General features: G+C 73.4%; 90 protein-coding genes. 45 read left to right on the forward strand and 45 right to left on the reverse strand.

Going from position 1 to position 107,964, the window contains the following annotated elements:
- Positions 1-97 precede the first annotated feature (97 nt).
- Positions 98-610, forward strand: a complete 513-nt coding sequence (locus tag ACZ619_RS36820) for a hypothetical protein (protein ID WP_469608615.1) — start codon at positions 98-100, stop codon at positions 608-610.
- 359 nt (positions 611-969) lie between these two features.
- Here ACZ619_RS36820 and ACZ619_RS36825 read toward each other — a convergent pair whose 3' ends face one another.
- The 3 genes from ACZ619_RS36825 to acnA all read right to left on the reverse strand — a co-directional run bounded on the left by ACZ619_RS36825 (position 970) and on the right by acnA (position 6,081).
- Complete coding sequence (locus ACZ619_RS36825) at positions 970-2,481, reverse strand: sensor histidine kinase (RefSeq protein ID WP_469608618.1); 1,512 nt, start codon at positions 2,479-2,481, stop codon at positions 970-972.
- Complete coding sequence (locus ACZ619_RS36830) at positions 2,478-3,203, reverse strand: response regulator transcription factor (protein WP_469608621.1); 726 nt, start codon at positions 3,201-3,203, stop codon at positions 2,478-2,480. Before ACZ619_RS36830 ends, ACZ619_RS36825 begins: the two co-directional genes overlap by 4 nt.
- Before the next feature lie 163 nt (positions 3,204-3,366).
- On the reverse strand, positions 3,367-6,081 hold the full coding sequence (gene acnA / locus ACZ619_RS36835; protein WP_469608623.1) for an aconitate hydratase AcnA: 2,715 nt from the start codon (positions 6,079-6,081) through the stop codon (positions 3,367-3,369).
- A gap of 571 nt (positions 6,082-6,652) precedes the next feature.
- Between acnA and ACZ619_RS36840 the strand changes: the two genes are divergently transcribed.
- Positions 6,653-8,182 carry a helix-turn-helix domain-containing protein gene (locus ACZ619_RS36840; RefSeq protein ID WP_469608625.1) on the forward strand — a complete coding sequence of 510 codons (1,530 nt, stop codon included), beginning with the start codon at positions 6,653-6,655 and terminating at the stop codon, positions 8,180-8,182.
- Between the two features lie 303 nt (positions 8,183-8,485).
- On the opposite strand, the gene ACZ619_RS36845 is transcribed toward ACZ619_RS36840, so the two are convergent.
- Positions 8,486-9,103: a fibronectin type III domain-containing protein gene (locus tag ACZ619_RS36845; RefSeq protein ID WP_469608627.1), complete on the reverse strand. Its 618-nt coding sequence runs from the start codon at positions 9,101-9,103 to the stop codon at positions 8,486-8,488.
- A gap of 574 nt (positions 9,104-9,677) precedes the next feature.
- Between ACZ619_RS36845 and ACZ619_RS36850 the strand changes: the two genes are divergently transcribed.
- The 8 genes from ACZ619_RS36850 (at position 9,678) to ACZ619_RS36885 (ending at position 19,580) form a co-directional block, all read left to right on the forward strand.
- Complete coding sequence (locus tag ACZ619_RS36850) at positions 9,678-10,052, forward strand: roadblock/LC7 domain-containing protein (protein ID WP_469608630.1); 375 nt, start codon at positions 9,678-9,680, stop codon at positions 10,050-10,052.
- 178 nt (positions 10,053-10,230) lie between these two features.
- Complete coding sequence (locus ACZ619_RS36855; protein ID WP_469608632.1) at positions 10,231-10,572, forward strand: ArsR/SmtB family transcription factor; 342 nt, start codon at positions 10,231-10,233, stop codon at positions 10,570-10,572.
- A 67-nt stretch (positions 10,573-10,639) separates the two neighbouring features.
- Complete coding sequence (locus ACZ619_RS36860; RefSeq protein WP_469608635.1) at positions 10,640-11,968, forward strand: S1 family peptidase; 1,329 nt, start codon at positions 10,640-10,642, stop codon at positions 11,966-11,968.
- The gene (locus ACZ619_RS36865; protein ID WP_469608638.1) at positions 11,968-14,301 is read left to right on the forward strand and encodes a tetratricopeptide repeat protein; all 2,334 of its coding nucleotides are present in this window, start codon (positions 11,968-11,970) and stop codon (positions 14,299-14,301) included. Before ACZ619_RS36860 ends, ACZ619_RS36865 begins: the two co-directional genes overlap by 1 nt.
- 109 nt (positions 14,302-14,410) lie before the next feature.
- Positions 14,411-15,805 carry a vWA domain-containing protein gene (locus tag ACZ619_RS36870; RefSeq protein WP_469608641.1) on the forward strand — a complete coding sequence of 465 codons (1,395 nt, stop codon included), beginning with the start codon at positions 14,411-14,413 and terminating at the stop codon, positions 15,803-15,805.
- Positions 15,802-16,989 carry a hypothetical protein gene (locus tag ACZ619_RS36875; RefSeq protein ID WP_469608644.1) on the forward strand — a complete coding sequence of 396 codons (1,188 nt, stop codon included), beginning with the start codon at positions 15,802-15,804 and terminating at the stop codon, positions 16,987-16,989. The genes ACZ619_RS36870 and ACZ619_RS36875 overlap by 4 nt, the downstream gene beginning before the upstream one ends.
- The gene (locus ACZ619_RS36880; protein ID WP_469608646.1) at positions 16,986-18,251 is read left to right on the forward strand and encodes an extracellular solute-binding protein; all 1,266 of its coding nucleotides are present in this window, start codon (positions 16,986-16,988) and stop codon (positions 18,249-18,251) included. The genes ACZ619_RS36875 and ACZ619_RS36880 overlap by 4 nt, the downstream gene beginning before the upstream one ends.
- Positions 18,252-18,575: 324 nt before the next feature.
- Entirely contained in the window at positions 18,576-19,580 is a 1,005-nt protein-coding gene (locus ACZ619_RS36885; protein WP_469608649.1) for a sugar ABC transporter substrate-binding protein, read from the forward strand.
- Between the two features lie 7 nt (positions 19,581-19,587).
- Here ACZ619_RS36885 and ACZ619_RS36890 read toward each other — a convergent pair whose 3' ends face one another.
- Positions 19,588-20,610 carry a LacI family DNA-binding transcriptional regulator gene (locus ACZ619_RS36890; RefSeq protein ID WP_469608830.1) on the reverse strand — a complete coding sequence of 341 codons (1,023 nt, stop codon included), beginning with the start codon at positions 20,608-20,610 and terminating at the stop codon, positions 19,588-19,590.
- Positions 20,611-20,829: 219 nt separating this feature from the next.
- On the opposite strand from ACZ619_RS36890, the gene ACZ619_RS36895 reads away from it, so the two are divergent.
- From ACZ619_RS36895 to ACZ619_RS36910, 4 genes are read left to right on the forward strand one after another with little or no spacing between them, the layout of a single operon-like run.
- A complete protein-coding gene (locus ACZ619_RS36895) occupies positions 20,830-21,780 on the forward strand; it encodes a TIM barrel protein (protein WP_469608652.1) in 951 nt (316 codons plus the stop codon).
- Between the two features lie 10 nt (positions 21,781-21,790).
- Entirely contained in the window at positions 21,791-23,215 is a 1,425-nt protein-coding gene (locus tag ACZ619_RS36900; RefSeq protein ID WP_469608654.1) for a sugar porter family MFS transporter, read from the forward strand.
- Positions 23,216-23,240: 25 nt separating this feature from the next.
- A complete protein-coding gene (locus tag ACZ619_RS36905; protein WP_469608656.1) occupies positions 23,241-24,257 on the forward strand; it encodes a Gfo/Idh/MocA family oxidoreductase in 1,017 nt (338 codons plus the stop codon).
- On the forward strand, positions 24,254-25,120 hold the full coding sequence (locus tag ACZ619_RS36910; RefSeq protein WP_469608659.1) for a sugar phosphate isomerase/epimerase family protein: 867 nt from the start codon (positions 24,254-24,256) through the stop codon (positions 25,118-25,120). The genes ACZ619_RS36905 and ACZ619_RS36910 overlap by 4 nt, the downstream gene beginning before the upstream one ends.
- A gap of 109 nt (positions 25,121-25,229) precedes the next feature.
- On the opposite strand, the gene ACZ619_RS36915 is transcribed toward ACZ619_RS36910, so the two are convergent.
- Together ACZ619_RS36915 and ACZ619_RS36920 are read right to left on the reverse strand one after the other, a co-directional pair.
- On the reverse strand, positions 25,230-27,542 hold the full coding sequence (locus ACZ619_RS36915) for a Dyp-type peroxidase (RefSeq protein WP_469608660.1): 2,313 nt from the start codon (positions 27,540-27,542) through the stop codon (positions 25,230-25,232).
- A 60-nt stretch (positions 27,543-27,602) separates the two neighbouring features.
- A complete protein-coding gene (locus tag ACZ619_RS36920) occupies positions 27,603-29,516 on the reverse strand; it encodes a galactose oxidase-like domain-containing protein (RefSeq protein ID WP_469608662.1) in 1,914 nt (637 codons plus the stop codon).
- A 202-nt stretch (positions 29,517-29,718) separates the two neighbouring features.
- Here ACZ619_RS36920 and ACZ619_RS36925 point away from each other — a divergent pair, with 202 nt between their 5' ends.
- Complete coding sequence (locus tag ACZ619_RS36925) at positions 29,719-30,396, forward strand: hypothetical protein (RefSeq protein ID WP_469608664.1); 678 nt, start codon at positions 29,719-29,721, stop codon at positions 30,394-30,396.
- Between the two features lie 70 nt (positions 30,397-30,466).
- On the opposite strand, the gene ACZ619_RS36930 is transcribed toward ACZ619_RS36925, so the two are convergent.
- On the reverse strand, positions 30,467-30,892 hold the full coding sequence (locus ACZ619_RS36930; RefSeq protein WP_469608666.1) for a DUF6299 family protein: 426 nt from the start codon (positions 30,890-30,892) through the stop codon (positions 30,467-30,469).
- A gap of 273 nt (positions 30,893-31,165) precedes the next feature.
- Between ACZ619_RS36930 and ACZ619_RS36935 the strand changes: the two genes are divergently transcribed.
- The 6 genes from ACZ619_RS36935 (at position 31,166) to ACZ619_RS36960 (ending at position 35,880) form a co-directional block, all read left to right on the forward strand.
- Positions 31,166-31,360: a DUF5999 family protein gene (locus ACZ619_RS36935; RefSeq protein ID WP_469608668.1), complete on the forward strand. Its 195-nt coding sequence runs from the start codon at positions 31,166-31,168 to the stop codon at positions 31,358-31,360.
- 150 nt (positions 31,361-31,510) lie between these two features.
- The gene (locus tag ACZ619_RS36940; RefSeq protein ID WP_469608670.1) at positions 31,511-32,323 is read left to right on the forward strand and encodes a PaaX family transcriptional regulator; all 813 of its coding nucleotides are present in this window, start codon (positions 31,511-31,513) and stop codon (positions 32,321-32,323) included.
- A gap of 168 nt (positions 32,324-32,491) precedes the next feature.
- Entirely contained in the window at positions 32,492-33,043 is a 552-nt protein-coding gene (gene cysC, locus ACZ619_RS36945) for an adenylyl-sulfate kinase (protein ID WP_469608673.1), read from the forward strand.
- Positions 33,040-33,942: a sulfate adenylyltransferase subunit CysD gene (gene cysD / locus ACZ619_RS36950; RefSeq protein ID WP_469608676.1), complete on the forward strand. Its 903-nt coding sequence runs from the start codon at positions 33,040-33,042 to the stop codon at positions 33,940-33,942. The genes cysC and cysD overlap by 4 nt, the downstream gene beginning before the upstream one ends.
- Before the next feature lie 2 nt (positions 33,943-33,944).
- On the forward strand, positions 33,945-35,153 hold the full coding sequence (locus ACZ619_RS36955; protein WP_469608678.1) for a sulfate adenylyltransferase subunit 1: 1,209 nt from the start codon (positions 33,945-33,947) through the stop codon (positions 35,151-35,153).
- Between the two features lie 274 nt (positions 35,154-35,427).
- Positions 35,428-35,880: an ATP-binding protein gene (locus ACZ619_RS36960; RefSeq protein WP_469608681.1), complete on the forward strand. Its 453-nt coding sequence runs from the start codon at positions 35,428-35,430 to the stop codon at positions 35,878-35,880.
- Here ACZ619_RS36960 and ACZ619_RS36965 read toward each other — a convergent pair.
- The 3 genes from ACZ619_RS36965 to ACZ619_RS36975 form a co-directional block, all read right to left on the reverse strand.
- Positions 35,840-37,282 carry an amino acid permease gene (locus ACZ619_RS36965; RefSeq protein WP_469608684.1) on the reverse strand — a complete coding sequence of 481 codons (1,443 nt, stop codon included), beginning with the start codon at positions 37,280-37,282 and terminating at the stop codon, positions 35,840-35,842. The two genes, ACZ619_RS36960 and ACZ619_RS36965, sit on opposite strands and share 41 nt — an antisense overlap.
- A 137-nt stretch (positions 37,283-37,419) precedes the next feature.
- Entirely contained in the window at positions 37,420-38,427 is a 1,008-nt protein-coding gene (argF, locus tag ACZ619_RS36970; protein ID WP_469608687.1) for an ornithine carbamoyltransferase, read from the reverse strand.
- A 94-nt stretch (positions 38,428-38,521) separates the two neighbouring features.
- Complete coding sequence (locus ACZ619_RS36975) at positions 38,522-39,745, reverse strand: arginine deiminase (protein WP_469608689.1); 1,224 nt, start codon at positions 39,743-39,745, stop codon at positions 38,522-38,524.
- Positions 39,746-39,910: 165 nt separating this feature from the next.
- Between ACZ619_RS36975 and ACZ619_RS36980 the strand changes: the two genes are divergently transcribed.
- Both ACZ619_RS36980 and ACZ619_RS36985 read left to right on the forward strand, forming a co-directional pair.
- Entirely contained in the window at positions 39,911-41,047 is a 1,137-nt protein-coding gene (locus ACZ619_RS36980; protein ID WP_469608691.1) for an SPFH domain-containing protein, read from the forward strand.
- Between the two features lie 52 nt (positions 41,048-41,099).
- Positions 41,100-41,999: a hypothetical protein gene (locus tag ACZ619_RS36985; RefSeq protein ID WP_469608693.1), complete on the forward strand. Its 900-nt coding sequence runs from the start codon at positions 41,100-41,102 to the stop codon at positions 41,997-41,999.
- Between the two features lie 85 nt (positions 42,000-42,084).
- Here the strand turns inward: ACZ619_RS36985 and ACZ619_RS36990 are convergent, their stop codons facing one another.
- The 7 genes from ACZ619_RS36990 to ACZ619_RS37020 form a co-directional block, all read right to left on the reverse strand.
- Complete coding sequence (locus tag ACZ619_RS36990) at positions 42,085-44,631, reverse strand: polynucleotide kinase-phosphatase (protein ID WP_469608695.1); 2,547 nt, start codon at positions 44,629-44,631, stop codon at positions 42,085-42,087.
- A complete protein-coding gene (locus ACZ619_RS36995) occupies positions 44,628-46,103 on the reverse strand; it encodes a 3' terminal RNA ribose 2'-O-methyltransferase Hen1 (RefSeq protein ID WP_469608698.1) in 1,476 nt (491 codons plus the stop codon). The genes ACZ619_RS36990 and ACZ619_RS36995 overlap by 4 nt, the downstream gene beginning before the upstream one ends.
- A 115-nt stretch (positions 46,104-46,218) precedes the next feature.
- Entirely contained in the window at positions 46,219-47,142 is a 924-nt protein-coding gene (locus ACZ619_RS37000) for an LLM class F420-dependent oxidoreductase (RefSeq protein WP_469608701.1), read from the reverse strand.
- Between the two features lie 161 nt (positions 47,143-47,303).
- Positions 47,304-47,762 (reverse strand): DUF6099 family protein, encoded by a 459-nt coding sequence (locus ACZ619_RS37005; RefSeq protein ID WP_469608702.1) that lies wholly within the window; start codon positions 47,760-47,762, stop codon positions 47,304-47,306.
- A 196-nt stretch (positions 47,763-47,958) separates the two neighbouring features.
- On the reverse strand, positions 47,959-48,288 hold the full coding sequence (locus ACZ619_RS37010) for a nucleotide pyrophosphohydrolase (RefSeq protein WP_469608705.1): 330 nt from the start codon (positions 48,286-48,288) through the stop codon (positions 47,959-47,961).
- Positions 48,285-49,451 (reverse strand): AAA family ATPase, encoded by a 1,167-nt coding sequence (locus tag ACZ619_RS37015; RefSeq protein WP_469608833.1) that lies wholly within the window; start codon positions 49,449-49,451, stop codon positions 48,285-48,287. The genes ACZ619_RS37010 and ACZ619_RS37015 overlap by 4 nt, the downstream gene beginning before the upstream one ends.
- Before the next feature lie 387 nt (positions 49,452-49,838).
- On the reverse strand, positions 49,839-50,228 hold the full coding sequence (locus ACZ619_RS37020) for a cell division protein SepF (RefSeq protein WP_469608707.1): 390 nt from the start codon (positions 50,226-50,228) through the stop codon (positions 49,839-49,841).
- Positions 50,229-50,469: 241 nt separating this feature from the next.
- Between ACZ619_RS37020 and ACZ619_RS37025 the strand changes: the two genes are divergently transcribed.
- Positions 50,470-52,221 (forward strand): hypothetical protein, encoded by a 1,752-nt coding sequence (locus ACZ619_RS37025; RefSeq protein WP_469608710.1) that lies wholly within the window; start codon positions 50,470-50,472, stop codon positions 52,219-52,221.
- 66 nt (positions 52,222-52,287) lie between these two features.
- Here the strand turns inward: ACZ619_RS37025 and ACZ619_RS37030 are convergent, their stop codons facing one another.
- Positions 52,288-52,803, reverse strand: a complete 516-nt coding sequence (locus ACZ619_RS37030; protein WP_469608713.1) for a YceI family protein — start codon at positions 52,801-52,803, stop codon at positions 52,288-52,290.
- Positions 52,804-52,904: 101 nt separating this feature from the next.
- Here ACZ619_RS37030 and ACZ619_RS37035 point away from each other — a divergent pair, with 101 nt between their 5' ends.
- The 4 genes from ACZ619_RS37035 to meaB all read left to right on the forward strand — a co-directional run bounded on the left by ACZ619_RS37035 (position 52,905) and on the right by meaB (position 58,511).
- Positions 52,905-53,438 (forward strand): MarR family winged helix-turn-helix transcriptional regulator, encoded by a 534-nt coding sequence (locus tag ACZ619_RS37035; RefSeq protein WP_469608714.1) that lies wholly within the window; start codon positions 52,905-52,907, stop codon positions 53,436-53,438.
- A 113-nt stretch (positions 53,439-53,551) separates the two neighbouring features.
- The gene (locus ACZ619_RS37040; RefSeq protein ID WP_469608717.1) at positions 53,552-55,357 is read left to right on the forward strand and encodes a methylmalonyl-CoA mutase family protein; all 1,806 of its coding nucleotides are present in this window, start codon (positions 53,552-53,554) and stop codon (positions 55,355-55,357) included.
- A complete protein-coding gene (gene scpA / locus ACZ619_RS37045) occupies positions 55,357-57,516 on the forward strand; it encodes a methylmalonyl-CoA mutase (RefSeq protein WP_469608719.1) in 2,160 nt (719 codons plus the stop codon). Before ACZ619_RS37040 ends, scpA begins: the two co-directional genes overlap by 1 nt.
- On the forward strand, positions 57,513-58,511 hold the full coding sequence (gene meaB / locus ACZ619_RS37050) for a methylmalonyl Co-A mutase-associated GTPase MeaB (RefSeq protein ID WP_469608722.1): 999 nt from the start codon (positions 57,513-57,515) through the stop codon (positions 58,509-58,511). The genes scpA and meaB overlap by 4 nt, the downstream gene beginning before the upstream one ends.
- On the opposite strand, the gene ACZ619_RS37055 is transcribed toward meaB, so the two are convergent.
- The 3 genes from ACZ619_RS37055 to ACZ619_RS37065 form a co-directional block, all read right to left on the reverse strand.
- Entirely contained in the window at positions 58,499-59,074 is a 576-nt protein-coding gene (locus ACZ619_RS37055) for a sigma-70 family RNA polymerase sigma factor (protein WP_469608724.1), read from the reverse strand. The genes meaB and ACZ619_RS37055 overlap by 13 nt on opposite strands.
- 131 nt (positions 59,075-59,205) lie before the next feature.
- Complete coding sequence (locus tag ACZ619_RS37060) at positions 59,206-59,913, reverse strand: hypothetical protein (RefSeq protein WP_469608727.1); 708 nt, start codon at positions 59,911-59,913, stop codon at positions 59,206-59,208.
- Positions 59,914-60,039: 126 nt separating this feature from the next.
- Positions 60,040-60,798: a hypothetical protein gene (locus tag ACZ619_RS37065; RefSeq protein WP_469608729.1), complete on the reverse strand. Its 759-nt coding sequence runs from the start codon at positions 60,796-60,798 to the stop codon at positions 60,040-60,042.
- Positions 60,799-61,132: 334 nt separating this feature from the next.
- Here ACZ619_RS37065 and ACZ619_RS37070 point away from each other — a divergent pair, with 334 nt between their 5' ends.
- The 4 genes from ACZ619_RS37070 to ACZ619_RS37085 all read left to right on the forward strand — a co-directional run bounded on the left by ACZ619_RS37070 (position 61,133) and on the right by ACZ619_RS37085 (position 68,063).
- Entirely contained in the window at positions 61,133-62,287 is a 1,155-nt protein-coding gene (locus tag ACZ619_RS37070) for an MFS transporter (protein ID WP_469608836.1), read from the forward strand.
- Between the two features lie 54 nt (positions 62,288-62,341).
- Entirely contained in the window at positions 62,342-63,214 is an 873-nt protein-coding gene (locus ACZ619_RS37075) for a LysR family transcriptional regulator (protein WP_469608732.1), read from the forward strand.
- A 152-nt stretch (positions 63,215-63,366) separates the two neighbouring features.
- Positions 63,367-65,739 carry a SpoIIE family protein phosphatase gene (locus tag ACZ619_RS37080; protein WP_469608735.1) on the forward strand — a complete coding sequence of 791 codons (2,373 nt, stop codon included), beginning with the start codon at positions 63,367-63,369 and terminating at the stop codon, positions 65,737-65,739.
- Positions 65,740-65,873: 134 nt separating this feature from the next.
- The gene (locus tag ACZ619_RS37085) at positions 65,874-68,063 is read left to right on the forward strand and encodes a SpoIIE family protein phosphatase (RefSeq protein ID WP_469608737.1); all 2,190 of its coding nucleotides are present in this window, start codon (positions 65,874-65,876) and stop codon (positions 68,061-68,063) included.
- Positions 68,064-68,073: 10 nt separating this feature from the next.
- Here ACZ619_RS37085 and ACZ619_RS37090 read toward each other — a convergent pair whose 3' ends face one another.
- The 3 genes from ACZ619_RS37090 to ACZ619_RS37100 form a co-directional block, all read right to left on the reverse strand.
- Positions 68,074-69,258 carry a beta-ketoacyl-[acyl-carrier-protein] synthase family protein gene (locus tag ACZ619_RS37090; protein WP_469608739.1) on the reverse strand — a complete coding sequence of 395 codons (1,185 nt, stop codon included), beginning with the start codon at positions 69,256-69,258 and terminating at the stop codon, positions 68,074-68,076.
- Positions 69,259-69,364: 106 nt separating this feature from the next.
- Positions 69,365-71,008, reverse strand: coding sequence for a hypothetical protein (locus ACZ619_RS37095; protein ID WP_469608741.1), 1,644 nt, complete (start codon positions 71,006-71,008; stop codon positions 69,365-69,367).
- 31 nt (positions 71,009-71,039) lie between these two features.
- The gene (locus ACZ619_RS37100) at positions 71,040-71,465 is read right to left on the reverse strand and encodes a hypothetical protein (protein ID WP_469608744.1); all 426 of its coding nucleotides are present in this window, start codon (positions 71,463-71,465) and stop codon (positions 71,040-71,042) included.
- Positions 71,466-71,580: 115 nt separating this feature from the next.
- Between ACZ619_RS37100 and ACZ619_RS37105 the strand changes: the two genes are divergently transcribed.
- The 6 genes from ACZ619_RS37105 to ACZ619_RS37130 all read left to right on the forward strand — a co-directional run bounded on the left by ACZ619_RS37105 (position 71,581) and on the right by ACZ619_RS37130 (position 81,115).
- Positions 71,581-73,014 (forward strand): hypothetical protein, encoded by a 1,434-nt coding sequence (locus ACZ619_RS37105; protein ID WP_469608747.1) that lies wholly within the window; start codon positions 71,581-71,583, stop codon positions 73,012-73,014.
- A gap of 143 nt (positions 73,015-73,157) precedes the next feature.
- Positions 73,158-74,360, forward strand: coding sequence for a hypothetical protein (locus ACZ619_RS37110; protein ID WP_469608749.1), 1,203 nt, complete (start codon positions 73,158-73,160; stop codon positions 74,358-74,360).
- 366 nt (positions 74,361-74,726) lie between these two features.
- Complete coding sequence (locus ACZ619_RS37115) at positions 74,727-77,642, forward strand: CHAT domain-containing protein (RefSeq protein WP_469608752.1); 2,916 nt, start codon at positions 74,727-74,729, stop codon at positions 77,640-77,642.
- Positions 77,612-78,094, forward strand: a complete 483-nt coding sequence (locus ACZ619_RS37120; protein ID WP_469608755.1) for a hypothetical protein — start codon at positions 77,612-77,614, stop codon at positions 78,092-78,094. The genes ACZ619_RS37115 and ACZ619_RS37120 overlap by 31 nt, the downstream gene beginning before the upstream one ends.
- 145 nt (positions 78,095-78,239) lie before the next feature.
- Positions 78,240-79,613, forward strand: coding sequence for a cryptochrome/photolyase family protein (locus ACZ619_RS37125; RefSeq protein WP_469608758.1), 1,374 nt, complete (start codon positions 78,240-78,242; stop codon positions 79,611-79,613).
- A complete protein-coding gene (locus ACZ619_RS37130; protein WP_469608760.1) occupies positions 79,610-81,115 on the forward strand; it encodes a cryptochrome/photolyase family protein in 1,506 nt (501 codons plus the stop codon). The genes ACZ619_RS37125 and ACZ619_RS37130 overlap by 4 nt, the downstream gene beginning before the upstream one ends.
- 7 nt (positions 81,116-81,122) lie before the next feature.
- Here the strand turns inward: ACZ619_RS37130 and ACZ619_RS37135 are convergent, their stop codons facing one another.
- Together ACZ619_RS37135 and ACZ619_RS37140 are read right to left on the reverse strand one after the other, a co-directional pair.
- Positions 81,123-82,037, reverse strand: a complete 915-nt coding sequence (locus ACZ619_RS37135) for a B12-binding domain-containing protein (RefSeq protein ID WP_469608839.1) — start codon at positions 82,035-82,037, stop codon at positions 81,123-81,125.
- Positions 82,038-82,484: 447 nt separating this feature from the next.
- Complete coding sequence (locus tag ACZ619_RS37140; protein ID WP_469608762.1) at positions 82,485-83,078, reverse strand: RNA polymerase sigma factor; 594 nt, start codon at positions 83,076-83,078, stop codon at positions 82,485-82,487.
- A gap of 190 nt (positions 83,079-83,268) precedes the next feature.
- Between ACZ619_RS37140 and ACZ619_RS37145 the strand changes: the two genes are divergently transcribed.
- The gene (locus ACZ619_RS37145) at positions 83,269-84,828 is read left to right on the forward strand and encodes an SDR family oxidoreductase (RefSeq protein WP_469608764.1); all 1,560 of its coding nucleotides are present in this window, start codon (positions 83,269-83,271) and stop codon (positions 84,826-84,828) included.
- A 234-nt stretch (positions 84,829-85,062) separates the two neighbouring features.
- Here the strand turns inward: ACZ619_RS37145 and ACZ619_RS37150 are convergent, their stop codons facing one another.
- The gene (locus ACZ619_RS37150) at positions 85,063-85,233 is read right to left on the reverse strand and encodes a hydrophobic protein (protein ID WP_469608767.1); all 171 of its coding nucleotides are present in this window, start codon (positions 85,231-85,233) and stop codon (positions 85,063-85,065) included.
- Between the two features lie 133 nt (positions 85,234-85,366).
- Here ACZ619_RS37150 and ACZ619_RS37155 point away from each other — a divergent pair, with 133 nt between their 5' ends.
- On the forward strand, positions 85,367-85,831 hold the full coding sequence (locus ACZ619_RS37155) for a MarR family winged helix-turn-helix transcriptional regulator (RefSeq protein WP_469608770.1): 465 nt from the start codon (positions 85,367-85,369) through the stop codon (positions 85,829-85,831).
- A gap of 11 nt (positions 85,832-85,842) precedes the next feature.
- Here the strand turns inward: ACZ619_RS37155 and ACZ619_RS37160 are convergent, their stop codons facing one another.
- The 6 genes from ACZ619_RS37160 to ACZ619_RS37185 form a co-directional block, all read right to left on the reverse strand.
- Positions 85,843-87,573, reverse strand: a complete 1,731-nt coding sequence (locus ACZ619_RS37160) for a PP2C family protein-serine/threonine phosphatase (protein ID WP_469608772.1) — start codon at positions 87,571-87,573, stop codon at positions 85,843-85,845.
- Positions 87,570-88,616 (reverse strand): SpoIIE family protein phosphatase, encoded by a 1,047-nt coding sequence (locus ACZ619_RS37165; protein WP_469608775.1) that lies wholly within the window; start codon positions 88,614-88,616, stop codon positions 87,570-87,572. Before ACZ619_RS37165 ends, ACZ619_RS37160 begins: the two co-directional genes overlap by 4 nt.
- Positions 88,613-89,062, reverse strand: a complete 450-nt coding sequence (locus ACZ619_RS37170) for an ATP-binding protein (protein ID WP_469608778.1) — start codon at positions 89,060-89,062, stop codon at positions 88,613-88,615. The genes ACZ619_RS37165 and ACZ619_RS37170 overlap by 4 nt, the downstream gene beginning before the upstream one ends.
- Positions 89,059-89,472 (reverse strand): STAS domain-containing protein, encoded by a 414-nt coding sequence (locus ACZ619_RS37175; protein ID WP_469608781.1) that lies wholly within the window; start codon positions 89,470-89,472, stop codon positions 89,059-89,061. The genes ACZ619_RS37170 and ACZ619_RS37175 overlap by 4 nt, the downstream gene beginning before the upstream one ends.
- On the reverse strand, positions 89,469-90,359 hold the full coding sequence (locus ACZ619_RS37180) for an STAS domain-containing protein (protein ID WP_469608842.1): 891 nt from the start codon (positions 90,357-90,359) through the stop codon (positions 89,469-89,471). Before ACZ619_RS37180 ends, ACZ619_RS37175 begins: the two co-directional genes overlap by 4 nt.
- A 137-nt stretch (positions 90,360-90,496) precedes the next feature.
- Positions 90,497-91,660, reverse strand: a complete 1,164-nt coding sequence (locus ACZ619_RS37185) for a PP2C family protein-serine/threonine phosphatase (protein ID WP_469608782.1) — start codon at positions 91,658-91,660, stop codon at positions 90,497-90,499.
- A 164-nt stretch (positions 91,661-91,824) separates the two neighbouring features.
- Between ACZ619_RS37185 and ACZ619_RS37190 the strand changes: the two genes are divergently transcribed.
- The gene (locus ACZ619_RS37190; RefSeq protein ID WP_469608785.1) at positions 91,825-92,310 is read left to right on the forward strand and encodes a MarR family winged helix-turn-helix transcriptional regulator; all 486 of its coding nucleotides are present in this window, start codon (positions 91,825-91,827) and stop codon (positions 92,308-92,310) included.
- Between the two features lie 137 nt (positions 92,311-92,447).
- Here ACZ619_RS37190 and ACZ619_RS37195 read toward each other — a convergent pair whose 3' ends face one another.
- The 3 genes from ACZ619_RS37195 to ACZ619_RS37205 all read right to left on the reverse strand — a co-directional run bounded on the left by ACZ619_RS37195 (position 92,448) and on the right by ACZ619_RS37205 (position 96,606).
- The gene (locus ACZ619_RS37195; RefSeq protein WP_469608788.1) at positions 92,448-93,293 is read right to left on the reverse strand and encodes an RNA polymerase sigma factor SigF; all 846 of its coding nucleotides are present in this window, start codon (positions 93,291-93,293) and stop codon (positions 92,448-92,450) included.
- 127 nt (positions 93,294-93,420) lie between these two features.
- Positions 93,421-95,067 (reverse strand): amidohydrolase, encoded by a 1,647-nt coding sequence (locus ACZ619_RS37200; protein WP_469608791.1) that lies wholly within the window; start codon positions 95,065-95,067, stop codon positions 93,421-93,423.
- A 54-nt stretch (positions 95,068-95,121) separates the two neighbouring features.
- Positions 95,122-96,606: an APC family permease gene (locus ACZ619_RS37205; protein ID WP_469608794.1), complete on the reverse strand. Its 1,485-nt coding sequence runs from the start codon at positions 96,604-96,606 to the stop codon at positions 95,122-95,124.
- Positions 96,607-96,810: 204 nt separating this feature from the next.
- Here ACZ619_RS37205 and ACZ619_RS37210 point away from each other — a divergent pair, with 204 nt between their 5' ends.
- The 3 genes from ACZ619_RS37210 (at position 96,811) to ACZ619_RS37220 (ending at position 100,333) form a co-directional block, all read left to right on the forward strand.
- Positions 96,811-97,542: a TetR/AcrR family transcriptional regulator gene (locus ACZ619_RS37210; RefSeq protein ID WP_469608796.1), complete on the forward strand. Its 732-nt coding sequence runs from the start codon at positions 96,811-96,813 to the stop codon at positions 97,540-97,542.
- A 65-nt stretch (positions 97,543-97,607) separates the two neighbouring features.
- Entirely contained in the window at positions 97,608-98,771 is a 1,164-nt protein-coding gene (locus ACZ619_RS37215; protein WP_469608799.1) for a serine hydrolase domain-containing protein, read from the forward strand.
- Between the two features lie 68 nt (positions 98,772-98,839).
- Entirely contained in the window at positions 98,840-100,333 is a 1,494-nt protein-coding gene (locus tag ACZ619_RS37220; protein ID WP_469608801.1) for a long-chain-fatty-acid--CoA ligase, read from the forward strand.
- Positions 100,334-100,384: 51 nt separating this feature from the next.
- Here ACZ619_RS37220 and ACZ619_RS37225 read toward each other — a convergent pair whose 3' ends face one another.
- The 5 genes from ACZ619_RS37225 to ACZ619_RS37245 all read right to left on the reverse strand — a co-directional run bounded on the left by ACZ619_RS37225 (position 100,385) and on the right by ACZ619_RS37245 (position 104,939).
- Complete coding sequence (locus ACZ619_RS37225; RefSeq protein ID WP_469608804.1) at positions 100,385-101,407, reverse strand: aldo/keto reductase; 1,023 nt, start codon at positions 101,405-101,407, stop codon at positions 100,385-100,387.
- A gap of 37 nt (positions 101,408-101,444) precedes the next feature.
- The gene (locus tag ACZ619_RS37230; protein WP_469608807.1) at positions 101,445-102,338 is read right to left on the reverse strand and encodes a helix-turn-helix transcriptional regulator; all 894 of its coding nucleotides are present in this window, start codon (positions 102,336-102,338) and stop codon (positions 101,445-101,447) included.
- A 271-nt stretch (positions 102,339-102,609) separates the two neighbouring features.
- Entirely contained in the window at positions 102,610-104,088 is a 1,479-nt protein-coding gene (locus ACZ619_RS37235) for a sialidase family protein (protein ID WP_469608810.1), read from the reverse strand.
- 253 nt (positions 104,089-104,341) lie between these two features.
- Positions 104,342-104,494 carry a hypothetical protein gene (locus ACZ619_RS37240; protein WP_469608814.1) on the reverse strand — a complete coding sequence of 51 codons (153 nt, stop codon included), beginning with the start codon at positions 104,492-104,494 and terminating at the stop codon, positions 104,342-104,344.
- 169 nt (positions 104,495-104,663) lie between these two features.
- Positions 104,664-104,939, reverse strand: a complete 276-nt coding sequence (locus ACZ619_RS37245; protein ID WP_469608817.1) for a hypothetical protein — start codon at positions 104,937-104,939, stop codon at positions 104,664-104,666.
- Between the two features lie 578 nt (positions 104,940-105,517).
- Between ACZ619_RS37245 and ACZ619_RS37250 the strand changes: the two genes are divergently transcribed.
- Entirely contained in the window at positions 105,518-105,931 is a 414-nt protein-coding gene (locus tag ACZ619_RS37250; protein WP_469608820.1) for a hypothetical protein, read from the forward strand.
- Positions 105,932-105,951: 20 nt separating this feature from the next.
- Here the strand turns inward: ACZ619_RS37250 and ACZ619_RS37255 are convergent, their stop codons facing one another.
- The 3 genes from ACZ619_RS37255 to ACZ619_RS37265 form a co-directional block, all read right to left on the reverse strand.
- A complete protein-coding gene (locus ACZ619_RS37255; RefSeq protein ID WP_469608823.1) occupies positions 105,952-106,851 on the reverse strand; it encodes an IS3 family transposase in 900 nt (299 codons plus the stop codon).
- Positions 106,848-107,060, reverse strand: a complete 213-nt coding sequence (locus ACZ619_RS37260) for a transposase (protein WP_469608826.1) — start codon at positions 107,058-107,060, stop codon at positions 106,848-106,850. The genes ACZ619_RS37255 and ACZ619_RS37260 overlap by 4 nt, the downstream gene beginning before the upstream one ends.
- Positions 107,061-107,125: 65 nt before the next feature.
- Positions 107,126-107,695: a VOC family protein gene (locus tag ACZ619_RS37265; RefSeq protein WP_469608827.1), complete on the reverse strand. Its 570-nt coding sequence runs from the start codon at positions 107,693-107,695 to the stop codon at positions 107,126-107,128.
- Between the last annotated feature and the right edge of the window lie 269 nt (positions 107,696-107,964).

The following is a 107,964-nucleotide window of genomic DNA, read 5'->3' on the forward strand; positions in this document are numbered from 1 at the left end:
CCCCAGGTCATCCGTTCGACAGGGGGACACAGTCATGCCGGGCCCGGAGGCCAGCGGCCCCATTGCGGAGCCGCGAAGAACATAACGGGGACAGCCAGTGAGCGAGTACCGCAGGACACCCGTGTGGCCCTTCGTGCTGATGGGGCTGCTGGTGGTGGCGGCCGTCGGGATCTTCGAGTACGGCATATACCGGATGTCGGACCCGGTGCCGTTGACGGTCGGTGCGCGGGTGGAGGGCACGTCGGTCGTGGTGAAGTTCCCGGTCTGTCCCGGCGACGTGATCCGCCGGGTGGACGTCTACGACGTCGCCGACACCGCCACCGACGCCGACTCGCCCCCGGTGTGGTGGGCCGCGGATCCCACGACGGCGGCGGCCGGGAAGGGCGTCGTCACGCTCTGGACCGGCGCCGGGTTCGCGCGCCACGCGCCGGCTCCGGCCCGGTCCGCCGTGCCCCGGACCGTCGACGTGGAGAGCGACGGCATCGGCGGCGTCTTCGACCTGCGCGCGGTGTCCGCCGCGAAGCTCACGGCCGGGCAGTACTGGACCGATGACGGCCCCCGGACGACGGCCTGGATCGACGCCCAGCTCTCCTGCGCCGACGCCTCCTAGAACGCGTGCGCGCGGTGCCGGAGCGCGCCGGCGGTCTTCTCCCGCTCGCCGGTCCGGGCCCCGCTGCGGGGGAGCCACGAACGCGGCTCAGCGACCCGGCCGAGGAGGCCCGCAGCTGGACCGGCCCGAACGGAGCCGCCGTCCGTGAGCGCTGCCCGGCGGCCTTCGCCCGCGCGCTGCCCGGCCTCGCCCCGCAGGAGCTGTGGTTCCGGATGCGGAGCGAGGCCGGGCAGCGCGTCGAGGCCTACGAGCAGCCCACGGCGGCGGCAGGCGAGGCCCGGCGCTGGGCGATCACGTTCCCGGCGGCGGCGATGGGCGCCCCGGCGGCCGAGGCCGCGCGACAGCCGGCGTCAATACGCCTAGACCGAGGCGGGGCGGGCTCGGAACGCCGGGTCCGCGGGCGGGAGTTCGGTGGTCGGCAGCTCGATCGTGAACTCGGTGCGGCCCGGGGCGCTCTGTACGGCGATGTGGCCGCCGTGCGCCGTGGTGATGGCCGAGGCGATGGCGAGGCCGAGCCCCGAGCCGCCCTCCAGGACACCCGCCCGGGTGCGGGAGCTGTCGGCCCGGGTGAAGCGTTCGAAGACCGCGGGCAGGAGGTCGGCCGGGATACCCGGCCCGTCGTCGCGGACGCGGATCACACAGGTCGTAGCGTCGGCCTCGACGGTGGCCGTCACCGTGGTGCCCGGCGGTGTGTGGACGCGCGCGTTGGCCAGCAGGTTGGCCACCACCTGGTGCAGCCGGGCCTCGTCGCCGAGGACCAGCGCCGGTGCCTCCAGGCCGAGTTCGAGCTGCCAGCTGTGCCCGGCGCCGGCCGCCCGCGCGTCCCACACCGCCTCCGCGACCAGCGCCGCCATGTCGACCTCGGCGGACTGCAACGGGCGCCCCTCGTCGAGGCGGGCCAGCAGCAGGAGGTCCTCGACCAGGCTGCGCATCCGCGCCGACTCCGCGTCGACCCGGCGCCAGGCCAGGTCGGGCTCGATGCGGTCCGTGCCGCGGTTCATCAGCTCGGCGTACCCGGAGATGGAGGCGAGCGGGGTGCGCAGTTCGTGGCTGGCGTCGGCCAGGAAGCGGCGCATGCGTTCCTCGCTGCGGCGCATCTGCTCCTCGCTGCGCTGGCGTTCGGCGAGCGAGGCCTCGACGTGGTCGATCATGCGGTTGAGGGCGGCGCCGACCTGCCCGGCCTCGCTGCCGGGGTCGGTGTCCCGGTCGGGGACCCTGGTCAGGCCGGTGACCTGGCCCCGGCCGAGGGGCACGTGGGAGACCTCGACGGCGGTGGCGGCGACCCGGCCGAGGGGCCGCAGCTGACGCCGTATCACCACCGCGCAGACGCAGCCCGCGGCCGTGAGGCCGACCAGCGCGACCGCCGCCTCGACCGCCACCAGGCCGCTGATGGTGTCGAGCACGTCGTCCATCGGCAGGCCGGTCAGCACCCGGACGCCGCGGGAGTCGAGGGCGGTGACCCGGTAGGTGCCCAGGCCGGGGACCTGGCGGGTGTGGGTGGAGCCGTCCTGCGCGAGGCCTTCGAGGGCGTCGGTCTGGGCGCTGGTGAGGGAGCGCGGGGGCGCGTCCTGGCTGACGACGGCCGCGGTGATGATGTCGCCGTCGGTGTCGAGGCGGGCGGCGAGCATGCCGGCCGGGTGGCCGCTCTCGTTGAGGAAGGTCAGGTCGCGGGTGAGTTCGGGGTGCAGGGCGGCACCGCCGACGCTGCGCTGGGCCGCGTCGCCGACCCGGTCGTCCAGGTTGCCCAGCAGATAGGCGCGTTGGGCGAAGACGGTGGTCACGGCCATCGCGGCGCAGACGCAGACGAGGATGACCGTGATGAAGACCAGCAGTCGGGTGCGCAGCGAGCGGCTGCGCGGCCGGCGGGTCATCTCCCGTCCTCCACCGGCCGTACGACGTACCCCATGCCGCGCACGGTGTGGATCATCGGGGCGCGGCCGCGGTCGATCTTGCGGCGCAGGCTGGAGATGTAGACCTCGACGAGGTTGCCGCCGCCGTCGAAGGAGGTGCTCCACACGTGGTCGAGGATCTGTGCCTTGCTGAGCACCTGGCGCGGATGGTCCAGCAACAGGCTGAGCAGGTCGAACTCCTTGGCGGTGAGCCTGATCGCGGTGCCGGCCCGCTGCACCTCGCGGGACTCGCCGGTCATCACCAGGTCGCCGAGGACGCGTACGGAGTCGTCGACGGGGGCCTGTTCGGTGCCGGCCCGGCGCAGCAGTCCGCGCACCCGCAGCACGACCTCCTCCACGGAGAAGGGCTTGGTGACGTAGTCGTCGGCACCGGCCTCCAGGCCGTCGATACGGTGTTCGACGGCGTCCCGGGCGGTGAGCATCAGCACGGGCAGCCTCGGCATCTCGTAGCGCAGCCTGCGCAGCACCTGGAGGCCGTCGAGGTCGGGGAGCATGCCGTCGAGCACCACCGCGTGCGGGGCGCAGCCGCGGGCGAGCCGCAGGGCGGTCTGTCCGTCGAGCGCCGGGTAGGGGCGCCAGCCCGCGTCCGCGACGGCGGCGGAGAGCAGCTCGGTGAGAGCGGGCTCGTCGTCGACGATCAGGACACGGACTCGGCCGGTTCGGGACCCTGCGGTGGCAGACATGTATCAAGTCTGTGCCGGTTGGCTGGGGGAACCCTGTGTTCCGACTGAGCTTTGGCGATGTCACGTGTAGGCAACACGGACAGGGGACGGCGGGCGCGGGCGGCAAAGGCGAAGGGCCGCGCCCCCGTTGACCGGGGACGCGGCCCTCACAGGCCCCTGACGGCTACTTGCGGATCAGGTTGCGCAGCACGTACTGCATGATGCCGCCGTTGCGGTAGTAGTCGGCCTCACCGGGGGTGTCGATCCGGACGACCGCGTCGAACTCGACGCCCGTGTCGGTGGTGACCTTGACGGTGCGCGGGGTGGTGCCGTTGTTGAGCTCCTCGACACCGGTGATGGAGAAGGTCTCCTCGCCGGTCAGGCCGAGGGAGTCGGCGTTCTGGCCGGCCGGGAACTGGAGCGGCAGGACGCCCATGCCGATGAGGTTCGAGCGGTGGATGCGCTCGTACGACTCGGTGATGACGGCCTTGACGCCGAGGAGCGCGGTGCCCTTGGCGGCCCAGTCGCGGGACGAGCCGGAGCCGTACTCCTTGCCGCCCAGGATGACCAGGGGGGTCCCGGCGGCCTGGTAGTTCTGCGAGGCGTCGTAGATGAACGCCACCGGCGCGTCGGCCTGGGTGAAGTCGCGGGTGTAGCCGCCCTCGGTGCCCGGCGCGATCTGGTTGCGCAGGCGGATGTTGGCGAACGTGCCGCGGATCATGACCTCGTGGTTGCCTCGGCGGGAGCCGTAGGAGTTGAAGTCACGACGCTCCACACCGTGCTCGGTGAGGTACTTGCCGGCCGGGGTGTCGGCCTTGATGGCACCGGCGGGCGAGATGTGGTCGGTGGTGACCGAGTCGCCCAGCTTGGCCAGGACGCGGGCGCCGGCGATGTCGGAGACCGGCTCCGGCTCCATGCCCATGCCCTCGAAGTACGGGGGCTTGCGGACGTAGGTGGACTCGGTGTCCCACTCGAAGGTGTTGCCGGTGGGGACCGGGAGCGACTGCCACTGGGCGTCGCCCGCGAAGACGTCCGCGTACGACTTCGCGAACATGTCCTCGCCGATGGCGCTGGCGACGACGTCGTTGACCTCGGCCTCGGTGGGCCAGATGTCCGACAGGTAGACCGGCTTGCCGTCCTGGTCGGTGCCGAGGGCGTCCTTGGTGATGTCCACCTTCATGGAGCCCGCGAGCGCGTAGGCGACGACCAGCGGCGGGGAGGCCAGGTAGTTCATCTTGACGTCGGGGTTGATACGGCCCTCGAAGTTCCGGTTGCCGGAGAGGACCGAGGTGACCGCGAGGTCGTGGTCGTTGACGGCCTTGGAGACCTCCTCCGGCAGCGGGCCGGAGTTGCCGATGCAGGTGGTGCAGCCGTAACCGACCAGGTTGAAGCCGACCTTGTCGAGGTAGGGGGTCAGGCCCGCCTTCTCGAAGTAGTCGGTGACGACCTTGGAGCCCGGGGCGAGGGTGGTCTTGACCCACGGCTTGCGGGTCAGGCCCTTCTCGACCGCCTTCTTGGCCACCAGGGCGGCGGCGACCATGACGTACGGGTTCGAGGTGTTGGTGCAGGAGGTGATGGCCGCGACGGTGACCGCGCCGTGGTCGATCTCGTAGGTGGTGCCGTCGGCGGCCGTCACGGTGACCGGGTTGGTCGGGACGCCGTTGGTGGTGGCCGGGGCGTCGGAGGCCGGGAAGGACTCCTTGCCCGCCTCGTCGGCGGTGTCCACGTAGTTGCGGACGTCGACCTTGAACTGCTCGGCGGCATTGGCGAGGACGATACGGTCCTGCGGGCGCTTCGGGCCGGCGATCGACGGGACGACCGTGGCGAGGTCCAGCTCCAGCTTCTCGGAGAAGTCGGGCTCGGCCTTCGGGTCCAGCCAGAGGCCCTGCTCCTTGGCGTACGCCTCGACGAGCGCGACCTGCTGGTCGCTGCGGCCGGTCAGGCGCAGGTAGTTCAGGGTCTCGCCGTCGATCGGGAAGATCGCGGCGGTGGAGCCGAACTCCGGCGACATGTTGCCGATGGTGGCGCGGTTGGCGAGGGAGGTGGCGGCCACGCCCTCGCCGTAGAACTCGACGAACTTGCCGACGACGCCGTGCTTGCGCAGCATCTCGGTGATCGTGAGGACGAGGTCGGTGGCGGTGGTGCCCGGCTTGAGCTCACCGGTCAGCTTGAAGCCGACGACGCGCGGGATGAGCATGGAGACCGGCTGGCCGAGCATGGCGGCCTCGGCCTCGATGCCGCCGACGCCCCAGCCGAGGACGCCGAGGCCGTTGACCATGGTGGTGTGCGAGTCGGTGCCGACCAGGGTGTCGGGGTAGGCCTGACCGCCCCGGACCATCACCGTGCGGGCCAGGTGCTCGATGTTCACCTGGTGGACGATGCCGGTGCCCGGGGGGACGACCTTGAAGTCGTCGAAGGCGGTCTGGCCCCAGCGCAGGAACTGGTAGCGCTCGCGGTTGCGGCCGTACTCCAGCTCGACGTTCTGCTTGAAGGCGTCGTGGGTGCCGAACTTGTCGGCGATGACGGAGTGGTCGATGACCATCTCGGCCGGGGAGAGCGGGTTGATCTTCGCCGGGTCGCCGCCGAGCGCCTCGACGGCCTCACGCATGGTGGCGAGGTCGACGACGCAGGGGACGCCGGTGAAGTCCTGCATGATCACGCGGGCCGGCGTGAACTGGATCTCCTGGCTGGGCTGGGCCTGGGAGTCCCAGCTGCCGAGGGCACGGATGTGGTCGGCGGTGATGTTCGCGCCGTCCTCCGTGCGGAGCAGGTTCTCCAGCAGCACCTTCAGGCTGTACGGAAGGCGAGCCGAGCCTTCCACCTTGTCCAGCCGGAAGATCTCGTACGACTCGTCGCCCACCTGCAGCGTGCTGCGGGCGTCGAAGCTGTTCGCCGACACGACAGTCTCCTTCATTGATGTGCGCGTACCACCACGATCCTGCCGCCACGCCGACTTGGCCGATCCGCTAAGGTAAGGCTAAGTTAGGTAACCCTTACTGGCGCGGCGGTCACGGTGCGCCTGGCAGATATCTCGATGTCGAGATAACTCTAGTACACGGGCACCGGATGGTCATGCCCGGATCCGTTCCCGCCGCGCCCCCGGGAGACGGCGGGGGGCGGCGGGGGACGGTCGGCGCACGGACCTCGACCACGCACCGACCGGCCACCGGCACACTCACCCCGCCGGCGCGCGCGGGACACCGGCCCGGCCCGGCCCGGCGGCCGTAAACGCGATGCACCCGGAAGGCGGATCGTCGGCGTGTCGGAAAAAACGCCGGAAAACATGTCGGGTCGCGCCAATTCGGGCCCACGTCGGGACGAAGTCGCGGCGAGGTCGCGGCGAAGTCGGGACGAGGTCGCGGCGAAGTCGGGGCGCCCATGTCACAGGAGGCCGCCCTGACGCTGACGGGGCATCACCCGAACGGACCCCCCAACGGGCGCCATCTCATATCTGAGATAACCTCGGCCCCATGGCAGACGATTACCTCGTACGCATCGGCAAGCTCATCCGTGACGCCCGGCAACACCGCGGCTGGACACAGGCACAGCTCGCGGAGGCGCTCGGCACAAGTCAGAGCGCTGTCAACCGCATCGAGCGCGGCAACCAAAACATCAGCCTTGAGATGATCGCTCGAATCGGTGAAGCACTGGACAGCGAGATCGTCTCTCTGGGCTACGCGGGTCCGATGCACCTGCGGGTGGTCGGCGGCCGCCGGCTGTCCGGCGCCATCGACGTGAAGACGAGCAAGAACGCGTGCGTGGCCCTGCTGTGCGCCTCGCTGCTCAACAAGGGGCGCACGGTGCTGCGCCGGGTGGCCCGGATCGAGGAGGTGTACCGCCTGCTGGAGGTGCTCAACTCCATCGGCGTGCGCACCCGCTGGATCAACGACGGGGTCGACCTGGAGCTGGTGCCGCCGGCCGACCTCGACATGGCCGCGATCGACGCGGACGCCGCCGTGCGCACCCGGTCGATCATCATGTTCTTCGGTCCGCTGCTGCACCGGATGGACCGCTTCAAGCTGCCCTACGCCGGCGGCTGCGACCTGGGCACCCGGACCATCGAGCCGCACATGATCGCGCTGCGCCGGTTCGGGCTGGACATCGCGGCGACCGAGGGGCAGTACCACGCGCAGGTCGACCGCTCGATCCGCCCCGACCGCCCGATCGTGCTGACCGAGCGCGGGGACACGGTCACGGAGAACGCGCTGCTGGCCGCCGCCCGCCACGACGGCGTCACCGTCATCCGCAACGCCTCCTCCAACTACATGGTCCAGGACCTCTGCTTCTTCCTGGAGGCGCTCGGCGTCGAGGTCGAGGGCATCGGCACCACGACCCTGACCGTGCACGGCGTCCCGAACATCGACGTCGACGTCGACTACTCCCCCTCCGAGGACCCGGTGGAGGCGATGAGCCTGCTGGCCGCGGCGGTGGTGACGGAGTCCGAGCTGACGGTCCGCCGGGTGCCGATCGAGTTCCTGGAGATCGAGCTCGCCGTCCTGGAGGAGATGGGCCTCGACCACGACCGCAGCCCCGAGTACTCCGCCGACAACGGCCGTACCCGCCTGATCGACCTCACGGTCCGCCCCTCCAAGCTGGAGGCGCCGATCGACAAGATCCACCCGATGCCGTTCCCGGGCCTGAACATCGACAACGTCCCGTTCTTCGCGGCCATCGCGGCGGTCGCGCAGGGCAAGACGCTGATCCACGACTGGGTCTACGACAACCGGGCGATCTACCTCACCGACCTCAACCGCCTCGGCGGCCGCCTCCAGCTCCTCGACCCGCACCGGGTCCTGGTGGAGGGTCCGACCCGCTGGCGCGCCGCCGAGATGATGTGCCCGCCGGCCCTGCGCCCCGCCGTGGTCGTCCTGCTCGCGATGATGGCGGCCGAGGGCACGTCGGTGCTCCGCAACGTCTACGTCATCAACCGCGGCTACGAGGACCTCGCCGAACGCCTCAACACGATCGGCGCCCAGATCGAGATCTTCCGGGACATCTGACGGGCGGGGTGCCGTGCCCCTTGGAGGCGAGGGGCACGGCACCTCAGCACGCACGCGGACCTCACCGACAGCTCGGGCCATCGTGTCAGCCCCTGTTGGCCTGGCTGCTCTCTCCCGCGACCTGGGGCTCGTACCGACGCCGGATGTCCTCGTCGGCAGGCCCGTGACGGCGGAGTCGTCTCTGCGCGTGGCGGCCGCGGACGGCAGTCGCCGTGTGCTCCTGCTCGTGAACCCGCGGAGCCGGTCCCGTCATCGGTCGCGGCCGACAGTCACAACGGCCGGAAGGAACGGGCCCTTTGGTCGTCACCAGCTGCGGGTCGATCCCGCTTCCCGCTCGATGGTCAGGTGGTCGAACGCGGAACCGGCGCCGGTGAGCGCCGTGATCTTCAAGCGGGCTGTGCGTCCGGGCGCCGCGGGGTCGAAGCCGTCGTGACCCACGCCGTACCAGTATGTGGTGCCGGGCCGGAGGTGGTTGAGCGAGACGTGCAGGTGGTACTGGTCCACGGCCGCGGAGGCGCCGGTGAGGACGGGAGTGTGCAGATCGCGCACCTCGGCCTCGATCCGGTGGCCCAGGTCGGTGGGGGTCGTGCCGAAACGGAGGTAGGGCCTGCGTACCGGGGTGGGTATCTGCCACGAAACCCGCATCTGGGTACGGGAGTCGGCGCCGAACTGGAGGTGGCGGCCGAACGGGGCCACCTTGGACCCGTCCACCGCTGTCCGTGAGGTGAGACGGGTGGACGCCGTGGCCGGCGCGGCTGTCAGCCCTGCGTTGCCGAGCGCTCCGGCGGTTGCCGCACCGGCCAGCAGGATGCCGCGGCGGGAGTGAGGCCGTCTCAGTTTCGCTCTGAGGTAGTCGTGTTGCTCCGGCATGCTCATCGTCGCGGCAAGCTTCGCCGGGATGCCCATGTGGGGAACGTGCATGGAACCTCCATGGCCAGAGGGGAGCTGAGAGGAAGTCGCGCGAGGGTGGAGCTTCGATCACCGGCAGTGAAGCTATCGGGCCGGAACCGTTACCGGAATGGTTCCGGTAACGGTTCCGGTAGTGAGCGCGGACCTTGAGTCCGCCAGGAGAAGACATGCCGGAGGCGTCACCCTCTCGACGGTGACTGCCGGGCTCTCGGGTTTCTGGTCGGCGAGTCGCTCCCCGCCGGTACGTGACGGTGTCCGGGAGAACTCCACGGCCGAGATGCTCGACTCGTGCGCTGGATCTTGCCACCCGCGGAGTGCCGCCTCGGATCGGCCGGCAACGGGCGCACAGGCGCACGCGCGGGAGCTTTCCGGCGGTCACGCGTGGGATGCCTCGGCCCCGTCGGGCCGGGCGCCTGGTCGATCAGAACCAGCCTCGGGAACGGACAAAGGTCGCCCGGGTTCGGTCATCATTCGTCAGCCCCGGAGAGCTCGTCCCGGTGTCGCTTCTCCCGGCCTACGGTCCGGTCATCGGACGGACGGTGAAGTGCCGGGCCGTCGTGGACCACACCGATGGGGAGGCGCCGTCATGGCGAGCGTGGAAGTGTCGCTGAAGGAAATGATGACCGCGGTGGAGGGAGCGCTGGGTGCCGCCGTCGTCGACTACACCAGCGGTATGGCCCTGGGGACGCTGGGCGGGGGCAAGGATCTCGACCTGACGATCGCCGCGGCCGGGAACACCGACGTCATCCGGGCCAAGGTGCGCACGATGGAGCAGCTGGGCCTCAAGAGCCGGATCGAGGACATCCTGATCACGCTGGAGCGGCAGTACCACCTCATCCGGCTGCTCACCGGCCGCAGCGGGAACGGGCTGTTCCTCTACCTGGTGCTCGACAAGGAGCGCTCGAACCTCGCGATGGCCCGCCACCAGCTCAAGCGGGTCGAGGAACAGCTGGAGGTCTAGCGACACACCGGACCCGGGATCTCGTACGCCCATGATGTGAAGACTTCTTCAAGTCACCACATCAGCATGATCCCAATTCATGCCTGCGCACGGCCCGGGAGGGCAAGGATCGGTTGTGAAGGACCGAGGCGGCGGTGCCGCGAGGCGCCGCCGCACCCCGGCAGAGAGCGAGCGCTCCATGCAAGTCCCCCTCTACCAGGCCAAGGCGGATTTCTTCCGCATGCTCGGGCACCCCGTGCGGATCAGGGTCCTGGAACTGCTCCAGCACGGGCCGGTACCGGTGCGGGACCTGCTCGCCGACATCGAGATCGAGCCGTCGAGCCTCTCCCAGCAACTGGCCGTGCTGCGCAGGTCCGGGATCGTGGTGTCCGTCCGGGAGGGTTCCACCGTCACCTACGCGCTCGCCGGCGGTGACGTCGCCGACCTCCTGCGCGCGGCCCGCCGCATCCTCACCGAACTGCTCGACGGGCAGAACGTGCTCCTCGCCGAACTCCGCCAGGTCGACGCCGGCCTGCGCTGACATCGGCCGGTGCAACCTGGTCACGGGTCTGGGGACGCGCCGTGCCCCGCGCGTAGTGTGAGGTGACATGGGGGAACTGCGTGCGGACTGGAGACTCAGGCTGCGACGCGAGGACGCGCACGGTCCCGTCTGCGGGGCCGGGGTACTCGTCGACCAGCACACTGCGCTGACCTGCGCACACGTGGTCCGGGACCAAGACGCCGTCATGTGGCTGGAGTTCGCCGAGAACAGCGCGCTGGAGCCGGTCGCGGCCCGGGTCGCGCCGGGCGGCTGGCTGCCGGACCACGGCGACGGCGACGGCGAGGACGTCGCCGTACTGCGTCTGGAGAGCCCGCGCCCCCGGGCGCGCCCCGCCCCGCTGGACACCGGTCTGCGCAGCGGTACGGAGGTGTACGCCACCGGCTACGCGGAGGGCTTCGACGACGGCCTGAACCTGTGGGGCCGGGTCGGCGGGGTCAGCGGTGAGCTGGTCCAACTCGACGCCGTCACCCGGGCGGAGGTGGTGCGCGAGGGCTTCAGCGGCGCCGCCGTGTGCACCCCGCCGCGGGACGGCCGCCCCACCCGCGTGGTCGGTCTCGTCGTCAGCTGGCGCGGTGACCTGGGCGAACTGCTGCCCGAGGACAACCGGATCGCGTTCTCGTATCTGATCCCGGTCGACCGCGTCGCCGAACTCTCGCCCCATGTAAGAGAACTGAGTGGACCTCAGGCCTGGGACCGCGGCTTCGAGGAACGGCTGGGCCGGTGGTTCGACGACCCCGACGAGGACCCGGTGAAGATCACCGTGGTGCCCCCGGGCAGCGGCAAGGACCGCTCGCTGCGCCATCTGCTGCACCGCGCCGGCGTCGTCCACCACGGCGGCGGCAGCAGGCCGCACCTGATCGACCACGCCCTGACCCGGATCACCGTCCCGACCGGCGAGTACCTGGAGTACTGGGACTGGCTGCGCGGCGCCGGCCGGCCGCCCGCGCACCTGGCCGCCCGCGCCCCCGTACGCCCCGTCACCGTCGTCGTCGACGGCCTCGACGAGGAGGCCCGGCCGGGCCCGCTGATCGAAGTCCTGCTCCGATTAAGGGAGTTGGGCTTCCGGCTGCTGCTGGTCTTCCGCCACGAGGGCGGCACCGGCTGGAGCGCGGCCCGCGACACACTCCTGCGGCCCGCGCTCCTCGGCCACGCGGACACCCTGATCGCCCGGCTGGAGCTCACGGAGTTCGACGCCGCGATCCGCCGGGACGTCGTCGACAGCGCCTCCCTCGGCTCCGCGACCGAGACGGCCGACCTGCGCCGGATCGAGCGCCGGCTGCTCGACGGGGTGCGCGACCCGCAGGAGCAGCTCGGCCGGCTGCGCACGCTGCTCCGGACCCTGCGCACCGACCTCGGCCGCCGAGGGGGCCGGTGATGCGGCGCCCCGCCCGGACCGGCGACGGGCCGACGGACACCTGTCCGCACCGCCGCTTCGACGGAGCCCCCTGCGGCGGCCCCGTCCTGCCCACCGGCTGGTGCGCCGTGTGCGGGCGGGCCCGGGACCGCGCCGGCCTCCCCGAACTGCCCGCCGACCCGCGCGCCCTCGGACCCGCCGAACTCCTCGCCCTGCCCGAACGCACGTCCCGGCCCGCCGCGGCCCGTCTGATCCGCCCCGAGGCACCGCTGCGCACCCGCATGGCCTGTTCGGCCGCCGACTGCGGCATCACCTTCGCCCCGCCGTACACGGTGGGCCCGGTGCCCGTCAGAGGCCACTGCCCGGCCTGCGGCGAGCGCTACTCGTACGAGCCTGAACTGACCGAGGGCGAACTGCTGCGCGACCAGTACCGGATCATGGGCCCCATCGCGCACGGCGGCCAGGGCTGGGTCTACCTCGCCGAGGACACCCACCTCGGTGACGTGGTCGCCGTCAAGGGACTCCTCAACCGGTACGAGCACGACGGCGCCCGGCTCGCCGACGTGGAGCGCCGCAACCTGGTCGCGATCCGCCACCCGCGCATCGTCCAGATCCGCGACTTCGTCGCCCGGCGCGACGGCAGCGGCGAGACCACCGGCGGCTACATCGTCATGGACGACGTCGGCGACGGGACCCTCGCCAAGGTCGTCGAGGAGACCCGGCGGGGAACGTCGGTCCTCGACATCGAGCACGTCGCGGCGTACGGCTGCCGGATCCTGGAGGCCCTCGCCCATCTGCACGCGGGCGGCGAACGGGTCTTCGTCTACGGCGACATGAAGCCCTCGAACGTCGTGCACCACGGGGACGGCGTCAAGGTGATCGACCTCGGCGGCATGCGCGAGGAGGGACAGGACCAGCCGCCCGCCCATGTCACCACCGACTACATGGCGCCCGAGACCGCGTTCTCCGGCCTGCCCACCGTCGCCCACGACCTGCACACCGTCGGCGTCACCCTGCGGGAGCTGGCCGGCTGGGCCGTCGCCGAGGTGCCCGGCCTCGGCACCGACTCCTTCCGCCGGGTCGTCGAGCGCGCCGTCCGGGACGACCCCGGGCGGCGCTTCGCCGACGCCCGCGAGATGGCCGGCCAACTGCGCGGCGCGCTCAGGGAGATCCGCGCGCTGCGCGGCAAGAGCGACCCGCCCGAGCCCTCCGACTACTTCCGGCCGTCCCCGCAGCTGCTCGGCGCCCGGCTCGGTACGGTGCCGGGCATCGAGCACTGGCTGGAGCGGCCCCGCCGCGACCGGTACGCGCCGCCCGTGGCCCCGGCCCTCGACCTGGGCACCCCCACCCCGACCGAGATCGCCGCCTGCCTTCCGGTGCCGAGGCGGTACCCGGGCGACCCGCAGACCGCGCGGTTCGAGGTGAGCAGCGGCTACGACCCCGGGCAACTCCTCGGTCAGGAGCACGAGAAGCCGCGCTCGGTGGAGATCTGCCTGCACAACGTGCGCGTCCTGCTGGGCCGCAACACCCGCGCCGACCTGGAACGGGCCCAGGACGAACTGGACACCGCCGACTCCGTTCCCGGGCCGTCGGCGGTGCGCCGGTGGCGGCTGGAGTGGCACCGCGCCCTGCTCGCGCTGCGCGGCGCCGGCCTCGACGGCGACCGCCGGCGGGTCGCCGGTGCCAGGACCCACTTCATGCGGGTCCACCTCGAACTCCCCGGCGAGTACGCGCCGAAGCTGGCCCTCGCCTACTGCGGCGAACTGCTCGGCGACGAGGCGGCCGGGCCCACCGCCGAGCAGCGCTACGAGGCGGTGCTCGCCCGCAACCCCGCGCACGGCGGCGCCGCCCTCGGTCTGGCCAGGCTGGCGCTGCGCGCGGGCGACCGGCGGGCCGCCGTCGCCGTACTGGGCCGGGTCGGGCCCGGCACCCTGGACCACACCGTCGCCCGGATCGCCGCCCTGCGCATCCGCGCGGCCCGGCTGCCCGGGGACGATCCGCTGCCCGCGCCGGCCGAGGTCGACGCGGCGCTGGCCGAACTGCCCACGCTCGTCGGGCGCAGACCGGGCGCCGGCGAGCCGAGCCTGTCCGAGGAGGAGGCGCTGCGCCTGCGCACCGAGCTGCACGAGTGGAAGCTGGACGCCCTGCACAGCCTCGACGACCGTCCCGGCACCGCGAGCGCGGGCCGCCTCGACGCCCGCCGGCTCAGACACCTGACCGCGCCGGAACGGGACCTGCGCACCCGGCTGGAGTCCCTCTACCGGCAACTGGCCGCCCGCCACCGCGAGTCGGCCCCCACCCACGACCACCTCGTGGACCTCCTCCACGCGGTACGCCCGCAGACCCGGTTCTGACCGCGCCGCGGACCCCGGCCGGCCCGGGACGGCGGCGCAGCACGTCAGCCCCGGCACGACCCGCCGCGCGAGCCGCGCGCGACGGAGGGAAGGAGCGGTGACCGAGGACATGAGCAGCAGCCACACCCGGCCCTCGCCGCCGGGCATCCGGCTGCGGGTCGATCTCGACGGCGATCTGCGCCCGCACCGCAGCGCGAAGATCGAGGCCCGGCTGCGGGTGGACGTCGCCGCCGACGGCGCGCCCGCCGACCTGCCCGCGGTCGAACTCGCCGTGATCGTCGCGGTGGACGTCGCCGAGGGCAACCGGGCGGCCGTCCGCCACGCCCTGCCGGCCGCGCTGCGCGCGCTGCCCGACCGGATCTCCTTCGCCGTGCTGGGCGGCGGCCCCGAGCCGGTCCGCTGCTATCCGCGGGGCGGCGCCGAGTGGGCCGTGGCCGACCGGCGCGAGCGGCACCGGGCCGCTTTCGTCACCGGCGCGCTCCCCCTGTACCGGGAGGGACCGCGGCCCGCGGGGTACGCCGCCTGGGCGGCCGGGGCGCGGGCCCTGCTCGCCGGCCGGCCGCTGTCCGTACGGCACCTGGTGCTGATCACGGACGGCAGCAGCGCCCCGGGCGAGACCCGGCTGGAGGAGGAACTGGACGCCTGCGCAGGGCTGTTCACCTGCGACGTGTTCGCGGTGGGCGCCGACTGGCGGCCCGACCCGCTGCTGGCCCTGGCCGAACGGCTGCACGGCACCGCCCAGTTCGTGGACGAGGGGCTGGGCCGGGCGGTGACCGACGCGATCGCGCGGCTGCGCCGGGTGCACACGCCCCAGCTGCCCATCGAGGTGACCGTGCGGCCCTCCGTGCGCCAGGTCTCGCTCAGCGAGAAGGCGCCCCGGCCGCACCGTCTCGGCGGGCTGCCCGGGCCGGGCAGCCCGGCCCGCTGGAGCTTCCCGACCCACCAGTGGGAGCAGGGCGGCCGGGACTACCTGCTCACCCTGGTCGCCGACGCCGACGCCGACCCGCTGGAGACGGAGCTGCAGTTCGCCATGGTCTCCGTCGGCGACGTCCACGCGCCCGTCGTCGCCCGCTGGCACCTGCCCGAGCAGGCCCCGGAGCGGACCACGGCGGGCGCCGACAGCGTGCGCGACCTCAACCTCACCGGCCGGATGCGCGGTGCCCTGCGCGAGGGGCTCACCGCGCTCCAGGAGCAGCGGCGGGACACCGCCGTGGACCGTCTGGGGCAGGCCGCCCGGCTGGCGGTGCGGTTCGGCAGCGGCTGGGTGCTGGACGAGATCCGTACGGTCGCCGACATCGAGGACCCGGCCGCGGGGCGGATCCGGCTGCGGGCCGTGGACGCCGGCGCCCTCGGCCCGCTGATCCTGCGCGCCGGGTCCCGTCCGGGCGACGCTCCCCCGTCCGACGGCGCGGACGCACCGCCGGGGCCGCGGTGCGGGCACTGCGGCCGCCCGGCCGGGAGCGAGGCCCGTTACTGCATCGACTGCGGGAAGAGGCTGCTGTGACGAACCGACGCATTGCCCTACGACAACTCCGCCTCCCGGCGGCCTACCGACAGCGCCGCTCCCCGGCCGTCTTCCGACAGCGCCCTTCCAAGACCGCCTCACGGCAACTCCGCCTCCCGGCCGCCCTCCGACAGCACCGCCTCAGGATCGCCTCACGACAACTCCGCTCCCCCGCCGCCCTCCGTCAACTCCGCTCCCCCGCCGCCTTCTGGCGTGCGCGGCTGAGCGCTTGGCCGACCCGTCGGCTGCTGGAGACGCATCTGCTGGTGCTGCTGCTGTGCGCGGCGGTGGCGTCGGGCGCGCTGTTCCTGTCCTGCCGGCAGACCCGGCAGGGTGCCGAGGCCCTCGCGTCCCGTGAGGCGCCGGCGGTGCAGGGGCTCGCCGCCACCCGGCTCGCGGCGCTCCGGGCCGACCAGGAGGCCCACGTCCTGGTGGGGACGCACCTCGTGGACGTCGCGGGCTCGGGCGAGACCTACCGGTCCCAGCTCTCCGCCGCCGACCAGGGCCTGTCCAGGATCGCGGACCGCACCGACCAGGACCTCGGCACCGTCAACGGCCTGCTCGCCACCTACGGCAACTCGCTCGGCCTCGGCACGTCCATGTACCGCGACCAGCCCCTCATGCGGCAGCAGAAGCTGGTGGAGGCGGACTCGCTGCTCACCCGCGAGGGCACCGGGCTCATGGCGCGGCTGAAGGCGTTGCAGAGGGCCCAGATGAGGCACGCCACGGCCACGGTCGCCGTGGGGCGGTGGCAGCGGAGCGGCTGGTGGCTCGCCGAACTCGCCCTGGCCGCGACGGCGCTGACCCTGCTGTCGGCGCTGTTCGTGCTGCGCGACCGCTGCGGCCGGGACTGGAACCCGTACCTGCTGGGGGCCTTCGTCCTCGCCGCGCTGCTCGCGGTGGTCCCGCCCGCGACGGCGACCGCCACCCAGCACGGCCTCGACGGGGCGCTCGCCGGCCTGTGCCGGATCACCGAGAAGTCCGGGACCGGGACCGGGCCGCGGCTGGCCGGCGCGCAGCAGATCGTCGCGCGGGACTCGGAGGAGGTCCGGCGGGAACTGGCCGACGACCCCTGGGCCGACCGGGTCTACCTGGGCACGGGCGTGGGCGGGCTGCTGCTGCTCGTCCTGCCCGCGCTCGGGCTCGGGCTGCGGCTCGACAGCGACTACTGGAGGCGGCGGTGACCCGGCGGTTCAAGGTGCTCGTCGTCACGGTGGTCATGATGCTGATCGCCGCCGGCGGGCTGGTGGTGGTCTGGGCCCGGCACGACGACGAGGAGCCGGTGACCATCCTCGGCACGTGGACCGGCGAGCAGGCGGCACAGTTCGAGACCCTGCTGCGGGGCTTCGGCATCCCCTTCCGCTACCAGGGCACCGCCGCCCAGCGCGAGGTGCTGCTCTCCAAGGTGCAGTCGGGCGAGCCCCCGGACATCGTGATCATGCCGGGCATCGGTGAACTCGCCGAGTACGCCGACCAGCAGCGCCTGGAACCGCTCGACGGGCTCTACGACCCCCGGCAGTACGGCGCGCCCTGGGCGGCGGCCGGCACCTCCGCCGACCCGGTGTACTGGGTGCCGGTCAAGGCGGACCTGAAGAGCATCGTCTGGTACCGCACGGGCGAGGAACCCACCGACTCCCCTGCCCCGCTCGGGAGTTGGTGCATCGGCATGGGCGACGACGGCGCCTCCGGCTGGCCCGGCACCGACTGGATCGAGGACCTCGTGCTGCAACGCGCGGGGCCGGACGTCTACCAGAAGTGGGCGCTGGGCACCGGCCGGACCCGGTGGTGGCGCAGTGAGCCGGTGCGCTCCGCCTGGGAGGCGTGGGCCGGGCTGCTCCGGCAGGACCGGACCGCGGCCAGGCACGCCCTGCTCACCGACCACCGGGGCACGACGAACGGCGACGGGCTGCTGTTCGACGCCTGGGGCGGGTGCGGCCTGGAGCACCAGGGCTCCTTCGCCCGGTCCTTCTACAGGTCCGACGCGGGGAACGCGAGCCTGACGGACTCGGCCCCGCTGCTGCCGGGCGGCGGCCGGGTCCGGGGGCACGAGGTCACCGGCGACTTCGCGGCGCTCTTCTCCGACCGGTCCCGGGCCAGGGAGCTGATCCGGCGGCTGGCGTCCGAGGCGGGCCAGCGGGAGTGGGCCCGGCTGGCGGGCGTCTTCTCGGCGAACCGCCGGGTGACACCGGGCGGCGGCACGGTCGAGCGCGAGGTCTCCGAGCGGCTCCGCGAGGGCCCGCGCTGCCTGGACGCCTCCGATGTCATGGCACCGGCCCTGCGGGACGCGTTCTACGAGGCCGCCCTGCAGACCATCGCCCGGGTCGCCGAGGGCCGGGACCCCGGGATCGCGGGTCTCCTCGCGGACCTGCAACGGGTGCAGAACGCCCGGACCGCGCAGGCCGGCGGCAGCAGGGCGGCGCCGATGAAGGTGTGCAGTACACGCTGACGGCGGGGCCTTCCGGGGCCCCTCACGCCCGCCCCGGCTCCTTGTCGGAACGTCCTGACAAAGTCATTGACAACCCCTGGGGGCGCGCTCATAGTACGTGTCACTAGAGCGCGCTAATAAAGCGCTCTAGTGCGGAACCGGCGCCGACGGTCGCACCCCTTGACCGTCGGCGCGGAGCTCCGTATCCGCCCGTGCGCGGCACCCGGTCGGCCGCCGGTGCCGCAGCCCCCACCGCCGGCGGACCGCATTCCTCCCCTCACCGTCACACCCAGCCAGCTCCGCTCCCCAGAGCCGACCCAGACCGCACAGCGAGGTGCAAGGGACATGCACAGAAACCACCGAGCCGCCGCCATGGCCGCCACCGCCCTGGCGGGCGTCCTGCTCGCCACCGGCTGCTCCAGCAGTTCAGGCGGCAAGCAGTCCGAGGACGGCGGCTCGGCCGCGTCCGCCGGCAAGGCGTCCACGCCCCGTATGACGGTGGCCATGATCACCCACGCCGAGCCCGGCGACACCTTCTGGGACCTGATCCGCAAGGGCGCGAGCGCAGCCGCCGCCAAGGACAACATCAAGCTGGTCTACTCCAGCGACCCGAGCGCCGCGGCCCAGGCCAACCTGGTGCAGAACGCGATCGACCAGAAGGTCGACGGCATCGCGCTGACCGCCGCCAAGCCGGACGCCATGAAGGACGTCGTGGCCAAGGCCGAGGCCGCCGGCATCACGGTCGTCGGCTTCAACTCCGGTCTGGACGACTGGAAGAAGCTCGGCATGCTGGAGTACTTCGGCCAGGACGAGAACATCGCGGGCCAGGCCTTCGGCGAGCGCCTCAACCAGCTCGGCGCCAAGCACGCCCTGTGCGTGGTGCAGTCACAGGGCCAGGTCGCCCTGGAGTCCCGCTGCGCGGGTCTGGCCAAGGGCTTCAAGGGCAAGACCGACAAGATCTACGTCACCGGCACCGACATGCCCTCGGTCAGGTCCACCATCACCGCCAAGCTCCAGCAGGACTCCTCCATCGACCAGGTCGTCACCCTGGGCGCGCCCTTCGCCCTGACCGCCGTCCAGTCCGTCGAGGACGCCGGGAGCAAGGCGAAGGTCGCCACCTTCGACCTCAACAAGGACCTGGTCTCGGCGATCCAGGACGGCTCGGTCGAGTTCGCCGTCGACCAGCAGCCCTACCTCCAGGGCTACCTGGCCGTGGACTCCCTGTGGCTCTACAAGAACAACGGCAACTACAGCGGCGGCGGCACCGCGCCGGTGCTGACCGGCCCGGCCTTCGTCACCAAGGAGAACGCCGACCGCGTCGCCGAGTTCGCGGCCAACGGCACCCGCTGACAGCGGGTCAGTTCGCGGCCGGTGCGGCCGGGCCGTCTCCCTCGGGGGGCGGCCCGGTCGTGCCGCGTACCACCAGCTTGGGGTCCAGCACCGCCTCGCGCGGCTCCAGTCCGGGGGCCTCCAGCCGCTCCACGGCGAACCGCACCGCGTACTCGGCCATCAGCCCCGCGTCCTGGCGCACGGTGGTCAGGCCGACCGGCATGAGGTGGGAGAGATGACTGTCGTCGAAACCGACCACGGAGATGTCCCGCGGCACCTCGACACCGCCGCGCGTCATGGCCATCAGCACGCCCATCGCGCAGCGGTCGTTGCCCGCCAGCACCGCCGTCGGCAGCGGCAGGCCGCGGTCCCGTTCCGCGAGCAGCAGGCGCCCGGTCTCGATGCCGGAGCGCTCGGTGTGCTCGCCGGGGATCACCCGGACCTCGGACTCCAGTCCGTGCCGGCGCATCGCGGCCCGGTAGGAGCGGCGCCGCTCGGCCGACCCGGGGCCCCGGCCGCCGTCGATGTGCACGATCGCGCGGTGCCCGAGCTCGACCAGGTAGTCCGTGGCCTGCCGGACGCCCTTGCTCTCGGCGCTGTGCACGAAGTCCACCCGGGCCCGCGGCACCCGCCGGCTGACCGAGACGGTGACGGCGCGCCGGCCGAGCGCGTCCAGGTAGGCGGGCTCCGCGTCGGGGCCGAGCAGGATCAGTGCCTCGCAGCGGTGACCGAGCAGCGCCTCGACCGCCTTCTCCTCGCTGCGGCCCTGGGCCGCGGCGGAGAGCAGCACGTCGTAGCCGAGCCGCTCGGCCTCCGGGTATATGCCCTCGATCAGGTCGGTGTGGAAGGTCTGGTGGACGGTGAACATCACGCCGAGGGTGCGGCTGCGGCCGCGGGCCAGCAGCCGCGCGGCGCTGTCGGGCCGGTAGCCGATCTCGTCGGCGACCCGCAGCACCCGCTCGCGTGTCTCCTGGCTCGCGCCGGGCTGATTGCGGAACACGATCGACACCAGCGCCCGGGAGACCCCCGCCCTGGCGGCGACGTCGGCCATCGTCGGCCGCTGCCTGCCCGCTGCATCCACCTGCGCACCCACCCTTCGACGGTGCCCACCCTAAGCCAGCGACGGAATCACCCGGCGAAATCTCCCGGCAACAAGCTATTGACATGACATTCGGACAGGGGTCATCGTACTCGCACTAGAGCGCGCTAGTAGAGCGCAGCAGCCAGCTGGAGACAGCCCTTCCCGTCCCCTCCCCCCGAAGGACACGCCATGGCAACGGCGCCATCTTCACTCCGTACGACCGTGGGCAACCTCTGCCTCGGCTCCGCTCCCGACTCCTGGGGCATCTGGTTCCCGGAGGACGAGCACCAGGTCCCGTACACCCGATTCCTCGACGAGCTGAAGCAGGCCGGCTACGAGTGGTTCGAGCTCGGGCCCTACGGCTACCTGCCCACCGACCCGCTGCGGCTCAAGGAGGAACTCGACGCCCGCGGGCTGAAGGTCTCCGGCGGCACCGCGTTCGGCGCGCTGCACCGCCCCGAGGCCTGGGACGAGATGCTCGCCCACGTCCGCCAGGTCGCCACGCTGACCCAGGCCGCGGGCGCCCACCACCTGGTCCTCATCCCGCCCATGTACCGGGACGAGAAGTCCGGCGCGTTCACCGAGTCGCCCGTGCTGACCGCCGAGCAGTGGGCGGGCTTCGGCAAGGCCGCCGACCGGCTGGGCCGCCTGCTCCTCGACGAGTACGACGTGCGGCTCGTCATCCACCCGCACGCCGACAGCCACATCCAGACCCAGCCGGAGATCGAGCGGCTGCTGGGCGAGTCGGACGGCCGCTACACCAACCTGTGTCTGGACACCGGGCACGTGGCCTACGGCGGCGGCGACAACGTCGACCTGATCCGCCGCTTCGGCGAGCGCGTCGGCTATGTCCACATCAAGCAGATGGACCCGGAGGTCCTCGCCCAGGTTGCGGCCGAGGAGCTCGGGTTCGGCGAGGCCGTCAAGCGGGGCGTGTGCGTCTCGCCGCCGGCCGGGGTGCCGGACCCGGCCGACGTGGTGGCCGAGCTGGCGAAGCTGGACGCCGAGCTGTTCGTGATCGTCGAGCAGGACCTGTATCCGTGCGCCCCCGAGGTGCCGCTGCCCATCGCCACCAGCACGCGCGAGTACCTGAACGGCCACGGCCTGTCCGGTACCCGGCGCCCCGCCCTCGGCCGGTAAGGAGGCGCCCGTGAACGTCAGGGACGACACGGTCCAGGCCCCCGCCACGGTCACCGACCGGCCCTCGCCGGCGGCCTCCCGGCGGCTCCGGCTCATCACGATCATCGCCACCTTCGGCGGACTGCTCTTCGGCTACGACACCGGTGTCATCAACGGCGCGCTGCCGTACATGAGCAAGGACCTCGGGCTGAACGCGGTCACCGAGGGCATGGTCACCAGCTCGCTGCTGCTGGGTGCCGCGCTCGGCGCGGTGGCCGGCGGCCGGCTGTCGGACGCGCGCGGCCGCCGCCGCACGATCCTCACCCTCGCGGTGCTGTTCTTCGTCGGCGCCCTCGGTGCCACCCTCGCCCCGACCACCGCGTTCATGATCGTGGCCCGCTTCGTGCTGGGCCTCGCGGTCGGCGGCGCCTCGGTGACCGTGCCGGTCTACCTCGCGGAGATCTCGCCCGCCGAGCGGCGCGGCGCCCTGGTCACCCGCAACGAGCTGATGATCGTCAGCGGGCAGCTGCTGGCCTTCACCTCCAACGCGGTCATCGCGAACGCGGGCAGCGAGTCCGGCGGCATCTGGCGCTGGATGCTGGTGATCGCCACCGTCCCGGCCGTGGTGCTGTGGTTCGGCATGCTGGTGATGCCGGAGAGCCCGCGCTGGCTGGCCTCGCAGACCCGCTTCGCCGAGGCGCTGGAGGTGCTGAAGCAGGTGCGCTCGCAGCAGCGCGCCGAGGCCGAACTGGCCGAGGTCTCCGCGCTCGCCGTGAAGGAGGAGCAGGAGAAGCTCGGCGGCTGGCAGGACATGCGGTCCACACCGTGGCTGCGCAAGCTGATGCTCGTGGGCTTCGGCATCGCGATCGTGCAGCAGATCACCGGCGTCAACACGATCATGTACTACGGCACCCAGATCCTCTCGGACGCCGGTTTCGCCTCGGACACCGCGCTCACCGCGAACATCGCCAACGGCGTGATCTCGGTGCTGGCCACCTTCGCCGGCATCTGGCTGCTCGGCCGCGTGCCGCGCCGCCCGATGCTGATGACCGGCCAGGTCGGCACCACCCTCGCCCTGCTGTTCATCGGCGTCTTCTCCCTGGTGCTGCCCGCCGGGGACGGCCGGGCCTACGCCGTGCTCGCCATGACGGTCACCTTCCTCGCCTTCCAGCAGGGCGCGATCTCCCCGGTGACCTGGCTGATGCTCTCGGAGATCTTCCCGATGCGGATGCGCGGCTTCGGCATGGGCATCGCGGCCGTGGTGCTGTGGCTGACCAACTTCGTGATCGGCCTGGTCTTCCCGTCGCTGGTGTCCGGCATCGGGATCTCCAACACCTTCTTCCTGTTCGTCGCGGCGGGGATCCTCTCGCTCACCTTCGTGAAGCTCTACGTCCCCGAGACCAAGGGCCGCACCCTCGAAACCCTCGAAGCCGAACTCCGGGCCCGCTTCTCCTGACCCCCCACCTTCCTAGGGAATCACCATGACTGTCCGAGTAGGCGTGATCGGCGCCGGCTGGATCGGCAAAGAGCACATCCAGCGCCTCACCCACACCGTCACCGGCGCCCGGGTCACCGCGGTCACCGACATCGACCCGGCCCGCGCCGCCGAGGCCGCGGAACCGGCCGGCGCCCGGGTGCTGCCCGACGGCGCGGCCGTGGTCGCCGCGCAGGACGTGGACGCCGTCCTCGTCACCTCCTGGGGCCCCACCCACGCCGAGCACGTCCTGAACGCCGTCGCCGCCGGCAAGCCGGTCTTCTGCGAGAAGCCGCTGGCCACCACCGCCGAGGACTGCCTGCGCATCGTCGAGGCCGAGCAGGCCCACGGCCGCCGCCTGGTCCAGGTCGGCTTCATGCGCCGCTACGACACCGGCTACCGGCAGCTCAAGCAGGTCATCGACGCGGGGACCATCGGCGAACCCCTCATCGTGCACTGCGCCCACCGCAACCCCACCGTCCCGGAGTCCTACACCTCCCAGATGGCCGCGCTGGACACGGCCGTGCACGAGGTGGACGTGCTGCGCTGGCTGCTGGACGACGAGATCGTCTCCACCCAGGTGATCACCCCGCGCGCCACGAGCAGGCGGTCCGAGCACCTCAAGGACCCGCAGATCATGCTCTTCGAGACCGCCAAGGGCGTCCGCATCGACCTGGAGGTCTTCGTCAACTGCCAGTACGGCTACGACATCCAGTGCGAGGCCGTCGGCGAGCTGGGCCTGGTCCGCCTCCCCGACCCGGCCGCCGTCGGCGTCCGCACCGCCGGCCGGCACAGCACCGAGGTCCTCACCGACTGGGTCGGCCGCTTCCGCGACGCCTTCGACACCGAGTTCCGCGAGTGGATCGCGAACATCGCCGCCGGGGACGAACCGACCGGCCCCTCCGCCTGGGACGGCTACGCCGCCACCGTCATCACCGCCGCGACCGTCGAGGCCCTGGAGTCGGGCACCGTCGTCGCCACCGACCTCAAGCCGCGCCCGGCCTTCTACGGAGGCACCGCATGAAGATCTCCATCGACCCGTACATGTTCCGTGCCCTGCCGATCGACGACATGGTGCGCACGGTGGCCGAACTCGGCTACGAGTACATCGAGTTGTCGCCGCGCGACGACTTCATGCCGTTCTTCCTGCACCCGCGCGCGGACGACGCGCGCGTCGCGGAGCTGAAGAACTCCCTGCGCACACACGGTGTACGGCTGTCCTCGGTGCTCCCGCTGTACAAGTGGTCGTCCCCGGACGAGACCGAGCGCCAGGCCGCCGTCCGCTACTGGAAGCGGATGATCGAGATCACGGCGGAACTCGAATGTCCGCTGATGAACAGCGAGTTCAACGGACGTCCGGATCGTGCCGCCGAGAGCGAGGCCGCGTTCTGGCGCTCGCTGGAGGAGCTGCTGCCGGTGTTCGAGCGCGAGGGCATCGCGCTGAACCTGGAGGCGCACCCGGACGACTTCTGCGAGGAGAACGGCCCGGCGGTGGACCTGGTCCGCGCGATCAACAAGCCGTGGGTGAACTACCTGTACTGCGCCCCGCACTCCTTCCACCTCTCGGGCGCCGACCCCACGGCGGACGTCGCGGCGATGATGCGCTACGCCGGTGACAAGCTCCGTCATGTGCACATCGCGGACTCCTTCAACCACAAGGGCTCCAGCGGACTGCGCTACATCCTGAACCCGCCGGGCACCAAGGCCCGCATCCACCAGCACCTGGACATCGGCCAGGGCGAGGTCGACTGGGACGCGTTCTTCGGCACCCTGCGCGAGCTGGACTTCGACGGCGTCGCCACCGCCTGCGTCTTCGGCTGGGAGGAGCGGGCGCACGAGTCCTCGGCGTTCATGCTGGACCGCATCAAGAAGGAACTGGCCGCCTAGCGGAGCACCTCCGCCACGGCCCCCGACCGGCCGCCGGCCGATCCGCCGCCCGCACGCACGGATCGGCCGGCGGCCTTCCACCGCGGCCACGCCACAGCGGCCGGCCGGGTCAGCCCCGGCGGAACCAGGGGGTGTTGGGGCGGGGGTCGCGGACCTGCTCGTCCTGGTGGCCGAAGCCGTCGGCGACGGAGATCAGCCGGTACCGGCCGCCGTCGTGCTGGACCCAGCACAGGGTCCGGCCGCCGACCCGGTACCCGCCGGGCACGAACTGGAAGGCGTCCACCCTGCCGACGCCGTCCAGCGACCGCCAGCGGCCGAGGTCGCGGTCGTCCCGGTCCAGGACGTCCCGGTGGCCGGCGTCCTCGGTGACCGACACCAGCCGGTAGCGCTGGCCCTGTGCGGTGGTGTGGAAGAGCCAGTACTGCGACTTGCCTGCCACGTGCTGCATGTCGGGGACCGGCAGCACCGCGTCGACACGGGTGACCCGGGTGCCGCCACCGAAGGAGCCCCAGTTGGAGAGCGGCCGGTCCTCGTCGGCCTTCCGGTTGCTGTGGCGGGCGTTGTGGGCGATGTTGACGCGCCGGTAGACCTGGGTGCCGCCCACGGTGTGGAAGAGCCAGTAGCTGCTCTCGCCGTTGAGGTCCTGTTCGTCCGGGACGGGCCAGAAGGCGTCGACCCGTTCCACCCCGGCCAGCGCCGGCCAGGTGGCGAGGTCGGCACCGGCGCCGAGGACGATCCCGGTGGTGTCGTCCGAGCCGGTGGTCAGCTGCTCCACCTCCTGCGGGCCGGTCTCGACGACCCGGACCGTGCGGCCGGAGAAGACCCAGAACCGGCCCGCCACGTCCGGCCAGGGCAGGATCTCGTCGATCGGGCCGGGCTGGACCGCGGGCTGCTGCGGGCCGCCGCCCGGGGTGGTCTGGTCGGCGGGCGTGGTCTGCCCGCCGGGGACGACGGCGCCGTCCAGGCGGCCCTCGCCGAGCTTGCGCAGGGCGGACAGCGAGGGGGCGAAGGCGTAGAGGGAGCCCTCGGTGGTCACGAACGGGTTGAAGTGCAGCCTGGTGACCTGGGGCCGGTCGCCGCCGTTCGCGGTCTCGAAGGCGACGTCGCCGTCGCCGATCTGGCTCAGCGCGCCGCTGATCATCGGGTCCGGGCCGGGCATCGGGTCGCGGCCGGGCGGGAAGTTGGGGGTGTTGACCCAGTTGCGCTGCATGAACTCGAACTGCCGGACCAGGTCGCCCTGGTAGCAGACGAAGACCAGTCCGCGGGGTTCGTCGGGGCCGCCCTTCGGCGCGGCGGGGTCGAACGGGGCGCCGTAGGGGATGCCGCGGCGGATGATGCGGCGCCGGTCCAGGAACTCCTTCTCGTCCACCTTCTCGCCGTTGGCGATCAGGCCGTCGCGGGGGTTGGTCTTGCGCAGGTGGGAGAAGAGCGGGGTGGTGGTGCCGTCGGGGTCGTCCGCGTAGCTGATGTCGTTGTCCGGTTCGGTGTCCGGGTCCTGCCGCAGGTCCGGGTGGTTGGCGACGGAGGCGCCGCACCGCCAGCGGCCCACCAGCCGGGAGGCGAGCCACTCGCTGCTCGTGTCGGCCGCCACCACCTTGGCGTTCTTCAGCTTCCGCAGCTCGGCGGAGACCTGCGCCCACCAGCCCGGCACGTCCTGGCCGAGGCGCCGGACCACCTGGAAGGAGCCGTTGCGCATCCACTCGGGCACGCCCTCGGGCAGGGCCGCGCCGGTCGCGCCGAGGACGAAGAGGTCGGCGTCGACCGAATGGCCGCCGGCCGGCGGCTCGTCGAAGCCCTCGACGTGCGGTTCGCTGACGCCGTCCTTGAAGCCGAAGTGCTCCCGGCCGCGCCGGGAACCGGGCAGGGTGGCGCCGGACTGGACGTGCGAGCAGCTGATCCCGGCCCGGGACATGGCGTCCTGCTGGCGGCGCAGTTCGTCGTTCAGGCCGCTCTCGGAGTCGGAGGCGACGGTGAGGACGGCGTGCGTGACCTGGTTGTGGCCGGCGCCGAACAGCCAGCGGTCGGGCGCGTTGTCGTCGACGTCGCCGAGGACGTCCGAGCGGAAGGCGGCACCCTGGACGAAGGCGCCGATCGTGCCGCGCCCCTTGTTCTCGGCCAGCAGGTCCTTCTTGCCGGTGAGGGCGGTCAGGCCCGGGTAGGTGAGGCCGAGGCCGAGCCAGGTGGCGCTGAGGCCCGCCGGGTCGTCGCCCATCGAGTTGCGGCGGGCCTCGCTGAACCGCGCGTTGAAGACGGCGACCTGCTGGGTGGTGGCCAGTCTGGGGACCAGGTCGGTCAGCCAGCCCCGGGCGGCGGCGGGGTCGCCGAACCGGAGGAACAGCAGGGTCATGTGGTCCTTCTTGAACCCGGCGAGGATGTCGCCCTGGATCTCGGTGCTGTCGCGCAGCGACGCTGGGGTGGCCATGGGTCTCCCTGAGGGTGTGGGGGGTGGTGTGCGTGTGTGCGTGGGGGGAGTGAGAAAGGGTCAGGAACCGGGGCGCAGCTGCACCCACTTGGCCTTGCTGGGCACCCCGCGGTCGTCCAGGAGGAAGAGCAGGTAGAAGCCGGGCGGGGCGTCCTTGGCGGACTGCGGGGCGCGCAGTCTGAGCGTGTTGCCGGCCCGCCGGGTGATCTCCAGTTCGATCCGGCGCTGGCTGGTGTCCACCGAGTGGGTGGAGGTGATGGGCGCCATCAGCACGGCCTTGTCGATCAGGTCGGGGGTGCCGGAGTCGACGTCGAAGGTGCTGTCGTAGCGCACCGGCCCGCGCGGGACCTCGACGAGGTCGGGCCGCTGACCGCCCTGGTGCAGGTAGGGCGGCTCGTAGATCTCGATGGTGCCGTTCATCCCGGACTTGATGTCCGGGTTGTTGGCGATCTCCTGGAGCTCGTCACCGGTGACCATGACGCGGCCGTCGGGCAGCAGCACGGCGTTGGAGTGGTAGCCGCGCGGCAGCCGCTGCTGCGGGCCGGTCCGCCAGGTGCCGTCGGCGCCCCGGATCTCGGTCTGCCGCCACATGTCGTCGGCGTTGGGGTTGTACTGGCCGTTGCCGTAGTCGCGGATGTCGAAGCCGCCGTTGACGGTGAACAGCCGGCCGTCGGGGAAGATCAGGGTGTCGTCCTGGGTACGGCCGAAGGCGCGCGAGGTGTCCTGGCTCCAGGTGCCGTTCGAGAACTTGTAGGTCCTCGGGTTGTTGCGGTCGCCGCCGAGGACCAGCACCGAGTCGGGGCCGTTGCCCTCGGCCGGGTTGGGCAGGGCCACCGCGGAGCCGTAGTTGCGCATGCCGCCGTCGGGGCGGTCGGCGAGCTTCTGGGCGCTCTCGCGAGCCGGGTCGAAGGCGTACTGCTCGTCGAAGTTGCGCCCGAAGCCGTAGATCCTGCCGTCCCGCAGCGAGAAGAGGTGCGGGTAGTCGGTCGAGTAGTCGGCCTTGATCCCCCACTTCTCCAGGCCCTTGCCCACCGGCACGTCCGTGCGGTTGTACGCCACCTCGGCCCGGTCGAGCGGGAAGCTCTCGATCGACTTGGAGAGCTTGCCCCAGCCGATGTCCCCGTGGCCCGAGGTGATGAACTGCCGGCCGTCGGCGCCGGTGACGACGGAGGGGTACCAGCGGCCCTCCGCCATGTCCTTCTGCTGGTGCCAGGTCTCGGTCCACGGGTCGAAGACGAGGGCGAGATGGGCGCCGGTGCCATGGTTGCCGCCGAGGTTGCCGCCGAAGACACCGATCATGCCGTTGGGCAGATAGGCGTGCCCCGCGCAGAAGATGGGCGCGGGGCGGTCCTCGTCCAGGCCGTCGTCGATGGCGACCGTGGGCGGCCGTACGTCCTTGAAGGCGTCCTTGCCGTAGCCCCTGGCCGGGTCCCAGAGCCAGGCGCGGCCGGCGTTGTCGGCACCGATGACCTCGGTGGGCGCGGTCTCCTTGTTGGGGCTGGTCTCGACGGGCGCGAAGGAGAACAGCAGCACCTTGCCGGTGGGCAGCAGGGCCACGTGGTCGCCGTAGTCGGGGCTGGCGAAGTACTGGTTGAAGGTGCCCGACTCGCCCGGCGCGAAGGCCTTGTTGGCCTCGGCCTGGGAGGTGGTGTGCTCCTTCAGGCTGCGGTTGCGCAGCGGCTGCGGGTATCCGTTGTCGACCGCGCGCAGCCCGATGCGGTCCCGGGCCAGTTCCTCGGCGCGGGCCCGGCCGAGGGCCTTGACCTCCGCCGGGCGGACCTCCTCGGCGATCTGTTCGCGGGTGACGCGCACACCGCCCGGGCCGGGGGCGGCGGTCCGCGCCGCGGCCGGGGCGGGGCCGAGCACGACGGGGGCGGTGACGGACAGGGCGACCGCGGCGCAGCCTGCCGCGAACGTCCGCCGACGGCCGTGGGGCAGCCGGGATCCGCGGGACAGGGGGGTCACGGAGAACATGGAACTCCTCACGGAGAGTGACGAAACGCGTGCAGTAAATCACGCAGCGTAGCGATTTGTGTTCGGCCTGATGTTCGTCAGCTCGAAAGATTGACCGCCTTGCCCCGATGGGGTGCAACGCTGCGTGTCCGCCGAATCGTCACTGCCCGTGACGGCTGCAATGGTCGCGAACCCGTCCCCCGCCCCTCCTGGGAGCCACCGCATGCCTGGAAAGACCCCCCGAAAGACCACCGGCAGGACCTCCGCGACCCGCGCCGCCGCCCTTGCCTTCCTGCTGTCCTGCGCCGCCACCGCGCCGGCCGCCGCCGCGGCCGACCCGTCGCAGCCGCCCCAGCACGTCATGGGCGAGCTGATCCGCGGCGGCGCCGACGGCAGCCCCCACGAGGTGTTCTGCCCGGCGATGCAGCACGTGTTCGGCGGCGGCTACGAGATCAGCGCCGCGCCCGGCACCCGGCTCGGCCCGGAGCCGGCCGACCTCCTCGTCAGCCGCCCCAACGACAACGCGACGGGCTGGATCATCGCCGTGCACAAGGACCAGTACCGGAACGAGGGGCAGGAGCAGGGCCAGGACCAGGGACAAGGGCAGCAGCAGGGACAGGCGCAAGGACAGCACCAGGACCAGCAGCACGGGCAGCAGCCGGGCCTGCCGCAGCACGCCCAGCAGCCGGGCGGCGGTCACATGAAGAACCACGCGAAGCCCGGAACCTTCGCGAAGCCCGCCCAGCCCGTGAACCACGCCGGGCCCGCCGGGCCCGGCCGGCACGCGCACCCGGGCGGGCGCGCGGCGCACCGTGTGCGGCCCGGGCGGCACGACGCCGGGCCCGCCGACCTGACCGTCCACCTGGTGTGCTCGGACGACACGATGTCGCACGGCGCCTGAGCCCCCTCCCCCGCCCCGCACGCCGAGCGGCCCGGCACCTCGGGGGTGCCGGGCCGCTCGATGGCGAGGGTCAGCCCTGGGCGAGGGTGACGTCCTGCTGCCGGGTGGCGTGGAAGTACGGCATCGGCAGACCGCCCGCGGACCGCAGCTCCATGATCGTGGCCTCGACGTGCGCCGCGCCCGGCGCCAGCTTCTCCGAGGTGACCTTGCCGGTGTTCTGCCAGCTGTGCACGGCGCCGTCGCACAGGGCCCGGGTGCCGCCGATGCCGTGGCGGCGGTTCGGCGACTCCTGGCTGACCGAGGAGCTGATGAGCACCGGACCGGTGGCGCCGGTGCAGGTGTAGGTGCCGGAGAGCGTGACCGTACCGTCGGAGGCGATACGGCCGCTCACCCCGACGGTGACGGACTCGGTGGGACCGGCGGCGGCGGGGGCGACGGCGGCGCACAGCAGCGCGGCGGAGCCGAGGGCCGCGGCGAGGGCGGGGCGTACGGGCATGGCGTCCTTTCCCTGAACGGGGGTTCGATGGCAAGCACTGCATACCGGGCGGCCGTGCCCCGCCGGGTGACCGTCACCCCTTCGGTGGCGCGTCCCGCGGCAGCCGAGCCGGCCGGCTTGTCGCGGGCGTGCGGTGGGCGTCGTGGGAGGGTCCGGGAGTTGTCCGTGTGTTGTCACAGGTCGCGGCGGGCGGTTCCGCGGCGTTCACGGGAGGAGCATGGTCTGGTCATGCCGGTCGGCGACCGCGCCGGAGGCAGACCGTGGAGGTGCGCCATGTGTTCCCACCAGTTCCCCCGCGCGACGGCCGGCCGCGGCCTGACGCACGTCGTCGCCGCCCACCCCGAGCAGGGCTGGACCCTGTGGTGCGACGGGGCGATCGTCTTCGACGACACCGGTGAGCTGCACGCCGACGGCAGCGTGGTCCCGCCCCGCCGCGGCCCGGTGGAACGGCTGACCGCAGCGGCCTGACGGGACGGCGCGGAACCGCCTCGCGAACCCGCCGGACCGCCCGGGGGCGCCCCGCGTCCGGCGTCGCCGCGGTCCCGGGCCGGGGCCGTGCGGCTGACTCTCATTCAGCCGCGCACCGGAGGTGACCAGCAGTGATGCCGGGGACCTAAAATGATCAACGTGCCCGAGCAACACGCCCCGAGGTCCCTCATCGTCACGCTCTACGGCGCGTACGGCCGCTTCCTGCCCGGCCCGGTGCCCGTCGCCGAGCTGATCCGGCTGCTGGCCGCCGTCGGCGTGGACGCCCCCTCCGTCCGCTCCTCGGTGTCGCGGCTCAAACGCCGCGGCCTGCTGACGCCGGCCCGCACCGCGCGGGGCGCCGCCGGGTACGGGCTCTCCGCCGAGGCACGGCAACTGCTCGACGACGGCGACCGCAGGGTCTACGCGGCCGCGGCGCCGGAGGACGAGGGCTGGGTGCTCGCGGTGTTCTCGGTGCCCGAGTCGGAGCGGCAGAAGCGGCACGTGCTGCGCTCCCGGCTGGCCGGACTCGGCTTCGGCACGGCCGCGCCCGGCGTGTGGATCGCCCCGGCCCGGCTGTTCGAGGAGACCCGGCACACCCTGCGCCGCCTCGGCCTCGACCCGTACGTGGACTTCTTCCGCGGCGACCACCTCGGCTTCGCACCCACCGTCGAGGCGGTCGCCCGCTGGTGGGACCTGACGGCGCTCGCCAAGGCGCACGAGCAGTTCCTCGACGCCCACGAGCCGGTGCTGCGGGCCTGGGAGCACCGCGCGGACACCCCGGCCGAGGACGCCTACCGCGACTACCTCCTCGCCCTCGACTCCTGGCGCCACCTGCCGTACACCGACCCGGGGCTGCCGACGGACCTGCTGCCCGCCGACTGGCCCGGCATCCGGTCGGCCGCCGTCTTCCTGGCGCTGCACGAACGGCTGCGGGACGCGGGGGGCGCCTTCGCCGGTCTGTGAACGCGCCGGTAATTGTGAAATGTTCATTGCAGGGCAGCGTGACCTCTTGCGCACCAGGAGTCACTCAGCCAAACCTCAGCTTCCTTAACCACTCCTCTCAGATTTCTTACTTACTCTTCGACGGGTCGTACGCGAGTTTGACGAAGGTAAGGAAGAGGTCTGTTGCGCATGACCACCACGCCAAGGGCTCAGGGAGCCACGGTCTGGCTGACGGGGCTGCCGAGCGCGGGCAAGACGACGATCGCCCGCCTCCTCGGCGACCGGCTCAAGGCCGAGGGACACCGCGTGGAGGTCCTCGACGGCGACGAGATCCGGCGCTTCCTCTCCGCCGGCCTCGGGTTCAGCCGTGCGGACCGCAACACCAATGTCCAGCGCATCGGCCTGGTCTCCGAGGTGCTCGCCCGCAACGGCGTCCTCTCCGTGGTCCCGGTGATCGCCCCCTACGCGGACAGCCGTGAGGCGGTGCGCGTCCGGCACGAGAAGAGCGGGACGCCGTACCTGGAGATCCATGTGGCGACCCCCGTCGAGGTGTGCAGCGAGCGTGACGTGAAGGGCCTGTACGCCAAGCAGGCCGCGGGCGAGCTGAGCGGGCTGACCGGTGTCGACGACCCGTACGAGCCGCCCACCGACCCGTCGCTGGTGCTGCCCACCCAGGAGCAGAGCCCGCAGGAGTCGGCGGACGCGGTGCACGCCCTGCTGGTCGAGCGGGGGCTGGCATGAGCGCCTTCACCCTGTCCCACCTGGACTCGCTGGAGTCCGAGGCGGTCCACATCTTCCGTGAGGTGGCGGGCGAGTTCGAGCGGCCGGTGATCCTGTTCTCCGGCGGCAAGGACTCCATCGTCATGCTGCACCTGGCGCTCAAGGCGTTCACGCCCGCGCCGGTGCCGTTCTCCCTGCTGCACGTGGACACCGGGCACAACTTCCCCGAGGTCCTGGAGTACCGGGACCGCACGGCCGAGCGGCACGGGCTGCGGCTGCACGTGGCCTCGGTGCAGGACTACATCGACCGGGGCGTGCTGCGCGAGCGGCCCGACGGGACCCGCAACCCGCTCCAGACCGTGCCGCTGACGGAGCGGATCCAGAGCGAGCGGTTCGACGCGGTCTTCGGCGGCGGCCGCCGCGACGAGGAGAAGGCCCGCGCCAAGGAGCGGGTGTTCTCCCTGCGCGACGAGTTCTCCCAGTGGGACCCGCGCCGCCAGCGCCCCGAGCTGTGGAACCTCTACAACGGCCGGCACGCCCCCGGCGAGCACGTCCGGGTCTTCCCGCTCTCCAACTGGACCGAGCTGGACGTCTGGCAGTACATCGCCCGCGAGGAGATCGAGCTCCCGCAGATCTACTACGCCCACCACCGCGAGGTCTTCCAGCGCAACGGGATGTGGCTGACCGCCGGCGAGTGGGGCGGGCCCCGTGAGAACGAGACGGTCGAGAAGCGCCAGGTGCGCTACCGCACCGTCGGCGACATGTCCTGCACCGGCGCCGTCGACTCCGACGCCGACAGCATCGAGAAGGTGATCGCCGAGATCGCCGCCTCCCGGCTCACCGAGCGCGGCGCCACCCGCGCCGACGACAAGCTCTCCGAGGCCGCGATGGAAGACCGCAAGCGCGAGGGGTACTTCTAACCATGAGCACCACCATCGACACCCTGCGGTTCGCGACCGCCGGTTCGGTCGACGACGGCAAGTCCACGCTGGTCGGGCGGCTGCTGCACGACTCCAAGTCGGTCCTCGCCGACCAGCTGGAGGCCGTCGAGCAGGCCTCCGCGAGCCGCGGCAAGGACGCCCCCGACCTGGCGCTGCTCACCGACGGACTGCGCGCCGAGCGCGAGCAGGGCATCACCATCGACGTGGCCTACCGCTACTTCGCCACGGCCCGGCGCCGGTTCATCCTCGCCGACACCCCGGGGCACGTGCAGTACACCCGGAACATGGTCACCGGCGCCTCCACGGCCGAACTGGCGATCATCCTGATCGACGCCCGCAACGGGGTCGTCGAGCAGACCCGCCGGCACGCCGCCGTGGCCGCCCTGCTGCGCGTCCCGCACGTCGTCCTCGCCGTCAACAAGATGGACCTGGTCGGCTACGAGCGGGCCGAGTTCGACCGGATCGTCGCCGACTTCGCCGCGCAGACGGCCGAGCTGGGACTCCCCGAGGTCACCCCGATCCCGGTCTCCGCGCTCGTCGGCGACAACGTCGTCGACCGTTCCGCGCACATGGACTGGTACGACGGCCCGGCCCTCCTGGAGTTCCTGGAGAACGTGCCGGTCGCCGGGGCCTCGGCCGACGCCCCGGCCCGCTTCCCGGTCCAGTACGTCATCCGGCACGGCGACGTCCGCCACTACGCGGGCCAGCTGGTCTCCGGCTCGCTGCGGGTCGGCGACCGGGTCACCGTCCACCCGTCCGGCGAGACCTCCGAGATCACCGCGATCGACGTGCTCGGCACCGGGGTCGAGGCGGCCCACGCCCCGCAGTCCATCGGGGTGCGCCTCGCCGACCAGCGGGACGTCTCGCGCGGCGACATGATCACCGCGGGTCCGGACGTGCCCGTCCTCACCCAGGACGTCACGGCGGCCGTGTGCCACCTGGCCGACCGGCCGCTGCGGGTCGGCGACCGGGTGCTGCTCAAGCACACCACCCGGACCGTCAAGGCGATCGTCCGGGACCTGGGCGGCGCGGCCGAGCTGACCGCCAACGACCTGGGCCGGATCACCCTGCGCTGCGCCGAGCCGCTGCCGCTGGACGCCTACGCGGTCTCCCGCCGCACCGGCGCGTTCCTCGTGATCGACCCGGCGGACGGCTCGACGCTGACCGCGGGAATGGTCGACTTCGCCTGACCCGTCCCCGTCTCCGTCTCCGTGGAGGAGCCCCCGGCAGCCGCCGGGGGCTCCTTCGCGTTCTCCCTGGTCACGGGGGCGGGCCCGGTCACAAGGTCACGGCACGTCAATAACGCGGTAACAGTGGCGGCGGTTGTGCGAGAGGGGCCGTCCCCCGGGGTAAGCCCCCCGTTGCCGGGCCGGACGTCCCGCCCGGGGCCCGCCGACAGCCTCCGGGACGGGACCCGTACCATTCCTACAGTTGAAAGCAGGACAAGCAGTGATCGCCTGCTCCATGAACGGACCAGCCGTGTACGAACCACCTTCCGCCCCCGCCTCCTGGCGCATCGCGCTGCCGCACACCGTCGCGGCCGTGCCGGTCGCGCGTGCCCTGGTGCGCTCGGCGATGGAGGAGACGGACCACGCGGCCGACGCCGACACCGCCGAACTGCTCACCGCCGAGCTCGTCGCCAACGCCGTGGAGCACACCGCCGGCAAGGGGCCGATAGAGCTGGTCGTCGAGCTGATGCCGGGCGGCTGCAGGGTGGAGGTGCACGACCCGGACCCGGCGCCGCCCGGCCACCTCACCCGTCCGGTGATCGAGGAGCCCGACCCCTGGCAGGAGGGCGGCCGCGGCCTCCTGCTGATCCGCGCCCTCAGCTCGTCCTGCGGCCACCGCCCCACCGCGTCCGGCAAGGCGGTGTGGTTCAGACTCCCCGTGGTACCGCGCCAGTGGCGTCCGGCGTGAGCGTGCCGCTCTTCGGGGCGGCCAGCGTGGAGTGCCGGCGCCCGTAGCCGGCGTACACCAGCAGGCCGACCGCGAGGAAGACGGCGAACTGGAGCCAGGTCGCCCACCCGGTCTCGTACATCAGGTACAGGCAGAATCCGACGCCCAGCAGCGGCAGGACCGGGAACAGCGGTACCCGGAAGGTGCGGTCGAGGCCCGGTTCACGGCGGCGCAGGGCGATCACCGCGATGTTCACCACGGCCATGATCGCGAGGGTGCCGACGGTGCAGAGGTTCATCACCGCGTCCAGGGAGGCGAAGGCCGCCGGGAGCGCGAAGACGGCCGCGACGATCAGGGTGCCGGCCACCGGGGTGGCGGTCCGCGGCGAGACCCGTTCGAAGACCCGCGGGATCAGCCCGTCCCGGGACATGGACATCAGGATGCGGGTCTGGCCGTACATCACGGCGAGGACCACCGAGGCGATGGCGACCACCGCGCCGAAGGCGATCACGCCGCCGCCGATCGCGGACCCGGTGACCTCGTCGACGACGTAGGACAGCGCGGCGGGGCGGCCTGCCACCCGGTCGCCGCCGACGGCGCCGGTCGCGGCCAGCGCGACCGCGCAGTACAGCAGCGTGACCACGCCCATGCAGACGAGGATCGCGACCGGTACGTCCCGGCGCGGGTTCTTCGCCTCCTCACCGGCGGTGGTGATCGCGTCGAAGCCGATGTACGAGAAGAACGCGGCCGTGGTGCCCGCGCCGATGCCGCCGAGACCGGCCGGGGAGAAGGGCAGCAGGTTGCCGTCCCTGAACGCGCTGAAGCCGATCGCGCAGAAGGCGAGCAGGACGGTCAGCTTCACGGCCGCCATCGCGGCGGTCGCCCGGGCGCTCTCCCGTACCCCGCGCACCAGCAGCAGCGCGGCCATGGCGATGACGACCACCGCGGGGAGGTTCACGGCCCCGCCGTCGCCGGGGCCCGCGGTCAGCGGGTGCGGGAGCTGGAGGCCGGTGAGGCTGTGCAGCAGTTCGTCGACGTACTGGCTCCAGCCGACCGCCACGGCCGAGATCGAGATCCCGTACTCCAGGAGCAGGCACCAGCCGACCAGGAAGGCGGTTGACTCGCCGAGACCGGCGTAGGCGAAGGAGTACGACGACCCGGAGACCGGGATCGCGCCGCCCAGCTCGGCGAAGGAGAGGGCGGTGAAGACGCAGGTGACCGCGGCGAGGACGAAGGAGACGACGACGGCGGGACCGGCCTGCGCGACCGAGCCGGAGAGGCCGACGAAGATGCCGGTGCCGACGATCGCGCCGATGCCGAAGCAGATCAGCTGGAAGAGGCCCATGGTGCGGCGGAGGCCGTGGCCCTCCCGGTCGGCGCCGGATTCGGCCACCAGGAGGTGCGGGGACTTGATGCGGGACATGCGGGTGGTGCTCGTTTCCGGTGGTGCGGGCGTCCCGGATGGGGACGGTGCGACGGCCGCGGCAGGGGTGGCGCCGGGCCGCCGGGGAGAACGGGGCCTACGGGGGTACGGGCCCGGTGCGGGCTCCGGTACGGGGGTCAGGCGAGGGTGGCCACCAGGACCGCCTTGATGGTGTGCATCCGGTTCTCGGCCTCGTCGAAGACGACCGAGTGCTCGGACTCGAACACCTCGTCGGTGACCTCCAGCTCGGTCAGCCCGTGCCGCTCGTGGATCTCCCGGCCGACGTCGGTGCCGAGGTCGTGGAAGGCCGGCAGGCAGTGCAGGAAGCGGACGTCGGGGTTGCCGGTGGCGCGCAGCACGTCCATGGTCACGGCGTAGGGGCCGAGCAGCGCGATGCGCTCGTCCCAGACCTGCTTGGGCTCGCCCATCGACACCCATACGTCGGTGGCGATGAAGTCGGCGCCGCGCACGCCGTCCTTCAGGTCCTCGGTGAGGGTGATCCGGGCGCCGGAGACCCCGGCGAGCCGCTGGGCCAGCTCCACGATGGTCTCGTCCGGCCACAGCAGCCGCGGGGCGACGATCCGGACGTCCATGCCGAGCAGGGCGCCGGTGACGAGGTAGGAGTTGCCCATGTTGTAGCGGGCGTCACCGAGGTAGGCGAAGGCGATCCGGTCGAGCGGCTTGTCGCTGTGCTCGGTCATGGTGAGCACGTCGGCGAGCATCTGGGTGGGGTGCCACTCGTCGGTGAGGCCGTTGTAGACGGGCACCCCGGCGAACGCGGCCAGCTCCTCCACCACGCCCTGGCCGTGGCCGCGGTACTCGATGGCGTCGAACATCCGGCCGAGGACCCGGGCCGTGTCCTTCACCGACTCCTTGTGCCCGATCTGTGAACCGGCCGGGTCCAGGTAGGTCGTGTGGGCGCCCTGGTCGGCGGCGGCGACCTCGAAGGCGCAGCGGGTACGGGTGGAGGTCTTCTCGAAGACCAGCGCGATGTTCTTCCCCCGCAGGTACCGCGTCTCGGTCCCGGCCTTCTTGGCCGCCTTCAGCTCGGCGGCCAGCTCGACCAGCCCGCGGAACTCCTCCTGGGTGAAGTCCAGCTCCTTGAGGAAGTGGCGGCCGGCGAGGGCGGTCGGGACTGTCGCCATGGGGGCGCTCCAGCAGTAGGGGTCGATTCAGGGACTTTGGAAGTCTATACGACGCTCCACATTTATATACAGCCTGATGAATCACATCCGACGATCACACCGCGTCCCGCTCCACCGGGCAGCTCATGCAGCGCGGCCCGCCCCGGCCCCGGCCCAGCTCGCTGCCCGGGATCTCGATCACCTCGATGCCCTGCTTGCGCAGGTGGGTGTTGGTGGTGGAGTTGCGTTCGTAGGCGACGACGACGCCCGGCTCGACGGCGAGCACGTTGCAGCCGTCGTCCCACTGCTCGCGCTCGGCCGCGTGCACGTCCTGGGTGGCGGTGAGGACCCGGATCGCGTCGAGGCCGAGGGCGGCGGCGATCGCGCGGTGCATGTGCTCCGGCGGGTGGTCGGTGACCTTGAGCTCCTTGTCGCCGACGCCCGGCTCGATGGTGTAGGAGCGGAGCATGCCGAGCCCGGCGTACTGGGTGAAGGTGTCGCCGTCGACCATGGTCATCACGGTGTCGAGGTGCATGAAGGCGCGCCGCTTGGGCATGTCGAGCGCCACGATGGTCCGCGCGGAGCCGGCCGCGAACAGCTTGTGCGCGAGCATCTCCACGGCCTGCGGGGTGGTGCGCTCGCTCATGCCGATCAGGACCGCCCCGTTGCCGATCACCAGGACGTCGCCGCCCTCGATGGTGGACGGGTAGTCGGCCTGCCCCTCCGACCAGACGCGGAACGTCTCGTCGCGGAAGAGCGGGTGGTGCCGGTAGATCGCCTCGAAGTGGACGGTCTCGCGGCGCCGGGCGGGCAGCCGCATCGCATTGACGGCGACGCCGTCGTAGACCCAGGCGGAGGTGTCCCGGGTGAAGAGGTGGTTCGGGAGCGGCTCCAGCAGGAAGTCGTCGAGGTCCATCACATGGAAGCGGACGGAGGTGGGCTCCTCGTGCGCCTCCAGGAACTCGCGCTTGGTCATGCCGCCGACGAGCGCCTCGGCCAGTTCGCGCGCGGGCAGCGTCTCGAAGGCGGCGCGCAGGTGGCCGGTGGCGAGGGGACCGTACTCCTTCTCGTCGAAGACCCGGTCCAGGACGAGGGTGCGGGCGGCCGGGATCTCCAGCGTTCCGGTGAACAGGTCGCCGAAGAGGTGGACGGCGACGCCGCGGTCGCGCAGCACGTCGGCGAACCCGTCGTGCTCGGCCCGGGCCCGGCGGACCCAGAGGACGTCGTCGAAGAGGAGGGCGTCCTTGTTGCTCGGGGTGAGCCTTTTGAGCTCCAGATCCGGCCGGTGCAGGATGACGCGGCGCAGCCGCCCGGCCTCGGAGTCGACGTGGAATCCCATGTCTCCATCCTGACCACCGGGAACCGCGTTCACCCTCCTCTCGGCCGATTCCCGCCCCTGCCGCCCTCCCGTGCCGCCGCGCCGATTCCGTTTCTCGTCCCCTTGACGACAAACGCGCCCCAGGATTATGGTCATCATGACTCTAAAGACGAGGGGGCGGACACCATGGCCGACATCAACCGCCGTCTGGGCTGGCGCCATCTGCGCGGGGCTCCGACGGCGCACGTCAGACACCACCGGGACGGCCGGCTGGTGCACGACGGACCGGGGCTCAGCTTCTGGTTCCGCGCGCTCACCGCGGCGATCTCCGAGGTGCCGGTCGACGACCGCGAGCTGGCGATGACCTTCCACGCCCGTACGGCCGACTTCCAGGACGTGGTGGTGCAGGCGACGGTCACCTACCGGATCGGCGACCCGGCGGTGGCGGCCGCCCGCCTCGACTTCTCGATCGACCCCGACACCGGCGTCTGGCGCGGCACCCCCCTCGAACAGCTGGGCACGCTGCTCACCGAGACCGCCCAGCAGCACGCGCTGGACGTGCTGGCCCGGACCCCGCTGGCGGAGGCCCTGGTCGACGGGGTGACGGCGGTACGGGAACGGGTCGCGGCGGGGCTGGACGCCGAACCGCGGCTGCCGGCCACCGGGATCGAGGTGGTGGCCGTCCGCGTGATGGCGCTGCGGCCCGAGCCGGAGGTGGAGCGGGCGCTGCGCACCCCGGCCCGCGAGCAGATCCAGCAGGAGGCCGACCGCGCGACCTACGAGCGGCGGGCGGTCGCCGTCGAGCGGGAGCGCGCCATCGCCGAGAACGAACTGGCCAGCCAGATCGAACTGGCCCGCCGCGAGGAGCAGTTGGTCGACCAGCGCGGCACCAATGCCCGGCGCGAGGCGGAGGAGCACGCGGCGGCGGACGCGGTACGGGCCGAGGCGGAGGCCGCCCGCACGGTGAAGCTGGCGGAGGCGGAGGCCAAGCGGTCGGTGCGGCTCGCGGAGGCCGAGGCGACCAGGTCGGTGAAGCTCGCCGAGGCGGAGGCCAGGCGGTCGGTGCAGCTGGGCGAGGCCGAGGCGGCCCGCTCGGTCACGCTGGCGCGGGCCGAGGCCGAGGGCGCGCGGGAGGTCGGCGAGGCCCGGGCCGCGGCACAGGCGGCCTGGCTGCGGGTGCACGGCGAGGTGGACGTGGCCACGCTGCACGCCCTCACCGGCACCCGGCTCGCCGAGAACCTGCCGCGCATCGACAGCGTGACGGTGTCGCCGGACGTGCTGACGGGCCTGCTCGCCAGGCTGGGTGCCGGGGAGCCGGAGTGAGCGCGGCCCGCGGGCTCCCGGCCGGGGGCCGCCGCGTCCCGGGGGCGGCGCCGTGAGTCTCGCGCCGCGTGCCGTGCTCGTCCATCGGACCACGGAGTACGAGGAGTTGGTGGCCCGGCACGGCACGCACGGACAGGCCGCCTTCTTCCTCTCCTCGCGGGGCCGGGACATGGCCGAGGTCGCCGAACGGCACCACCGCACCCGGCGGGCGCTCACCGAGGTGGCCTCGGCGGTACCGCTGGCCTGGCGTCAGGCCCGGGTGGAACGGGCCGACCTGGACCGTTTCCTGTTCGCGCCGGAGGACGTGGTCGTGGTGGTCGGCCAGGACGGGCTGGTGGCGAACGTCGCCAAGTACCTGGACGGACAGCCGGTGGTGGGCGTCGACACCGACCCGGGCCGCAATCCGGGTGTCCTGGTACGGCACCGGCCGGAGCGGGCGGCGGCGCTGCTCGCGTCGGTGACCGCGCCGGGGACGGGGGTCGACGAGCTGACGATGGTCGAGGCGGTCGCCGACGACACGCAGCGGCTCGTGGCGCTCAACGAGATCTACCTGGGTACCGCCGGTCACCAGACCGCCCGTTACCGCCTGGGCCTCGAGGACGACGGGGGTGTCGTCGAGGCCCAGGCCTCCTCCGGGGTGCTGGTGGGCACCGGCACCGGGGCCACCGGCTGGCTGCGTTCGCTGTGGCAGGAGCGGGGCGCCCGGGTGCCGCTGCCCGCGCCCACCGAGGACCGCCTGCTCTGGTTCGTGCGGGAGGCCTGGCCGTCGCCGGCGACCGGGACGGCCCTGGTCGCCGGCGAGCTGTCGGCCTCGGCGGCCCTCACCCTGACCGTCGAGTCGGACCGCCTGATCGCCTTCGGCGACGGCATCGAGACCGACGCCCTGGAACTGACCTGGGGCCAGACGGTCCGGGTGGGGGCGTGCGCACGCAGGCTGCGGCTGGTCGGCTGACCGGGTCACCGGGTCACCGGGTCACCGGCAAGCGGCTCACCGGCGGAAGCCCGCCGCTCACCGCCGGTCGGTCACCGCCGGTCGGTCACAGCCGGGGGTCGACCGGTTCCGACTCCAGGGCCAGTACGCCGAACACCGCCTCGTGGACCCGCCACAGCGGCCCGCCGTCCGCGAGGCGGTCCAGGGCCTCCAGGCCGAGGGCGTACTCGCGGATCGCCAGGGACCGCTTGTGGTTGAGGAAGCGGTTGCGGAGCCGGGCGAGGTGGTCGGGGCGGGTGTACTCGGGGCCGTAGATGATCCGCAGGTACTCCCGGCCCCGGCACTTGATGCCGGGCTGGACCAGCCGGCCCTCCGCGTCGCGGACCACGGCGCCGAGCGGCTTGACGACCATGCCCTCGCCGCCCCGGCCGGTCATCTCCAGCCACCAGTCGACACCGGCCCGCACCGACTCCGGGTCGCCGGTGTCGACGTGGAGGCGGCGGGTGGTCTGCAGGAGCCCGGTCGGGTCGTGCTCCACCATCCGGTCCAGGAGGGCGAGTTGCTCGTCGTGCGGGAGCGCGGCGAGGCTGCGGCCCTGGACCGCGAGGATCTGGAAGGGCGCGAGGCGCACCCCGTCCAGGCCCTCGGTGGTCCAGCAGTAGCGGCGGTAGGCGTCGGTGAACGCGGCCGCGTCGGCGGCGCGTTCACGCTGCCGGTCGCGCAGCTCCGCCACGTCGACCCCGCGTGCCGCCGCGCTCTCCAGGGCGGCCAGCGCGCCCGGGAAGACCGCGCCGGAGGCGGCGCCCACGGCCGCGTACTGGGTGCGCAGCAGCCCGGAGGCCTTGAGCGACCAGGGCATCAGCTCGGCGTCCAGCAGCAGCCAGTCGGTGTCGAGTTCGTCCCAGAGGCCGGCGCCGTCGACCGCCGCCCTGATCCGGCCGAGGAGTTCCTCGGTGGCCGCCCCGTCGGCGAGGAAGGGGCGCCCGGTACGGGTGTAGAGCGAGCCGGTCGGGCCGGGCGGGACGCCGAAGCGCTGGTGCGCCACGTCCGCGTCCCGGCACACCAGCGCCACGGCCCGCGAGCCCATGTGCTTCTCCTCGCACACGACCTGGGCGACGCCGTCCCGCGCGTACTGGGCGAAGGCCTCGGCGGGGTGCTCCAGGTAGCCGTCCTGCCGGCTCGTGGCGGTGGGCGCCATGGTCGGCGGGAGGTAGGGCAGCAGGCGCGGGTCGATCGCGAAGCGGCTCATGACCTCCAGGGCCGCCGCCGCGTTCTCCTCGCGGACCGCCACCCGGCCGCCGTGCCGGGTCTCGACCGCCCGCCGGCCCTGGACGTCCGCGAGGTCCAGCGGCCGTCCGTCCCGGCCGCCGGGCGCCTCGGCGCGCAGCGGGCGGGCCGGCTCGTACCAGACCCGTTCGGCCGGTACGTCGACCAGCTCCCGCTCCGGCCAGCGCAGCGCGGTCAGCTTGCCGCCGAAGACGGCGCCGGTGTCCAGGCAGATGGTGTTGTTCAGCCAGCTCGCCTCGGGCACCGGGGTGTGGCCGTAGACGACGGCCGCGCGGCCCCGGTAGTCCTCCGCCCACGGGTAGCGCACGGGCAGCCCGAACTCGTCGGTCTCGCCGGTGGTCTCGCCGTAGAGGGCGTGCGAGCGGACCCGGCCGGAGGTGCGGCCGTGGTACTTCTCGGGCAGCCCGGCGTGGCAGACGACCAGGCGTCCGCCGTCGAGGACGTAGTGGCTGACGAGTCCGTCGATGAACTCCCGTACCCGGCGGGTGAACTCCTCGCTCTCGCCCGCCATCTGCTCGATGGTCTCGGCGAGTCCGTGGGTGTGCTGGACCTTGCGGCCCTTGAGGTGGCGGCCGTACTTGTTCTCGTGGTTGCCGGGCACGCACAGCGCGTTGCCCGACGCGACCATCGACATCACCCGGCGCAGCACGCCCGGGCTGTCCGGGCCGCGGTCGACGAGGTCGCCGACGAACACGGCCGTACGGCCCTCGGGGTGCACGCCGTCGGTGTAGCCCAACTTGGTCAGCAGGGACTCCAGTTCGCGGGCGCAGCCGTGGATGTCGCCGACGATGTCGAACGGGCCGGTGAGGTGGGTCAGGTCGTTGAAGCGCTTCTCGGTGGCGACCGTGGCGGACTCGACCTCCTCGACACCGCGCAGGACGTGCACCTTGCGGAAGCCCTCGCGCTCCAGGTGCCTGACGGAGCGCCGGAGTTCGCGGATGTGCCGCTGGATGACCCGGCGGGGCATGTCGGCCCGGTCGGTGCGGGCCGCGTTGCGTTCGGCGCACACGTTCTCGGGCACGTCGAGGACGATCGCGATGGGCAGCACGTCGTGCTTCCGGGCCAGCTCGATCAGCTGCCTTCTCGACTCCTGCTGCACGCTGGTCGCGTCGACGACCGTGCGGCGGCCGGCGGCCAGCCGCTTGCCCGCGATGTAGTGCAGGACGTCGAAGGCGTCCCGGGTGGCGCTCTGGTCGTTCTCGTCGTCGGAGACCAGGCCGCGGCAGAAGTCGGAGGAGATCACCTCGGTCGGCGTGAAGTTGCGGCGGGCGAAGGTGGACTTGCCGGAGCCGGAGGCGCCGACGAGGACGACCAGGGAGAGGTCGGTGACGGGGAGGACCCGTCCGGTGTGCTGTGTCTCGGTCATGCCGCCTTCGCCTCCTTCGCGGCGGACGTGGTGGTGCTGATCTCGAAGACGGCCATCTGGGTGGGTGGGCCCACCTCGGGGTCGTCCGGTCCGACCGGGACGAACGCGACCTCGTAGCCGTGGAGTTCGGCGATCCGGTGCGCCCAGGCGCGGAACTGCTCGCGGGTCCACTCGAAGCGGTGGTCGCCGTGCCGGACGTGTCCGGCGGGCAGGGTCTCCCAGCGGACGTTGTACTCGACGTTCGGCGTGGTCACCAGGACCGTGCGCGGGCGGGCGGCGCCGAACACGGCGTACTCCAGGGCGGGCAGCCGGGGCAGGTCGAGGTGCTCGATCACCTCGCTGAGCACGGCGGCGTCGTACCCCTTGAGCCGGTTGTCGGTGTAGGCGAGCGAGCCCTGGAGGAGCTTGACCCGGGCGGCCTGCCGTTCGCCCATGCGGTCGATCCTGAGGCGGCGCGAGGCGATGGTGAGGGCCCGCATCGACACGTCGACGCCGACGATCTCGGTGAAGGACGGGTCCTTGAGCAGGGCCTGCACCAACTGGCCCTGGCCGCAGCCGAGGTCGAGGACGCGGGCGGCGCCGGAGCGCTTCAGTACGCCGAGGATCGCCTCGCGCCGCTGCACGGCGAGCGGGGTCGGCCGTTCCTCCGTCCCGGTCTGGTCCTCGACGGCGTTGTCGATCTCCTCGACGTCGCTGTCGTCGGCCTCGGCGAGCCGCACCAGTTCCAGCCGCTCCATCGCCTGCCGGGTCAGCGACCAGCGGCGGGACAGGTAGCGGCTGGTGATGAGCTTGTGCTCGGGGTGGCCGGGCAGCCAGCCCTCGCCCGCGCGCAGCAGCTTGTCGACCTCCTCGGAGGTCACCCAGTAGTGCTTGGCGTCGTCGAGGACGGGGAGCAGCACGTAGAGGTGGCGCAGGGCCTCGGCCAGGGTCAGGGACTCCGACTCCAGGACGAGAGCGACGTACCGCGAGTCGCCCCACTGCGGGAACTCGCTGTCCAGGGCGATCGGTTCGGCGGTCACCGTCCAGCCGAGCGGCTCGAAGAGACTCCGTACCAGAGCTGGGCCGCCGCGGGCGGGCAGCACGGGCACCTCGATGCGCAATGGCCGTGGCAGGGACGGCACTTCGGGGCGGGCCCGGCACACGCCCCGTATGGCGCTGGAGAACACGCTGCTCAGCGCGACGGCGAGGAGCGAGGAGGCGGCGTAGGGGCGGTCGTTGACGTACTGCGCGAGTGCCGCGTCGGGGGCCCCGCCGCGTCCCTTGCCCTTGCCGCGCCGGACCAGCGCCACCGCGTCCACCTCCAGCAGCAGTGCCGCCGTGCAGCGATCCGCGTCCGCCCGGGGGTAGAAGACGTGCGCGATGCCGTAGGAGGTGGAGAAGGTCTGCGCGTTGTCGGGGTGCTTGTGCAGCAGGTACCCGAGGTCGGTGGCCGGGGAGGCGGCGGTGCCGCTCGTGGAGATCGTCAGGAACACATGTCCGAGTTTCGCGGCTCTGCCGCCGTCGTGACCACTTGTTTTACCCGCCGCCTCCCGGCCGGGCGGCCGGAAGGCGGGAACCAGGGGCGGGAACCGGGGCGGGAACCGGTGGTTACGACAGCTGGGACTGGACCTGGGCGGAGATCAGCTCCAGGTGGTCGAGGTCGGAGAGGTCGAGGATCTGGAGGTAGATGCGCCGGGAGCCGACCTCGGCGTAGCGGCCGATCTTCTCGACGACCTCGGCGGGGGTGCCGGCCAGGCCGTTCTCCTTCAGCTCGTCGACCTCACGGCCGATGACCGCGGCACGGCGGGCGACCTCCTGGTCGTCCTTGCCGACGCAGACCACGAGGGCGTTGGAGTAGGTCAGGTCGTCGCCCTTGCGGCCGGCGGTCTCGACGGCGGTGCGCACCCGGCCGAACTGGGCCTTGCTGTCGTCGACCGACGAGAAGGGCATGTTGAACTCGTCGGCGTAGCGGGCGGTCAGCCGGGGGGTGCGGGTGGCGCCGTGGCCGCCGATCAGCACCGGGATCCGGGCCTGGGCGGGCTTGGGCAGCGCGGGCGAGCCGGTCAGGTCGTAGTACGTGCCGTGGAAGTCGAAGGTCTCGCCGAGCTTGGTCTCCCAGAGCCCGGTGACAATCGCCAGCTGCTCCTCCAGACGGCCGAACTTCTCCTTCGGGAAGGGGATGCCGTACGCCTTGTGCTCCTCCTCGAACCAGCCGGCGCCGAGGCCGAGTTCGATACGGCCGCCGGACATCTGGTCGACCTGCGCGACCTGGATGGCGAGCACGCCGGGGAGGCGGAAGGTTGCGGCGGTCATGAGGGTGCCGAGGCGGATCCGCTTGGTCTCCCGGGCGAGCCCGGCGAGGGTGATCCAGGCGTCGGTGGGACCGGGCAGACCGTCGACGTCGCCCATCTTGAGGTAGTGGTCCGAGCGGAAGAAGGCGTCGAACCCGAGGTCCTCGGTGGCCTTGGCGACGGTGAGGAGGGTGTCGTAGCTCGCGCCCTGCTGGGGCTCGGTGAAGATGCGAAGGTCCATGCCCCCATCCTGCCTCCCCCTCGCCCCTCGGACCCCATCGGGACCAGCCACGATCGCCGCGCCGCGCCCGGCCGGCCACGGTCGGGTGAATGTCGTCACCCCCGGGGTCCGGGGGGCCGTGCGGGCCAGTGGCCGGGGTGTTCGGTGATCGTTGGTCCGGGTCAGCCGTCGTGGACTTCCTCGCGGGCCGCCAGCTTGCGCAGCATCTCCAGTACCCGGTCCCGGGACTCGTCGGCCGCGTCGATGGCCTCCATGCACTGCCAGTACGTCGCCTCGTCGACCGCGGCGCTGGCCATGCCGACCAGTGCGATGCCCGCCTCGGCGAGCAGGCCGCCGAGGCCGAGAAGCGTCTGGCGGGCGTCGTCCAGTTCGGTGAGCTGGGCGGCGCGCAGGGTGCCGGGGTCCAGGTCCGGGGTGCCCAGCACTCCGCAGCCCCGGCCCGCCAGCTCGGTCAGGCCCAGGGCCTCGCCGCGGAGCTCGGGCGGGCCGGAGACGGCCAGCCGGCTGCCGATCGCCTGGGCCAGGGCCTGGGCCTGCCACACCTCGGTCATCAGTTCCGGTACGCCCGCGCCCCGCGCCAGCGCCCGTCTGCTCGTCATGATGAGCCGCATCGCGTCCATCCGCCGCCCCGTCCCCGTCGATCCGAACCGCCGTGCCGCACTCAGTAGTTCACTACCCAGAGTGAAGGTTTGCGAGACGTAAAGCCAGAGGAAGGCGGAAATCTGCGGACAACAATTCGGACGCGAGCGGGGATTTGGCTACGGAGCGTTAATCAGGAGTGCACCGATCCTCCGGTCGACAGAATCTGATGAACTGTCAGACGGGCGGGAACCGCTTCTCGTTGCGGTCGATCTTCGCGTCCAGCGCGGCCAGCGGGTCGACACCGAGGACCTCGCAGAGCTGGAGCAGATAGGACAGGACGTCGGCGACCTCGTCCGTGACCCGGTGCGCGGTGCCGGGGTCGGCCATCACCCGGGACGACTCCTCCGGGGTCAGCCACTGGAAGATCTCGACCAGTTCGGAGGCCTCCACGCTGAGCGCGGACACCAGGTTCTTGGGGTTGTGGTACTGCTGCCAGTCACGGGCGGCGGCGAACTCGGCCAGTCTGCGCTGGAGTTTCGCCACGTCGAGGGGTTCTTCGGTCACGTGTCCAGGTGTACCACTGTGATCGCCCCGGTTCCCTCGGCCACCGCGGGATCGCTCACCGCGCCGACCAGGCGGATATGGCCGCGCTCACCCATCAGCACGGCGGTGCGCAGGAGTTCGGCGCGCTGGCGGGGGTCGAGGCAGCGGTCGAAGCCGTCGGCGAGCACGGTGAGACCGCGCATCGCGTCGGGGACCTCGCCGGGCGCGTCGACCTCCAGGACACCGGGCCCGGTGAACAGGACCAGGGCGAGGGCCAGGTAGCGCAGCTCGCCCTCGCCGAGCCGGGCCAGCTCCGTACGGCGGCCGTCGCCGCGGTCGAGCACCGCCCGTACCGTGCCGTCGCGAAGCGGCTCGGCGAACAGGTCGGCGACCGGGCCGGCACAGCCGGTGCGCACCGATTCCACGAGCTGGGCGTGGCGCCGGCCGCACTCGGAGCGGGTGCGCCACAGGACGTCGGCGAGGTTGTCGCAGCCGCGCAGCAGGCGCCCGGAGCCGGTGAGGACGGGGGTGCGCATGCCCTCGGGCCGCGGATCGCAGGGGAACACCGAACGCAGGGCGACGACCATCTGCTCGGCCGCGGCGAGGACCCGCCGCTGTCCGTCCGTCTTCCCGGCGACGCGCAGCGGCAGCAGCGCGGTGCCGAGCCGGTCGTCGGGGAGCGGGGCCCGGGTGACCGGGGCGGAACCGGCGGTGTGCCAGGCGGCCTGCACGGCCCGCCGGCCGGGATCCCGCAGCGCGGTCTCCAGCAGCACCACACCGGCGGCGGTCAGCCGCTCCCCCACGATGCGCAGCTCGGGCTCGGCCTGTACGGCGACGTCGAGCCGTACCGGTCCTTCGGGGCCGTCGGCGGTGCAGCCGATGCGGAAGCCGCGCCGCCGCTGCGCGTCGGGCCGGGCCCGTTCCGGCACCAGCGCGACCGGGTCCGGGAACACCTCGGCGAGGTCGGCGCCGCCGGCGAGCCGGGCCAGCGCCTCGTACGCCGCGAACACGGCCGACTTCCCGCTCCCGCTGGGCCCGGTGAAGAGCGTGACCCGCCCCAGCGGGAAGCTCGCGCCGCGGTGCCGGGCGAACGCGGACAGCCGCAGCTCGGTGACCCGGGGCCGGGGGTCCCGGCGGGGCGTGGGAGCGGCGACGGCGGGGGGCGCGGCTTCGCCGTCGGGCAGGGGCGAGCGCGCACGCGGCACCCGCTCCGAGGACCGGTGGGTTCCTGCGGACCGGTCCGATCCCGAAGACCAGCCGGAGCGTGCGGACCGGTCAGATCCGGAAGACGGGCCGGAGCCCGAAGACCGGTCGGAGCCTGCGGACCGGTCGGATTCCGAAGACCGGTCGGAACCTGCGGACCGGTCGGAACCTGCGGACCGGTCGGAGCCTGCGGGCGGGACGGGTGAGGAAGCGGTGGGGGCGGGCATGTCCGGACGGTAGGACTCCGCCCGCAGCCGAACCGTTCCGCCCTCCGGACCTTCCTACGATCGAGGGACCCGCCCGTCGGCCACGCGAGCCGTTCACCCTCGCGGAACGGCTCCCGGAGGCACCGCTCGCCCGCCGCGGGCTCAGCCTCCCGAGGCCCCCGCGCCCTGCATCAGGCCGCTGACCTCCGTGCCCGGCGGGGTGAGGAGGAAGACGTTGCGGTCGACCCGGTGCATCCCGCTGGCGAGCCCGAAGACGACGCCGGTGCTGAAGTCGAGGACGCGCTTGGCGGTCTCCGACTCGGCGCCGGTGAGGTCGAGAAGGACCGGTATCCCCGCCATCAGGGTCTCGGCGACCTCGCGGGCGTCGGCGAAGACGTTGACCCGCAGCACCACGAAACGGCGCCGCGCCGCGGTCTCCGCGTCCGGCAGCGCGCGATGGCCCACGGCCGAGGGCCAGGCGTCGCGACCCCTCAGCGGCACGACCTGGGCGAGCCCCTCCCACTGTTCATCGGTGACGTCGTAACGGCTCACCGGCTCCCCCCGACCTGACTCGCACTTGATGCCTGCACCACCCAATTCTTACGCCAAGTCACCCGTTCGGCCCAACAACGACACGAAGCGCGAACGCATCCGCGCGCCAGATCGGCACAGAGGCGGATTTATTCTCACCATTCCGCCGATTGCCACGCATTGGCGGCTTCTTACTGCCCTCACACCGGACTCTTCACCTCCTGCGACACCCCGCTCACCGCCCGCGATTACCGTCCGGTGCGTGCACTTGGCAGAAACACAGCAGGTGACACCCGGCCGGCGGACACAGTCGGCGGTGTCCGCCGCACCGGGGGACCCCGGGGCCCCGGCGCAATGGCACCGCGTCCTGACCGTCCTCGCCGATGTCAGCCTCTTCATCGGAACCCGGTCGGTGTGGACGCAGGCGGCGACCCACCATCTGGTGCTGGCGGCCGTGATCTCGGTCTGCTACGCCTCGATCCTGGTGACCGGCGTACTGGCCCTGACGGTCCGCCGCACCCGCTCCCTGGCCCGTCTGGACCTGCTGGTGCTGGTGACCGCCGTGGCACTCGTCGTGTGCGGCTGGGCACTGAACCACGGCGGCGGCGACGAGGGCGCCCTGACCACCCAGGCCGCCCGGGAACTGGTGGCCGGCCACGCCGTATACGGGCAGCCCTGGCCCTGGCTGTTCCACGACACGGGCATCGCGCTCACGCCGACCACGGGCGGCGGCTACGACTACACGTACGGCTATCCCCCGCTGGCCCCGCTGCTGACCGCCCCGCTGCTGTGGCTCGGCCACCACAGCGCCCCGGCGACGGCGGTGTGCACGGGTGCGCTGATCGCCGGCACGGTCGCGCTGTGGCGGATGCTGCCGGCGCCGTGGCGGTCGGCGGCGACGATGGCCTGCCTGGGGTTCGGGTTCCTGCCGACGTACGCCCGGGTCGGCTATCCGGCGGTCGTCGGGCTGGCGCTGCTGATCCCGGTGGCGGTGCGCTGGCCGCGGATCGGGCGGGGCGGCCGGCTGGGCACGGCCGGGATCGCGCGGGCCGCCTGCCTGGGGGCCGCGTGCGCCGCGCAGCAACTGCCGTGGTTCATCACGCCGTTCCTGCTCGCCGGGATCTACGCGGTGCGGCGCGGGGAGCTGGGCGGCCGGGCCGCCGGCCGGGTGACCCTGCGGGTCGCGGGCGTGGCCGTGACCGTCTGGCTGCTGATCAACACGTACTTCATCGTGTCCGAGCCCCGGCACTGGCTGGGCGGGATCGCGCTGCCGCTGACCCAGGGGGCCGTGGTGCACGGCCAGGGCCTGGTGGGCATCACCCTGTACTTCACCGACGGCAGCGACCGCATCGACTGGTACTCGCACGCGAGCATGCTGCTCGCGGCGGCGCTGCTCGCCCTGTTCGTGCTGTTCGTACGGCGCCTCGGCCCGGCCGCGACCGTGCTGCCCTGGCTGGCCTTCTTCCTGGCGACCCGGTCCCAGGACGGCTACTACCTGATGATGACCCCGCTGTGGCTGGCGGCGGCCGTCACCGCGCCGCTGTCGGAGTTCGAGCGTGCCTGGCAGCCCCGGCCGGCCTTCCTGACCGGGCCCCGGCGCCGTCCCGCGCTGGTCGCGGCGGTCGCGCTGCTGCTCGCTCCGGCGCTGGTGAGCGCGGCGCTCGCGGTGTCCGGGCGGCCGCCGCTGCGGATGGAGATCACCGCGCTGCGCCGGGCGGGGCACTCGGCGGGCACGGTCCGGGCGATGACGCTGCGCGTGGCCAACACCGAGGGCGTGCCCCTCACCCCGCACTACACGCTCACCACCGGCCAGGGCATGAACATGTACTGGCTGCTCGCGCACGGTCCGGCGACGATCCCCGCGCACAGCACCGCGACCGTCGAACTCGTCCCGCCGAAGGGCCGCTTCTCCGTCCCCGCGAAACCCGGCACCCGAATCCGCCTGCGCGCCTTCACGGCCACCCCCCAGACCCTCTCCAGCAAGTACGTCCGGCTGACCAGGACGACGGGCTAGCCGAACCGCCCCCACGCGGGGCCGCGCAGCGCCACGAGGGCCGGAGGGGAGGCGCCGGGCGCCCGCTCAGGCCGTCGTCCGGGTGAAGCGGAGGGTGGTGGTGATCGTGGTGGGGCCGCCCATCATGCGGAGTTGGTTGAAGGTGAGGCCGAACTCCTCGCGTGCGACGGTGAACTCGGCCTCCAGGGTGAGCGCGTCGGCGTCGGCGGAGACCAGTTTCGCGGTGACCTGCTGCGGCCGGCTGATCCCCCGCACGGTGAGCTGACCGTCGACCCGCACCACGTCGCCCTCGCGCCGCTCGGCACCGCGCACCGCGAAGGTGATCTCCGGGTGGTGGTCGGTGTCGAAGAAGTCGGCCGAGCGCAGGTGGTCGTCGCGCTTCCTGTTCCCGGTGTCCAGGGTGGCGGCGTCGACGGACAGGGTGCCGGTGGCCGTGCCGTCCGCGGCGACCTCGCCCCGGCCACCGACGCCCGCGAAGGCGCCCTTGACGGTGACCAGGCCCCAGAAGGACTTGTGCCGCACGGCGACGGCGGAGGCGGTCGGGTCGAGCCGCCAGAGGCCGGTCTCCACGGTGACGGTCATGGCCGTACTCCGATCACTTGACGATCACTTGATGGTTCAAATTTGGATGACTGGCACGCTAGCCCAATATTCAAATTTGGACAACAGGTAGACTTGACGCCATGGCCGCCTCCCAGGAACACCCCGCCGAGCTGCCCGAATGCCCGTCCCGCACGGGCGGCGGACTGCTCCCGGCCGAGCTGCGCGCCTGGATGCTGCTGCTGGCGGCGACGGGGGCGGTGGAGCAGCGGCTGCGGTCGGCCGTCAAGGAGACGCTGGACGTCTCGCACGACGAGTTCCTGATCCTGTGCCTGCTCGCCGAGTCACCGCGCGAGGGCCTGCGGATGACCAGGACGGCCGAACTGCTGGGCCGCCCCAAGACCCGTCTGACCTACCAGATCGCCTGCCTCCAGCACGCCGGCCTGGTCACCCGCAAATCCGTCTGCGGCGACAAGCGCGGCGTCGAGGTCGCCCTCACCGACAAGGCCCGCCGGCTCCTCCAGGCGGCCTCCGCCCCGCTCGCCGAGACGGTCAAGGAGGCCCTCGCCCACGTCGTCGGCCCCGAGCAGCGCGAAGCCCTGTGCGCCCTCGCCCCGGAACTCGCCCAGGAACGCGCACCGGAGCCCTCCCGCGAACTCGCCCCGGACGAGCGCTGACCGCCCGAATCCGGCCACTTCAGCCACGGGAGGCACAGGTCACAACCACGGAGAGGGCAAGCTCACAGCCCCGTCACCCGTGCGGCTTCAGCGGTCTGCCCTAGCATCCGACCATGACGGTCCTGCCTGACGACGGGCTCCCCCTGGCCGCCGAGTTCCCTGACGCGACACACGAGCAGTGGCAACGCCTCGTCGAGGGCGTGCTGCGCAAGTCGGGCAGGGAAGTCTCGGGCGAGGCCGCGGAGGACGCCCTGTCCACGACGCTGGAGGACGGGCTGCGTACCCGCCCCCTCTACACCGCGCATGACACCGCGCCCGACCCCGGCCTGCCCGGCTTCGCGCCGTTCGTGCGGGGCGGCCGCCCCGAGGGCGGCACCGACGGCGGCTGGGACATAAGGCAGCGGCACGCGGCGGCCCCCGACGGCGCCGTCCTGGCCGACCTGGAGAACGGCGTCACCTCGCTCTGGCTGGTGCTGGGCGAGGGCGGCATCCCCGTCGACGGGCTGGCCCGCGCACTGGAGGGCGTCTACCTCGACCTGGCACCGGTCGTGCTGGACGCGGGCCGGGACGTCGAGGCGGCCGCCGCCGGGCTGTTCCGGGTCCACGAGGCGAAGGGCGTCGCCCCCGAGGCCGTCCGGGGCAACCTGGGGGCCGACCCGCTCGGCCACGAGGCGCGCACCGGGACCGCCCTGCCCTTCGCCCCCGTCGCCGGGCTGGCGAAGCGGTGCGCCGAGGGGTACCCCGGGCTGCGGGCGCTGACCGTGGACGCGCTGCCCTACCACGAGGCGGGCGGCTCGGCCGCGCAGGAGCTGGCCGCCTCGCTGGCCACCGGGGTGGCCTACCTGCGGGAGCTGACCGAGGCCGGACTCGGCGTCGAACAGGCCCTGGCGCAGCTGGAGTTCCGGTACGCGGCGACCGCCGACCAGTTCCTGACGATCGCCAAGCTGCGCGCGGCCCGCCGGCTGTGGGCGCGGGTCGCCGAGGTGAGCGGGGCGGCCGGCGCGGGCGCCCAGACGCAGCACGCGGTCACCTCGCCGGTGATGATGAGCCGCCGCGACCCGTGGGTGAACATGCTGCGCACGACGGTCGCGACGCTGGCCGCGGGGGTCGGCGGCGCCGACTCCGTGACCGTGCTGCCGTTCGACCACGCGCTGGGGCTGCCGGACGCGTTCGCGCGCCGGATCGCCCGCAACACCTCGACGATCCTGGTCGAGGAGTCGCATCTGGCCCGGGTGATCGACCCGGCGGGCGGCTCCTGGTACGTGGAGCGGCTGACCGACGAACTCGCCCACGCGGGCTGGGAGTTCTTCCGGACGATCGAGCGCGACGGCGGCCAGGCGGCCGTCCTTCGCTCGGGCCGCCTGCGCACCGACCTCGCGACCACCTGGGCGGAGCGCTCCAAGAGGATCGCCAAGCGCCGCGAACCCGTCACCGGCGTCAGCGAGTTCCCGCTGCTGACCGAGAAGCCGGTGGAGCGCGAGCCCGCCCCCGAGCCGCCGTCCGGCGGTCTGCCCCGGGTCCGCCGCGACGAGGCGTACGAGGAGCTGCGCGCCCGCTCGGACGCCCACCTCGCGGCGACCGGCGCCCGCCCCCGGATCTACCTGGCGACGCTCGGCTCCGCCGCCGAGTACACCGGCCGCGCCACCTTCGCCGCCAATCTCTTCCAGGCGGGCGGCATCGAGCCGGTCACCGGGGGAAGCTTCGAGGAGAGCGGTGCCACCGAGGCCGTGCTCTGCTCCAGCGACGCGCGCTACGCCGAACAGGCCGCGGGGCACGCCGAGTCGCTGAAGGCGGCCGGTGCCCGGCACGTCGTCCTGGCCGGCCGGGGCGACCACCCGGGCGTCGACTCCTGCGTCTTCGCGGGCTGCGACGCCGTGGCCGTGCTGTCCGAGACCCTCGACCGCATGGGAGTGTCCTGATGGGAATCCCCGACTTCTCCGGCATCGAGCTGGGGACCCCCGTCACCGAGGGGAGCCCCGAGGAATGGCGGGCGGCCGGCGGTGACCTGCCGCTGTGGGAGACCCCGGAGGGCATCGGGGTCAGACCGCTCTACACCGGCCGCGACCTGGAGGGCCTGGACTTCCTGGGCACCTACCCGGGCATCGCGCCGTACCTGCGCGGCCCCTACCCGACGATGTACGTCAACCAGCCCTGGACCATCCGCCAGTACGCGGGCTTCTCCACCGCCGAGGAGTCCAACGCGTTCTACCGACGCAACCTGGCGGCCGGCCAGAAGGGCCTGTCGGTCGCCTTCGACCTGCCCACGCACCGGGGGTACGACAGCGACCACCCGCGGGTGACCGGTGACGTCGGCATGGCGGGCGTGGCCATCGACTCGATCCTCGACATGCGGCAGCTGTTCGACGGGATCCCCCTCGACCGGATGACCGTGTCGATGACGATGAACGGCGCCGTGCTGCCGGTGCTGGCGCTCTACATCGTGGCGGCGGAGGAGCAGGGCGTACCGCCCGAGAAGCTGGCCGGGACCATCCAGAACGACATCCTCAAGGAGTTCATGGTCCGCAACACCTACATCTATCCGCCGAAGCCGTCGATGCGGATCATCTCCGACATCTTCGCGTACACCTCGCAGCGGATGCCGCGCTACAACTCGATCTCCATCTCGGGCTACCACATCCAGGAGGCCGGTGCCACGGCCGACCTGGAGCTGGCGTACACGCTCGCGGACGGCGTCGAGTACATCCGGGCGGGCCGGGAGGCGGGCCTGGACGTGGACGCGTTCGCGCCCCGGCTCTCCTTCTTCTGGGCGATCGGCATGAACTTCTTCATGGAGATCGCCAAGTTGCGCGCGGCCAGGCTGCTGTGGGCAAGGCTGGTCGACCAGTTCGAGCCGAAGAACTCCAAGTCCCTCTCCCTGCGCACCCATTCGCAGACCTCGGGCTGGTCGCTGACCGCGCAGGACGTGTTCAACAACGTCACGCGTACGGCCGTGGAGGCGATGGCGGCGACCCAGGGCCACACCCAGTCGCTGCACACCAACGCCCTCGACGAGGCGCTCGCGCTGCCCACCGACTTCTCGGCGCGGATCGCCCGCAACACCCAGCTGCTCATCCAGCAGGAGTCGGGCACGACCCGGGTCATCGACCCGTGGGGCGGCAGCGCCTACGTGGAGCGGCTGACGTACGACCTCGCCCGCAGGGCATGGGCGCACATCCAGGAGGTCGAGCGGGCCGGCGGCATGGCCAGGGCGATCGACGCCGGCATCCCGAAGCTGCGCATCGAGGAGGCGGCGGCCCGCACCCAGGCCCGCATCGACTCCGGGCGGCAGCCGGTGATCGGCGTCAACAAGTACCGGGTGGACAGCGACGAGGCGATCGAGGTCCTCAAGGTCGACAACTCGTCCGTGCGCGCCCAGCAGTTGGAGAAGCTGCGCAGGTTGCGCGCGGAGCGCGACGAGACGGCGTGCCGGGACGCGCTGGACGCGCTGACCCGGGCGGCGGACGGCGACGGCAACCTGCTGGAGCTGGCCGTGGACGCGGCCCGCGCCAAGGCGACCGTCGGCGAGATCTCGGACGCCCTGGAGAAGGTGTACGGCCGGCACGCGAGCCAGATCCGTACGATCTCCGGTGTGTACCGCAACGAAGCAGGCGAGTCCCCGAACGTGGACCGCACCCGGGCCCTGGTCGACGCGTTCGACGAGGCCGAGGGGCGCCGCCCGCGCATCCTGGTCGCCAAGATGGGCCAGGACGGCCACGACCGGGGCCAGAAGGTGATCGCCACCGCCTTCGCCGACCTCGGCTTCGACGTCGACGTCGGCCCGCTGTTCCAGACCCCGCAGGAGGTCGCCCGGCAGGCGGTGGAGGCGGACGTCCACGTGGTGGGCGTGTCCTCACTGGCGGCCGGTCACCTCACCCTCGTACCGGCGCTGCGCGAGCAGCTCGCCGAGGAGGGGCGGGCGGACATCATGATCGTGGTCGGCGGGGTCATCCCGCCCCAGGACGTGCCGACCCTGCTGGAGATGGGCGCCACGGCCGTGTTCCCGCCCGGGACGGTGATTCCGGACGCGGCGCACGACCTGGTGAAGAGGCTGGCGGCGGAACTCGGGCACGACCTGTGATCGATGTCGACGCCTATGTGAAGGGTGTGCTCGACGGGAAGCGTGCGGTCATCGCCCGCGCGATCACCCTCGTCGAGTCCACCCGGCCACAACACCGGGTGCTGGCACAGGAGTTGCTGACCGAGCTGCTTCCGCACAGCGGCCGGGCGCGGCGGATCGGCGTCAGCGGGGTGCCGGGCGTCGGCAAGTCCACGTTCATCGACGCGTTCGGCACCCTGCTGACCGGTCTCGGGCACCGGGTGGCGGTGCTGGCGGTGGACCCCTCGTCCACCCGGACCGGTGGCTCGATCCTGGGCGACAAGACGCGGATGGAACGGCTGGCGGTCGACCCGAACGCCTTCGTCCGCCCCTCCCCCAGCGCGGGCACCCTGGGCGGGGTCGCCAAGGCCACCCGCGAGTCGATGGTGGTCATGGAGGCGGCCGGGTACGACGTGATCCTGGTCGAGACGGTCGGCGTCGGCCAGTCGGAGACGGCGGTCGCCGACATGGTCGACTCCTTCCTGCTGCTCAGCCTGGCCCGCACCGGCGACCAGCTCCAGGGCATCAAGAAGGGCGTCCTGGAACTCGCCGACGTCATCGCCGTCAACAAGGCGGACGGCCCGCACGAGCGCGACGCACGGTCCGCCGCCCGGGAACTGGCCGGCGCGCTGCGCCTGATGCACGGCAAGGACGCCTTCTGGGCTCCTCCAGTGCTCAGTTGCAGCGCCCGCGAGTCGACCGGCCTGGAGGTGGTCTGGGAACGGCTGGAGCAGCACCGGGCGTTGCTCGACTCGACGGGCCGGCTCGCCGGCAAGCGCCGTGAGCAGCAGGTCGGCTGGACCTGGTCGATGGTCCGGGACGAGCTGCTCGGCAGGCTGCACTCCCACCCGGCGGTGCGTTCGGCCGCCCCCGGCCTCGAACAGCAGGTCAGGGACGGCACGTTGACGGCGACGCTGGCCGCCGAGCGCATCCTGAAGGCGTTCGGCGAGCCCCTGGACGGCCCTCAGGCCAGCTGATCCTGGAGCGCCTCGCGGGCCCGCGCCACCCGGGAGCGGACCGTGCCCACGGGACAGTCGCTGACCTCGGCGGCCTCCGCGTACGGCAGCCCGAGGAGCTGCGTGAGCACGAACGCCTCGCGCCGCTCCTCGGGCAGGGCCTCCAGCAGGTCGAGCAGTGCCACCCCGTCGTCGAAGCCGGGCAGCCCGTACGGCTGGGCCCGCTCCACGGCGAGCTGCCAGTCGGGGACGTCCGCCGGGCGGGGCCGGGCGGCCGCGTACCGGTGGCTGTCCACGACCGCCCGGCGGGCGATCGACAGCAGCCAGGACCGGGCCGAGCTGCGGCCCTCGAAGCGGTGCAGGCTGCCCAGGGCGCGCAGGAAGGTGTCCTGCGCGAGGTCGTCGACCGCCTGCGGGTCGGCGCAGAGATGGGCGACGTAGCGCAGGACGTCGCGGTGCAGGGCGCGTACGAAGGCGTCCACGGCGGCGGTGTCGCCGGACCGGGCCGCGAGGGCCCAGGCCGTGATCGACTCGTCGCGTTTCTCGGCCGCCCCGGGGCGTGCGGGCAGGACAGAAGTGATCACTCGGTGTCCCTTGGGGTCCTTGAGAAAGGTGAGAGGGGGAGACGGCCGTACGGCGCTCGTGGTGCCGGCGCGGGCGGACGGCCGCGTGTTCGTCCGGGGCCGCGCGGGCGGTCCCGGATCACCAGCTGTCGTCAGGCGACAGCGGTCCCCCCGGGCGGACCCCGGGACGTGATGGTGTGGCCGAGGAGCAGGAGCCGCGGTGCCCGCTGCGAGCGGCGGCGGCGCGGCCGGGGGCGCGGCCGTTCGGGGGTGGCGGGCAGGGCGAGCAGCAGCCGCAGCGGGGCGAAGAGCAGGCCTTCCGCGGCCCGCAGGACGCGGAAGGCGGCGCGCTCGCCGTGGCCGAGCCAGAGTCCGCACAGCAGCGCGGCGAGGAGGTGGGCGGCGAGCATGCCGGTGGAGGCGGTGCCGCCGGTGCCGAAGCCGAGGTACTCGACGGGGTCGGGGCGGGCGGGGCCCATGTGCAGGGCGGCCATCGAGCCGGACATGTCCGCACCCGTGCTCATGGCCGCGGTCATGCCCGTGCTCATGCCTGGGCTCATGGCCGTGCTCATGTGCATGGTGCCCATGGATGTCGTCCCGGCGGTCCACGCCTGGGCGGCGGAGAAGCCGGAGTGCAGGGCCGTCTGGGCGCCGACGGCGGCGCAGACGACCAGCGGCAGCCCGCGTTCACGGCCCGCCAGGGCCCAGCCGAGCGCGCCGGTGACCACCGCGCCGGCCGCCAGCGTCCAGCCGGGCACGGTGCTCCCGGACATCAGGACGTGGCCGAGGGCGGCGAGCAGCACGCAGACGGCCGCGAACACCGCGGCCCGTACCGTGCGCGCACACCACCCTGCCGTCATGGCGCATCATCCTCGCATCAGGCGCCGACCCGTCGGGGAGTGGTACGGCGATCCACAGCCACCGTGCTCAACTCACAGCCGGCGTGGTCGGGTTCACAGCGAACGGGGCTGCCGGCGCGGTCGGGCTCAGCGCGCCCACGGACCGTCCGGCACGCCCGGCCGGACCCGCGTCCCCGTCACGTCCACCACGATCGAGCGGTCGTCGTCCAGGTCGGCCCGGACCCGGCGCAGCCGGCCCCCGGCGTCGATCCAGTACGTCAGCGGGGTCTCCCCCACGACCGGGCGGCCGCTCGCGTCCGGGCGCGGGGCGGGGCCGGAGAGGACGTCGTAGCGGCGGCCGTCGATGCGGTCCTCGCGCAGATGGCGGGGGCCGGACCGGGCGAGGAGCCGGGGATCGTCGGGGTGCTCGGCCGCGAGGGCCAGGGTCAGCCGCAGCGCCGCGTCCAGCGAGGCGGGCCCGTAGCGGCGGTGGATCCACCGGTCCGGCCCCAGCCGCCCGGCCTCCGCCACCGCCCGGCCCAGCGAGGCCGGTCTCGCCAGCGGCCCCGCGCCGGTGCCGGTCTTGGGCCGGGCCACCGCCAGGCCCCCGGTGTCCCACGCCAGCAGCCAGCGCTCCGCCGCGTCCCCCGTGTCGAACCAGCCCACCGCCCGGTGCCGGTGCTGGTCGACGACCGCCCGGATCACGGCCGTACCGCCGGGCAGCGGCGCGTGCACCGTCACCGCGGCCGGACTGTCGCGGTAGGCGTCGAACCGGGTGAGGGCCAGGCGCCGGGCCTCCGCCGCCGACAGCGGGCGGGGCTCGTCCCCGGAACCGCCGGCGAACGGCAGCGCCCCGCACACCGCCGTCACCGCGGCGAGGGCCGCCCAGGTCCAGGGGGATCGCATCCGTGCTCGTACGCTCGCCGGTGTCCGCATGGCACGTACCTACACGCGGGCGGGTCCCGCTGCGGTGCCGACGGCCGCGCGGCCCGCCCGGCATCACCCGTGCGGGGCCGGCCGACCGCTCCCGCGGGGGCCCGCTGTCATCTCCGAGCGAGATGACTGCCATCCGGAACCATCGCCGCTCCCGGGGAAGCAGCGGGGCCGTCCGGTGCTTGAGGACGGTGAGAGGCTCGCCGTCCAGGTGGGTTCGTCCCCTCTTGCGAAGAAGGTCCCCGTGTCCCAGCCGTCCGAAGTCCGTCCCCCACGCGGGAAGACCGCCGCAGAACCCGCCCACGGTGTGCCGGGCTGGCTGATCGCGCTGTTCGCCGTCGCCACCGGGATGACGGTCGCCAACCTCTACTACGCGCAGCCCCTGCTGTCCGAGCTGCGCGGTGTCTTCGGCATCAGCACCGCCACCGCGGGCACGCTGATCACCCTCACCCAGGTCGGCTACGTGATCGGCATGGTCTTCCTGGTGCCGCTCGGCGACCGGCTGGAGAAGCGCCGTCTGATCACCGTCCTGCTGATGGTCACCACGCTCGCGCTGCTCGCGGCGGGCCTCGCGACCGGCTTCCCCATGCTGCTGGCCGCGTCCCTGGTCAGCGGCGCCACCTCGGTGGTGGCGCAGATCCTGGTCCCGTTCGCCGCGAGCCTCGCCCCCGACCACGCCCGGGGCCGGATCGTGGGCCGGGTGATGAGCGGCCTGCTCACCGGCATCCTGCTCTCCCGCACCCTCAGCAGCCTGGTCTCCGGCGTCGCCGGCTGGCGGGTGGTCTACCTCGGCTCCGCCGCGCTGATGGCGCTGCTGGCCGTGGCCCTGCGCTTCGCGCTGCCCCCGCACGCGCCGACGACCTCGGTGCCCTACCCCCATGTGCTGCGCTCCACCGCGGCGCTGGTGCGCACCCATCCCGCGCTGCTGCGCCGCGGCCTCTACCAGGCGGCGATGTTCGGCGCGTTCAGCGCCTTCTGGACCACGGTCTCGTACGTCCTGACCGGGCCCCGTTTCCACTACTCCGCGGTCGGCGTCGGGGTGTTCGCGCTCGTCGGGGCCGCCGGTGCGGCCGTCGCGCCGCTCGTCGGGCGGTGGGCCGACCAGGGGCTGACCCGGCCGATGACCGGTGCCGCGCTGGGTCTCGCCGCGCTGGCCTTCGCCGTGGCCGGTCTCGGCCAGCGCAGCGTGCTGCTGATAGCGCTGGCCGCCGTCCTGCTCGACATGGGCGTGCAGACCACCCTGATCCTCGGTCAGCACACCGTCTACCAGCTCGACCCGACCGCCCGCGCCCGCCTCAACAGCGCCTACATCTCGGTCTTCTTCATCGGCGGCGCCCTCGGCTCGCAGTTCGGCTCGATCGCCTACCGGGCCGGCGGCTGGAGCGCGGTCAGCGCGTTCGGCGCGGCCCTGCCGGTGCTGGCGCTGCTGTACTGGCTCACCGAGCGGCGCCGGACCGTGTGATCGCCGCGGCCTACGATGCAGCGGAGACCACCGCCTGGTCGACGGGAGCGGACGATGGACCTGCGGCAGATGGAAGTGGTCGTCGCGGTGGCGGACACCGGCGGGTTCACGGCGGCGGCTCGGCGGCTGCACGTCGTCCAGTCCGCCGTCTCCGGCACGGTCCGGGCCCTGGAGCGCGAGCTGGGCACCGCGCTGTTCACCCGGACCACGCACCGGGTGGCGCTGACCCCGGCCGGTGAGGCGTTCGTCCCCGCGGCGCGGGCCGCGCTGCGCGCCGCGAAGCTGGCCCGGGAGTCGGTCGACGCGGCCAGGGGTGAGCTGCGGGGCCGGGTGACGGTCGGCACGATGCAGGGGGTCTGGGCCAACCTGCACCACGCGCTGGCCGGACTGCGGGCGGAGCACCCGGGGGTGACGGTGCGGCTGCGGCAGGCCGCGGTCACCGACATCCGGCAGGCGCTGCGCGAGGGCACGGTGGACCTGGCGGTGGTGGCGCTGGACCGGCAGCAGCAGCGGGGGCTGGTGACCCGGCTGCTCTCCCGCGAGGAGATGGTCCTGGTGGCCTCGCCCGGCCGGGACCTCGCCGCGAGCGGCCCCGACGGCACGGTCGACCTGGCCGACATCGCCGAACTGCCGCAGGTGGACTTCACGCCCGGCTGGGCGATCCGGGACGCGGCCGACCGGTCGTTCCGCGCGGCCGGCGTGGAGCGCGGTACGACCTTCGAGGTCAACGACATCGTGGCCGCGTCCGAACTGGTGCGGGCCGGCCTCGGGGTGTGCATCATGCCGCCGTCGATCGCGGGCCGCTTCCCGGACCTGGCGACCTACCGCTTCGCCCGGCACGCGCCGAGCTGGAAGGTGATGGTGGTACGGCCGCCCGGTGAGCCGCCGGCGGCGGTCACGGCGCTGCTGCGCCACATCGTCACCTGACCCCGGCCGGGTTCGGTCGTCGTACGCCCTCGGTCCTCGGCTGGAGTCGGGGAACGGGGTGCGGGTGGTCGGGGGCCGGGGGTGGTGGGATGTGCGGTTGTCGTCCGTCGTGGGGCACGGGATGCTGAGGGGGCACGGAGGGAAGCGGTGCCATGGATCGTTTTCCGAATGCTCCCCATGTCGACTTCCACAGCCCGCTGGACCTCTCCAAGGCCGCCGCCGCGGTGCTGGACGCGGAGGGCCGGGTCTCCGGGTGGGGTGTCTCCGCCCAGCGCCTCCTCGGCCACGCGCCCGAGGACGTGCTCGGCAAGCCCGCCGTCCGGCTGCTCGCGGCGGCCCCCGAGGAGCGGCCGGCCACACTGTGCGCGGCGCGCCGGCCCCGCTCCGCGGTGCTGGACCTGAGCTGCCGGGACGGCCGGACCCTGCGCGCGGCCGTGACGTTCAGCCCGCTCTCCGACCTGGGCGCCGCCGCGACCGTCGTGGTCGCGGCCGACCTGGCGGCGCTGCGCGGCTGGGAGGCCCAGCTGGCGATGTTGCAGGGGCTGGCGACCGAGTCCTCCGTGGGCCTGACGATCTTCGACACCGACATGCGGGTGGTCTGGGGGAACGTCTCCACCGATCTGGAGCTCGCGGGAATCGCCCAGTACGTCGGCCGACCCGCCGGGGACCTCTTCCCCGAGGGCGAGTTCGTCTCCCGGCACCACCCCCCGGACGAGGACCAGGTCATGGAGCACGTGCTGACCACGGGCGAGCCGGTCGTGGGCATGCACTACCGCGGGCGCGCCCCCGCCGACCCGGGGCGCGAGCACGTCTGGTCCTGCTCCTACCACCGGCTGGTGGACGCCCGCGGCGAACCGCTGGGACTGTTCGAGGAGTCCCTGAACATCACCGAGCGCTACCGCGCCCAGGAACGGCTGTCGCTGCTGGTGCGGGCCGGGAAGCGGATCGGTGCCTCGCTGGACGTGCGCCGTACCGCCGCCGAGCTCGCCGACGTGGCGGTGCCGCAGCTCGCCGACGAGGTGCTGGTGGACCTGCCGCCGGCGGTCTTCGAGGGGCGGCAGCCGCAGACCGGCTCGGCGCCGGGCCACAGCCTGCTGCGGATGCACGGCCGGACCCCGGAGGAGTTCCGGACCAGCCCCGTCTCCTACCCGCCGCCCTCCCCGCAGGCGCTGAGCCTGGCCACCAGCCGGCCCGTCGTCGACGACGCCCCGCCCGGGGCTGCCGACGAGGCGGGAGGGGCCGCCGTGCACTCCTCGCTCTACGTGCCGCTGCTCGCCCGTGACGCGGTCCTCGGCCTGGCCACCTTCCGTCGCGGCGGCAACCCCGACCCGTTCGGGCCCGAGGAGCAGACCCTCGCCGTGGAGCTGGCCGAGCGGGCCGCCGTCGGCATCGACAACGCCCGCCGCTACACCAGCCAGCACGCGGCGGCCCTGGTGCTCCAGCGCAGCCTGCTGCCCCAGCACCTGCCCGAGCAGAGCGCGGTCGAGGTGGCGTACCGCTATCTGCCCGCCGACAGCCGGGTGGGCGTGGGCGGCGACTGGTTCGACCTGATCCCGCTGTCCGGCGCGCGGGTCGGCCTGACCGTCGGGGACGTGGTCGGCCACGGGGTGCACGCGGCGGCGGCCATGGGGCGGCTGCGGGCCACCGTGCGGACCCTGGCCCTGCTGGACCTGGACCCGGCCGAGCTGCTGACCCGGCTGGACGGTCTGGTGGCGCAGGACTCGGCGCCGGACGCGGACGACGGGCTCGGCGACGAGGCGCTCGGGGTGACCTGCCTGTACGCCATCTACGACCCGGTGAGCGGGCGCTGCGTCTGGTCGAGCGCCGGTCATCCCCCGCCGGTCCTGGCCGACGCGACCGGCTCGGTGGCGCTGTCCGCGCTGGCGCCCGGGCCGCCGCTCGGGCTGGGCAGCCTGCCGTACGAGAACGTCGAGCTGAACCTGTCGGACGGCAGTGTGGTGGCGCTCTTCACGGACGGTGTCGTGGAGGACCGGCGCACCGACATCGACAGCGGGATCGACCGCCTCGCCCAGGTGCTGACCTGGCAGCGCTGCCCGCTGGAGGAGCTGTGCGACCGGGCGCTGTCGACCCTGCCGCCGGGGCCGCAGGCGGACGACGCCACGCTGCTGCTGGTCCGTACCCGGCGGCTGGACGCCGACCGGGTGGCCGACCTGGAGCTGCCGCCGGACCCGGCCGTGGTGGCGCGGGCCCGGACGGACACCGAGCGCCGGCTGGAGAGCTGGGGGCTGTCCGACCTGTCGTTCACGGCCGCGCTGGTGGTGAGCGAGCTGGTCACGAACAGCATCCGGTACGCCACCGGCCCCGTCACGCTGCGGCTGATCCGGGACCGCAGTCTGCTCTGCGAGGTCTCCGACAACGCCCACACGGCCCCTCACCTGCGCCGGGCGCGCCGGGACGACGAGGGCGGCCGCGGTCTGTTCCTCGTCGCCCAGATGTCCCAGCGCTGGGGCACCCGCTACACCGCCACCGGCAAGACCATCTGGGCCGAACTGGCCATCCCCTAGCCCGGCGCCATGAGCAGGGTATGTGTGTTACTCATGAGATGTTGAGATGTGCGGTGCGGGTTCTCGGGACCTGACCGCGTGGACTCGGGAACGTCTCCCGGCGTGCGCCGGAGTCAGCGAGTTGTGTGAGCCGCATGGACCCCACCTCCTCCCCCTCCGCCTCACCGTTCGACACGGTCAGCGGCGCCCTGGCGAACTACATCCCCAGGGCCGTCCAGGGTGAGCCGGAGGACCAGGACGAGCGGGAGGAGCACGAGGAGCGGGGCGGGCGGTTCGTGCGCCGGCCCTCGGGCCCCGCCGGGGAGGCCGACGACCGGGAGCAGATCCTCGGGGCGGTCACGCTCGACCGGGACCTGCGCATCACCAGCTGCAACCTGGCCGCCGCGCCCTTCGCCGGGGTGAGCACCGCGCCGGGGGCCGCCTTCACCGACCTGCTGCCGGCCGGGGACGTACCGACGGTCACCCAGCGGCTGCGCAGGGTCCTCGACACGCGGGAGGCGCATGTCGCCCGGGTCCAGCGGCTGCGCCAGGACGACGGTACGGACCTGGTGGTCTCGATGAGCATCCTGCCGGCCGCGCCGCCGCAGGACGGCCTGACGGTCTCCCTGATCGCCATGGCGAAGCGGCTGCACCTGTACGCCTCCGCCGCCGCGATCGGCACCTCGCTGGACATCGGGGAGACCGCGCAGTCGCTGGCCCAGTCCCTGCTGGAGTGGGGGGACGTGGCCGCCGTGGACCTCGACTACGCCGTGTGGACGGGCGAGGCGGTGACCGAGCAGACGCACGAGCGCATCCGGCTGCGGCGGGCGGCCCTGGCACCGGACCGGGCCTGGCCCGAGGGGTATCCCACGCCCGGGGACAACCTGCCCCGCGAGGCGAGCCTCCTGCTGGCCGGCGCGGTCATGCGGGACGACGTACCGCAGGCCGTCGTCATCTCCGACCGGGCGGCGATCGAGCGGGCGCTCGACGATCCCGCGCTGGTACGCGCCCTGGTGCCGGGCGACCGGCCGGTGAGCGTCGCCTGCATACCGCTGGTCGTCGAGGGACCGGAGGGCGCGCCGGGGCCCATCGTGCTGGGCGTCACGGAGGTCTGGCGGCGGCCGGAGAACGCGTTCCGCGACAGTGAGCTGCTCGACCTCCAGGAACTCGTGGCGAAGACCGCCCGGCACGTGGACCTGGCCCGCCAGCACCAGCGCGAGCACGCCCAGGTCCTCGCGCTGCAACGCCGGCTGCTGCCGCGGGCGGGCAGCGACACCATCGAGGTCGCCAGCGTCTACCAGCCCACCACCCCCGACAGCGCGGGCGTCGGCGGTGACTGGGTGAACAGCTTTCCGCTGCCGGGCGACCGCACCGCGCTGGTGGTCGGCGACGTGGTGGGGCACGGCCTGGGGGCCGCGGCGGCCATGGGCCAGCTGAGCATGGAGGCCCGCGCGCTGCTGTCGGCGGGCCTGGGCCCCGGGGAGGTGCTGGAGCGCCTGGACGAGACGGTCACGCTGCTGGACGACATGGACGCGGGTCTGGCGGCCGGGTACAGCGCGCTGGGCTCGACCTGCTGCATCGCGGTCTACGATCCGGTCGACCACCGGGTGCAGATCTCCAACGCCGGCCACCTGCCCCCGGTCCTCGTCCATCCCGACGGGTCCGCCAAGACCATCGCGGCCCAGCCGCACCCGGCTCTGGGGGCCGAGTTCGTCGTACGGGAGCCGTTCGACGTGCACGAGTTCGCCGCGCCGCCCGGCTCGCTGCTCGTCCTCTACACCGACGGCCTGGTGGAGGACCCGGCCGCCTCGATCGACCACGGCATCGGCAGGCTGACCGACCTGGTGCGCGACGTGCACCCCTGGGACGAACTCCAGCAGGCCGCGCGCCGGGTGGTCGCCGAGCTGGCCCCGCGGGGGCGGCTGCGCGACGACGTCACCCTGCTGCTCGCCCGGATGGCCGGGCGCCGCGGCCGCGACACCGCCGGCTGGCGCCTGCCCGCCCGCGCGGACAGCGCCGCCCGCGCCCGCGCCCTGGCCGCGCCCCTGCTGCGGGAGTGGGACATCGGCGGCCAGGCCCGGGACGGCGTGCTGCTGGTGCTCAGCGAACTGGTCGCCAACGCCGTCCGGTTCGGCACCGGGCCGGTCACGGTGCGGCTGGTGCGGGCCGGCGGCCGGCTGTCCTGCGAGGTCGGCGACACCGGCAACGGCCGGCCCCGGCTGCGCCGCGCCGAGCTGCTCGACGACGGCGGGCGGGGGCTGCACGTCGTCCACAAGCTCACCACCCGCTGGGGGGTGCGGTGGACCGACACCGGCAAGGCCGTCTGGGCGGAGCTGGAGGTCTGACGGACGCCGGCTACAGCCACTCCCCTTCCAGCGCCGTGGCCGTCAGCCCGGGCGCGGCCGCGTACAGCACCGTACGGCTGCCCGACTTCTGGCCCGCGTCGTACGCGCGCCGCAGGATGTCGAGCACGGCGGCACCGCCGCGGTTGCCCGTGGTGTAGCTGTCCCGGCTGTGGGCGAGCAGCCCCGCCGGCCACCCGTCGGGCATGGTCTGTTCCATGTACTCCAGCACCCGGGTCCCGCCGGGATGCGCGAGCAGCAGATCGGGGTGCCAGGGCCGCCGGTCGTGCCGGTGGCGCTCGTGCAGCCACTCCCACATCGCGGCGACCGTCCGCTGCACGGCCCGCGGACCGCGCCGGTCCATGACGAAGTGCGTGCCGTCGGCGCGGGTCTCCAGCCGGTGCAGGTCCGTGGTGCCGGGCAGGGTGTGGTGCCAGGCCGCGTCCAGGCGCAGGACCGACTCCGTCCGGGGGCGCCCGGTGACCACCACGGCGACGGCGGTGTCCGCGAACAGCAGCCGCACGATCAGCGATTCGAGCGTGTCGTCGGCGGGCTGGTAGGTGGTGCTCAGCGCCTCCGAGATCACCACCAGCACCACCCGGTCGGGGTCCGCGGCGACCAGGTCGGCCGCGAGCGCCAGCGACCGGGTGCCGGCGATGCAGGCCCACTGGGTGGCCGGCAGCAGCAGTACGTCGTCGCGCAGCGGAAGTCGGTTGAGCAGCGCGAGGTCCAGCCCCGGCAGGGCCGGGGTGGTGGAGTGACTGGTGATCAGACAGTCGACGTCGGCGGCGCCGACCCCGGCGTCGCGCAGCGCCCGCCGCGCGGCCCGCTCCCCGTACTCCTGTACGGCCGCCCAGGCCGGCTCGGTGCGCTCCTGGACGGTCTGCGGCGCCGGGACCGCCTCCAGCGCGGCGAGCACGCGGTCCACCTCCTCGTCGGTGAACCCGCCGTGGGCCAGCGCCGCACGGGCCTGGCCCGCGCCGGGAGTTCGCAGTCCGCTCCCGGCGCCGGGCGCGACGGCCGTCTCCAGCGGCAGCATCCACCCGCGCGAGACGATCCCGGTGCTCGCGGCGATGCCGTCGATCCGCGACAGCCACGGTGCCTCCGGGTGCCGGGCGCGCACCTCCGCCAGGATCCGGCCGGTCTCCACGACGTGTTCGCCGTGCAGCACCACCGGAGGGGTCAGGTAGGCGCTCATGGCACGCATCCTTCTCGGGAGACCCATGGATGACGTCAACTGTCCGAAACCTGCCCGATTCAGGTGACCCCGGTCAAGAGCCTTCCATCACAATCCACTTCGCAATCTACTGCGCATACACGCCCTCCTGCCCCAAATCGCCGGTTCCCCGCTCCCGCAGTACGCGCAGCACCGCGGCCGCGACCGGAGCGGTGCGGGGGCCGCGCAGGTCGAGGACGGGGCCGGGGCTGGAGAGGCCGTGGGAGGCCAGCAGGTTCATCAGGGGCCAGAGGGCGGCGGAGCGCCGCGGCAGCCGGAACTCCCGGCCGTCGGGGGCGACGACCGTGGCCGCGGTGACACCCGCGAGCAGGTTGGTGCGGGTCCAGTCGACGTCGTACGAGCGGCCGTTCGGACCGACGGTGAGGACGACGTCCCGGGTGTGGTGCAGGACCGCCAGGTAGTTCATGGGTACGGTGAGCCGCCGGGCGGCGTCGAACGGCGGGGAGCCGTCGGCCGGCCGGACCCGCAGCACCGTGTCCAGGACCGGGCCGTGGTCCTGGAACGTGGTCCTGCCGCGCATCTCCAGGAACCGCGCCCGCACCAGACGCCCACCGCGCCGCGACCACCACCGCCCGACATGCCCGAATCCTCCACTTTCGCCGGGTAGTTCGTCCACCAGCAGCCGGTCCTCCTCGCCCGGCTCGGTGACCGGCGCCCGCTCCTCGGGGCAGGCGCGGGCCAGGTCGGCCAGGGCGCCGTAGCGTGCCGCCGTCCGCGCGTCCAGACGCCGGAGGTCGATCGTGTCCCCCGCCATCACGACACCACCGGCCTCGCGCGAGATCCGCATCTGCGCGAGCTGGCGGCGCGGGAACCGGGTCACCTCGGTCACCCGCCCGTCGAGCTCGGTCACCCGGCAGGTACGGGTCCCCGCGAGCAACACACTGCGCGGCCAGTCCACCCGAACCCTGCCGGGGCCGACGGGGCCAACGAGGTCGACTGGGCCGACGGGGCGGTCGGGACAGACGGGATCGACCGAGCCGACCGGGTCGGTGGGGTCGGTGGGGTCGGCCGGGTCGGCCGGGTCGGTGGGGTCGGTGGGGTCGGCCCGGTTGGCGGGAGCAGCCGGGTCGGCGGGAGCGGCCGGGTCGGCGGGAGCGGCCGGGTTGGCGGGAGCGGCCGGGTTGGTGGGAGCGGCCCGGTCGGCGGGAGTGGCGAGGACTGCCAGGCGGCCTGCTGATATCGCGGACAGGCACAGGGGCGGCACCCGCCACTCCCCCACGACCTCGGCTCCGCCGCCGGCGCCCCCCGCGGGCCCGTCGTCCGTCTCCCTCCGTACCCGCAGCCTCATCCTGACCACCGGTGTGAACTCGTCCGGCGCGTAGTTGCCGAAGTACGTCGTGAACGTCGACTCCCCGTCGGGGCTGTAGCGCACGAGCGACGCCTCCAGGACGTCCGCCCGTACCAGCCGGGCGGCCGCGGGGCCCGGCGCAAAGGCCGGGGCCCACATGACGAAGGTGCCGTCGGGGTACGCGCCGGCGCCGTGCCGCCCGCTGTCCGCGCGGGTGACGCGGGGGAAGACCTGCCGGGTGGCGACGGCGGCCGACACCGGGATCATCGCGGTCACGGCCGCACCGGCCGCGCAGGCCACGGGGCCCCAGGGAGCGCCGTCGTGCCGGGCGGCGTACCCGAGGACGAGGAAGACCGGCCCTGCCGAGAGACAGACCGCGGCGAACAGGAACTGGCCCAGGAACACGGCCGTACGACTGCGCATCGGCTCTCCTCACCCGCCGGAGCGGACGTGGTCACGGGTTCACGCCGTCCCCGGCGTAGAGGTAGCTCCCCGGCCGGGCGGGGTCGGCGATCAGGAGGACCTGATCGCTGGGGCGGGGCACGCGCAGCTTGGAGACGATGGTCCGCAGGGTGACCGGTTCGGCCGTTCCGGACGGGTGGAGCACCAGGTCGACGACCGGGTCGAAGTTGACGAGCCGGCCGGTGTCGGCGATCGACACGAGGACGGCCGGCACGGTCGGCACCCCCGCGGCCAGCAACCGCTGCACCTCGTGGCCCGACCGGTGGGCCCCGATCGACTCCTGGACCTTGGCGAAGTCCTCCTGGCCGAGGAACGCGCGTGTGACACGGCCGTAGAACCCCTTCCCGCTCGCGACCTTGCCGGCGATGTCGGCGGCCCGCTCCTCGCGGTTCCCGCCGCGCTTCCCGAAGATTCCCATGACCGCTTCTCCTTCTGGTGAGCCGGTGCGGTGCACGGTGGGGACGCTAGGCGGGCCGGGACCCCTACCGATCCCAGGTTCGCCCGTCTGTTCGGGGACGACGTACGCTCCCCGCATGCCGCCGCCGCGTCAGCCGACCGAGGAGCCCCGGTCCCGTGCCCTGGTCGTCGACCGTGCCTGGCGGAGTCTGGGGCCGGGCCTCGAACCGCTGAGCGGCCCCGGCGGGGCGCCGTTGACCCGGACCGTGAAGCTGCTCGTGCTGCCGCTGGTCGTCCGGCCCGCGCTGCGTCCCGAACTCGCCGTGGACTTCCTGGGACCGGACCAGGCCGCCCGTCTCCACGCGCTGGTCACGGAGTCCGGTCCGCGTCTCGTGGCGACGGCGCAGTGGTTCACGCTGCTCAAGAAGGCCCGCCGGACGCTGGGCGTGGTGGCGGGAAACCCCCAGGACCTGTACTTCCAGCGCTGCTTCGAGCTGGCCACCGAGCACGGGCCGCCCGCGGCCGGCGCGGAGGCGGTGGCCAGGGCGGTGGTCGGGGAGATGGCGGACGCGGGCGGCGGACGCACGGTCGAGGCGCTGAAGGCGCACCTCGCGAACACCGGCCGCCGCGCCCGGCTCGACGCGGAACTGGCCGCCGCGTGGGAGAGCCGCCCGACGCTCCCGGCCTCCGGTACGGCAGCCGCGCACGCGCTGGCCGCCGCACTCACGCTGGCCGCCGAGGTCCTGGACGCCTGCGGTGCGCCGGAGGGCTCACCGGCGTACGCCGCGATGGTCGAGGCGGGGCACGGCGGGCTGTTCGGCCGGGCGCTGTGGGCGCGGGCGGGCGGGGTCTGGGGCGCTGACGGCCCTCCTGCGCCGCTGGGGCTGACCGCGCGCCAGGTGCCGCCGCGACCGGAGGTGGGGCACGGCGCGTCCACCGCCACGCTGCCGCCGCCGCTGGACCGCACCGTCTTCGAGCGGCTCTTCGTGGTGCTCCAGTCGTCGGCCCGGCGCGAGGAACTCCCGCCGGTGCCGGAGCTGGTCGCCCGCGAGGCCGGCCGCGGCTGCGCCCCGCTCGGCCTGTACGACGAGAGCCTGCGGGTCGCCGTCGTCCTCGGCGGACGGCTCGCGGTCGGCCTCGACCCGCTGGGCACCGGCGCCGCGGGGGCGGGACGCACCGCCGCGCACCGGGCCGTCAACGGCCGCTGGCGGCGCGAGGCCTCGGTGCTGCGGGCCCGCAGGATGACCGTCTCACCGCACCCCGACCCGGACGGCGGCACCCTGGAGAGCCTCGCGCGGGACCTCAGGGCGCCGTGGGCGGCGTACATGCGGCGGCTGTGGGTACGACTGCACGGCCGGGACGTGCGCGACGCGCCGCTGACGGACCCGGCGTCGGCCTGGACGGTGCTCGACGGGGTCGCCCGCTCGGTGATGATGGACCACCGTGCCCGGGTCCGGTCCGCACTCCGCGCTCTGTCGACGCCGTCGGCACCGCCTGCACCGCCTGCACCGCTCGCGGCACCAGCGGCGTCGGCTGCACCGGCGGCATCGGTCGACCCGAGGAGCGCGTGATGGCCGGGAGCGGGGCGGACGTCCGCGTCACGCGCGGCGCGGACGGGACGCTGACGGTCACCGCCGAGCCGGGCCCCGGGCAACGCGGATCTGATGACGGAATCGGTCAAGTGGGCTTTCTGGGAACGGACTTCACGCGATCCGTGCTCGATGTCGCGGGGGCGGTGCTGGTCTGGCCCGTGCTTCCCGGGCCGGGCGACGCGGGGCTGCCGACGGCCGAGGTCCACGACGCGGGGCGGGCCCAGCAGTGGCTGTGGGCGGTGTACGGCGAGCGCGTCGCCGCCGCGGTACGGGACGCCGCTTCGGGGGAAGCGACGGGCGCGCGCGTCCGGGCCGAGCCGTCCGGCCTCACGGCCGCCGCCGCCCGGCTCGGCTTCGCGTACTGGGCGGCACGGTGGTGGCCGGCGTCGTACCCGGACGGCATCGCGGCGCTGGAGCCGGACGTGCTCGGCCTGGAGACGGCCGCGCTCACCCACCGGTGCCAGCAGTTGTTCGACGACCTCGGCGACCAGCCCGACGACTGCGCGGCCGAGCTGGTCGAGGAGCATCGGGCGGCCCTCGCACCGCTCCTCCGCTGGTGGCACTCGCCGGGTCAACAGGCTTGCACAGCAGGGCACTTGGACCGGGTGCTGCGACTGGTCGACGACGCGGCGGACTGCGCGGGGCTGGACGGGGCGGAGCTGCGGCTGCTCCGCTCGGCCCTGGACGAGGGGCCGGAGCACGGCCGTTCCGGCGCCGCTACGACCGACCCCGCCGCGCTGTTCACCCGGCGGGGCGGCTACGCCCTCGCGGCGGGCGGCTCGCACGGCGTCGGCACCGGCACCGCCAGCGGCGGCCGGGTGATCGCCCGGGGCTCGGGGACCAACGACTGGCGCCGCTATCCGCCGGGCCTGGTCGACGCCGCCGAGGACGCGGTGTCCTGGACCGCCCGCGCGATCGGGGCCCGGCGGCGGATCGAGGTGGAGGTCGTCGCCCACGTCTCGGCTCCCGCGGCCGGTGTACCTCTCGTCGCGGAGGTCCGGGCCGACGGCGGCCGGCCCGGCCGGGTGCGCCTGGCCCGGCGGGACGACGTGTGGACCGGCCGGACGGACATGGACCTCACCGGGGACCTGTCGGCCCTCCCGTCGGCGGCGCCGCCCCGCTTCGAAGTCGGTGTCCTGCTCCCCGGGTTCGACCCGGGCGCCGGTCCCGAGGCGAGCGCCGACCGGGCCGCGGTCCGCTCCCTGGCCCGGCGGCGGCTGACCGCAGCGGCGCAGGCCGTCGTGGACGACACCTACGACGACGTGTCCGGACCGTTCCTCGCCGAGACGCTCGCCGCCGCCACCGCCGCCCGTGAGGACTACTGACCGATGACGACGGACACGACAGGCGAGACGGACGGACCGCACGGACCGGACGGACCGCACGGACCGGACGGACCGCACGGACCGGACGGACCGCAGGGGCCGGACGGGCCACACGGACCGGACGGACCACACGGACCGGACGGACCACACGGGCCGGACCAGCCGGACCATGCGCACCCGACGGACCAGCCAGACCCGATGGACCCGATGGACCCGATGGACCAGGCGGACCAGGCGGACCAGGCGGACCAGGCGGACCAGGCGAACGCAACGCCCAAGCCGAACGCACCGGATTCGCCGGATTCAGCGGGCTCAGCGGACTCGCCAGACACGCCGGACTCGCTCAGCTCGCCAGACACGCCGGACGTGCCCGACTCGCCGCAGTCACCGAGCTCGTCGGTGTGGCTCTACGGGGAGCCGTTCGACAGCGGCTTCGCCGAGGCGCATGAGCGTCACATGGCCGCCGACTTCGCGGCCGCGTGCGCCGCCTACGGCGAACTGCTCACCCTGGCGGAGTCGTTGGAGGACTCCCCCGATGTGCGGTTCCTGCGGGCGCATCTGCTGGCCGACCTCACCAGCGTCCTCCTCTCCGCCTCGGACCTGCCCCGGGCCGAGGACGCCAACGAGCGGTCCCGTGCGCTGCTGGACAGCGTCGCGTCGGCGCCGATGGGACCGCGGGGCCGTCAGTTGTGGCTGGAGATCCTGCTGCGGACGCTGATCGCCGGCTCGGCCGTACTGGGCGGCGCCGGGCGTCTCGACGAGGCGCTGGCCCGTCTCGACGAGGCGGCTGCGGCGCTGCCCGGGTTCGACGACCCGGACGGGCTGCGCGCCGCCGAACTCGGCCTGAGCCGGGTGCACCTGCTGATGGCGCGGGGCGAGTGGGGAGCCGCCGAGGAGCAGGCCGCGCTGCTGCTGGCGGCCACTCCGGCGAGCGCGGCGGAGACCGTCCCACGCCTGCTGACCGCGCTCGGCGCGATCTGTTCCGCGACCGGCCGGTACGACCCGGCCGAGGACTGCTTCGCCCGTGCCGAGGACGGCTTCCGGGCACTGGGCGACACCGGCGAGCTGGGTACGCTGCTCGGGCACCGCGCGTTCCTCGCCCTGCAAAGAAGCGAACTCGACCTGGCGGAGGGGCTGTTCGCCGAGGCGTCCGCCGTCTTCGAACGAGAGCGGCGGTTCGGGGATCTGGCGGCCTGCGAGCAGGCCCGCAGCCATCTCGCCGGTCTGCGCGGCGACTTCACGGGCGCGCAGGGCCTCATGACGGCGAGCCTGGAGCGTTTCGCGCGGCTCGGCGCCTCGGTCGCCGCCGCGGACACCATGCTGCTGGGCGCCCAACACGCTTACGAGCGGGGCGACATCGAGGAGATGAAGCGCCTCGCCCAGCAGGCCCGTGACGTGTACCAGGCCCGGGAGATCCACGAGCGGTGCGCGCAGGTCGACCTGATGCTCGCGCGAACCCTTGAGGACAACCTGGACCGGACGGACCACGGCGACCGCGAGCGGGAGTCCGTCGACACCGCGCTCTCGCTCGCGCTCCCCGCCGCGCTGGCGCTGGCCGCGGCCCGCCACGACTTCGTCACCGCCCACGCGCGCAGCCAGTGGCTCGAACTGGCCGACGAGGCGATGCGGTTGGTCTTCCGTCTCGCCGTGCGCCGCCAGGACCAGGGGCTGCTCTTCGAGTTGGTGGAACACCGGTGTGCGGGCGCCTCGTTGGCGCTCGGCGGTGCGGCGGGGTCCGCCGTGTCCGACGCGTCCGGCGCGTCCGACGCGCAGGACAGGGCGCCGGTCTTCCCGGACCCCGCCATGAAGATGTACGGCGAGGTCGGCGGCGGGACCGTGACGCTCGGGGGTGTCGCGGCGGAGGCCGCCGTCTCCGTGGGGCTGCGGGTCGCTCCGCCGCCGAAGGTGCGGATGTCGGCGGAGTCCGGCCGGGTCGCGCTCCAGGAGTACATCGCGGCGGCCGAGTTCCGCTACGGGCGGCGGATCGTGGACGAGGACGAGGTGCCGTTCTGGAACACCGACGAGCCGACCGCCCGGCCGGTGGTCCAGGTCAGGCTGGCGGACGCGGGCGACCTGTTCATGACGTGGACCTGGGCCGGGGGTGTGCGGGGGTTCGGCACCGGACGCGGTCCGGCCGCCGAAGTCGACGGCGCGGTGCGGGAGTTGGCCGCCGCGCTGCCGGGGGCGGGTGAGGGGGCGGAGGGGATGCGGCGCGCCTTCGCATCGGGCGCGCTGACCGACGTGCGGGCCGAGCGACGGCTGGCGCGGACGCTGGGCGAGGCGTTGTGGCCGGAGGGGCTGACGGCGCAGATCCGCCAGGTGGCGGCGCGTGCGGGCCGCCCGCTGGTCCGTGTCCAGCCGTCGCCCCGGGTCGCCCAGGTGGCCTGGGAACTGCTGGCGGTCGACGACGGGGACACCCGGCTGATCGAGCTGGCGGACGTGGTGACGACCGCGCCGACGTCGTTGCGGCGCAGGCGGACGGCCGGACGTGCGGGGCCCGGCCCCGGCCCGGTCGTCCTGGTGCTCGACCCGCGGGTGCCCGGCTTCCGGGCCGACTCGGCGCTCGGCTCGGTCCTGGGACCGCCCGGCTCGGATCCGGAGCTGCTCGCGCTGGTCCGGCGCCACCTCGGCACGGGCACCGTGGTGCCGGCCCCCGCCGCCCCGGCGGAGGCGTTCCGCCGTACCGACCTGGACCGGGACTGGCTGGGCACGGTGCTCCGGGCGGGGGCGCGCAGGCTGCTGTACGTCGGCCATGTCAGCGGCGCGCCGGTCGAGGGCGGGCAGAGCGAGGACGGCGCCCTCCATCTGTGCTGCGGCCCGGGGACCGCCGGTCTCACCGAGCCGGTCCGCGCCCACCGGCCGCTGTCGGCCAAGGACCTGCTGCTGGGCACGCTGCCGTTGCGGGGCGACGGCGAGCCGGGGGCGCTGATCTGGCCCGCGCCGCCCCGGGTGGCCCTGATCGGCTGCGACAGCGGGGGTGACCTGCGGTTCGCGGAGTCGTTCGGGCTGGCCACGGCGATGCTCCACAACGGGGCCGAACTGGTCACCGCCACCCGCTGGGCGCTCCCGACCAGCCTCGCGTTCCACCGGCTGGCCGGTGTCCCCGAGTCCGTCCGCCCCCTCTCCGAGGCGGTCCTCGCGGTCGACACCGCCCACGACAGCGCCGATCCCGTCCGCCACCTCGCCCAGTGGCAGCGCGACCGCCTGGCCCGGTGGCGGTCCGCCGGCCGCGTCGAACACTCCCCGCTGCTGTGGGCGGCCCTGACCTCCCTCGTGATCTGACCGGCGGCGCACCGGAGTTCCCGGCGGTGGGCGGGGCGCCGCGTCACGCGTGGGCGGCGGCGGTCAGCGACCACCACCCCACCGCCCGCGTCCTGCTGCTCGACGCGGGCCCGCGGCCGACCGATCGGCCCGGCACTCACGTCAAGACCATCCCCGGCCCCGCCGGACGCGCCCGGACGCGGCGCGCCTCCGAAGGCCCAGGACCGGCGGGCCGCCCCGGCACCCGCCTGCTCGGCGCCCCCGAGCTGCCCGCCGCCGTCTCCACCAACGTGGGCGGCATGGGCGTCCACTGGACCGGCGCCCGTCCCCGCCACGGGCTGTGGGGCGCCGGCAACAACGTGATCCCCATCGCGACCGCCCGCAACCCCGCGCTGACCTCCGTCGTCCTCGCCGTACGGGGCGCCCGCGCCCTCCTGGACCGCCTGGACCGCCCGGAGCGGGAGGGCACCTGAGGGGAAAGCGTGGTGAGCCGGGAACGGACGACACCGGTCCGCCGGCGGACGCGCCTCTCCCGCTGCCGTCGGCGAGCCGCATCCGGTGACGGTCGCCGGGGCGAACCAAGGGGAGAACACCCCCTTCGGAAGCGGAAGTGGCCCCATGCAAACCTCGGTCGTCGTGTTCACCTGCGATCTGCGCCTGTCGGACCACCCGCCGCTGCGCGCGGCCCTGCACGGCGGACGCCGGGTGGTGCCGCTGTTCGTGCGGGACCGGTCGGTGGACGGAGCCGGTTTCGCCGCGCCGAACCGGCTCGCCTTCCTCGCCGACTGCCTGCGGGACCTGGACGCCCGGCTGCGCGAGCGCGGCGGCCGGCTGGTGCTGCGCGAGGGCGACACGGTCGCCGAGGTGTGCCGGGTGGCCGCCGAGGCGGACGCCGACGAGGTGCACATGGCGGGTGACGTGAGCGCCTTCGCGTCCGCGCGCGAGCGGCGGCTGCGGCAGGCGCTGGAGGCCGACGGGCGGCGCCTGTACGTGCACGACACGGTGAGCACCGCCGTGGCGCCGGGCGCGGTGACGCCGGCCTCCTCCGACCACTTCGCGGTGTTCACGCCGTACTACCGGCACTGGTCGTCCGAGGGCCTGCGGGACGTGATGGACGCGCCGCGCTCGGTCACCGTGCCGGAGGAGGTGGGCTCCGCCGCGCTGCCGGAGCGCGGCGCGGTGGGCGGGGTGTCGCCGGGGCTGTGCGCGGGCGGCGAGACGGAGGGCCGGCGCCGGCTCGCCGCGTGGCTGCGCTCCGGTGTGGAGTCCTACGAGGAACGGCACGACGACCTGGCGGGCGACGCCACCTCCCGGCTCTCCCCGCATCTGCACTTCGGCACGCTGTCGCCGGTCGAGGTGGTGCACCGGGCCCGCCACTCGGGCGGCTCGGGCGCGGAGGCGTTCGTACGGCAGGTCGCCTGGCGCGACTTCCACCGCCAGGTGCTCGCCGCGCGCCCCGACGCCGCCGACCGCGACTACCGGACCCACCGCGACCGGTGGCGCACCGGGCGGAACGCGGAGGCGGACGCCGAGGCCTGGCGGGAGGGCCGTACCGGCTACCCGATCGTGGACGCGGCGATGCGGCAGCTGCGCCACGAGGGCTGGATGCACAACCGGGGCCGGCTGCTGGCCGCCAGCTTCCTCACCAAGACGCTGTACGTCGACTGGCGCACGGGCGCCCGGCACTTCCTGGACCTGCTGGTCGACGGCGACGTGGCGAACAACCAGCTCAACTGGCAGTGGATGGCCGGCACCGGCACCGACACCCGCCCCAACCGGGTGCTCAACCCCGTCCTCCAGGGCAAGCGGTACGACCCGGACGGGGTGTACGTACGGCGCTGGGTGCCGGAGCTGGCGGACGTGAAGGGCTCCGAGGTGCACGAGCCGTGGAAGCTGCCGGGGCTGGAGCAGGCGAGCACCGACTACCCCGATCCGGTGGTGTCCCTGCCGGAGGGCCTGGACCGCTTCAAGCGGGCCCGGGGACGCGTGTGACCACCCCGCACTGGCTCTTCGGCGACCAGCTCGGCCCGCACTTCCTCACCCCGGACGGCGCGGCCGGGCCCGGTCGCGGGGCGCCCGTGGTGATGATCGAGGCCAGGTCGGTCTTCCGGCGGCGCCGCTTCCACCGGGCCAAGGCGCACCTGGTGCTCTCCGCGATGCGGCACCGCGCGGCGGAACTGGGCGACCGGGTCACCTACGTCCGGGCCGGGACCTACCGCGAGGGGCTGCGCCGGGCGGTGGACGGCGGGCCGGTGACGGTGTGCCACCCCACCTCGTACGCGGCGCTGCGGCTGGTGCGGTCGCTGCCCGGGGTGCGGGTGCTGCCGGCCCGGGGCTTCCTGGTGGCGCACGAGGAGTTCGCCGGCTGGGCGGACGGGCGCACCGGGCGGCTGCTCCAGGAGGACTTCTACCGCTGGGTGCGCCGGGAGCACGACCTGCTGATGGACGGCGGCCAGCCGGCCGGCGGCCGGTTCAACCACGACCACGACAACCGCGAACCCCCGCCGCGCGGCGCCCGGGAGCTCGACGTGCCGGAGCCGTACCGGCCGCGGGAGGACGACATCGACGCCGAGGTCCGCGACGACCTCGACCGGTGGGAACGCGAGGACGGGGTGCGGTTCGTCGGCCGGGACGGACCGCGCCGCTTCCCCGCCACGCGTCGGGAGGCGCTGTCGGCCCTGCGCCGCTTCGTCGAGCACCGGCTGGCGTCCTTCGGGCCGTACGAGGACGCGATGCTCGCCGCCTCGCCGGAGATGAGCCACAGTCTGCTGTCGTCCTCGCTGAACCTGGGGCTGCTGGACCCGGCGGAGTGCGTGGAGCGGGCCGAGCGGGCCTGGCGGGACGGGGCCGTCCCGGTGAACAGCGCGGAGGGCTTCGTCCGGCAGGTCGCGGGCTGGCGGGAGTACGTCTGGCAGCTGTACTGGCACTTCGGCGAGGAGTACCGGCACCGCAACGCGCTCGGGCACACCGGGGAGCTGCCGGAGTACTTCGCCGAGCTGGACGCGGACGCGGTCACCGCGCGCTGTCTGTCGGGCGTGCTGGCGCAGGTGCGCGACACCGGCTGGACGCATCACATCCCCCGGCTGATGGTGCTGGGCAGCCACGCCCTGCAACGCGGCTGGGACCCGGTCGCGGTGACCGACTGGTTCCACCGCTGCTTCGTCGACGGCTACGACTGGGTGATGGTGCCGAACGTGGTGGGCATGTCCCAGTACGCGGACGGCGGCCGGATGACCACCAAGCCGTACACCTCGGGCGGGGCCTACCTCCACCGCATGAGCGACCTGTGCGGCGGCTGCGCGTACCGGCCGACCGAGCGCACGGGTCCGCGCGCGTGCCCGTACACCGCCGGGTACTGGGCCTTCCTGCACCGGCACCGGCGGTCGCTGTCCGGCAACGCCCGTATGCGGCGCGCGGTGCAGGGCCTGGACCGGCTCCGCGACCTCGACGAGCTGCTCCGGCAGGAGCGGGAACGACGCGGGCAGACGCCCTGAGGGGCGGTCAGGCCGGGCCGCCGCACAGCGCGCGCAGGGTGTCCAGGGCCTGGGGCAGGCCGGTCGGCCTGAGCATGTCGGCGGGGCGGGTCCGGTTCCAGCCGGGGCCGCCCAGCAGCAGCGCGGGACCGCGCCGCGCCCCCTTCATGCCCCAGCGCAGCCCGGCGACGTGCCGGGCCAGGGCCGGAGCCGCCCGGTGGCTCTCCTGGGCCCACAGCACGACCGCGACCGGGCCGAGCCGGCGCACCGCGGCGTCCAGCGCCTCGACGGGTACGGCGGCTCCCAGCATGCGCACCGGCAGCTCCTCGTGGGCGAGCGCCGCGTGCAGCGCCTCCAGGGCCAGTGTGTGCTGCTCGCCGGGGACGCAGGCGAGCAGGACGCAGCCGCCCGCCGGGGCGGCCACCGGGACGGCGGGCGGCGCGCTGCGGCGCAGCACGGTGGAGACGTGCCAGGAGAGCAGGTGCTCCACCTCCACGTACTGGTCCTCGGAGGAGGCCCAGCGGCGGCCCACGGCGTGCAGGGTGGGGACCATCACCTCCTGCCAGGCGACCACCACGCCGTACCGGTCGACGGCGGCGGTGAGCTGTTTCTCCAGGGCCGGGGCGTCCAGCCGTACGGCGGCGCGGGCCAGTCCCCGGCACTCCAGGCGCACATCGCCGAGGGGCAGGGCGCCGGGGGCCCGCGACCGTCCGCCGGGCGGCGGGGGTTCCGGGGACGGCGACGCGGCGGCCGACTCCGCCGCAGGCCGCGGGGTGGTGGTGCGGGCGGTGCGGGCCGCGTCGGCCGGGGGGATGCCGGTCGCGGTGAGCCGGCACATCTCCTCGACCGTCGCCACGTCCGCCGCCGTCCAGCGCCGGTGCCCGCCCTCGGTGCGGGCGGTCGGTCCGATGCCGTAGCGGCGGTCCCAGGAGCGCAGGGTCATGGGCGACACGCCGAGGCGGCGGGCGAGCACACCCGTGGTGAGACCGGCCCCGGCCGGCACGGGCGGCGACTCGGCCGGCGTCTCGCCCTCGGGCGTCCGACGCGCGGACTTCCGACGCACGGACGGCGGCTCGGCCGACTTCTCGCCCTCGGACTTCCGACCCACGTTCTTCCGACCCACGGACGCCGGACCCTCGGAGCTCCGACCCGCAGGGTTCCGGCCCGAGGAGTTCCGGCCCTCGGAGTCCCAGCCCGCAGGGTTCCGGCCCGCAGGGTTCCGGTCTCCGGAGTTCCGGCCCGCGGAGTCCTGGTCCCCGGCGTTCCGGTCCCCGGCGTTCCGGCGCGCGGAGTTCTCGTCTCCGGCGTCCCGGTCTCCGGCGTTCTCGTCGGTCACGGTTTCCCCTCCCCCGTCCGGTCACCGGCACCCCGGAGCGGGGTGCGCCTCACGTCATCCCGCTCCGTGGTCGGTGTCCAGGTTCCGGCCCAGGCGCAGCAGGCCGCGGCGGGCGTGGCTCTTGACCGTACCGAGCGGCCAGCCGGTGACGCGGGCGATCTGCGTCTGCGTGAGGTCACCGTAGAAGGTCAGGCACAGCACCCGCCGCTGGGCCTCGGGAAGCCGGCGCAGCTCGCGGGTGACGTCCACCCGGTCCAGGACCGTGTCCTGCGCGCACGACGGGTCGGGCGTGCGGACCGACTCGCGCGCCGCGGCCGCGGCGACGACGTCCGTGCGCCGGGTACGGGCGGAGAGCGCGTCGGCGATCTTGCGCCGGGCGATGCCCACCAGCCAGGCGGGCAGCGGCCCGCGGCCCGGACGGTAGCCGAGCCGGCCGCGCCACGCGGCGAGGAAGACCGTCTGGGTGACGTCCTCGGCCTCGACGCCGTCCCCCAGCGACTGCCGGGCGAGGGACTGCACGAGCGGGGACCAGCGGCGGTAGACCGCTTCCAACGCGCCCTCGTCCCCGGTCGCGAAACGCAGCGCCAGCTCGCGCTCCGGGTCCATGATGGCCACAGGCGGAGCTTCGGTCACGGCGGTTGCGGTCATGCGGCTGCTCCTAGTGCGGGAGGGCTTCTGCCTCATCACCACCGTCCGCCCGGCACTCCGGGTGCGGCAACTCGCATCGAGTCTGCATCGACTCACCGGTCGGGCCGTACGGGGTACTCGCGGGTTCACGGCCGCGCGACCGCATCCGAACAGGGGTCGCGGGCCGAAGTCCCTGGAGCGAGGAGGAGCCATGGAGACGACGGCGGACCGGCCCCTGTGCCTGGTGACCGGGGCCAGCGGCTACATCGGCGGACGGCTCGTGCCCGAGCTGCTGGCGGCCGGATACCGGGTGCGCTGTCTGGCCCGCTCCCCCGGGAAACTGCGCGACCACCCCTGGGCCGGCGAGGTGGAGGTGGTCCGCGGGGACGTCACCGACCCCTCCTCGGTCGGTACCGCGATGCGGGACGTCGCCGTGGCCTACTACCTGGTGCACGCGCTCGGCACCGGACGCGGCTTCGAGGACACCGACCGCCGGGGCGCCCGCGTCTTCGGCGAGCAGGCCGGACGCGCCGGTGTGCGCCGGATCGTCTACCTCGGCGGGCTGACCCCGGCCGGGGTGCCCGGGCCGGAGCTGTCGCCCCATCTGCGCTCACGGTCCGAGGTGGGGCGCATCCTGCTGGCGAGCGGGGTGCCCACGGCGGTGCTGCGCGCCGCCGTGATCATCGGGTCCGGCTCGGCCTCCTTCGAGATGCTCCGCTACCTGACCGAGCGGCTGCCGGTGATGGTCACGCCGAGCTGGGTGCGCACCCGTATCCAGCCGATCGCGGTCCGGGACGTGCTGCGTCTGCTGGTGGGCGGCGCCCGGATGCCCGCGGACGTGAACCGCGCCTTCGACATCGGCGGGCCCGACGTGCTGACGTACCGGGACATGATGCTGCGCTACGCGGCCGTCGCCGGACTGCCCCGGCGCGTGATCGTGCCGGTGCCGGTCCTCACCCCGCGGCTGTCCGGCCTCTGGGTCGGCCTGGTCACCCCGGTCCCCGCGTCCATCGCCCGGCCGCTGGCGGAGTCGCTGCGGCACGAGGTGGTGTGCCGGGAGAACGACATCACGCGCTACGTCCCTGACCCGCCCGGTCACCCCATCGCCTTCGACGAGGCGGTACGGCTGGCGCTCAAGCGCGTCCAGGACGCCGAGGTCGCCACCCGCTGGTCCTCCGCCTCGGTGCCCGGCGCCCCCAGTGACCCGCTGCCCACCGACCCGGCCTGGGCGGGCGGCAGCCTCTACACCGACCTGCGGGAGCGTCCGGTCGACGCGCCGCCCGGGGCGCTGTGGCGGGTGATCGAGGGCGTCGGCGGGGAGAACGGCTGGTACTCCTTCCCGCTGGCCTGGTCCGTGCGGGGGATCGCCGACCGGCTGGTGGGCGGCGTGGGGCTGCGCCGCGGCCGACGGGACGCGCACCGGCTGCGGGTCGGCGACTCGGTGGACTTCTGGCGGGTGGAGGAGATCGAGCCGGGCCGGCTGCTGCGGCTGCGCGCGGAGATGCGGCTGCCCGGACTGGCGTGGCTGGAGATGTACGCGAACACCGACGACAGCGGCCGCACCCGCTACCGCCAGCGCGCCCTGTTCCACCCGCACGGACTGCTCGGCCACGCCTACTGGTGGAGCATCTCCCCCTTCCACGCCGTCGTCTTCGGCGGCATGGCCCGCAACATCGCCCGTACGGCCGAACGGACGGCCGGTGCCGACCCCGACGGACCGTCCACCACCGCCCGCACCGCCCAGGAGACGCCGTCGTACCCGACCCGGTGACACCGCGCCGGCCCCGGTGACGCCCCCGTCCCCGGCGGGCGGTTGGAGTAAGCCGGGGACGACCGGGCATCCGCTTGTTCGGGCTCGTCCGGCAGCCCGTGGCGTTCGGTCTTCGGCACAGTGGGGGATTCGGCTTGACACCAGGAGGTCGTACTCGCCGCCCTGGCCGGGGAGGCCGCGGTCAGCCCGCTCCGGCGTTTCCCGTGAGCCGCCCCGGGCGGGCGGCGGGGCGCCTCACCAGCGGTACCAGCGGCCGCGGCCGCCCCCGGCGTCGGTGGAGCGCATGACGAAGCCGAGGAGCCACAGCACCAGGACGACGACGGCGATCCACCAGGGGATCTTGACGGCGAAGCCGATACCGAAGAGGACCAGGGCGAGGAGCAGAACGAGCAGCAAGGGAACCATCCGGTTGTCCACCTCCTCTCCACCGTCTGCCCCGCATCCTCACCGGCATGCCCCGCCGGTCACCTCGGCGAAGTCGGCCCCACCCAGCGGTTCTCCCAACGAAAGCGACTTGTTCGTGACACCTTCCGGGGACGTGAACGGCCGCTCTGGGGGCCCGGGCGACGATCCGGGTGCCGGAGCGCGCGAGATCGCCGATGCCGTGGAGCAGCTCGCCGAGCTCTGGTCAGGGGCCGCCCAGGAGGCGGCGGTCCGGCTGTCCCACCACCAACTGCGGGCGCTGCGGGCCCTGGAGACGGCACCGGAGGTGAACCTGACGGGCCTGGCGGAGCGCATGGACATCGGGCTGCCCACCGCCAGCCGGCTCTGCGACCGGCTGGAGGCGGCCGGCCTGCTGGAACGCGCGCTGCACCCGCGCAACCGCCGCGAGGTACGGCTGCGGCTCACCCGTCAGGGCCGCCGGGTCCTGGGGGACGTGGCCCGGCGGCGCACCCAGGCCCTGACCGGAGCGCTGGGCGCCATGGCCCCCGCGGAGCGGTCGGCACTGGTCCGCGGCATGCGGGCCTTCCTGGTCGTACGGCGCGGCACCGGTCCGGGGTGACGGACTCACGCTCACGCCGGCACGGCGGTCCGGCACAGCAGGAGGCAGACGTCGTCGTCGCGTTCGGAGTCGTGCAGCAGGGGCTTGAGCAGCGACTCGGCGCACCCGTCGAGGTCGGCCAGCTCGGCCTCGCCCAGGGCGGCCAGGGTCCGGCCGAGCAGTTCGATGCCCGGGTCGATGCCGTCGGCCCGGCGCTCCACCAGGCCGTCGGTGTACAGGACCAGCGTGGAGCCCGCGGGCAGTTCGGCGGTGTGGTCCTCGTACTCGTAGGGCAGCGGGACGCCGAGCATCACGCCGGGCCGGGTGTCCAGCACGCGGACGGAGCCGCCGGGCGCGCGGGCCACCGGCGGGGGGTGGCCGGCGGCGGCCCAGACGACGTGGGGGTCGCCGGGCCGGAACCGGGCGATCACCGCGGTCGCGTACAGGTTGGGCTGCTGGTGGCAGAGCATGCGGTGCAGCCGGGTCAGGATCCGGGCCGGGCTGCCGTCCTCGACCGCGTAGGCGCGCAGGGCGGTGCGGAGCTGGCCCATGATGACGGCGGCGCGCAGCCCGTGTCCGGTGACGTCCCCCACCACGGCCAGCACGCTGCCGTCGGGCTGGGGGAAGGCGTCGTACCAGTCGCCGCCGATGTTGAGCCCCCGGGTGGCGGGCAGGTAGCGGGCCGCCAGGTGTAGTCCCTCGGTGGGCGGCAGGTCGGTGAGCTGGGCGCGTTGCAGGGCCTCGGCGGTGTCCCGGTGCTGTTCGTAGCGGCGGGCGTTGTCCAGGGCGATGGCGGTACGGCGGGCCAGCTCCACCAGCATCACGCCGGTGTCCTGGTCGAAGCGGTCGCCGGGCGCGGTCAGGGTGAGCACGCCCGAGGTGTGCCGGGCGGTGAGCGGGATGCTCAGCAGCGGCCGGTCCGGGGAGAGCGCGGAGGGCGGGAGGTCGTCGATGCCGGGGAGGCCGGCCGGATGCGGTCCGGCGTGCTGGGGACGGTCGCAGCGGGCGGCGGCGACCGCCGCGGCGGAGTGGGCGCCGGTGGGGCCCTCCGGTTCGTCGAAGAGCCATACGTCGACCCGGCTCGCGTACTCGGGGACGAGCAGGTCGGGCAGGCACCGCAGGACGTCCTCCTGGTCGAGGGAGGCGGTCACGGCGGCACTGGCGTCGGCGAGGAAGGTCAGCAGGCGTCGCGCCCGCTCCGCCTGGCCGCGCGCGGCCCGTTCGGCGTCGAGCAGGTCCCGCTGGGTCCGCGCGGCGGCGTCCAGTTCGGCGTGCAGGGCCAGCACGCCCTGGTTGGTCTGATGCAACTCTTCGCGGTGCAGCCGGAGTTGACGCTCCGTCTCGTCGAGCCTGCGAAGGACCGCCGCGGTCTCCTCGTCGGCCGCCGGTACGGCTTCGGCGCACGCGGCACCGTCCGTGTCCGCCGGAAGGAACAGGTTCCCCTCCGCCGGCCCGGGACAGGCGAGGGCCAGCCGCCAGGGCCGGGCCGAACCGCACACGGGCCCGAGAGGAACCGCAACGGCACACAGAAACAGCGCCCCGCCGGCTCCGTCGGCCCCTTCGGTCCCGGACGGCTCGACAGAGAGGGTGAGTTCGGTGCCACCGTGGGTGAGGGACTCGCGCAGGTGTGCGGTGAGTGCGGTGCGGAACCGGGTCTGTTCGGCCGCGGGCGCGCCCAGGGCGGCCGCGAGGTGCGCGGCGCGGTTCCGGGCGTCGGCGGCCTCGGTGACCGAGGTGACCCTGCGGGCCTCGGGCGGTATCACGGGCGCCCCGGTGTGCGGCCGGCGGCCAGCACGGCCACGCAGGTGTCGTCGCGTACCGGGCTGGCGGCGCTGCTGGCGTCCCGGAGGATGGTCGCGGCGATCGCCGCCGGGTCGTGGGCGAGGAGGCCGGCCTCGGCGGGCGGCGCCCACCTGCTGGGCAGTCCGTCGCTGTGCAGCACGAGCAGGCTGTCCGGCCGCCAGGGCAGGCGCCGCACGGGTACGGTCGCCGGGAACTGGGCGCCGACGATGCCGGGGTGGGAGACGAGGTGCTGCCACTCGCCCGCGGTGCGCAGCCGGGCGCCGGTGTTGCCGACCCCGGCGAACGCCAGTTCCCCGCTGTCCGCGTCCAGTTGGGCCACGGCGACCGCCGCCCCGCGGGTGGGCCGCAGCGCCAGGTGGAGATGGTGCAGGATCTCGGCGGGCGGCAGGTGCGCGACGCGGTGCAGCTCCTCGACGGCGGTGCCGGACGCGTGGGCGGCCTTGGCTCCGTGGCCCAGGCCGTCGGCGAGCATCAGGGTGGTGCGGAAGCCCGACCGGGCGCAGCTCCAGGCGTCTCCGGAGTGGTCGGCCTGGGCGAGCGGGATGTTGATGCCTCCCGCGCGGGAGGCGGACGGGGCCCGCTCCGGTCCGCCCTCCTGGTCGACGCGGGCCACCGCGACGGTGCCGCGACGGGTGCTGTACAGGTCGAAGGCGCTGGAGACGCGCAGGCAGGTGCCCAGTCCGGCGCCGAGCGACGCCTCGCCGGTGGTGTAGCCGTCCCGCATGGCCGCGGCCACGTCGGGGATGCCGGGACCGTGGTCGAGGGCGACGAGCTGCACCGCCGGGCCGCGCGGGCCGGCCTCCGGGCGGTCGACGAGGTCGATCACCAGGCGGCCGCCGCCGGCGTGCTTGAGCAGGTTGGTGGCCAGTTCCGTGGCGACCAGGGCCGCCACCGCGGTGCGGTGGGTGTCCAGGCGGGCCAGGGCGCCGGCCTCCTCGGTGGCCACCCGGACGTCCCGAACCCGGGTGGAGTCGTGCACAGGGACGATCCAGACGCGTGTCATCGCGCCCCCGGACGAGCGGGGGGCACGCCGGTGGCCCAGGCGACGAGGGTGACGACGGTGCCCCGGCCGGGCTCGGTCTCGATGCCGAACTCGTCCACCAGCCGCCTGGCGCCGCTGAGCCCGAGGCCCAGGCCGCCCCCGGTGGTGTAGCCGTCGGTCATCGCCAGTTCGACGTCGCGGATGCCGGGTCCGGTGTCCGCGAAGGACAGCCGCAGCCCCCGGCGCGCCCCGCTGGCCAGCGGGGTGATCGTCGCGTGCCCGCCGCCGCCGTGGATCAGGGTGTTGCGGGCCAGTTCGCTGGCCGCGGTGACGAGTTTCGTCTGCGGTACGAGCCCGAACCCGATGTCGGTCGCGAACTGCCGTACCTGGTGGCGCACCCACGCCAGGTCCGCGTCCGAGCCGATCGGCAGGGTCGTCGCGGTGGCGGGGCCGGAGGTCGGGGTCACACCCACCCCGCAGCGGTGTCCGGGGCGGCCGCGTCGGAATCCCGCCCGATCAGCTCGAAGGCGCGCTCGACGTCGAGCGCGGTCACCAGGCCGGGCAGGGTCAGGCCCAGCTCGACCAGGGTGATCGCCACGGCGGGCCGCATCCCGCACACGACGGTACGAGCGGCCAGGAGGCGGGCGTTGGCGGCGATCTCGGCGATGACCCGCCCCAGGAACGAGTCGACGATCTCGACGCCGGAGACGTCGATGACCACACCGCTCGCCTCGCTGCGGGCGACGAGGTGGGTGACGTCCTGCCGGAGCTGCTCGGCCACGCTGTCGCGCAGCTCTCCCTGGAGGGAGACCAGCAGGACGTCCCCCAGCGTCAGGACCGGCACCACGGCCGGGTTCCCCGGGCGGGAGTCGGTCATCGCGCGTTCGCAGCGGCCGCGCGGGAGACCTCGATGCCCTGCCGGCCGAGCGCGTAGGCCAGGGCGTCGGCGAGGGAGGTGCGGGTGAGCACCGAGCTGAGGTCGATGCCGAGGTGCACGATGGTCTGCGCGATGGCCGGCCGGATGCCGGAGACGATGCACTCGGCGCCCATCAGCCGGGCCGCGGCCACCGTCTTCATCAGGTGCTGCGCGACGAGCGAGTCGACCGTGGGGACGCCCGTGATGTCGAGGATCGCGTAGCGGGCCCGCTGGTCCACGATCGCCTCCAGCAGCGACTCCATGACCACCTGGCTGCGGGCGCTGTCCAGCGTCCCTATCAGGGGCACCGCGACGACGCCCTCCCACAGGCTGATCACCGGGGTGGCCACTTCGAGCAGTTGCTGGCGCTGCCGTGCGATCAGCTCCTCGCCGGCGTCGACGGTCGTCTCCATGATGACCAGGCTCAGCGTGCCCATCAGGACGGTCAGCGCCAGCAGGACCTCCTGCGCCTCGTCGCCGGGCAGCTCCCGGACCTCGCCGCGCAGCAGTTCGGCGGTGGTCACCCGCAGTCCCGCGGCCTCGTCCGCGATGTGGGCCGGGCTGAACCCGCTGCGGGCCCGGGAGGCGGCCATGTGCCCGAGCTGCTCACGCACCGAGTCGAAGCCGGGGGCCGCCATGTCGGCGGGCCTGCCGGTCGCGGCCACGTCCCGCAGCGCGTCCACGACGGTCCGGCACGCCTCCACGGCCTCGTCGCGGGAGACGGTGAAGACCGTCCGGAAAAGCGGCGCGTCCGCCCACCGCTGGGCGATCTGCTCGCGCCGGCGCTCCAGGAACGCCACCAGCTCCCGCACCGCCGTCTCGGCCGCTGCCTGCTCGGACACCTGCATCGTCTCCCTCGGGAACAGGCCGCCGCGCCGGAGGTCCGGCACGACAGCCAATTATTGCCGCATGACAATCATTGACACTGTACGCACAGGGGAAGCGACACAGCATCGACACATTCACGGCCCGCACCTCCCGGCGTTCAGCGCCCGAGCCAGTCGAGGCAGACCACCAGGGCGTCGTCCTTGGGGAGCGACTGCCCGCGGTGCCCGGTCAGCTCCCGCAGAAGGGCGCGCGGCACCTCCGCGGCGGGCAGCAGCCGGGTGGACATGATCGCCCGGGCGAGGGCGGCGTCCCCGTACGCCTCCCCCTTCGGCGAGGCGACCGCGTACACCCCGTCGCTGACGAGGACGAGCCGGTCGCCGGGCTCGACGGCGAACTCCTGGGCCACGTAGTCGGTCTCCTCGAACATGCCGAGCGGGAGCTGCGCCTCGAAGTCGACGCGCTCGACCGCGCCGTCGCGCAGCCGCAGCAGCTGCGGGGAGCCGGCGTCCACCACCTCGGCCCGGCCCGTGGCGAGTTCGAAGTCGAACATGAGCACCGAGAGGTAGGAACGCCCCCGGTAGTGGGCGTACACCGCCTGGTCGGCCAGGGCGGCCTGGTCGTCGATGGCGATCCCGGCCCGCCGCGCGTTGCGCAGGGCGTTGATGGCGAGGTTCGTCAGCAGGGAGGCCTCGATGCCCTCTCCCATGCCGTTGGTGACGTAGAGCGTGAGGCGGTCGGCCGTGGCGGACCAGTCGAAGTTGTCGCCGTGGATCGCGTACGCCGGTTCGAGCTGCGCGCCGAGTTCGTACTCCGGTCCGGAGCACGAGCGGCCGGGCAGCAGCTGCCACTGCATCTCGGCGGCCAGCGTCAGCCGGTCCTTGCGCCGGGCCTGGAGGTACACGTCCGTGTCGCGTTCGGCCACGACCACCTCGTGCCCGAGCACCTCGGCGATGTCGGCGAGTTCGCCCAGCAGTCCGTCCGCGCCCTCCCGGCCGGGCAGGGCGGCGTCGGGCAGGGTGACCGAGAGGACGCCCAGCCGGTCGCCGCGCACGGTGACCGGCAGATGGACCCGGGTGGATCCGGCGCGGACGCCCTCCACGAACGGTTCCTGGGCGCCGAAGGCCCGACCGGCGGGGCTGTTGTGCACGGACACCGGCTCCGCGGTGTGCGGCGGCTCCGACACCGGCTGAAGGACGGTGAGGCCGTAGTCGGCCATGAACAACTCGACGGACTGCGCCGCGTACTCCTGCGCGAGCACCCGGCTCACGGCCGGGAGCAGCCCGTGCGGGGCCGCCGTACGCAGCGCACGCTCAGCGGTCACAAATCTGTTCACGATCCTCAACACACCCATTCCTCGACGGACACCCGCGGACCTCGCCGGGGCGACGTGGCCGCCCCGGTCGAGTCGCGCCGGGCCGCCCGAACCATGCCTTGCCAACAGCGGTACCTAGTACGCTGGGGTGCGTCCCAGGTGCCTGCGAGAGTGTGACGGTGACTGTCTTCCGCCCCCGCCCCGAGCCCGCCGAGGTCGCACGCGTGACCTTGACGGCCGTGGAGTTGCTGGAAGTCCTGTGGGGCCGGGCCTCGACCGCGCCGGCCTCCCCGTCCCAGATGCGCGTCCTGCTGATGCTCGAACACCAGGACGGCATCAATCTGCGCACCCTCGCCGACTCCCTCGCCTCCACGCCTCCGTCCACCAGCCGGCTCTGCGACCGGCTGGTCGCGGTCGGCCTCGTCGAGCGTGTGATCAGCCCCGCCGACCGGCGTGAGGTGCGTCTGCATCTCAGCGACCGCGGCCGCGCCTTCCTCGACGATCTGCGCGCGCGCCGGGAGCGGGAGCTGCACGCGGTGCTGGAACTCATGCCCGCCGCCAAGCGGACCGCGCTCCTCGAAGGCCTGGAGGCGTTCTGCGACGCGGCGGCACTGCAGATACACGACAACGCCACGCACGCCGGAGACCGGACGGCCTGAGCACGGGGCCGGGCGGCCGGGCATCGCAGATCCTCCCCCATGTGGGACTCCGTAACTCTGTTGCCTTGGGACCATAGTTGTCAAACGGCAACAGTTGTCCCCGCGGGTGCCGCGCCGCGGACCGGGCGCGGTGGACGTCAGGAGGTGGCCAGCATGCCTTCGCGCAGGCGGGCCAGGAGGCGGGAGATCAGCCGGGAGACGTGCATCTGGGAGACGCCGAGGCGTTCGCCGATCTGGGCCTGGGTGAGTTCCTCGACGAACCGCCAGTGGATGATCCTGCGGTCGCGTTCGTCGAGTCCGGCGATCATCGGGGCGAGCGCGTGGAACTCCTCGACCAGGCCGAGGGCGGCGTCCTCGTCGCCGATGAAGTCGGCCAGCGCCGACTCGCCCTCCTCGCCGCCGCCCAGGGCCGCGTCCAGGGAGGCCGACCGGTAGCCGTTGGCGGCGAGCCGGGCCTCGACGACCTCGTCCTCGGGCAGGCTCATCAGCTCGGAGAGCTCCGCCGTCGTCGGCGTCCGGCCCAGCCTGCTGCGCAGTTCCTCGCTCGCGCGGGCGAGCTGGACGCGGGCCTCCTGGAGGCGGCGCGGTACGTGCACGGCCCAGGAGGTGTCGCGGAAGAACCGCTTGATCTCACCGACGATGTACGGCACGGCGAAGGAGGTGAACTCGACCTCGCGGGACAGCTCGAACCGGTCGATGGCCTTGATCAGCCCGATCATGCCGACCTGGACGATGTCCTCCATCTCCTCCGGCCCCCGGCTGCGGAAGCGGCCGGCGGCGTAGCGGACGAGGGACATGTTCATCTCGATCAGGGTGCTGCGGGCGCACTGGAACTCCGGGGTGCCCTCCTCCAGCAGCGCCAGCCGGTCGAAGAAGACCTTCGACAGCTCCCGGGCGTCCTTGGGTGCGACCTTGGAAGGGTCCGCGATCTCCGGAACGTCCACCGTCTGCGTGGTGGTCTGCACGGTCGTCGCCGCCATCATGTGCCCCTCCCGATCGGTCGGCCTCGCCTCACCGGTCCTCCCCGGCACAGACGCGCCTACCCCGGCCGCCCGCCACCATTCCTGGGACCCGGCGGGCGGCCGGGGAAAACGTCGGAAGCCGTGCCGGTCAGGCGTCGGGGGCCGTGTGGACGCGCCGGCCGTCGACGTAGGTGAGGTGGACGCGGGTGTCGGCGATGGCGGACGGCGGGGCGGCGAAGGGGTCGCGGTCGAGGACGACGAGGTCGGCGCGGTTGCCGGGGCGCAGGGTCCCGGTGTCGTCGAGGTGGTTCACATAGGCGCTGCCCGCGGTGTACGCGGCGAGCGCGGTGGTGAGGTCGAGGGCCTGCTCGGGCAGGAACGGCTTGTCGTCGGCGTCGGGCAGGGCGCGGTTGACGGCGACGTGGACGCCGGCCAGCGGGTCGGGGCTGGAGACGGGCCAGTCGCTGCCGGCCGCCAGGGTGGTCCCGGCGCGCAGCAGGTCGCCGAAGGGGTACTGCCAGGCGGCGCGTTCGGGTCCGAGGAAGGGGATGGTGAGTTCGTCCATCTGGGGTTCGTGGGCCGCCCACAGGGCCTGGATGTTCGCGGTGGCCCCCAGCTCGCGGAAGCGGTGGATGTCGTCGGGGTGGACGACCTGGAGGTGGGCGAGATGGGGCCGGGTGTCGCGGGTGCCGTTGGCGGCCCGGGCGGCGGCGACCGCCTCCAGTGCCTCACGGACGGCGCGGTCGCCCAGCGCGTGGAAGTGGACCTGGAAGTCGGCGGCGTCCAGCGCGGTGACGTACCGCTTGAGCGCCTCGGGGTCGACGAAGCTCAGGCCGGAGTTGGCGGTGGCGCAACCGCAGCCGTCGAGGTAGGGGGCGGTCATCGCCGCGGTGTGGTTCTCCGCGACCCCGTCCTGCATGATCTTGACCGTGGAGCAGCGGAGCCTGCCGTGGGTGAGGCGCCGCCGGTTGTGCAGCAGGTCGGGGATCTGCTCCTCGCCCGCGGACCTGCGCCACCACAGGGCGCCGGTCACCGAGGCGGTCAGGGTGCCGTCGAGGGCGGCGGTCAGATAGGCGTCGGAGGGGTCGGGGTAGCCGTCCGCCCCGCACAGCAGGGCGTCCTGCCAGGCGGTGATGCCGAGCCCGTGCAGGAGTTCCTGGGCGCGCAGCAGCCCCGTCAGCCGGTCGGCGGCCGTCTTGGGCGGCAGGTGGGCGCCGACCAGGCTGACCGCGCCCTCCTGGAGCATGCCGACGGGGTCGCCGGCCGGGTCGCGCTCGATGCGGCCGTCCTGCGGGTCGGGGGTGGCGGCGGTGATGCCGGCGATCTCCAGGGCCCGGGTGTTGACCCAGGCGCCGTGGTGGTCCCGGTTGAGGAGGTAGACGGGCCGGTCGGGCACGAGCGTGTCGAGGAACCGCCGGGTCGGTATGCCGCCCTCGAAGCTCTCCATGGACCAGCCGCCGCCGGTGATCCACTCCCGGCCGGGGTGGGCGTCCGCGTAGGCGCGGATGCGGCGGGCGTACTCGTCGGGGTCGGTGGTCCCGGTCAGGTCGCACTCGCCGAGTTCGATGCCGCCCATGACGGCGTGGATGTGGGCGTCCTGGAAGCCGGGCAGCAGCAGGCGGCCGCGCAGGTCGACGACCTCGGTGCGCGGGCCGACGAGCTCCTTGACCTCGTCGTGGCCGACGGCGGTGATCCGGCCGTCGGTGACGGCGAGGGTGGTGGCCCTGGTACGGGCCGGGTCCACGGTCAGGACCGGGCCGTTGGTGAGGACGAGGTCTGCGGCGGGCTGGGACATGGGGTGCGGAGTTCCAATCACTGGGGGTACGGCCGGGCCGGGTGGAGGCCCGGGTCAGGGCAGGGACTCGGCCTCGGCGGCCGGGACGGCGGCGGGCGCGGGTGTACGGGTGAAGGCGGGGGCGCGGCGGTACCACTTGGCGACCGCGGACACCCCGAGGCCGGTCACGAGGATCGCGCCGGGACACAGCAGGTTGAACCAGCCGTTGTCGACGCTGACTTCGAAGGTGTCGCTGAGGGTCGCGTAGTAGAGCGCGAGGTAGGCGCCGAGGGCGAACAGGACGACGGCGCACACGGCCGGCACGACGACGGCGAGGACGGCCTCGCGCGGGCTGGTGCGCAGGAGACCCCGGAAGCGCAGGGCGCAGGCGATGGCGGTGAGCCCGTAGTAGAGCGCGACGAGGATGCCGATGGCGTTGACCGCGGCCAGGATCGCCTCGTTGAGCTTGGGGATCACCACGGTCAGGACCGCGACGACCGCGGAGATGACGGTGACGATCACGGTGCCGGCGGTGGGCCCGCCGTGCCGGGCGCTGATGCGTGCCCAGACGGGGCCGAGGGTGCGTTCGCGGCTCATGGCCAGGGTGAGGCGGGCGGTCGGGATGATGCCGGCCTGGAGGGAGGCCACGGCCGAGAACATGAGCGCGATCAGCGGGAGGGTGGCCCAGGGCTCGTCGGCGAGCCGGGAGGCGTAGTAGGTCAGCCCCTGGGCGCCGGTCTCGCTCATCTCGGGGGCGGTCATGACCCGCTGGAAGGCGACGGCGCCCAGGAGGAACAGGCCGAGCATGGTGAACAGGGCGATGTAGCTGCCCCGGGCCGCGTCGTCGGCCCGCTCCGTCTCCTCGGTGACCGAGAAGGCGGCGTCCCAGCCCCAGTAGAAGAAGACCGCCAGGACCAGGCCCTGGGCCAGGGCGGCGGGCGAGTCGAAGGCGAACGGGTCGAACCAGGACAGCGAGAAGGGATGGTCGCCCGCGATCACGCCCCAGCAGCAGAAGACCAGCAGGACGGCGTACTCGAAGACGAGCAGGTAGGTCTGGAGCCGGGTGGCCTTGTGGATGCCGGTCACCGCGGTCACGGTGACCGCGGCCAGGACGACCAGGCCGATCAGCGTGCACTGGAGGGTGGAGTTGGCGTCCAGGCGCCAGCCCAGGAGGCTGTCGAGGCCCGCCTTCCGGGCGCACTGCACCAGGACGGAACCGGTCACGGACGTGGTGTAGGCGAGGAAGACGACGCCGCCGGCGAGCGGGACCCAGCCGGCGATCATCCCGAGCCAGGGGCCCATGCTGCGGCCGACCCACACGTATCCGGCGCCGCAGTTGGGCTCCGCCTTGTTCAGGCGGGCGTAGGCGCTGGCGATGCCGAGCATCGGCAGGAAGCCGAGCAGCAGGATCAGCGGCGTCTGCCGCCCCGTGATCGAGGCGAGGACACCGAGGCCGATACCGATGCTGGTGGTCGCGGCGGTACTGGAGGCGGCCAGTACGACGCCGTCGAGGACCCCCAGCGACTTCTTCAGCTCCGGGGACGAGGTGGTGTGTTCCATGGGCGACCGGTCCAGGGTGGCGGGACGCGCGGGGGCGTCCGTGAGCGGTTGCGGAAGGTTTGCCGGTGCGGCGGCGTGGAGACGGCCCGTAGGGGCACGGCTTGGTCTCGCTGGTGGAGCCACATCAAACAGCTCTGGACTTTTAAGGTCAATCACGTTGTCATAAGAACGCCACCGTACGTTCCCGCACAGATCGGAGTCCTGGTGAGCACCTTCGGCGAAACGGACGACACCGCCCCGGCCGGGCGGCTCGCGGCCGGACGGCGACGCCGTACGACGCAGACGGGGACGGTGCTGAGCCAGGAGCTGATCGTGCGGACGGCGATCCGCCTGCTGAACCAGCACGGCGCGGACGCGCTGGGCGTGCGCCGCCTCGGGGCGGCGCTGGGCGCGGACCCCTCGGCGCTGTACCGCTACTTCCGCAGCACCGACGAGCTCGTCCTGGCCGTCGCCGACGAGCTGATCGGGATGAGCCTGAAGGACCTTGAGATCACCGGCGACTGGCGTGCCGACCTGCGCCGCAGCGGGATGAACCTGCACCGCACGTACACCGCGCACCCGCAGGCCGCGGTGCTCGCCGCCTCCCGGGTCACCCGGCGCCCCAACGAGATGCGGGGCGTGGAGACCGGTCTGGGCATCCTGCGCGACGCCGGCTTCGGACCGGACGACGCGGCCCTCTACTACCACCGGTTCATCGACTTCACGCTGGGCTTCGCCGCCATCGACGCGGCCGCCCACGCGCTGCCCGCGGAGGCCGAGGCCGCCGACCGCGGGGCCTGGCAGGCGACCTACGCCCGGCTGCCCGCCGAGGAGTACCCGCGCATCGCCGAGTCCGCGCGGGCCCTCGCGCAGACCATGCCCACCAGTGCCTACCCCGGCGCGCTGGAGGTCTTCCTCGACGGCCTGCAGACCGCCCTCGCCCGGCAGGCCCGGTGACCCCGTAAGCCCCGGCCCGCCACCGCCCACTCCCGCCCACCCGCCCGCTCGACTGAAGGACCACCATGGCCCGCCGAGACGACACCACCACCCTCCTGGACCTCGGGCTGTTCACCGGCGCCCCCCAGCACGACCACTTCTGCCGGATCGCCGAGCTGGTGGACACCCGCGAGGTCCCCGCCGCGTCCCGGCCCCACGTCTGGCCCGAGGGCGAGCCGGCCGTCCTGCCCCGGACCTTCGAGTTCGACGGCGGGACCCGGCAGGTAAACGAGTTCCTGGCCGGCACCGACACCGCCGCGCTGCTGGTGCTCGTCGACGGCGAGATCCGGCACGAGCGGTACGCGCTGACCGGCGGCCCCGAGGTGCCGTGGCTGTCGATGTCGGTGGCCAAGAGCTTCGTCTCCGCACTCGTCGGCATCGCCGTGGCGGAGGGGCACATCCGCGACGTCGAGGATCAGATCAGCGCCTACGTGCCGGTCGAGCCCGGCTCCGCCTACGACGGCGTCTCCATCAGGAACGTCCTGCGGATGTCCTCCGGCGCCCGCTGGAACGAGGACTACAGCGACCCCGGCTCCGACATCTACCGGCTGGTGCTGGCCACGGTCGGGGTCGAGGGCGCCCACCTCGACGGCTTCGTCGCGGCCATGGGCCGCGAGAGCGAGCCGGGCACCGTCTGCCGCTACAACTCCGGCGAGACCCAGATCCTGGGCGCCCTGATAGCCAGGGCGACCGGACGCACCGTCGCCGACTACATGCGCGAGAAGCTCACCGGTCCCCTCGGCACCGCCTCCCCGGGCCACTGGATCCTGGACACCACCGGGACGGAGGTGGCCTACGCCGGGCTCAACCTGACCGCCCGCGACTACGCGCTCCTCGGCGAGCTCTACCGCAACGGCGGCCGGTGGCAGGGCCGGCAACTCGTCCCGGCGCAGTGGGTCCACGACTCCACCACCGTCACCGCCCCGCACCTGGCGCCCGGCCGGGCGTTCGCCGACGACGGGCAGAGCGATCTCGGCTACGGCTACCAGTGGTGGCTCCTGGACGGGGACCGCGGCGAGTTCAGCGCCATCGGCGTCTACAACCAGTTCGTCTACGTCGACCCGGCCGCCCGCACCACCATCGTCAAGCTGTCCGCCAACCGCACCTACGGCACCTCGGCGGAGGAGTCCGCCAACCGGGAGGCGGAGACCCTGGCCTTCCTGCGGTCCGTCGCACGGCACACGAGCTGAGACCTGCCCGACCGGGTCCCGCGGGACCCACCCCCTGTCGCCACCCAGGACCGATGCAAGGAGGCATCATGTCGAATCTGGCGGAGTTCCTCACCCACACGGCACGCCGGTACCCCGAGCACACCGCACTGAGGCTCGGCACCGCGGCCGTCACCTACGCCGAACTGGACGAACGCAGCGCGCGTGCCGCCGCGCTGCTGCGGGCCGAGGGCGTGCGCCCCGGCGACCGGGTCGCGCTGATGCTGCCCAACGTGCCGGAGTTCGTCGTCCTCTACTACGGCGTCCTGCGCGCCGGCGGCATCGTCGTGCCGCTCAACCCGCTGCTCAAGGAGCGCGAGGTGGACTACCACCTGCGCGACTCCGGCGCCGTCCTGCTGTGCGAATGGCACCAGGCGCCCGGCGAGGGGACCCAGGGGGCGACCGCGGCCGGTGTGCGCCGACTGGCCGTGGAACCCGCCGGGTTCGCCGCGGCACTCGCCCAGTTGCCGCCGGCGTACGAGGTCGCCGGGACGGCCGGCGAGGACGTCGCCGTGCTGCTCTACACCTCGGGCACCACCGGCCGCCCCAAGGGCGCCTCGCTCACCCACGCGGGCCTGCGCCACAACACCGAGGTCACCTCGGTCGACATCGAACTGCTCACCGCCGAGGACGTCGTCGTCGGCTGTCTGCCGCTGTTCCACATCTTCGGGCAGATCTGCACCCTCAGCGCCGCCGTGCACGCCGGCGCCACGCTGGTCCTCGTCCCCCGCTTCGACCCGCAGGCCGTGCTCGACACCATCGCCCGCGACCGGGCGACCGTCTTCGAGGGGGTGCCCACGATGTACGCGGCGCTGCTGGCGCACCCGGCCGCCGCCGACACCGACGTCTCGACCCTGCGCATGTGCATCTCCGGCGGCGCCTCCCTGCCCGTCGAGGTCCTGCACGGCGTCGAACGGCTCTTCGGCTGCCCCGTCCTCGAAGGCTTCGGCATGTCCGAGACCAGCCCGGTCGTCACCTTCAACCACAGCGACCGGCCCCGCAAACCCGGCTCCGTCGGCACCCCCGTCCGCGATGTCGAGGTACGGCTGCTCGACGAGGCCGGGCGGGACGTCGCGCCCGGCGCCGTCGGCGAGCTGTCCGTGCGCGGGCCGAACGTGATGAAGGGCTACTGGAACCGCCCCGAGGAGACCGCCGCGGCCGTCCCCGACGGCTGGCTGCGCACCGGCGACCTCGCCCGCGCCGACGAGGACGGCTATCTCTACATCGTCGACCGCAAGAAGGACCTGATCATCCGCGGCGGCTACAACGTCTACCCGCGCGAGATCGAGGAGGTCCTGCACGAGCATCCCGCCGTGGGCCTGGCCGCGGTGGTCGGGATACCGCACGAGCACCTCGGCGAGGAGATCGGCGCCGCGGTGGTCCTGCGCCCGTCCGCACGGGCCACCCCCGACGAGCTCCGCGACTTCGTCAAGGAACGGGTGGCCGCCTACAAGTACCCCCGGCACGTCAGGATCGTCGACGCCCTGCCGACCGGCCCCAGCGGCAAGATCCTCAAACGGCAGGTCACCTTCCCGGCCGGCTGAACACCGGCCCCGCGCCCACCGGGGCAACGGGGGACCACGCGCCGGCCCCGGTCAGCGCCGGCGCTGGTCCGCCCGCAGTTCGAAGTCGCCGTAGCTGTTGTCGGCGGGGTTGACGGTCACTCCCGGTGCCACGATCTCGTCGATTCGGTCGAGGACGTCGGCCGGGAGCGTGATGTCGGCGGCGGGCAGGAACGCCTCCAGCTGCTCCATGGTGCGCGGTCCGATGATCGCCGAGGTGACGCCCGGGTGGTTGACGACGAAGGCGACGGCCAGCTCGATCAGGGTGAGCCCGGCCTTGTCCGCCAGCAGCGCGAGCTGTTCGACGGCGTCGAGCTTGCGCTGGCTGGCGGGGCTGGCCATGTCGAAGCGGGCCGCCGGGCGCATCGCCGAGGCCGGACCGGCGGCGGTGGTGTCCCGGCGGTAGCGGCCCGAGAGCCACCCGCCGGCCAGCGGGCTGTAGGTCAGCGTGCCCATGCCGTGCCGGCGCGCGGTGGGAAGCACGTCCTCCTCGACGCCGCGGACCAGGAGCGAGTACGGCGGCTGCTCGGTCACGAACCGCTCCAGGCGCCGCTCCCGGGACACCCACTGGGCCTCGACGATCCGGGAGCCGGAGTAGGAGGAGGAGCCGAGGTACCGGACCTTGCCCTGGTGCACGAGGTCGGAGAGGGCGCCGAGGGTCTCCTCGACGTCGGTGTCCGGGCCGGGGCGGTGGACCTGGTAGAGGTCGATGTGGTCGGTGCCCAGGCGCCGCAGGGAGTTCTCCACCTCGCGGACGATCCAGCGCCGCGAGCCCCCGCGCCGGTTGGGGTCGTCCGGGCTCATGGGCATGAAGAACTTGGTCGCCAGGAACACGTCCTCGCGCCGCCCCCTCAGCGCCTCGCCGACGATCTCCTCCGAGACACCGCCGGAGTAGACGTCTGCGGTGTCGACGAAGTTGACGCCCGCGTCGAGGGCACGGTGGATGACGCGTACGGAGTCGGCCCGGTCCTCGTTGCCCCAGGGGCCGAACATCATCGCGCCCAGGCAGAGCGGGCTGACCTGGACGCCGATGCGACCGAGCGGTCGGTACTGCATACGGCGGTTCTCCTCGTTTCGTCCGCGCTGTGCGGGGTCAGTCGTTCGCGGTGGGGGCGACCGTGCCGGTGCTCGCCCAGCTGGCGAGCAGGCCGAGTGCCTCCCGCTCCCGCGAGTCCGGTTCGGGGGTGTAGAAGCTGAGCCGGAGGCCGGGGTCGGAGGGCAGGTCCATCGCCTCGTACGGCAGGGCGAGATCGCCGACCAGCGGATGGTGCAGGTGCTTCACGCCGGAGCGGTGGAACTTCACGTCGTGCCGGGCCCACCGGGCGGCGAACTCGCCGCTCCTCGCCGTCAGCTCCCCGATCAGGTCGGTCAGCGCCCTGTCGTGCGGCGACCGGCCCGTCTCGGTGCGCAGGAAGGCCACCGAATCGTCGGCGCCCTTGTTCCAGTCGGTCCAGAACTCCCTGCTCGCGGGGTCCAGGAACATGAAACGGGCGCTGTTGACCGGGCCGCGCCGAGCGAACAGCGGTGAGTCGAAGACCGGTGCGTACAGCGCCCGGCCCAGCGCGTTCGCGGCCAGGATGTCGAACCGCGCGTTGCGCACGTACGCCGGTACGCCGGCCATGGCGTCCAGCAGCCGCAGGATCGTGGGCCGGACACGGGACGCGGTCACCCTGGGCCGCCGGCCCGCCGGGGTCGCCGCGCGGGCCAGGTCGTAGAGGTGGGTGCGCTCGGCCTCGTCGAGCTGGAGCGCGTGGGCGAGGGCTTCGAGCACCGAGTCGGAGGCGCCGCTGAGGTTTCCGCGCTCCAGCCGGACGTAGTAGTCGACGCTCATGCCCGCCAGCAGGGCGACCTCCTCGCGGCGCAGACCGGCGACGCGGCGGTTCCCGCCGTACACCGTCAGCCCGGCCTGTTCCGGGGTGATGCGGGCCCGCCGGGTGCTCAGGAACTCGCGCACCTCGGCGGTCCGGTTCGCCTTGTCCCCGGGCACGGCAGCCTCCTCCTGGTCGGCCGGCGTGGATCCGCGCCGGCCCTCTCACCGTAGGTCGGTCGCGGAGCGCCTGCGAGGTACTGCCATTACCTGGAACGACGGCGCCTCCCACCCGCGACGTCCCGGAACCGCCCCATGCCGCGCCACCCGGACGGGCGAACACGAGGCCGGCCGGTGCCCCGACCGAGGCGATCCGTACGCACGACGGGGGTCAGGTCGACCGACACCCCGCAAGGCGCCCGTCGCGATCGCGACGGGGAGCGGGCGCCGGTCAGCGGATGCGGAGGCCGAAACCGCCGGTGTACACGTCCGTACGGTTCCGCGGTGCGCCGGAACGGGTCTCGGTGAGCACCGCACGTACTCCCCTGCCGTCTGCCACCAGGCCCTGGTAGTCGCCGAGGAAGTAGCCCCCGGCGAACGGCGCCCGCAGCCAGTCGAAGACCCGCGAGATCCGCCGCTCGGTGCGGAGCCTCGGGTTTCCGTGCTCCAGCGTGGCCAGTTGGTAGGCGGTGGGCAGGGTGGTGGTGTTGCCCGGCCTGAGGAAGCGCAGGTCGTAGTAGGTGAGCGCGACCGTACCCCGCTCGGCGACCGCGATCGACGGCGAGAAGGCCGGAACGCCCTCGGGGCTGATCAGCTCCGGACTCCCCCAGGTGCGTCCGCCGTCGGTGGACCGCACGAGCTGGACGGAGTCGAACCGTCCGCCGGAGAAGTCCGAGCCCTCGTAGGCCATGTACAGGGCGCCCGTCCCGGGGTCGACGGCCGGGCTCGGCAGGGTGGCCGCGGCGCGCAGCGTTCTGGCGGGGTCGTTCGGGTCGACCTCCGGCACGGAGGTGTCCCGGGCCACGGTGACCGGAGCGCTCCAGGTCTCTCCGGCGTCGGTCGAGGTGACCATCTCGTAGCGGGCTTCGACGACGGTGCTCAGGTCGTCGGCGTAGGTGATCCGGTCGAAGAAGTCGTACAGGGTGCCGGTGCGCCGGTCGACGACGATCAGATGGCCGATGGTCTGGGTGTCGGGCACGGTGCTGGTGCGGACGAACGGCCGGGCCCTGCTCCAGGTACGGCCGCCGTCGCGGGTGAGGGAGATGTAGCCGGGGCCGTCGAGCGAGCCGGGACCGGGCGGGTCGTTGTCGAGGCGGTTCCAGACCTGGTAGGCGGTGCCCTTGCGGACCGGGTCGGCGGTGAGCGACGGCTTGTCGTTGAAGAACGGCTGCTCGTCGACGTGGGTGGTGGTGAGGTGCTGCCACGTACGGCCGCCGTCACGGGACGTGACCGCCAGGAGGGCGCTGCGCGTGCTCTTCGTGAAGTCGACGCCCTCCCCGCCGGCGTAGACCGTGCCGTCGGGTCCGGTGCTCACCCAGGGGTCGGAGGCCCGTTCGTAGTCCGCTCCGCCGGGAGCGCAGAGGCTGAACGGCAGCGTGCTCCGGTGGAAGGTGTGGCCGTCCGTGGTCCAGCCGGCCGCCAGGCCGCGGGCGCCGCCGTCGTTCCAGCGGTCCTGCTGGAACACGGTGACCACGCGCTTGGGGTCGCGCGGATCGACGGACAGGTACGGCTCGACCTCGCTGCCCGGGTAGACGATGCTGTCGGGGGACCTCGCTCCGACGGCGCACTTCGCGTACGGGTCGCCGTGGGACACCCTGACCAGTGCTGTGCCGCCGGGGTCCGGATCCGCCGCGGCGGGAGTCGTACCCGTGACCGTGACGAGCAGGAGCGCGGCGGTGGTGACGGCGGTCAGGGGCAGGTGGACGCGCATGCGGGATCTCCTCCGGGCCTGTCGGCCGGGTTACGGCACCACCGTCATCGGGGCGGCCTGGGGCGCGGAGGCGTACCGGAACACGAGGGCGGGGCGACTTCGCCTGGTCCTTTTCGGCGCTGCGGCCGGTCCCCTTGATGGGCCGAACGACGGAGTCGTCCCTGGGGCGTTCGGGAGCACGGCGAAGCCGACCGGCAGGTGCATCGAGCCGCCGGTCGGCCCCTTGGCCAGGCCCTCGGCCAAGGGCCACCGGTCAGGTGATCGTCTGCGCGGTCCCGTCGTGCGGCGTGCAGGCGTAGCCCGCGTACGGGCGTGAAACGACCTGCCCGCCGGCGGCCGCGCAGTCGTCCCGGGAGGTGGTCGGGGACGAGGCGGCCCCGGCGCCGACAGCGCCGACGGCGCTCACCCCGGCGAGGGTCACCGCGGCCGGGGCGAGCCAGGGATCCGTCGCATGCGCATGACTTCCTCCTCCGGGCACCCTCGTCCGGCCTTCGGGAGGCCGGGGCTGGTGCTGGTGCCGGTGCGTGTCCTGGTGCCCGGGCCGGGGCCGGCGGGCGGCCGGCGGGCGTGGTCCGTCAGCGCGGTTCGTGGGCCGCCGCCCGGCAGGCCGCGGTCGCGGCACCGCCCGCCACTCCGGCCCCGGTCAGCCCGGTCACACAGCTCTGAAGGTCTCCGACCACGCCACGGCCGCAGGCCGCTGTGACGGAGTCGGAAGCGGTGGCACCGGCTTGCACGGCCATCTGCGTGCAGGCGGGGATGTCCGCCCGGGCCGCGGGAGCGGCGAGGACCGCCCCGCCGAGGGTGAGGGTCAGACCGGTGAGGGCACCGGCGATGCGGGTCGACGTGCGCATGGGACGCACCTGCCTTACGGGTCGGTCGCGGTCCTGGTCCCGGCGGACCGGAGCCGCGGATGAGGCCGCCTGGCGGTGCCCGGTGAACGGTGCCCCGCCGCAGGATCCTGCGTGGCGTCCGGCATCCGTTGAGCCGCACCGGAGACGACCGCCAGGCCGAGGAAGGAAGAAGAGGGCCCCGAACCGGATGAGACACGCTCGGACCTCCCCTCACGGGCCCCTCACTCCAGCCTCGCACCCTCTCCCCCACCCGTCCTGGGCACCCCGCCCGGCCTGCCCCCCGTACGCCTCGCGGCGGCGCCGGTGCTCGGCGACGGCGGCCACGAGCCGTCCCGGCGGAGGCACCGGATGTGACCGTTGCCGTACAGCACGTCGGGCAGCCGACGCATCGGCTCCCGGCTCGCGCCGCGTCCCGGGGTTCCCCGAGGGACCACGGGACGCGGCGCGGCCCGCGAGGGCGCCGTCCGCCCGGACGGAAGAACCTGGCCGATCGGACGGGAGGCATGGCCAGTTGGCCGACGCGAAGCCGAGAGGAAGGCAGCCCGATGCATCAGCGAACGTCCGACCGCGGCGCCGGCGTGACCGCCGAGTTCGAGAGGGACGTCGTCAAGCTCTTGCTGGAGGCGATGCGCGCGGTGGACAAGCAGGGACGCGAGGGCATCGGTACGGAGAGCGTGCTGTACGCGCTCGTGTCGGGTGACTCGGCCGCGGGTTCCGCGATCGCGCCCGGGATCAGGGCCTCCGGCTCGCTCGGCGGTGACGAGTCCACTGCGCCGGTTCTTCACCCGTCGTGGGCTCGCCTGCCGGATGCCGGCCGAGAGGGAGAGGGCGTGAGCGAGATCAGCGTGCCGGACGGGCGGCGGACAGTACGCTGGATCCGGCGGGATCGGGCCCGCAGCACAGTGTCCGGGAGGTCCTTCATGACGGCCGAGATGCTGGCCCCTGCGTGGATGCATGAGCAGATCACGGCGGAGGAGTACGAGGGGCCCTGACCCCGGATCCTGGACACGGGTTATGCGGCTTCGGCCAGCGTAGTTGATGTTGTTCGGAGTGCTCGCTCGTAGGCGATGGGGCTGCGGTGTCCGAGGCGGGAGTGGCGTCGGACGGTGTTGTAGCGGTGCAGCCAGCGGAAGAGGTCCAGGCGGGCCTCGCGCTCGTCGTTCCAGGCCCTGCGGCCCTGGAGGGTCTCGCGTTTGCAGGTCGCGTTGAACGACTCGGCGAGTGCGTTGTCCGCCGAGCTGCCGATGGCGCTCATGGACTGGATCACGCCGGCCCGGCGGCAGGCGTCGGCGAAGACTCGGCTGCAGTCTTGGGCCCCGTGATCGGTGTGCATCACGGCGCCGACGAGGCTGCCGCGGGTCCGCTCGGCCGCCTTCAGGGCGTCGACAACGAGGTCGGCACGCATGTGGTCGGCGATCGCCCACCCGACCAGGCGCCGTGAGCAGAGATCGATCACGGTCGCGAGATAGCGGAACCTCCCGCCGGCCAGGGGCAGATAAGCGATGTCGCCGACGTACTTCCGGTTCACCTCGTCCGCGGTGAAGTCACGGCCGATCAGGTCCGGCACCTTCACCGCGGCGGGGTCCGGGACGGTGGTGCGATGTTTCCTGCGCAGGCGAAGAGCGGCCAGCCCGACCGACCGCATGACACGGGCGACCCGCTTGTGGTTCACCACCTCGCCGTCCTCGCGGAGTTCAGCGGTGATCCTGGGGACGCCGTAGGTGCCGTCCGAGGCCCGATGGATCACGCGTATCCGGGCGGCGAGCTGAGCGTCGGCAGCCTGGCGGGCCGCCCGCAGCGGTGCACTGCGGCGCCAGTGGTAGAAGCTTGAGCGGGCGACGCCCAGAATGCGGCACAACCGCTTCACGCCGTAACGGCGCTGGTGATCCTCAACGAACTGGCAGCGGTTCACCAGCCCGTCTCCGAGGCGAAATAGCGGGCCGCCTTGCGCAGAATCTCCCGTTCCTTCTTCAGTTCGGCGTTCTCCCGCCGCAAGGCAGCGACCTCGGCCTCCAGAGCCGACGGCGTCACCGGCACTGCCAGCGGCTCCACCGCCCGGCGGCCGCGCGGACGGCTGGCGCCCGCGTCCCGAATCCAGTTGCGCAGCGTCTCCGGGTTCACGGGGCTTCACCCCTGTGTCAGGCCAACTGGCAAGCTGCCGAAGCAGCATGAAAATGCTCCTTGGCTCAGGGTTGGCGCTTGTGAACCCCGACATCCTGGGTCTGGCTGGTTGTCCTGACGGGTGCACTGCTGCGCCCGTGGTGTCGACCGCTGAGCTCGGCGTCGAGTGTCTCCTGAGCCACGCGCATGGCCTCGGCGTATACGGGGTCCTGCAGCCGCTTCCACATCTCGCCTTCAGAGACGTCCTCAACGCAGCTGACCACCCACCAGATGTTGCCGAAGGGGTCCTTGATACGCCCTCCGCGCTGTCCGAAGGCGTCGTCGGCCGGGGAAGTGACAACATGGCCGCCAGCTGCGACGGCTTGTGAGAACGCCTCGTCCGCATCGGCGACAAATACACGCAGCAGGCTCGCCATGGTGGGCCAGTCCGCGTGTCGGTCGAAGGCCAACACGACGGTGTCGCCGACTCGGATCTCAGCGTGACCGATCAAACCATCCTCGGTCGCCACCCGCCCGAGTTCCTCGCCCCCGAACGCCTGGGCGACGAAGTCGAGGAAGGAGCCCGTGTCGTCGGTGACGACCCAGGGCGCAACGGTGGTGTAGCCCTCCGGCGCGGGACTGATCTGCTCGGGCATCGCGGTCCTTTCACTGACGCTAATTGCCGGCAGCGACGATAGGCGCGAGCTAGGTCAGTTTCTGTCCTAGACAGCAGTGAGTTTGAGTCGCAACCAGTGCTATCTCACGACTGCTCGCACTGCTCCAGACCCCGCCTTTCAACCGCGCCCCCGTCAGCCTGAGGTTGGAAAACACTCCCTACGTTGTTCTGCGGGATGTGGTGAGCCCTTCGTATGGTTCACCCACCCAGGGGTGCCGGGTGTGGTTCAAAACGCTCTGCCGCTTGTGG

The sequence above is a fragment of the Streptomyces sp. NPDC104367 genome (assembly GCF_055583825.1).

What these genes read in the sequence shown, in the direction of transcription:
- ACZ619_RS36825 (WP_469608618.1), bottom strand. Translation starts at nt 2,481, where the DNA reads ATGACCCGCCGGCCGCGCAGCCGCTCGCTGCGCACCCGACTGCTGGTC.
- ACZ619_RS36830 (WP_469608621.1), bottom strand. Translation starts at nt 3,203, where the DNA reads ATGTCTGCCACCGCAGGGTCCCGAACCGGCCGAGTCCGTGTCCTGATC.
- ACZ619_RS36840 (WP_469608625.1), top strand. Translation starts at nt 6,653, where the DNA reads ATGGCAGACGATTACCTCGTACGCATCGGCAAGCTCATCCGTGACGCC.
- ACZ619_RS36845 (WP_469608627.1), bottom strand. Translation starts at nt 9,103, where the DNA reads ATGCACGTTCCCCACATGGGCATCCCGGCGAAGCTTGCCGCGACGATG.
- ACZ619_RS36850 (WP_469608630.1), top strand. Translation starts at nt 9,678, where the DNA reads ATGGCGAGCGTGGAAGTGTCGCTGAAGGAAATGATGACCGCGGTGGAG.
- ACZ619_RS36855 (WP_469608632.1), top strand. Translation starts at nt 10,231, where the DNA reads ATGCAAGTCCCCCTCTACCAGGCCAAGGCGGATTTCTTCCGCATGCTC.
- ACZ619_RS36860 (WP_469608635.1), top strand. Translation starts at nt 10,640, where the DNA reads ATGGGGGAACTGCGTGCGGACTGGAGACTCAGGCTGCGACGCGAGGAC.
- ACZ619_RS36865 (WP_469608638.1), top strand. Translation starts at nt 11,968, where the DNA reads ATGCGGCGCCCCGCCCGGACCGGCGACGGGCCGACGGACACCTGTCCG.
- ACZ619_RS36870 (WP_469608641.1), top strand. Translation starts at nt 14,411, where the DNA reads ATGAGCAGCAGCCACACCCGGCCCTCGCCGCCGGGCATCCGGCTGCGG.
- ACZ619_RS36885 (WP_469608649.1), top strand. Translation starts at nt 18,576, where the DNA reads ATGCACAGAAACCACCGAGCCGCCGCCATGGCCGCCACCGCCCTGGCG.
- ACZ619_RS36890 (WP_469608830.1), bottom strand. Translation starts at nt 20,610, where the DNA reads ATGGCCGACGTCGCCGCCAGGGCGGGGGTCTCCCGGGCGCTGGTGTCG.
- ACZ619_RS36895 (WP_469608652.1), top strand. Translation starts at nt 20,830, where the DNA reads ATGGCAACGGCGCCATCTTCACTCCGTACGACCGTGGGCAACCTCTGC.
- ACZ619_RS36905 (WP_469608656.1), top strand. Translation starts at nt 23,241, where the DNA reads ATGACTGTCCGAGTAGGCGTGATCGGCGCCGGCTGGATCGGCAAAGAG.
- ACZ619_RS36910 (WP_469608659.1), top strand. Translation starts at nt 24,254, where the DNA reads ATGAAGATCTCCATCGACCCGTACATGTTCCGTGCCCTGCCGATCGAC.
- ACZ619_RS36915 (WP_469608660.1), bottom strand. Translation starts at nt 27,542, where the DNA reads ATGGCCACCCCAGCGTCGCTGCGCGACAGCACCGAGATCCAGGGCGAC.
- ACZ619_RS36920 (WP_469608662.1), bottom strand. Translation starts at nt 29,516, where the DNA reads ATGTTCTCCGTGACCCCCCTGTCCCGCGGATCCCGGCTGCCCCACGGC.
- ACZ619_RS36925 (WP_469608664.1), top strand. Translation starts at nt 29,719, where the DNA reads ATGCCTGGAAAGACCCCCCGAAAGACCACCGGCAGGACCTCCGCGACC.
- ACZ619_RS36930 (WP_469608666.1), bottom strand. Translation starts at nt 30,892, where the DNA reads ATGCCCGTACGCCCCGCCCTCGCCGCGGCCCTCGGCTCCGCCGCGCTG.
- ACZ619_RS36935 (WP_469608668.1), top strand. Translation starts at nt 31,166, where the DNA reads ATGTGTTCCCACCAGTTCCCCCGCGCGACGGCCGGCCGCGGCCTGACG.
- ACZ619_RS36940 (WP_469608670.1), top strand. Translation starts at nt 31,511, where the DNA reads ATGATCAACGTGCCCGAGCAACACGCCCCGAGGTCCCTCATCGTCACG.
- cysC (WP_469608673.1), top strand. Translation starts at nt 32,492, where the DNA reads ATGACCACCACGCCAAGGGCTCAGGGAGCCACGGTCTGGCTGACGGGG.
- cysD (WP_469608676.1), top strand. Translation starts at nt 33,040, where the DNA reads ATGAGCGCCTTCACCCTGTCCCACCTGGACTCGCTGGAGTCCGAGGCG.
- ACZ619_RS36955 (WP_469608678.1), top strand. Translation starts at nt 33,945, where the DNA reads ATGAGCACCACCATCGACACCCTGCGGTTCGCGACCGCCGGTTCGGTC.
- ACZ619_RS36960 (WP_469608681.1), top strand. Translation starts at nt 35,428, where the DNA reads ATGAACGGACCAGCCGTGTACGAACCACCTTCCGCCCCCGCCTCCTGG.
- ACZ619_RS36965 (WP_469608684.1), bottom strand. Translation starts at nt 37,282, where the DNA reads ATGTCCCGCATCAAGTCCCCGCACCTCCTGGTGGCCGAATCCGGCGCC.
- argF (WP_469608687.1), bottom strand. Translation starts at nt 38,427, where the DNA reads ATGGCGACAGTCCCGACCGCCCTCGCCGGCCGCCACTTCCTCAAGGAG.
- ACZ619_RS36975 (WP_469608689.1), bottom strand. Translation starts at nt 39,745, where the DNA reads ATGGGATTCCACGTCGACTCCGAGGCCGGGCGGCTGCGCCGCGTCATC.
- ACZ619_RS36980 (WP_469608691.1), top strand. Translation starts at nt 39,911, where the DNA reads ATGGCCGACATCAACCGCCGTCTGGGCTGGCGCCATCTGCGCGGGGCT.
- ACZ619_RS36990 (WP_469608695.1), bottom strand. Translation starts at nt 44,631, where the DNA reads ATGACCGAGACACAGCACACCGGACGGGTCCTCCCCGTCACCGACCTC.
- ACZ619_RS37000 (WP_469608701.1), bottom strand. Translation starts at nt 47,142, where the DNA reads ATGGACCTTCGCATCTTCACCGAGCCCCAGCAGGGCGCGAGCTACGAC.
- ACZ619_RS37005 (WP_469608702.1), bottom strand. Translation starts at nt 47,762, where the DNA reads ATGGACGCGATGCGGCTCATCATGACGAGCAGACGGGCGCTGGCGCGG.
- ACZ619_RS37030 (WP_469608713.1), bottom strand. Translation starts at nt 52,803, where the DNA reads ATGACCGTCACCGTGGAGACCGGCCTCTGGCGGCTCGACCCGACCGCC.
- ACZ619_RS37035 (WP_469608714.1), top strand. Translation starts at nt 52,905, where the DNA reads ATGGCCGCCTCCCAGGAACACCCCGCCGAGCTGCCCGAATGCCCGTCC.
- ACZ619_RS37040 (WP_469608717.1), top strand. Translation starts at nt 53,552, where the DNA reads ATGACGGTCCTGCCTGACGACGGGCTCCCCCTGGCCGCCGAGTTCCCT.
- scpA (WP_469608719.1), top strand. Translation starts at nt 55,357, where the DNA reads ATGGGAATCCCCGACTTCTCCGGCATCGAGCTGGGGACCCCCGTCACC.
- ACZ619_RS37060 (WP_469608727.1), bottom strand. Translation starts at nt 59,913, where the DNA reads ATGACGGCAGGGTGGTGTGCGCGCACGGTACGGGCCGCGGTGTTCGCG.
- ACZ619_RS37065 (WP_469608729.1), bottom strand. Translation starts at nt 60,798, where the DNA reads ATGCGATCCCCCTGGACCTGGGCGGCCCTCGCCGCGGTGACGGCGGTG.
- ACZ619_RS37075 (WP_469608732.1), top strand. Translation starts at nt 62,342, where the DNA reads ATGGACCTGCGGCAGATGGAAGTGGTCGTCGCGGTGGCGGACACCGGC.
- ACZ619_RS37080 (WP_469608735.1), top strand. Translation starts at nt 63,367, where the DNA reads ATGGATCGTTTTCCGAATGCTCCCCATGTCGACTTCCACAGCCCGCTG.
- ACZ619_RS37085 (WP_469608737.1), top strand. Translation starts at nt 65,874, where the DNA reads ATGGACCCCACCTCCTCCCCCTCCGCCTCACCGTTCGACACGGTCAGC.
- ACZ619_RS37090 (WP_469608739.1), bottom strand. Translation starts at nt 69,258, where the DNA reads ATGAGCGCCTACCTGACCCCTCCGGTGGTGCTGCACGGCGAACACGTC.
- ACZ619_RS37095 (WP_469608741.1), bottom strand. Translation starts at nt 71,008, where the DNA reads ATGCGCAGTCGTACGGCCGTGTTCCTGGGCCAGTTCCTGTTCGCCGCG.
- ACZ619_RS37100 (WP_469608744.1), bottom strand. Translation starts at nt 71,465, where the DNA reads ATGGGAATCTTCGGGAAGCGCGGCGGGAACCGCGAGGAGCGGGCCGCC.
- ACZ619_RS37105 (WP_469608747.1), top strand. Translation starts at nt 71,581, where the DNA reads ATGCCGCCGCCGCGTCAGCCGACCGAGGAGCCCCGGTCCCGTGCCCTG.
- ACZ619_RS37125 (WP_469608758.1), top strand. Translation starts at nt 78,240, where the DNA reads ATGCAAACCTCGGTCGTCGTGTTCACCTGCGATCTGCGCCTGTCGGAC.
- ACZ619_RS37135 (WP_469608839.1), bottom strand. Translation starts at nt 82,037, where the DNA reads ATGACCCTGCGCTCCTGGGACCGCCGCTACGGCATCGGACCGACCGCC.
- ACZ619_RS37140 (WP_469608762.1), bottom strand. Translation starts at nt 83,078, where the DNA reads ATGACCGCAACCGCCGTGACCGAAGCTCCGCCTGTGGCCATCATGGAC.
- ACZ619_RS37145 (WP_469608764.1), top strand. Translation starts at nt 83,269, where the DNA reads ATGGAGACGACGGCGGACCGGCCCCTGTGCCTGGTGACCGGGGCCAGC.
- ACZ619_RS37150 (WP_469608767.1), bottom strand. Translation starts at nt 85,233, where the DNA reads ATGGTTCCCTTGCTGCTCGTTCTGCTCCTCGCCCTGGTCCTCTTCGGT.
- ACZ619_RS37165 (WP_469608775.1), bottom strand. Translation starts at nt 88,616, where the DNA reads ATGACACGCGTCTGGATCGTCCCTGTGCACGACTCCACCCGGGTTCGG.
- ACZ619_RS37175 (WP_469608781.1), bottom strand. Translation starts at nt 89,472, where the DNA reads ATGACCGACTCCCGCCCGGGGAACCCGGCCGTGGTGCCGGTCCTGACG.
- ACZ619_RS37180 (WP_469608842.1), bottom strand. Translation starts at nt 90,359, where the DNA reads ATGCAGGTGTCCGAGCAGGCAGCGGCCGAGACGGCGGTGCGGGAGCTG.
- ACZ619_RS37195 (WP_469608788.1), bottom strand. Translation starts at nt 93,293, where the DNA reads ATGATGGCGGCGACGACCGTGCAGACCACCACGCAGACGGTGGACGTT.
- ACZ619_RS37200 (WP_469608791.1), bottom strand. Translation starts at nt 95,067, where the DNA reads ATGTCCCAGCCCGCCGCAGACCTCGTCCTCACCAACGGCCCGGTCCTG.
- ACZ619_RS37205 (WP_469608794.1), bottom strand. Translation starts at nt 96,606, where the DNA reads ATGGAACACACCACCTCGTCCCCGGAGCTGAAGAAGTCGCTGGGGGTC.
- ACZ619_RS37215 (WP_469608799.1), top strand. Translation starts at nt 97,608, where the DNA reads ATGGCCCGCCGAGACGACACCACCACCCTCCTGGACCTCGGGCTGTTC.
- ACZ619_RS37220 (WP_469608801.1), top strand. Translation starts at nt 98,840, where the DNA reads ATGTCGAATCTGGCGGAGTTCCTCACCCACACGGCACGCCGGTACCCC.
- ACZ619_RS37225 (WP_469608804.1), bottom strand. Translation starts at nt 101,407, where the DNA reads ATGCAGTACCGACCGCTCGGTCGCATCGGCGTCCAGGTCAGCCCGCTC.
- ACZ619_RS37235 (WP_469608810.1), bottom strand. Translation starts at nt 104,088, where the DNA reads ATGCGCGTCCACCTGCCCCTGACCGCCGTCACCACCGCCGCGCTCCTG.
- ACZ619_RS37245 (WP_469608817.1), bottom strand. Translation starts at nt 104,939, where the DNA reads ATGCGCACGTCGACCCGCATCGCCGGTGCCCTCACCGGTCTGACCCTC.
- ACZ619_RS37265 (WP_469608827.1), bottom strand. Translation starts at nt 107,695, where the DNA reads ATGCCCGAGCAGATCAGTCCCGCGCCGGAGGGCTACACCACCGTTGCG.